The 115343-nt window shown below is 67.0% G+C and carries 99 protein-coding genes and 1 pseudogene (2 of these 100 only partly in view); 59 read left to right on the top strand and 41 right to left on the bottom strand.

What is annotated here, in order from left to right; all coding sequences use genetic code 11:
• The 3 genes in view from ACNQS7_RS08135 to ACNQS7_RS08125 are tightly spaced (at most 3 nt apart) and all read left to right on the top strand, a layout consistent with a single transcriptional unit that may run on beyond the window.
• Nucleotides 1-443, top strand: partial view of a metal-dependent hydrolase gene (locus ACNQS7_RS08135; protein ID WP_418012162.1) — the final stretch only. 475 nt of this gene lie to the left of the window's left edge; 443 of the gene's 918 nt are visible here — the last part of the coding sequence; its start codon lies beyond the left edge, outside the window; its stop codon occupies nucleotides 441-443.
• A 3-nt stretch (nucleotides 444-446) separates the two neighbouring features.
• Nucleotides 447-2183 carry an SDR family oxidoreductase gene (locus ACNQS7_RS08130; protein WP_418012161.1) on the top strand — a complete coding sequence of 579 codons (1737 nt, stop codon included), beginning with the start codon at nucleotides 447-449 and terminating at the stop codon, nucleotides 2181-2183.
• Between the two features lie 2 nt (nucleotides 2184-2185).
• Complete coding sequence (locus tag ACNQS7_RS08125; protein WP_418012160.1) at nucleotides 2186-3268, top strand: PDR/VanB family oxidoreductase; 1083 nt, start codon at nucleotides 2186-2188, stop codon at nucleotides 3266-3268.
• Here the strand turns inward: ACNQS7_RS08125 and ACNQS7_RS08120 are convergent.
• Together ACNQS7_RS08120 and ACNQS7_RS08115 are read right to left on the bottom strand one after the other, a co-directional pair.
• Complete coding sequence (locus ACNQS7_RS08120; RefSeq protein ID WP_418012159.1) at nucleotides 3265-5016, bottom strand: alpha/beta fold hydrolase; 1752 nt, start codon at nucleotides 5014-5016, stop codon at nucleotides 3265-3267. The genes ACNQS7_RS08125 and ACNQS7_RS08120 overlap by 4 nt on opposite strands.
• A gap of 82 nt (nucleotides 5017-5098) precedes the next feature.
• A complete protein-coding gene (locus tag ACNQS7_RS08115; protein ID WP_418012158.1) occupies nucleotides 5099-6460 on the bottom strand; it encodes an HNH endonuclease signature motif containing protein in 1362 nt (453 codons plus the stop codon).
• A 104-nt stretch (nucleotides 6461-6564) separates the two neighbouring features.
• Here ACNQS7_RS08115 and ACNQS7_RS08110 point away from each other — a divergent pair, with 104 nt between their 5' ends.
• The 7 genes from ACNQS7_RS08110 (at nucleotide 6565) to ACNQS7_RS08080 (ending at nucleotide 31478) form a co-directional block, all read left to right on the top strand.
• Entirely contained in the window at nucleotides 6565-7272 is a 708-nt protein-coding gene (locus ACNQS7_RS08110) for a UPF0158 family protein (RefSeq protein ID WP_418012157.1), read from the top strand.
• A gap of 31 nt (nucleotides 7273-7303) precedes the next feature.
• The gene (gene dapB, locus ACNQS7_RS08105; protein ID WP_418012156.1) at nucleotides 7304-8041 is read left to right on the top strand and encodes a 4-hydroxy-tetrahydrodipicolinate reductase; all 738 of its coding nucleotides are present in this window, start codon (nucleotides 7304-7306) and stop codon (nucleotides 8039-8041) included.
• The gene (locus tag ACNQS7_RS08100) at nucleotides 8038-8493 is read left to right on the top strand and encodes a hypothetical protein (RefSeq protein WP_418012155.1); all 456 of its coding nucleotides are present in this window, start codon (nucleotides 8038-8040) and stop codon (nucleotides 8491-8493) included. Before dapB ends, ACNQS7_RS08100 begins: the two co-directional genes overlap by 4 nt.
• Nucleotides 8490-8942, top strand: a complete 453-nt coding sequence (locus ACNQS7_RS08095) for a flavodoxin family protein (RefSeq protein ID WP_418012154.1) — start codon at nucleotides 8490-8492, stop codon at nucleotides 8940-8942. Before ACNQS7_RS08100 ends, ACNQS7_RS08095 begins: the two co-directional genes overlap by 4 nt.
• Before the next feature lie 16 nt (nucleotides 8943-8958).
• A complete protein-coding gene (locus ACNQS7_RS08090) occupies nucleotides 8959-9666 on the top strand; it encodes an ANTAR domain-containing protein (protein WP_418012153.1) in 708 nt (235 codons plus the stop codon).
• Between the two features lie 570 nt (nucleotides 9667-10236).
• Nucleotides 10237-18897, top strand: a complete 8661-nt coding sequence (locus ACNQS7_RS08085; RefSeq protein WP_418012152.1) for a PE family protein — start codon at nucleotides 10237-10239, stop codon at nucleotides 18895-18897.
• Nucleotides 18898-18908: 11 nt separating this feature from the next.
• Entirely contained in the window at nucleotides 18909-31478 is a 12570-nt protein-coding gene (locus ACNQS7_RS08080) for a PPE domain-containing protein (RefSeq protein ID WP_418012151.1), read from the top strand.
• Between the two features lie 10 nt (nucleotides 31479-31488).
• On the opposite strand, the gene ACNQS7_RS08075 is transcribed toward ACNQS7_RS08080, so the two are convergent.
• Nucleotides 31489-32310, bottom strand: coding sequence for a thioesterase family protein (locus ACNQS7_RS08075; RefSeq protein WP_418012150.1), 822 nt, complete (start codon nucleotides 32308-32310; stop codon nucleotides 31489-31491).
• A gap of 106 nt (nucleotides 32311-32416) precedes the next feature.
• Between ACNQS7_RS08075 and ACNQS7_RS08070 the strand changes: the two genes are divergently transcribed.
• The 7 genes and pseudogenes from ACNQS7_RS08070 (at nucleotide 32417) to ACNQS7_RS08040 (ending at nucleotide 40981) form a co-directional block, all read left to right on the top strand.
• On the top strand, nucleotides 32417-32818 hold the full coding sequence (locus ACNQS7_RS08070; protein ID WP_055580470.1) for a nitroreductase family deazaflavin-dependent oxidoreductase: 402 nt from the start codon (nucleotides 32417-32419) through the stop codon (nucleotides 32816-32818).
• 53 nt (nucleotides 32819-32871) lie between these two features.
• Nucleotides 32872-34398, top strand: coding sequence for a class I adenylate-forming enzyme family protein (locus ACNQS7_RS08065; protein ID WP_418012149.1), 1527 nt, complete (start codon nucleotides 32872-32874; stop codon nucleotides 34396-34398).
• A 181-nt stretch (nucleotides 34399-34579) separates the two neighbouring features.
• Nucleotides 34580-35341: a PPE family protein, SVP subgroup gene (locus ACNQS7_RS08060; protein ID WP_418012148.1), complete on the top strand. Its 762-nt coding sequence runs from the start codon at nucleotides 34580-34582 to the stop codon at nucleotides 35339-35341.
• 22 nt (nucleotides 35342-35363) lie between these two features.
• The gene (locus ACNQS7_RS08055; RefSeq protein WP_418015929.1) at nucleotides 35364-36497 is read left to right on the top strand and encodes a PPE family protein; all 1134 of its coding nucleotides are present in this window, start codon (nucleotides 35364-35366) and stop codon (nucleotides 36495-36497) included.
• Nucleotides 36498-36638: 141 nt separating this feature from the next.
• Nucleotides 36639-37249 (top strand): annotated as a pseudogene (locus tag ACNQS7_RS08050) (PPE family protein); the annotation flags it as partial.
• A 314-nt stretch (nucleotides 37250-37563) separates the two neighbouring features.
• Nucleotides 37564-37719: a PPE family protein, SVP subgroup gene (locus ACNQS7_RS08045; RefSeq protein ID WP_418012147.1), complete on the top strand. Its 156-nt coding sequence runs from the start codon at nucleotides 37564-37566 to the stop codon at nucleotides 37717-37719.
• 22 nt (nucleotides 37720-37741) lie between these two features.
• A complete protein-coding gene (locus ACNQS7_RS08040) occupies nucleotides 37742-40981 on the top strand; it encodes a carboxyl transferase domain-containing protein (protein WP_418012146.1) in 3240 nt (1079 codons plus the stop codon).
• Nucleotides 40982-40993: 12 nt separating this feature from the next.
• Here ACNQS7_RS08040 and ACNQS7_RS08035 read toward each other — a convergent pair whose 3' ends face one another.
• Nucleotides 40994-41341: a hypothetical protein gene (locus ACNQS7_RS08035; protein ID WP_055580474.1), complete on the bottom strand. Its 348-nt coding sequence runs from the start codon at nucleotides 41339-41341 to the stop codon at nucleotides 40994-40996.
• 83 nt (nucleotides 41342-41424) lie between these two features.
• Here ACNQS7_RS08035 and ACNQS7_RS08030 point away from each other — a divergent pair, with 83 nt between their 5' ends.
• The 3 genes from ACNQS7_RS08030 to ACNQS7_RS08020 are packed head-to-tail and all read left to right on the top strand — an operon-like array spanning nucleotide 41425 to nucleotide 44470.
• Complete coding sequence (locus tag ACNQS7_RS08030) at nucleotides 41425-42201, top strand: SDR family oxidoreductase (RefSeq protein WP_055580475.1); 777 nt, start codon at nucleotides 41425-41427, stop codon at nucleotides 42199-42201.
• Nucleotides 42198-43382, top strand: a complete 1185-nt coding sequence (locus ACNQS7_RS08025; protein ID WP_418012145.1) for an acyl-CoA dehydrogenase family protein — start codon at nucleotides 42198-42200, stop codon at nucleotides 43380-43382. Before ACNQS7_RS08030 ends, ACNQS7_RS08025 begins: the two co-directional genes overlap by 4 nt.
• Nucleotides 43379-44470 carry an acyl-CoA dehydrogenase family protein gene (locus ACNQS7_RS08020; RefSeq protein WP_418012144.1) on the top strand — a complete coding sequence of 364 codons (1092 nt, stop codon included), beginning with the start codon at nucleotides 43379-43381 and terminating at the stop codon, nucleotides 44468-44470. The genes ACNQS7_RS08025 and ACNQS7_RS08020 overlap by 4 nt, the downstream gene beginning before the upstream one ends.
• A gap of 70 nt (nucleotides 44471-44540) precedes the next feature.
• On the opposite strand, the gene ACNQS7_RS08015 is transcribed toward ACNQS7_RS08020, so the two are convergent.
• Nucleotides 44541-45278, bottom strand: coding sequence for a dienelactone hydrolase family protein (locus ACNQS7_RS08015; protein ID WP_418012143.1), 738 nt, complete (start codon nucleotides 45276-45278; stop codon nucleotides 44541-44543).
• 162 nt (nucleotides 45279-45440) lie between these two features.
• On the opposite strand from ACNQS7_RS08015, the gene ACNQS7_RS08010 reads away from it, so the two are divergent.
• The 9 genes from ACNQS7_RS08010 to ACNQS7_RS07970 all read left to right on the top strand — a co-directional run bounded on the left by ACNQS7_RS08010 (nucleotide 45441) and on the right by ACNQS7_RS07970 (nucleotide 54840).
• Nucleotides 45441-46241 carry a thymidylate synthase gene (locus ACNQS7_RS08010; protein ID WP_418012142.1) on the top strand — a complete coding sequence of 267 codons (801 nt, stop codon included), beginning with the start codon at nucleotides 45441-45443 and terminating at the stop codon, nucleotides 46239-46241.
• Nucleotides 46238-46729, top strand: coding sequence for a dihydrofolate reductase (locus ACNQS7_RS08005; protein ID WP_418012141.1), 492 nt, complete (start codon nucleotides 46238-46240; stop codon nucleotides 46727-46729). Before ACNQS7_RS08010 ends, ACNQS7_RS08005 begins: the two co-directional genes overlap by 4 nt.
• A gap of 82 nt (nucleotides 46730-46811) precedes the next feature.
• Nucleotides 46812-47537, top strand: coding sequence for a cell division protein DivIVA (locus tag ACNQS7_RS08000; RefSeq protein ID WP_418012140.1), 726 nt, complete (start codon nucleotides 46812-46814; stop codon nucleotides 47535-47537).
• 48 nt (nucleotides 47538-47585) lie between these two features.
• Complete coding sequence (locus ACNQS7_RS07995) at nucleotides 47586-48815, top strand: winged helix-turn-helix domain-containing protein (protein ID WP_418012139.1); 1230 nt, start codon at nucleotides 47586-47588, stop codon at nucleotides 48813-48815.
• Complete coding sequence (locus tag ACNQS7_RS07990; RefSeq protein WP_418012138.1) at nucleotides 48815-50188, top strand: type I restriction-modification system subunit M; 1374 nt, start codon at nucleotides 48815-48817, stop codon at nucleotides 50186-50188. Before ACNQS7_RS07995 ends, ACNQS7_RS07990 begins: the two co-directional genes overlap by 1 nt.
• Complete coding sequence (locus ACNQS7_RS07985) at nucleotides 50185-51252, top strand: restriction endonuclease subunit S (RefSeq protein ID WP_418012137.1); 1068 nt, start codon at nucleotides 50185-50187, stop codon at nucleotides 51250-51252. Before ACNQS7_RS07990 ends, ACNQS7_RS07985 begins: the two co-directional genes overlap by 4 nt.
• Before the next feature lie 197 nt (nucleotides 51253-51449).
• On the top strand, nucleotides 51450-52202 hold the full coding sequence (thyX, locus tag ACNQS7_RS07980; RefSeq protein ID WP_418012136.1) for an FAD-dependent thymidylate synthase: 753 nt from the start codon (nucleotides 51450-51452) through the stop codon (nucleotides 52200-52202).
• Nucleotides 52203-52253: 51 nt separating this feature from the next.
• Complete coding sequence (gene dapA, locus ACNQS7_RS07975; protein WP_418012135.1) at nucleotides 52254-53156, top strand: 4-hydroxy-tetrahydrodipicolinate synthase; 903 nt, start codon at nucleotides 52254-52256, stop codon at nucleotides 53154-53156.
• Nucleotides 53157-53163: 7 nt separating this feature from the next.
• Nucleotides 53164-54840 (top strand): ribonuclease J, encoded by a 1677-nt coding sequence (locus ACNQS7_RS07970; RefSeq protein WP_418012134.1) that lies wholly within the window; start codon nucleotides 53164-53166, stop codon nucleotides 54838-54840.
• 77 nt (nucleotides 54841-54917) lie between these two features.
• On the opposite strand, the gene ACNQS7_RS07965 is transcribed toward ACNQS7_RS07970, so the two are convergent.
• From ACNQS7_RS07965 to ACNQS7_RS07950, 4 genes are all read right to left on the bottom strand, one after another.
• Nucleotides 54918-55790, bottom strand: coding sequence for an SAM-dependent methyltransferase (locus ACNQS7_RS07965; protein ID WP_418012133.1), 873 nt, complete (start codon nucleotides 55788-55790; stop codon nucleotides 54918-54920).
• 3 nt (nucleotides 55791-55793) lie between these two features.
• Nucleotides 55794-56615, bottom strand: a complete 822-nt coding sequence (locus ACNQS7_RS07960; RefSeq protein ID WP_418015928.1) for a mycofactocin-coupled SDR family oxidoreductase — start codon at nucleotides 56613-56615, stop codon at nucleotides 55794-55796.
• The gene (locus tag ACNQS7_RS07955) at nucleotides 56612-56926 is read right to left on the bottom strand and encodes a putative quinol monooxygenase (RefSeq protein WP_055580489.1); all 315 of its coding nucleotides are present in this window, start codon (nucleotides 56924-56926) and stop codon (nucleotides 56612-56614) included. Before ACNQS7_RS07955 ends, ACNQS7_RS07960 begins: the two co-directional genes overlap by 4 nt.
• A gap of 80 nt (nucleotides 56927-57006) precedes the next feature.
• Nucleotides 57007-58977 carry a SpoIIE family protein phosphatase gene (locus ACNQS7_RS07950; RefSeq protein WP_418012132.1) on the bottom strand — a complete coding sequence of 657 codons (1971 nt, stop codon included), beginning with the start codon at nucleotides 58975-58977 and terminating at the stop codon, nucleotides 57007-57009.
• 163 nt (nucleotides 58978-59140) lie between these two features.
• Between ACNQS7_RS07950 and ACNQS7_RS07945 the strand changes: the two genes are divergently transcribed.
• On the top strand, nucleotides 59141-61678 hold the full coding sequence (locus ACNQS7_RS07945) for a DNA translocase FtsK (protein ID WP_418012131.1): 2538 nt from the start codon (nucleotides 59141-59143) through the stop codon (nucleotides 61676-61678).
• Between the two features lie 66 nt (nucleotides 61679-61744).
• On the opposite strand, the gene ACNQS7_RS07940 is transcribed toward ACNQS7_RS07945, so the two are convergent.
• Nucleotides 61745-62269 (bottom strand): amino-acid N-acetyltransferase, encoded by a 525-nt coding sequence (locus ACNQS7_RS07940; RefSeq protein WP_055580492.1) that lies wholly within the window; start codon nucleotides 62267-62269, stop codon nucleotides 61745-61747.
• A gap of 58 nt (nucleotides 62270-62327) precedes the next feature.
• Here ACNQS7_RS07940 and pgsA point away from each other — a divergent pair, with 58 nt between their 5' ends.
• From pgsA to pspM, 4 genes are all read left to right on the top strand, one after another.
• Nucleotides 62328-62924 carry a CDP-diacylglycerol--glycerol-3-phosphate 3-phosphatidyltransferase gene (gene pgsA, locus ACNQS7_RS07935; protein ID WP_306237257.1) on the top strand — a complete coding sequence of 199 codons (597 nt, stop codon included), beginning with the start codon at nucleotides 62328-62330 and terminating at the stop codon, nucleotides 62922-62924.
• A 77-nt stretch (nucleotides 62925-63001) separates the two neighbouring features.
• Nucleotides 63002-63313: a transcriptional regulator ClgR gene (gene clgR / locus ACNQS7_RS07930; RefSeq protein WP_055578039.1), complete on the top strand. Its 312-nt coding sequence runs from the start codon at nucleotides 63002-63004 to the stop codon at nucleotides 63311-63313.
• Nucleotides 63314-63448: 135 nt separating this feature from the next.
• Nucleotides 63449-64270, top strand: a complete 822-nt coding sequence (pspA, locus tag ACNQS7_RS07925; RefSeq protein WP_055578040.1) for a phage shock protein PspA — start codon at nucleotides 63449-63451, stop codon at nucleotides 64268-64270.
• 9 nt (nucleotides 64271-64279) lie between these two features.
• A complete protein-coding gene (gene pspM / locus ACNQS7_RS07920) occupies nucleotides 64280-65101 on the top strand; it encodes a phage shock envelope stress response protein PspM (protein ID WP_418012130.1) in 822 nt (273 codons plus the stop codon).
• Here pspM and ACNQS7_RS07915 read toward each other — a convergent pair whose 3' ends face one another.
• Together ACNQS7_RS07915 and ACNQS7_RS07910 are read right to left on the bottom strand one after the other, a co-directional pair.
• Nucleotides 65102-65554, bottom strand: coding sequence for a limonene-1,2-epoxide hydrolase (locus ACNQS7_RS07915; protein ID WP_418012129.1), 453 nt, complete (start codon nucleotides 65552-65554; stop codon nucleotides 65102-65104). It lies immediately after the preceding gene.
• A 212-nt stretch (nucleotides 65555-65766) separates the two neighbouring features.
• Entirely contained in the window at nucleotides 65767-67116 is a 1350-nt protein-coding gene (locus tag ACNQS7_RS07910) for an aminotransferase class I/II-fold pyridoxal phosphate-dependent enzyme (protein ID WP_418012128.1), read from the bottom strand.
• A 711-nt stretch (nucleotides 67117-67827) separates the two neighbouring features.
• Here ACNQS7_RS07910 and ACNQS7_RS07905 point away from each other — a divergent pair.
• The 3 genes from ACNQS7_RS07905 (at nucleotide 67828) to ACNQS7_RS07895 (ending at nucleotide 70215) form a co-directional block, all read left to right on the top strand.
• The gene (locus ACNQS7_RS07905) at nucleotides 67828-68508 is read left to right on the top strand and encodes a methyltransferase (RefSeq protein ID WP_418012127.1); all 681 of its coding nucleotides are present in this window, start codon (nucleotides 67828-67830) and stop codon (nucleotides 68506-68508) included.
• 328 nt (nucleotides 68509-68836) lie between these two features.
• A complete protein-coding gene (locus ACNQS7_RS07900) occupies nucleotides 68837-70003 on the top strand; it encodes a glycosyltransferase (RefSeq protein ID WP_418012126.1) in 1167 nt (388 codons plus the stop codon).
• A gap of 17 nt (nucleotides 70004-70020) precedes the next feature.
• Nucleotides 70021-70215 carry a DUF3046 domain-containing protein gene (locus tag ACNQS7_RS07895; RefSeq protein WP_055578395.1) on the top strand — a complete coding sequence of 65 codons (195 nt, stop codon included), beginning with the start codon at nucleotides 70021-70023 and terminating at the stop codon, nucleotides 70213-70215.
• 30 nt (nucleotides 70216-70245) lie between these two features.
• On the opposite strand, the gene ACNQS7_RS07890 is transcribed toward ACNQS7_RS07895, so the two are convergent.
• Nucleotides 70246-70899, bottom strand: a complete 654-nt coding sequence (locus tag ACNQS7_RS07890) for a (2Fe-2S)-binding protein (RefSeq protein WP_418015927.1) — start codon at nucleotides 70897-70899, stop codon at nucleotides 70246-70248.
• Between the two features lie 168 nt (nucleotides 70900-71067).
• Here ACNQS7_RS07890 and recA point away from each other — a divergent pair, with 168 nt between their 5' ends.
• The 4 genes from recA (at nucleotide 71068) to ACNQS7_RS07870 (ending at nucleotide 74838) form a co-directional block, all read left to right on the top strand.
• Nucleotides 71068-72108, top strand: a complete 1041-nt coding sequence (gene recA, locus ACNQS7_RS07885) for a recombinase RecA (protein WP_055578396.1) — start codon at nucleotides 71068-71070, stop codon at nucleotides 72106-72108.
• Nucleotides 72074-72598: a recombination regulator RecX gene (gene recX, locus ACNQS7_RS07880; RefSeq protein WP_418012125.1), complete on the top strand. Its 525-nt coding sequence runs from the start codon at nucleotides 72074-72076 to the stop codon at nucleotides 72596-72598. Before recA ends, recX begins: the two co-directional genes overlap by 35 nt.
• A 133-nt stretch (nucleotides 72599-72731) precedes the next feature.
• Nucleotides 72732-74237 carry a tRNA (N6-isopentenyl adenosine(37)-C2)-methylthiotransferase MiaB gene (gene miaB / locus ACNQS7_RS07875; protein ID WP_418015926.1) on the top strand — a complete coding sequence of 502 codons (1506 nt, stop codon included), beginning with the start codon at nucleotides 72732-72734 and terminating at the stop codon, nucleotides 74235-74237.
• A gap of 19 nt (nucleotides 74238-74256) precedes the next feature.
• Nucleotides 74257-74838 (top strand): hypothetical protein, encoded by a 582-nt coding sequence (locus ACNQS7_RS07870; RefSeq protein WP_418012124.1) that lies wholly within the window; start codon nucleotides 74257-74259, stop codon nucleotides 74836-74838.
• Here the strand turns inward: ACNQS7_RS07870 and ACNQS7_RS07865 are convergent.
• The gene (locus ACNQS7_RS07865; RefSeq protein WP_418012123.1) at nucleotides 74835-76205 is read right to left on the bottom strand and encodes a DUF349 domain-containing protein; all 1371 of its coding nucleotides are present in this window, start codon (nucleotides 76203-76205) and stop codon (nucleotides 74835-74837) included. The two genes, ACNQS7_RS07870 and ACNQS7_RS07865, sit on opposite strands and share 4 nt — an antisense overlap.
• A 497-nt stretch (nucleotides 76206-76702) precedes the next feature.
• Here ACNQS7_RS07865 and ACNQS7_RS07860 point away from each other — a divergent pair, with 497 nt between their 5' ends.
• From ACNQS7_RS07860 to ACNQS7_RS07835, 6 genes are all read left to right on the top strand, one after another.
• A complete protein-coding gene (locus tag ACNQS7_RS07860; protein WP_418012122.1) occupies nucleotides 76703-77638 on the top strand; it encodes a DMT family transporter in 936 nt (311 codons plus the stop codon).
• Nucleotides 77639-77663: 25 nt separating this feature from the next.
• Nucleotides 77664-78350 (top strand): hypothetical protein, encoded by a 687-nt coding sequence (locus ACNQS7_RS07855; RefSeq protein ID WP_418012121.1) that lies wholly within the window; start codon nucleotides 77664-77666, stop codon nucleotides 78348-78350.
• The gene (gene miaA / locus ACNQS7_RS07850; RefSeq protein ID WP_418012120.1) at nucleotides 78347-79267 is read left to right on the top strand and encodes a tRNA (adenosine(37)-N6)-dimethylallyltransferase MiaA; all 921 of its coding nucleotides are present in this window, start codon (nucleotides 78347-78349) and stop codon (nucleotides 79265-79267) included. The genes ACNQS7_RS07855 and miaA overlap by 4 nt, the downstream gene beginning before the upstream one ends.
• Nucleotides 79268-79280: 13 nt before the next feature.
• Nucleotides 79281-80153 carry a diaminopimelate epimerase gene (dapF, locus tag ACNQS7_RS07845; RefSeq protein ID WP_310786732.1) on the top strand — a complete coding sequence of 291 codons (873 nt, stop codon included), beginning with the start codon at nucleotides 79281-79283 and terminating at the stop codon, nucleotides 80151-80153.
• Between the two features lie 46 nt (nucleotides 80154-80199).
• Nucleotides 80200-81636 carry a GTPase HflX gene (hflX, locus tag ACNQS7_RS07840; protein WP_418012119.1) on the top strand — a complete coding sequence of 479 codons (1437 nt, stop codon included), beginning with the start codon at nucleotides 80200-80202 and terminating at the stop codon, nucleotides 81634-81636.
• A gap of 89 nt (nucleotides 81637-81725) precedes the next feature.
• A complete protein-coding gene (locus tag ACNQS7_RS07835) occupies nucleotides 81726-82886 on the top strand; it encodes an acyl-CoA dehydrogenase family protein (protein ID WP_055578405.1) in 1161 nt (386 codons plus the stop codon).
• A gap of 3 nt (nucleotides 82887-82889) precedes the next feature.
• Here ACNQS7_RS07835 and ACNQS7_RS07830 read toward each other — a convergent pair whose 3' ends face one another.
• Nucleotides 82890-84059: a TerC/Alx family metal homeostasis membrane protein gene (locus tag ACNQS7_RS07830; RefSeq protein WP_418012118.1), complete on the bottom strand. Its 1170-nt coding sequence runs from the start codon at nucleotides 84057-84059 to the stop codon at nucleotides 82890-82892.
• Between the two features lie 302 nt (nucleotides 84060-84361).
• Here ACNQS7_RS07830 and ACNQS7_RS07825 point away from each other — a divergent pair, with 302 nt between their 5' ends.
• The gene (locus ACNQS7_RS07825; protein WP_418012117.1) at nucleotides 84362-86686 is read left to right on the top strand and encodes an LGFP repeat-containing protein; all 2325 of its coding nucleotides are present in this window, start codon (nucleotides 84362-84364) and stop codon (nucleotides 86684-86686) included.
• 27 nt (nucleotides 86687-86713) lie between these two features.
• On the opposite strand, the gene lexA is transcribed toward ACNQS7_RS07825, so the two are convergent.
• Nucleotides 86714-87448, bottom strand: a complete 735-nt coding sequence (gene lexA / locus ACNQS7_RS07820; RefSeq protein ID WP_418012116.1) for a transcriptional repressor LexA — start codon at nucleotides 87446-87448, stop codon at nucleotides 86714-86716.
• A 293-nt stretch (nucleotides 87449-87741) separates the two neighbouring features.
• Between lexA and ACNQS7_RS07815 the strand changes: the two genes are divergently transcribed.
• The 3 genes from ACNQS7_RS07815 (at nucleotide 87742) to ACNQS7_RS07805 (ending at nucleotide 89368) form a co-directional block, all read left to right on the top strand.
• Nucleotides 87742-88248 (top strand): LysM peptidoglycan-binding domain-containing protein, encoded by a 507-nt coding sequence (locus tag ACNQS7_RS07815; RefSeq protein ID WP_418012115.1) that lies wholly within the window; start codon nucleotides 87742-87744, stop codon nucleotides 88246-88248.
• Between the two features lie 162 nt (nucleotides 88249-88410).
• A complete protein-coding gene (gene nrdR, locus ACNQS7_RS07810) occupies nucleotides 88411-88872 on the top strand; it encodes a transcriptional regulator NrdR (protein ID WP_065048736.1) in 462 nt (153 codons plus the stop codon).
• Nucleotides 88873-88882: 10 nt separating this feature from the next.
• The gene (locus ACNQS7_RS07805) at nucleotides 88883-89368 is read left to right on the top strand and encodes a peroxynitrite isomerase (protein ID WP_418012114.1); all 486 of its coding nucleotides are present in this window, start codon (nucleotides 88883-88885) and stop codon (nucleotides 89366-89368) included.
• 3 nt (nucleotides 89369-89371) lie between these two features.
• On the opposite strand, the gene ACNQS7_RS07800 is transcribed toward ACNQS7_RS07805, so the two are convergent.
• From ACNQS7_RS07800 to ACNQS7_RS07790, 3 genes are read right to left on the bottom strand one after another with little or no spacing between them, the layout of a single operon-like run.
• Nucleotides 89372-90058, bottom strand: a complete 687-nt coding sequence (locus ACNQS7_RS07800; RefSeq protein ID WP_418012113.1) for a PhzF family phenazine biosynthesis protein — start codon at nucleotides 90056-90058, stop codon at nucleotides 89372-89374.
• Between the two features lie 34 nt (nucleotides 90059-90092).
• Nucleotides 90093-91118 carry an alpha/beta hydrolase gene (locus tag ACNQS7_RS07795; RefSeq protein ID WP_310785753.1) on the bottom strand — a complete coding sequence of 342 codons (1026 nt, stop codon included), beginning with the start codon at nucleotides 91116-91118 and terminating at the stop codon, nucleotides 90093-90095.
• 44 nt (nucleotides 91119-91162) lie between these two features.
• A complete protein-coding gene (locus ACNQS7_RS07790; protein WP_418012112.1) occupies nucleotides 91163-92143 on the bottom strand; it encodes a proteasome assembly chaperone family protein in 981 nt (326 codons plus the stop codon).
• Between the two features lie 179 nt (nucleotides 92144-92322).
• Between ACNQS7_RS07790 and ACNQS7_RS07785 the strand changes: the two genes are divergently transcribed.
• Nucleotides 92323-93129, top strand: a complete 807-nt coding sequence (locus ACNQS7_RS07785) for a trypsin-like serine peptidase (RefSeq protein WP_418012111.1) — start codon at nucleotides 92323-92325, stop codon at nucleotides 93127-93129.
• Nucleotides 93130-93360: 231 nt separating this feature from the next.
• Here ACNQS7_RS07785 and sthA read toward each other — a convergent pair whose 3' ends face one another.
• The gene (gene sthA, locus ACNQS7_RS07780; RefSeq protein WP_418015925.1) at nucleotides 93361-94767 is read right to left on the bottom strand and encodes a Si-specific NAD(P)(+) transhydrogenase; all 1407 of its coding nucleotides are present in this window, start codon (nucleotides 94765-94767) and stop codon (nucleotides 93361-93363) included.
• Nucleotides 94768-94879: 112 nt separating this feature from the next.
• On the opposite strand from sthA, the gene ACNQS7_RS07775 reads away from it, so the two are divergent.
• Complete coding sequence (locus tag ACNQS7_RS07775; RefSeq protein WP_418012110.1) at nucleotides 94880-95935, top strand: DUF4192 domain-containing protein; 1056 nt, start codon at nucleotides 94880-94882, stop codon at nucleotides 95933-95935.
• Between the two features lie 10 nt (nucleotides 95936-95945).
• On the opposite strand, the gene ACNQS7_RS07770 is transcribed toward ACNQS7_RS07775, so the two are convergent.
• From ACNQS7_RS07770 to ACNQS7_RS07760, 3 genes are all read right to left on the bottom strand, one after another.
• Nucleotides 95946-96638, bottom strand: a complete 693-nt coding sequence (locus tag ACNQS7_RS07770) for a metal-dependent transcriptional regulator (protein ID WP_055578414.1) — start codon at nucleotides 96636-96638, stop codon at nucleotides 95946-95948.
• A gap of 147 nt (nucleotides 96639-96785) precedes the next feature.
• Nucleotides 96786-97757 carry a sigma-70 family RNA polymerase sigma factor SigB gene (gene sigB, locus ACNQS7_RS07765; protein WP_055578415.1) on the bottom strand — a complete coding sequence of 324 codons (972 nt, stop codon included), beginning with the start codon at nucleotides 97755-97757 and terminating at the stop codon, nucleotides 96786-96788.
• A gap of 148 nt (nucleotides 97758-97905) precedes the next feature.
• Complete coding sequence (locus tag ACNQS7_RS07760; RefSeq protein ID WP_055578416.1) at nucleotides 97906-98313, bottom strand: DUF3099 domain-containing protein; 408 nt, start codon at nucleotides 98311-98313, stop codon at nucleotides 97906-97908.
• A gap of 76 nt (nucleotides 98314-98389) precedes the next feature.
• Between ACNQS7_RS07760 and ACNQS7_RS07755 the strand changes: the two genes are divergently transcribed.
• Entirely contained in the window at nucleotides 98390-98629 is a 240-nt protein-coding gene (locus ACNQS7_RS07755; protein WP_055578417.1) for a DUF3039 domain-containing protein, read from the top strand.
• Here the strand turns inward: ACNQS7_RS07755 and ACNQS7_RS07750 are convergent, their stop codons facing one another.
• Together ACNQS7_RS07750 and ACNQS7_RS07745 are read right to left on the bottom strand one after the other, a co-directional pair.
• On the bottom strand, nucleotides 98630-99625 hold the full coding sequence (locus ACNQS7_RS07750) for a YihY/virulence factor BrkB family protein (RefSeq protein ID WP_055578418.1): 996 nt from the start codon (nucleotides 99623-99625) through the stop codon (nucleotides 98630-98632).
• 65 nt (nucleotides 99626-99690) lie between these two features.
• Nucleotides 99691-99876 carry a DUF7455 domain-containing protein gene (locus ACNQS7_RS07745; protein ID WP_055578419.1) on the bottom strand — a complete coding sequence of 62 codons (186 nt, stop codon included), beginning with the start codon at nucleotides 99874-99876 and terminating at the stop codon, nucleotides 99691-99693.
• A gap of 126 nt (nucleotides 99877-100002) precedes the next feature.
• Between ACNQS7_RS07745 and ACNQS7_RS07740 the strand changes: the two genes are divergently transcribed.
• Complete coding sequence (locus ACNQS7_RS07740; RefSeq protein WP_418012109.1) at nucleotides 100003-100383, top strand: DUF952 domain-containing protein; 381 nt, start codon at nucleotides 100003-100005, stop codon at nucleotides 100381-100383.
• On the opposite strand, the gene ACNQS7_RS07735 is transcribed toward ACNQS7_RS07740, so the two are convergent.
• Nucleotides 100368-100739 carry a RidA family protein gene (locus ACNQS7_RS07735; protein WP_418012108.1) on the bottom strand — a complete coding sequence of 124 codons (372 nt, stop codon included), beginning with the start codon at nucleotides 100737-100739 and terminating at the stop codon, nucleotides 100368-100370. The genes ACNQS7_RS07740 and ACNQS7_RS07735 overlap by 16 nt on opposite strands.
• A 63-nt stretch (nucleotides 100740-100802) precedes the next feature.
• Here ACNQS7_RS07735 and ACNQS7_RS07730 point away from each other — a divergent pair, with 63 nt between their 5' ends.
• From ACNQS7_RS07730 to ACNQS7_RS07720, 3 genes are all read left to right on the top strand, one after another.
• Nucleotides 100803-101267: a DUF4352 domain-containing protein gene (locus tag ACNQS7_RS07730; RefSeq protein WP_418012107.1), complete on the top strand. Its 465-nt coding sequence runs from the start codon at nucleotides 100803-100805 to the stop codon at nucleotides 101265-101267.
• A 19-nt stretch (nucleotides 101268-101286) separates the two neighbouring features.
• On the top strand, nucleotides 101287-101982 hold the full coding sequence (locus ACNQS7_RS07725; protein ID WP_418012106.1) for an alpha/beta fold hydrolase: 696 nt from the start codon (nucleotides 101287-101289) through the stop codon (nucleotides 101980-101982).
• Between the two features lie 122 nt (nucleotides 101983-102104).
• On the top strand, nucleotides 102105-102380 hold the full coding sequence (locus tag ACNQS7_RS07720) for a hypothetical protein (RefSeq protein WP_418012105.1): 276 nt from the start codon (nucleotides 102105-102107) through the stop codon (nucleotides 102378-102380).
• 86 nt (nucleotides 102381-102466) lie between these two features.
• Here ACNQS7_RS07720 and ACNQS7_RS07715 read toward each other — a convergent pair whose 3' ends face one another.
• The 14 genes from ACNQS7_RS07715 to ppgK all read right to left on the bottom strand — a co-directional run bounded on the left by ACNQS7_RS07715 (nucleotide 102467) and on the right by ppgK (nucleotide 113773).
• Nucleotides 102467-102628, bottom strand: a complete 162-nt coding sequence (locus ACNQS7_RS07715; protein ID WP_418012104.1) for a hypothetical protein — start codon at nucleotides 102626-102628, stop codon at nucleotides 102467-102469.
• Nucleotides 102629-103350: 722 nt separating this feature from the next.
• Complete coding sequence (locus ACNQS7_RS07710; RefSeq protein ID WP_418012103.1) at nucleotides 103351-104163, bottom strand: GAF domain-containing protein; 813 nt, start codon at nucleotides 104161-104163, stop codon at nucleotides 103351-103353.
• Between the two features lie 179 nt (nucleotides 104164-104342).
• Nucleotides 104343-105470, bottom strand: coding sequence for a hypothetical protein (locus ACNQS7_RS07705; protein ID WP_418012102.1), 1128 nt, complete (start codon nucleotides 105468-105470; stop codon nucleotides 104343-104345).
• Between the two features lie 403 nt (nucleotides 105471-105873).
• A complete protein-coding gene (locus tag ACNQS7_RS07700) occupies nucleotides 105874-106716 on the bottom strand; it encodes a phage major capsid protein (protein WP_418012101.1) in 843 nt (280 codons plus the stop codon).
• A gap of 159 nt (nucleotides 106717-106875) precedes the next feature.
• Nucleotides 106876-107388, bottom strand: coding sequence for a hypothetical protein (locus ACNQS7_RS07695; protein ID WP_418012100.1), 513 nt, complete (start codon nucleotides 107386-107388; stop codon nucleotides 106876-106878).
• On the bottom strand, nucleotides 107381-107650 hold the full coding sequence (locus tag ACNQS7_RS07690; RefSeq protein ID WP_418012099.1) for a hypothetical protein: 270 nt from the start codon (nucleotides 107648-107650) through the stop codon (nucleotides 107381-107383). The genes ACNQS7_RS07695 and ACNQS7_RS07690 overlap by 8 nt, the downstream gene beginning before the upstream one ends.
• A 264-nt stretch (nucleotides 107651-107914) precedes the next feature.
• Entirely contained in the window at nucleotides 107915-109273 is a 1359-nt protein-coding gene (locus ACNQS7_RS07685; RefSeq protein ID WP_418012098.1) for a hypothetical protein, read from the bottom strand.
• 11 nt (nucleotides 109274-109284) lie between these two features.
• Nucleotides 109285-109458, bottom strand: a complete 174-nt coding sequence (locus ACNQS7_RS07680) for a DUF6011 domain-containing protein (protein ID WP_418012097.1) — start codon at nucleotides 109456-109458, stop codon at nucleotides 109285-109287.
• The gene (locus ACNQS7_RS07675; RefSeq protein ID WP_418012096.1) at nucleotides 109455-109628 is read right to left on the bottom strand and encodes a hypothetical protein; all 174 of its coding nucleotides are present in this window, start codon (nucleotides 109626-109628) and stop codon (nucleotides 109455-109457) included. Before ACNQS7_RS07675 ends, ACNQS7_RS07680 begins: the two co-directional genes overlap by 4 nt.
• On the bottom strand, nucleotides 109625-109900 hold the full coding sequence (locus tag ACNQS7_RS07670) for a hypothetical protein (RefSeq protein ID WP_418012095.1): 276 nt from the start codon (nucleotides 109898-109900) through the stop codon (nucleotides 109625-109627). The genes ACNQS7_RS07675 and ACNQS7_RS07670 overlap by 4 nt, the downstream gene beginning before the upstream one ends.
• Nucleotides 109901-110043: 143 nt before the next feature.
• Complete coding sequence (locus ACNQS7_RS07665) at nucleotides 110044-110310, bottom strand: hypothetical protein (RefSeq protein ID WP_418012094.1); 267 nt, start codon at nucleotides 110308-110310, stop codon at nucleotides 110044-110046.
• A gap of 2 nt (nucleotides 110311-110312) precedes the next feature.
• On the bottom strand, nucleotides 110313-111224 hold the full coding sequence (locus ACNQS7_RS07660) for a tyrosine-type recombinase/integrase (protein WP_418012093.1): 912 nt from the start codon (nucleotides 111222-111224) through the stop codon (nucleotides 110313-110315).
• Nucleotides 111225-111315: 91 nt separating this feature from the next.
• Nucleotides 111316-112800 carry an RNA polymerase sigma factor gene (locus tag ACNQS7_RS07655; RefSeq protein WP_418012092.1) on the bottom strand — a complete coding sequence of 495 codons (1485 nt, stop codon included), beginning with the start codon at nucleotides 112798-112800 and terminating at the stop codon, nucleotides 111316-111318.
• Between the two features lie 178 nt (nucleotides 112801-112978).
• Nucleotides 112979-113773, bottom strand: coding sequence for a polyphosphate--glucose phosphotransferase (ppgK, locus tag ACNQS7_RS07650; RefSeq protein ID WP_418012091.1), 795 nt, complete (start codon nucleotides 113771-113773; stop codon nucleotides 112979-112981).
• Between the two features lie 113 nt (nucleotides 113774-113886).
• On the opposite strand from ppgK, the gene ACNQS7_RS07645 reads away from it, so the two are divergent.
• On the top strand, nucleotides 113887-114777 hold the full coding sequence (locus tag ACNQS7_RS07645) for an inositol monophosphatase family protein (protein WP_418012090.1): 891 nt from the start codon (nucleotides 113887-113889) through the stop codon (nucleotides 114775-114777).
• 5 nt (nucleotides 114778-114782) lie between these two features.
• Here ACNQS7_RS07645 and cei read toward each other — a convergent pair whose 3' ends face one another.
• Nucleotides 114783-115343 carry the 3' portion of an envelope integrity protein Cei gene (cei, locus tag ACNQS7_RS07640; RefSeq protein ID WP_055578425.1) on the bottom strand. 93 nt of this gene lie beyond the right edge of the window, so only the last 561 of its 654 coding nucleotides appear in the window; its start codon lies off the right edge, out of view; the stop codon is at nucleotides 114783-114785.

The raw sequence follows: 115343 nt of genomic DNA, 5'->3' as shown, positions 1-115343 counted from the left end.
CCGCCGTGCTGGGCGAGTGGATCCTGGACTCGCCGGCGCTGGACGCGGTCGGCACGCACCCGGTGATGCTGGACATGCTGCGCTGGCACGGAGCCGAAGAGGTGGAGCACAAGGCCGTCGCCTTCGACACCATGCGGCACCTGCGGGCCGGATACTGGCGGCAGGTCCGGGCACAGCTGGCGGTGACGCCGGTGCTCACGCTGTTGTGGATTCGCGGGGTGCGGTTCATGTTCTCGGTGGACCCGTGCGTGCCGCCCGGCACCAAGGCGCGCTGGCGCGACTTCCTGCGGGCCGCACGCCGCGGCCTGGTGCCGGGGCCGCTGCGGTTGATCGGGGTGGTCGGTTCCTATTATCGGCCGGGTTTCCACCCGTCCGAGCTGGGTGGACTGGAGCGGGCCGTCGACTACCTCGCGGTGTCGCCCGCCGCTCGGGCTTCGCACTGAAACATGTTTGCTGTCAACGCATCTGACGGTGTCACGCTGGCCGTACACCGCTACACCGACATCGACCCGGCGCGCCCGACCGTGCTGGCCATCCACGGCTACCCGGACAACCACCACGTCTGGGACGGGGTGGCCGAACTGCTCGCGAACCGCTACAACGTCGTCGCCTATGACGTGCGTGGTGCGGGTGAATCATCCTCTCCGGCAGACAGATCCGGCTACCTTCTGGAGCAGTTGGTCGACGACGTCGGCGCCGTGATCGACAGCCTGGGCGTCGAGCAGGTACATCTGCTGGCCCATGACTGGGGCTCTGTTCAGGCGTGGTCGGCGGTCACCGACGCAACGGCGATGGCCAGAATCGCGTCCTTCACCTCGATTTCGGGCCCCCACGTACGGCACATCGGTCAGTTCGTGCGCTCGGCGCGCACTCCGCGGGAGCTCAGTCACGTGGTCCGGCAGGCGAGTTCGTCGTTGTATGTCGGGTTCTTCCTGAGTCCCGCGGTGCCGGAGCTGTTCTTCCGGTCCCGGCTCGGGGTGAAAGTCGTCGAAGGGCTGGAACGGTTCGGCCGGTCGAGCACGCTGAGCCGCCGTACCAAGTCGCCGCGCGCCATCGACGACTACGTGAATGGTTTGAACCTGTATCGCGAAAACCTGCCCGCACCACTGGTTTCACCGGGTGTCGAGGTCCCGCAGACCACGGTTCCGGTGCAGGTGCTGATTCCCGGCAAGGACCTCTTCATCACGCCGGCCCTGCAGCGGTATGTCGGCGCGATTCCGCCGACGGGCAGAGTCGTCCCGATTCAGGGTGGGCACTGGGTGGTGACGTCGAGGCCGGACGTAATCGCGCGCCTGACCGGCGAGTGGATCGACCAGGTCGTCGGTGGCTTGCCGGAATCCGAGCTGCGTAGGGGTCCGCGCGAGGTGGGCGGCAAGCTGGCGCTGGTCACCGGGGCGGGTTCCGGCATCGGTCGCGCGACCGCGGTGGAATTGGCCCGCAACGGCGCGGCCAAGGTCGTGATCGTCGACCGCGACCCGGGCGCTGCCGATGAGACGGCCGATGCCGTTCGTGCGGCCGGTGCACAGGCGGCCGTGTATCGGGCCGACGTCACCGACGAGGACATGATGAATGACCTTGCCGCGCAAGTGTATAAGGAGCACGGCGTGGTGGACATCCTGGTGAACAACGCCGGCATCGGGATGGCCGGCCGGTTCCTGGAGACGTCGCCGCGGCACTGGGACGACATCATGGCGGTGAACGTCCGCGGCGTCATCACCGGAAGCCGGGCCTTCGGCGCCCAGATGGTGACGCGCGGTGAGGGCGGGACAATCATCAACCTGTCGTCGGCTGCGGCGTTCCTGCCGTCGAAGTCGATGGTGGCGTACAGCACGACGAAAGCAGCGGTGCTGGGATTCAGCGAGGCGCTACGCGCCGACCTTGCCGACGAGGGCATCACCGTCACCGCCGTGTGCCCGGGTTTCGTCAACACCAATATCGCCAGGAACACCGTCTACGCCGGCATGTCGGCGCAGCAGCAGGAGCAGGCCCGGGCCAAGGCGGACGCCGCCTACCGGCGGCGCAACTACACCCCGGAGGCCACCGCGAAGGCGATCGTCAAAGCCGTCCGGACCGGACCCGCGGTGCTGCCCGTCGCCCCGGAGTCCAGGCTCGGGTATGCGATGCGGCGCATCAGCCCGTCGGCCATCCGATTGCTGGCCCGTCTGGACATCCGGCAGCAGTAGGAATGACTGTGCCGGACAGCATTTGGACGAGTAGGCCCGCCGACCTCTATGGCCGTCGTGACCACGACCGCTTCTTCACGGTGTTGTGGGGGATACGCACCGTGATGGGCGGGCTGTCCGCGGCGTCGCGGTGGAAGCCGTCGCGGGTGACGCCGGTGCCGCGCACGCACCGCGCCAGGGTCATCGAACGGGCGCTGGTCGCTCCTGATGTGGTCGCCTTGACGCTGGCCGACCCGGACGGCGGGTTGCTGCCGTCCTGGACGCCGGGCGGGCACATCGACGTGCAGCTGCCCTCGGGGCGCCGGCGGCAGTACTCGCTGTGCGGACCGCCGGGGCGCCGGACCGACTACCGCATCGCGGTGCGCCGCATCGCCGACGGGGGCGGCGGGTCGATCGAGATGCACGACGCCTTCAATGTCGGCGACACACTGTTGTTCGAAGGACCCCGCAACGCGTTCTATCTCGGAACGTCGGAGCGTGACGTGTTGTTCGTGATCGGCGGCATCGGAGTGACGCCCATCCTGCCGATGATGCGCGTCGCGGCTCAGCGCGGCGTTGATTGGCGAGCGGTGTACGCCGGTCGCAGCCGGGAATACATGCCGCTGCTGGACGAAGTGCTTGCGGTGGGGCCCGAGCGGGTCACCGTGTGGGCCGACGACGAACGCGGCGGGATCGCCTCGGTGGGTGACCTGTTGGCCGGCGCCGGTCCGAGCACCGCGGTGTATGTGTGCGGGCCGGCCGCGATGCTGGAGGCGGTGCGGGTGGCCCGTGATCAGCACGCCAACGCGCCCTTGCATTACGAGCGGTTCAGCCCGCCCCCGATCGTCGATGGAGTTCCCTTCGAGCTGGAGTTGGCGCGTTCGCGTCAGGTGCTCAGTGTGCCGGGCAATCGCTCGGCGCTCGAGGTCATGCTCGACCGCGAGCCGACGACGGCCTACTCCTGCCAGCAGGGTTTCTGCGGCACCTGCAAGGTCAAAGTGCTTGCCGGACAAGTGGACCGGCGCGGCCGCACCGCCGAAGGTGACGACGAGATGCTGATCTGCGTTTCCCGCTCCGCCGGCGGCCGGTTGGTGATCGACCGCTAGAACACACCTTTCTCGACCAGCACATCGGCGTAGGTGGTCAGGTCGGCGGCGAACAACTCGGGCTGCTCGAAGGCGGCGAAATGGCCGCCGCGGTCGTGAACGGCGTGATGAACCAGGTTGTATCGCGCTGCGGCCCACGCGCGCGGCGTCTGCAGCATCTCGCCCGGATAGACGGCGTAACCGGTCGGGACGTCGACGCGGCCGGTCCAGTCGCTGAGTGGGCCGGTACCCGCCCGCGAGGATTCGCAATACAGGCGCGCCGCCGAGGTGGCGGTGCCGGTGAGCCAGTAGAACATCAGGTTGTCGATCAGCCGATCGATGCTGATCGGCATGCCTTCCCTGATGTCGCACCAGGCGTGAAACTTCTCGAGTATCCAGCCGGCCAGGCCCAGCGGTGAGTCGTCCAGGCCGAAGCCCAGCGAATGTGGCCGTGTGGACTGGATTTCCATGTACCCGGTGCCGTCTTTGATTCGTTCCACCCCGGCCGCCATTGCCGCCCACTCGGATTCGCTGACATCAGCCAGCAATTGCGCGTCGTTCTGGTCCGGCGGGGCGAACAGCATGTTGGTGTGGATCGCGACGGCATGCTGCGGATAGTGCTCACCGAGATGGCGGGTGACCAGGGCGCCCCAGTCCCCGCCCTGCGCGAGGAAGCGGTCGTATCCCAGTTGGGCCATCAGGTCGGCGACGGCCGCGGCGACTTTCGCGACGTCGACCCCGCGCTCTTTTGTGGGACCGGAGAAGCCGTAACCCGGCATCGACACCAGGACCACATGAAACCGATTCCGCAGCAACGGAAGTACATCGAGGAACTCCACCACCGAACCCGGCCAACCGTGCGTGATGACAAGTGGAATGGCGTTGTTGTGCTCTGAACGGGCATGCAGGAAGTGCACCCGCTGCCCGGCCGCCTCGGTGACGAACGAACCGGCGGCGTTGACTTCGGCTTCGGTCGCGCGCCAGTCATAGCGGTGGAGCCAGTGATCGATGACGTTTCTGAGAAACGCTTGTTCGGTACCGTATGCCCATTCGGCTCCCGCGATCTCGGCGGGCCAGCGGGCCGTGCTGAGACGGTGGCGCAGATCGTCGAGTTGGGCCTGGGGTATTTCGATCGGGTAGGGCTTGACCGGCGAGGTTGCCACCGGCTGTGGCGCCGGCGTGATCAGTGAAGCCACGGCGGGAATGCTCGCCGGTGCCTCAGCCGGTGCCGCCGCCTGTTCGGGCGGCTCTTCGGCAGCCGAGCGGTAGAGGCGGTAACCCACGTGGGGCACAGTCACACCAGGCAGCGGCTTCCACACGTAGGTGCGCTCGTCGAGTTTGAAGCCGTGCTTCTCGTAGAAGTTGCGAGCTTTTTCGTTCTTGTCGGCGGCCCACAGGATTATGTCGTTGTCCGGGTAGGTGCGTAGCACCTTGTTCAGCAGCATGCCGCCGATGCCGTGCCGTTGGTTGTCGTCGAGAATGTAGAGCGCGTCGATCTGAATGTGTTTGGGGTTGGACAGGTCCGGCCCGAACAGCGCCATCCCCAGCAGCTGACCCCGTGCCTCGGCCATCAGCATCTGCCAGCCGCCCCGCTTGAGCGTCGTCGGGTAAAACGTGTCGACCCACGTTTTCGGCGTGCTGATCATGTCCAGGACATGGGCGGCCACGATTCCTTGCCAGGACCGCCGCCACACCGGATAGTGCATCGCCGCGACCCTGGCGTAATCCTTCGGCTTGGCCTCGCGGATCCGGATTTCGCTGGATCTCACGCGCGCACCTCTGCTTTCTCGCACCGGCTTCTCGACCATCCCAGCCTAGAGAGGCGCCGGTGTGCCACGTCTCGCCGCATCCCTACGGCCCGGCCCGTTCGTCGTCGTTGTCGTCGAGGAGGCGTTCGGGGTGGTGGTAGTCGTTGGTGCGGGGTCCGCCGCGGTCGAAGCGTTCCGGTGGAAACCACGCGGTGCGGTGGTTGGGGAGTTTGGTTGTGGCCCAGCCATTTCCGATCAGTTTGTGGTTGGGTGGGCACGCTAGGGTGAGGTTGGTGATGTCGGTGGCTCCGCCGGTGGACCACTCGTTGATGTGGTGGACTTCGCACTTGTCGGCGGGCACGTCGCAGCCGGGGCACGTGCAACCCCGTTCGGCGGCGAACAGGGCCAGCCGTTGGTCGGGGGAGGCGATGCGGCGGGCGCGCCCGAGGTAGAGGGGCCGGTTGGAGTGTCCGTCGAAAACGGCCAGATAGTGGACGGCGTGGGCAGCCATGGCGATCAGTTCCCGCATCGGGATCACGGTGCCGCTGGCGGTGACGCCATGGCCGGCGGCCGCGGTCAGTTCCTGCAGCGTGGTGGTGACGACGACGGTGACCGGCAGCCCGTGGTGCTGGCCGAGGGAGGGGTCGCCGAGTTGGCGGCGCAGCAGAAAGTTGAGGGCATCGTGTTGGCGTTGGCCATGGGTGCGGGTATCGGAGGCTACTGATTCGTCGGTGGCATCCGGTGACGGGTTATCGGGGATGCACGCACCGGGGGCGGCGAAGTGGGCCAGCCAGGCCTCGATTTGAGCGCGGAGTTCGGGGGTGGCGATCAGGGTGGCTTCGCTCATTCCGTCGGCGCGTTGAGGTTTGAAGGTGAAGCTGCGTTGGCGGGCGCGGTCGCGGTCGGAGAACTTGCCGTCGGGGTTGATCAGGACGGCGGCGCGTTTGGCGGCTTTGTCGAGCTGGTCGGGGCGTAGCCGGGAGGCGTGCTGGGCCAACAGGTGTTCAGCGTGCTCAACGACGGGGACCGGGGTGTCGGCGGGCAGGTCGCGCACGAAGGTCTGAATGACGCGCAGGTGCTGGGCATCGAGCATGCCCGCACGCCATTGCTCGGCTGTGGCGGGTAATTCGGGAGGCAGGTGTTCGCCGGTGAGGGTGGTGCGGGGAGCGAGCTGGGCGGCGTCGCGGATGCGGCGGCGCGCTTCGGCGTAGCTGATGCGGCACCAGTCGGCGATGACCTGGTGGGCGGGACCGCCGATGTCGGCGGGGTCCTCGCTGGCCAGGCTGTGGATGATGTCGTGGCTGATCACGGCTTGGCGGCGCGCGCCGGTTTCGAGGCGTTCGAGGGCGCGGGCGCGTATCACGGGATTCAGGGAGGGGTAGTGAAGTTCGCTGAGTGCGGCGACGGCGGCATCGAGTGCGTCGAAGGCGGCAACCACATCCGCCGGCGCCGTTATCGCACTCATGTTCGAATTCTATTGGCAGGGAGTGACGTTCGTCCGAGCCGACCAACGTACTTGTGGACAAAACTCCAACTTGGGATAACTCCGTCGCTCGCTACCGTTACCTCGTGGATCAGTGGGATAAGGGCGATGTCCAGGAGCTCCGCGGAGCCTGCTACCGGCGTGACGCAAACGGCATCGTCGAAGCGCTCCGCGGACGGCCGATCAACGACGTGCTGCAGATGGCCGGCGACGGATTACTCGTCGCGCTCGACCAGCACGCACCGGAAGCGGCCGAACTCGCCGCCGAATGCGAGACGGCACTTAGGACCCGGGACTGGCAAGGTGACGAAGAGTTGGCCGATCAACTCTCCGCAGCACTGGGCCACGGTCCGACGCCTATGCTTCGCCCGCTGAAAATTGACTTGGAAGAGGTGGCAGAACTGCTCGAAGGGGATCCCACGGAAGGTGGCGGTTGGATCGACCTCGACACCGGCGTGGGTTGGCCAGAATCAATCGACTTCGAAGAGGCCGGCCTCTGCGACGATGACCTCGACGACCCAGACCGTTGGCTGCAGGTGCCCGTCGAAGGATCCCACCACGGTTACCGCGACATGGAATTGTTCATCGCCACGATCGACGACCCCGCGATCGCCGACCGCCTGGACATCGCAATTTCGGGCAAAGGCGCGTTCCGGCGGTTCAAGGACGTGTTGTCGCGATGGCCGGACGAACTGCAGCGCTACTTTCGGTTTTCGGAGGAACGCAAACGCGGCCGTGCCCGCGCCTGGCTGGCTGCTCAAGGGCACCGGCCGGTCGGAGCGCCACGAGTCTGAGGGGAGTCGCCCGCCCAGTAGGCTTCGACCCATGCGGGTAGGCGTACTGGGAGCAAAAGGCAAAGTCGGGGCGACGATGGTGCGGGCGGTCGAGGCCGCCGACGATCTGACCCTCTCGGCACAAGTCGACCAGGGCGACGCGCTGAGCCTGTTGACCGACGGCGACACCGAGGCGGTCATCGACTTCACCCATCCCGACGTCGTGATGGACAATCTGAAGTTCTTGATCGACAACGGAATTCATGCCGTCGTGGGCACCACCGGATTCACCGGCGAGCGTATCGAACAGGTCGAGTCCTGGCTCGCCGACAAGCCCGGAACGTCCGTGCTGATCGCACCGAACTTCGCCATCGGCGCGGTGTTGTCCATGCATTTCGCCAAGCAGGCGGCGCCCTTCTTCGACTCGATCGAGGTCATCGAACTGCATCACCCGCACAAGGCCGACGCGCCGTCGGGCACCGCGACCCGCACCGCCAAGCTCATCGCCGAGGCTCGAAAAGGCCTGCCGCCCAACCCCGATGCCACCAGCACCAGCCTGCCCGGCGCACGCGGTGCCGACGTCGACGGCATCCCGGTGCACGCGGTGCGGTTGGCCGGCCTGGTCGCGCATCAGGAGGTGCTGTTCGGCACCGAAGGCGAGACCCTGACCATCCGCCACGACAGCCTCGACCGCACGTCCTTCGTGCCCGGCGTGCTGCTCGCGGTGCGCCGCGTAACGGAGCGGCCCGGACTGACCATTGGAATAGAGCCACTGCTCAACTTGCAATGACGAAGACCGTGCGCATCCAGCTGCTGATCGCCTTCCTCTGCGTGGCGATGCTGGTGTACTTCGTCCTGCTCGGCCGGATAGCCCTGGTGATGGTGGGTTCCGGGCGGCCGGCCGCCGTGGGCTTGGGGTTGGCGCTGCTGATCATGCCGTTCCTCGGACTCTGGGCGATGATCGCGACACTGCGCGCGGGATTCGCCCACCAGAAGCTGGCCCGACTCATCGCCGACGAGGGAATGGAACTCGACGTCAGTACCCTGCCGCGGCGGGCCTCCGGCCGCATCGAGCGCGATGCCGCCGACGCGTTGTTCCAGACCGTGCGTAGCGAACTGGAGCACGACCCGGAAAATTGGCGCCGCTGGTACCGGCTGGCGCGAGCTTACGACTATGCGGGAGATCGCCGTCGGGCCCGCGAAGCGATGAAGGCGGCGGTCCAGTTGGAGGCGCAACAGTGAGCAAGCTGTTGATCGTCCATCACACGCCGTCGCCGCACTGCCAGGAGATGTTCGAGGCGGTGCTGGCCGGGGCCACCGCACCTGAGATCGAGGGTGTGGAGGTGGTGCGGCGACCGGCTCTGACCGTCTCGCCGGTGGAGATGCTGGAGGCCGACGGGTATCTGCTCGGGACACCGGCGAACCTGGGCTACATCAGTGGTGCCCTCAAGCACGCCTTCGACGAGTCCTACTACCAGCTGCTCGACGCCGGCCGGGGAAGGCCGTTCGGCCTCTATATCCACGGCAATGAGGGCAGCGAGGGAGCGCAGCGGGCCGTGGACGGCATCACCGCCGGCCTGGGCTGGGAGAAAGCGGCGGATCACGTGGTGGTGTCAGGCAGGCCCTCGAAGGCCGACCTCGAGGCCTGCTGGAACCTCGGCGCGACAATCGCTGCGACGTTAATGGACTGAGGGACGGGAGAGCAGCATGGGCACACCGCCTTCTTCCGCGGATGACCTGGCGCATCTGCTCGGCACCCTGGCAGTGGAGCTAGAGGGGCAGAGTGACCCCGAGACAGTGTTGCAGGAGATCGTCCGCAGTTCTGTGCAGATCGTGCCGGGTGCACGTTGGGCGGGGATATCTCTGATCCAAGGGGATCGGGTTGAGTCACGGGTTCCCACCGATCGGGTCGTGGCGCTCTTGGATCAGCTGCAGTCCGAGCTGGATGAGGGGCCCTGTCTGAGCGCGATGCGGGAAGGGCACACGGTCAGGATCGACGACCTGGCCACCGACGGTCGGTGGCCATACTTCGCCGATGCAGCCATGCATTGCGGTGTGCGAAGCCTGCTGTCGTTCCGGCTCTTCGTCCACCGCGGGAGCCTGGGCGCCCTCAATCTCTATGGCGGCGAGGCCGACGTTTTCGACGACGAATCCGTCCTCGTCGGAGAGGTGCTGGCCCAACACGCGTCGGTCGCGCTCGCCCGGCTGAATGCCGAAGCTCGGTTCCAGCAGGCGTTGGACAGCCGGGACATCATCGGGCAGGCCAAAGGTTTGTTGATGCAGCGCAACGGTGTCGACGGGCTGCACGCGTTCCGGATGCTGCTGAAGGTGTCGCAGGAAACCCATACGAAGTTGGTCGACGTCGCGCGGCAGCTGGTGAGCCTGCACGAGTCGGGGCTCTCGCAGGCCGGGTAGGACGAGGAACTCGAGTGCCGGCGTGGCCGTGTGCGGGGCTGACCAAGCCGTCGAACGGTCGCCGATTCGGGAAACGTCCTGACACCAGTTCGCAAAATGCGCGACAATGACGACAATATTGTCCAGTTTCGACAAGCGTTTATCCGCGGCCGGTCGACTGGCGCTATTGTACAAACGCTTTACATTGACGCCTTGGCAATTTATGACCACCGGTCAATTTTGAATTTAACTGATCTTAATTGGACTGCCGCGCGGCAGCGAACTCGCGTTACGGTGCCGTCACCGGCGGCGCGGTGAGGCAGGATTTGCCACGCTGAAATACCGTAAAAATGCAGCTCACAGCCCCTGATCTATACCGAGGGGTCGGCCGCGGATGGAGTGATTGCTCTCAGTGCCGGAGGCGCGCTGCGAGTTCGTGCCGGCCGTCGTGGTGACGTGCGCAACGAAATTGTCGGAAAAAGATATGCATTTTGTACTGAATTGCTGAATTCTGCCGTACCCTATGCCCACGATGACGATTGCCACGCTGTCATCAACGGGAAATTTTCGGGCGACGTTAGGGGCCGGCTGATGTCATATTTGGTCGCAGGTCCAGAGGTGACCGCGGCGGCGGCCGCGAACCTGGACGGCATCGGTGCGGCGATCCGGGCTGCCAACAACGCGGCCGCGTTCGCGACGACGCAGCTACTGCCCGCGGCTCAGGATGAGGTTTCGGCGGCGATCGCCGCCCTGTTCGGTAGCCACGCCCACGACTATCAGGGCATCGCCGCGCAAGCGACGGCGTTTCACGACCGGTTCGCTCAGGTCCTCGACGCGGCTGCGTCGTCGTATGCGTCGGCCGAGTCCGCCAACGTGTTGCAGATCGTGCAGCAGGACGTGCTCGGCATCGTGAACGCTCCCACTCAGTTGCTGCTGGGCCGGCCTTTGATCGGTGACGGGGCGAACGGGGCCGCGGGGACGGGACAGAACGGCGGGGCTGGGGGCCTGCTGTGGGGTAATGGCGGCGCTGGCGGATCTGGTGTGGCCGGCACCGCAACAACCGCGGCCGGACCCGGCGGCGCCGGCGGTGCCGCGGGCCTGTTCGGCAACGGAGGCGTCGGCGGGACGGGCGGCGTAGGCGCCGCCGGCCAGGCCGGTGGTACCGGCGGCATCGGCGGTGCCGGAGGCATGCTCACCGGCGCCGGCGGCTCCGGTGGGGTCGGTGGTGCCGGCGGGGCCGGTGCGCCCGGCCTGGTCGGTGGCACCGGGGGAGCCGGGGGAGTCGGTGGCAGCAACGGACTGTTCGGTGCGGCCGGCGCAGGCGGTGCGGGTGGCGTCGGCGGCGCCGGTGGTATCGGGGCCACTGGCAGCGCCGGCGGCCAGGGTGGCACCGGCGCTGCGGGTGGATCCGGCGGCTTGGGTGGCGCCGGCGGCGCGAACACTTCGCTGTTCGGGCAAGGCGGTGCCGGCGGGGCCGGTGGCCTGGGCGGTGTGGGCGGACAGGGCGGTGCCGGTGCTTCCGGTGTCGGCCTGGGGGCCGACGGCGGGACGGGGGGCACCGGTGGCGTTGGCGGCCACGGTGGTGGCGCGGGCGCGGGCGGTGCGGGCGGGCTCTTCGGCGCCGCGGGCGCTACCGGCGGCGTGGGCCAGGGCGGCCAGGGTGGCCAGGGCGGCACGGGTGGCACCGGAGACGCCGGCACAGCCGGTGTCTATGGAGTCAACGGCGGTATCGGCAACACCGGTTACGCGGGTGGCCACGGCGGCGCCGGTGGCGCCGGGGGCAGCAGCTTCGCGGGCGGCAGCAGCGGCGCCGGCGGCCAGGGTGGCCAGGGCGGCACCGGCGGCACTGGCGGCGCGGGCGCGTCCGGTGTCGGCCACGCCGACGACGGCGGTCAAGGTGGTAAGGGCGGCGCCGGCGGTCAGGCCGGGATCGGTGGTGCCGGCAGCACTGCCGGGGCCGCGGGCCTCGGTGGTCGCGGCGGCCAGGGTGGCGCGGGTGGCGCGGGTGACGTGGGTATCGACGCTGGTCCCGGTACCAACACCGGGGGCACCGGCTACGCCGGTGGTCAGGGTGGCCTCGGTGGTGACGGCGGCGGCACGGGCGCCGGCGGTGTCAACGGCACCGGAGGTCAGGGTGGCCAGGGCGGTGTGGGCGGTCAGGGCGGCGCTGGTGGCTCCGGCGTCGGCCTCGGGGTTCAGGGCGGTGCGGGCGGTACCGGTGGTGCCGGCGGTCACGCAGGCGGTGGCGGCCAGGCCGGCACAGGTGGTGCCGGCGGCGGCGTGGGCGCCTCGGGCACCGGCGGTACGGGCGGCACGGGCGGTGCGGGTGGCGCCGGTGACAGCGGCGGCAACGCCGCACCCGGGACCAATGTCGGCGGCACCGGCTTCGCAGGTGGCGTTGGAGGGGCCGGCGGCGCCGGCGGCGATACCGGCGCCGGCGGTGTCAACGGCACCGGCGGCAGCGGCGGCCAGGGTGGTGTCGGCGGTCAAGGCGGCGCCGGTGGATCGGGCGTCGGTCTCGGTGTGGTGGGTGGCGCCGGTGGTACCGGTGGCGCCGGTGGCCAAGCCGGCACCGGCGGCCAGGCCGGCACCGGCGGCCTCGGCGGCGGGACGGGCGCCGCGGGTACCGGCGGTACGGGCGGTCAGGGCGGCTCGGGTGGGGCCGGCGACATCGGCAGCAACGCCGCGCCGGGCACCAACACCGGCGGCACGGGTTTCGCGGGTGGCCAGGGCGGTAGTGGCGGTGCCGGCGGCGGCTCCGGCGCTGGTGGTGTCAATGGCATCGGCGGTCAGGGTGGTCAGGGCGGCACGGGTGGTCAGGGTGGCACCGGTGGGTCCGGGGTCGGCCTCGGCGTGGCCGGCGGCAAGGGTGGCACCGGCGGCGCCGGTGGTCAGGCGGGCGCGGGCGGTCAGGCCGGCGCCGGTGGTCTCGGTGGTGGCGTGGGTGCTGCGGGTACCGGCGGTGCCGGCGGTCAGGGCGGCTCGGGTGGGGCCGGCGACGTCGGCAGCAACGCTGCCCCCGGCGCCAACACCGGCGGCACGGGTTTCGCGGGTGGCCAGGGAGGTAGTGGCGGTGCCGGCGGCGGCTCCGGCGCTGGTGGTGTCAATGGCACCGGTGGTCAGGGTGGACAAGGCGGGACGGGCGGTAAGGGTGGCGCCGGCGGTTCCGGTGCGGGATTGGGCGTGGCCGGCGGTAAGGGCGGCACCGGCGGCGCCGGGGGCCAGGCCGGCACTGGCGGGTCCGCCGGAGCCGGCGGCACCGGCGGAGGCGCCGGCGCGGCGGGAGCAGGTGGTACCGGCGGGCAGGGTGGCACCGGCGGCGACGCCGGCGCCAACACCGGTACGGTCCTCGCCGGCAGCAAAGGACTCACCGGGCTCGCGGGCGGTGCCGGCGGTAACGGTGGCGCTGGCGGCAGCACCTTTGCCGGGGGCGTCAACGGCACGGGCGGTGCCGGCGGCCACGGCGGTACCGGTGGCACCGGTGGCACCGGCGGGTCCGGCGTCGGCTTTCAGGTGGCGGGCGGCACCGGCGGCACCGGTGGTGCCGGCGGCAATGCCGGCACCGGCGGTCAGGCAGGCAGCGGCGGGACCGGCGGCGGCAACGGAGTGGCCGGCAACGGCGGCACCGGTGGTCAGGGCGGCACCGGCGGCAAGGGCGACGTTGGCGCGGTTGGCGGGGTCGGCGCCAAGGGCGGCACCGGATTCGCGGGCGGCGTGGGAGGCCAGGGCGGCACCGGCGGGAACAGCGCCGGCGGAACCTTCGGCAAGGGAGGCGCCGGCGGCAACGGTGGTGACGGCGGCGCAGGCGGCGCCGGCGGGTCCGGGCTCAACTTCGGCAAGGCGGGCGGCGCCGGTGGTGACGGCGGCGGCGGTGGTGCCGCAGGCACGGGCGGTTTGGACGGGACCAATGGGCTCGGCGGCGGCGGCACGCTGACGGCGAATGCCGGCAATGGCGGCAACGGCGGCCAGGGTGGCCTCGGGGGTAACGGCGACAACGGCGCCGCCGGTTCTGTGGGCGGAAAGGGCGGCACCGGTTTCGCCGGTGGGGCGGGCGGTAACGGTGGTGCCGGCGGGTCCAGCGGTGCCGGTGGCATCAACGGCAGTGGCGGCAACGCGGGCAGCGGCGGCGCCGGCGGTAGCGGCGGCAACGGCGGCACCGGCGTCGGCTACGGTCTGGCCGGCGGCGCGGGCGGCGACGGTGGTGTGGGCGGCAATGCCGGCGCGGCCGGCGCTGCCGGTGTGGGCGGCACCGGCGGTAACAGCGGAGTCGCCGGCAACGGTGGTGCAGGTGGCGCCGGTGGCAGCGGTGGCAACGGTGACGTGGGCCGCAACGGCACCGGCGGCGGAACCAATGGTTCGACAGGATTCGCGGGCGGCGCCGGCGGCAAGGGCGGCGCGGGCGGCAACACGGTCGCCGGCGGCACCAACGGCGCCGGCGGCGCAGGTGGCAGCGGCGGTGACGGCGGCGCCGGCGGCAAAGGTGGCACCGGCGTCGGATATGACGTCGATGGTGGTAAAGGCGGCGACGGCGGTGCGGGCGGCAACGCCGGAGCCGGTGGGGCCAGCGGCACCGGGGGCGGCAACGGCGGCACCGGAAACTTTGGCAATGGCGGGAAGGGCGGTGCCGGTGGCACCGGCGGCGACGGCGACATCGGGACCACCGGGGACCCCGGCGCCAAGGGCTTCCTCGGACACGCCGGCGGTGCCGGGGGTAAGGGCGGTGCGGGCGGCAACAGCGGCGCCGGCGGCAACAACGGCGTCGGCGGCGTCGGTGGCGACGGCGGCGAGGGCGGTCAGGGTGGCCAGGGCGGAACTGGCCTGGGCCTGGCCGTCGACGGTGGCGAGGGCGGTCAGGGCGGCGCCGGCGGCAACGCCGGGGCCGGCGGCGCGAGCGGCTCCGGTGGCGCCGGCGGCGGCACCGGGAGCTTCGGCAACGGCGGCAAGGGTGGCCAGGGCGGCAATGGTGGTGACGGCGGCCTGGGTACGACGGGCAGCGCCGGCAACCAGGGCAACCAGGGCCACGCCGGCGGCGCCGGCGGCAAGGGTGGCGTCGGTGGTAGCAGCGGCGCCGGCGGCGCGAACGGCAGCGGCGGCACTGGCGGCACCGGGGGCAAGGGCGGTACCGGCGGCGACGGCGGCAACGGTGTCGGCTTCAGCGGCAACGGTGGCAAGGGCGGCACGGGCGGCTTCGGCGGCGCCGCCGGTGCCGGCGGAGCCGCGGGCTCAGGAGGCAGCGGCGGTTCCATCGGTACCGCAGGCACGGGTGGCGTCGGCGGTGACGGCGGCAATGGTGGCAACGGCAGCATCGGCACCACCGGCATCAACGGCGTCCCTGGCAACGTCGGCGGCACCGGCGGCGGCGGTGGCGGCGGCGGCGAAGGCGGCCAGGGTGGCAGTACCACCGCGGGCGGCGTCAACGGCAGCGGCGGCAACGGTGGCAAGGGCGGCCGAGGCGGCCAGGGCGGCTTCGGCGGCACCGGATCGGCCAGCAACGACGGTGGCGCCGGTGGCGCTGGAGGTCAGGGCGGCGCAGCCGGCGCCGCCGGCGCCGTCGGCACCGGCGGTGGCGGCGGCAAGACCGGCAATGTCGGCGTTGGCGGCAACGGCGGAATCGGCGGAACCGGCGGTGCCGGGGGCGCCGGCGCTAATGGTGGAAACAACCTGAACGGCCTGGGCGGCGGCAAAGGCGGGGCCGGCGGCACAGGCGGCGTCGGCGGCAACAGCGCGGTTGGTGGCTTCAACGGCAACGGCGGCGCGGGCGGCAGCGGCGGCAGCGGTGGCAGCGGCGGCGCCGGCGGTGCCGGTGTCGGGCAGAACGGTGCGAACGGTGGCGCCGGAGGCGACGGCGGTAACGCAGGCACCGGCGGCGCGGCCGGAGCAGGGGGGACCGGCGGTAGCAACGGCCTCAACGGCGCCGGCGGCAACGGCGGCACGGGCGGGACGGGCGGCACGGGCGGCCAGACGGTGAGCGGTCCGGCCAAGGGCGGCAACGGGGGCCAGGGCGGTGCCGGCGGCTCCAACATCGGAGGCTACGGCGGCGGCACTGCTGGTTCCGGGGGCACCGGCGGGACCGGGGGGGTCGGCGGCGCCGGGACCACCGGTTTGCTGAACCAGAACGGCGGCACCGGGGGCACCGGCGGCGACGGCGGAAAGGGTGGCGCGGGCGGCCAGAGCCTCGCGGTGGGCGGCGCCAACGGCAACGGCGGCACCGGCGGCAACGGCGGCAATGGCGGGACCGGCGGCGACGCCGGCACCACCTCCGGGCAGAACGGCTCCTCCGGTGGTACCGGCGGCACTGGGGGTAAGTCAGGAACCGGTGGCGCGGCAGGAACCGGCGGCAGCGGCGGCAGCAACGGCAACAACGGCGCCGGCGGCAACGGCGGCAACGGTGGCAAGGGCGCAGCGGGTGTCACCAACCCGGCGGGCGGCACCAACGGCGGCAACGGCGGCAGCGGCGGTGTCGGCGGTGCCAACAGCGGCGGCTTCGGCGGCGGTTCTGGCGGGGCGGGCGGCACCGGCGGCACCGGCGGTGCCGGTGGCGCAGGCGGGAACGGTGGCCTCAACCAGGCCGGCTTCACCGGCGGAACCGGCGGCGTGGGCGGCACCGGCGGTGCGGGTGGCAACAACAGCGCGGTCGGAGGGAACAACGGCAACGGCGGCGCCGGCGGTAACGGCGGAGTCGGCGGGACCGGTGGCAATGCGGGTACGACCTCAGGCCAGAATGCCTCCAACGGCGGCCAGGGTGGAGACGGCGGAGCCGCCGGCACCGGCGGTGCGGTCGGCACCGGCGGCTCCGGCGGCGCCAATGGCCTCAATGGCGTAGGCGGCACCGGAGGCGCTGGCGGCAACGGTGCCGCGGGCTCCACGAACCCGTTCGGTGGCACCAACGGCGGCGCCGGCGGTGCCGGCGGGCGCGGTGGTGACTCGGTCGGCGGGTTCGGCGGCGGTGGCGGTGGCGCCGGCGGTCTCGGTGGCAACGGCGGCGCCGGCGGCACCGGCCCGAGCGGCGCCGTCAACCAGCCGGGCTACGACGGCGGCATCGGCGGCAACGGCGGTACCGGCGGCGCGGGCGGCAACGCCACCAATGGCGGAGTCAACGGTTTGGGCGGCAAGGGCGGCAACGGCGGAAATGGTGGCACCGGAGGCAACGGTGGCGCCGGATCCGTTCAGGCTGGCCTGCCGGGCGCCAACGGCGGGGCCGGTGGCGACTCCGGCGTCGGTGGGGCGTCCGGGACCGGCGGCAACGGCGGCGGCAACGGTGGCAACGGCATCGCCGGCAACGGCGGCAAGGGCGGCACCGGCGGCGTGGGCGACACAATCAGGGGCCTGGACGGCGGCAAGGGGGGCACAGGCGGAGCCGGTGGCAACAATGTCCTGGGCTTTGGCGGCGGGGCCGCGGGTAACGGCGGCGACGGCGGCACCGGCGGCGCGGGCGGCAGCGGCGCCAACGGCGGAACCGACACAGCGGGCACCGACGGTGGCCACGGCGGTCAGGGCGGCACCGGTGGCGCCGGCGGTAACAGCCTGTCGACGGGGGTCAACGGTACCGGCGGTCAGGGCGGCAATGGCGGCGTCGGCGGTCAGGCGGGCAATGCCGGCAACGCCTCGGGCGGACAGGTTGGAAAACAGGGCGGCCAAGGCGGCAACGGCGGCGATGCCGGCTTCGGCGGTGCCGCCGGCACCGGCGGCATCGGCGGCAGCAATGGCAGTAACGGCACCGGTGGCAATGGTGGTGCCGGTGGCACCGGCGGCCTGGGCGGCCAGACGACGAGTTTCAGCACGCCGGGCGGCAAGGGCGGCACTGGTGGCAATGGCGGTAACAACCTAGGCGGCTTCTTTGGCGGTGCCGCGGGCAACGGCGGCGCCGGCGGCAATGGCGGGGTCGGCGGCGACGGCGCTACCGGGGCCGCGCTAAGCCAGCCGGGTAACGGGAACAACGGCGTCAGTGCCGGTGCCGGCGGCGACGGCGGTTCCGGCGGGGCCGGCGGCATCAGCCGCGCCGGCGGCGCCAACGGCAACGGCGGTGTCGGTGGCAATGGTGGCGCCGGTGGCGTCGGTGGTCACGGTTCTGCCGGCTTCCTCTATCAGATCGTCGGCAGCTCGATCCAGTACTACGCCGGCGGCAATGGTGCGAACGGCGGTGCGGGCGGCGCAGCCGGGGTCGGTGGAGCCGCCGGAAACGGCGCCGGCACAGCGGGATCTGTCGGCAGCAACGGCACCGGCGGCGTCGGCGGCATGGGCGGCAACGGCGGCGCGGGAGCGTCCGGACTGAATAACGCCATCCCGCTCGTTCCTGCCGGAACCGGTGGCAACGGTGGGAACGGCGGAGCGGGTGGAGCGGGTATCGGCGGCGTCGGCGGGGGCAACGGCGGCGTCGGCGGCACCGGTGGCACGGGCGGCACCGGTGGCGACGCAACAAGTCTGACCAGTGGCCCCGGCGGCACCGGCGGCATAGGTGGCAAGGGCGGCGTCGCGATCGACGGTGGCACCGGCGGTGCCGGCGGGGTCGGAGGTCAAGGTGGCACCGGCGGCACCGGCACCGATGGCACCATGCAGTACGGCGCGACCAAGGGCGGTACCGGCGGAATGGGTGGAAACGGAGGCGTCGGTGGCGCCGCCATCGGCGGGGGCAACGCGGGTGTGGGCGGTGCCGGTGGCACGGGCGGCACCGGTGGCAAGGGTGGCTCAGCCATCGGCGTCGTCGGCAGCGGCGACGCCGCTGATGGTGGCGACGGCGGTACGGGCGGTGGTTCCGGCGGCGGTGGCAACGCCACCGGCGGCGGCAACGGCGGTGCCAGCGGCACCGGAGGAATGGGTGGCACCGGAGGTGACGGCGGCGCCGGAAACAGCAAGGGCGGCAACGGCGGCAACGGTGGACTAGGCCAGCGGGCGGGCACCGGCGGCAATGCCGACGGCGTCGGGAACGGCGGCGGTGGCGGCGTCGGTGGTACCGGCGGCACCGGCGGCACCGGCGGAGCCGGCTCCACCGGAGGAAACGGCGGACAGGGCGGCAACGGCAACGAAGGAGGCAACGCTGGTAACGCGACCGGTACCGGTGTTGGCGGCAACGGGGGTAAGGGCGGCAACGCCGGCAACGGCGGCAATGGCGGCAACGGCACCAACTTCCCGGGTTCCGGCGGCGCTTCCGGTGGCTCCGGCGGCGGCGGCGGCAACGGCGGTTCTCCGCTCGGCGTGAACGGTGGCTCGGGCGGACCCGGCACGCCCGGCAAAGCAGGAACGCAGGGACTCTGAGAGTTGATTCGATGAATTTCTTCGTCTTCCCACCCGAGATCAACTCCGCCCGGATTCTTTCCGGTGCGGGGTCGGTCCCGCTGCTGGAGGCTGCGGCGGCCTGGGAGGGGCTGTCCGCGGAGTTGGCTACGGCAGCGGCATCGTTCGGCTCGGTGACCTCCGGGCTGGCCGGTGGCGGGTGGCAGGGCCCGGCATCGATGGCCATGACGGCGGTGGCCACCGACTATGCGGGATGGCTGGGCGCGGCGGGCGCTCAGGCCGAGCAGGCGGCAAGCCAGGCCCGGATGGCCGCGGCCGTCTTCGAGGCGACGCTGGCCGCCACGGTCGACCCGGAGATCATCGCGGCAAACCGCGCCCAGCTAATAGCGCTGGTCGGGTCAAACCTGTTCGGGCAGAACGCACATGGCATCGCCGCAACCGAAGCCGAGTACGAGCTGATGTGGGCCCAGGACGTGGCCGCGATGTTCGGCTACCACGGCGGGGCCTCGCAAATCGTCTCTGCGCTTTCACCTTTCACCGAGCCGTTGCAAAATCTCGCCGGCCTGTCCGGCTTGGCGGCATCGGCGTCCGCTCCGGCCGCCCCCAGCCTCGATGCGCTCAACGTGGGCGTGGGCAACGTCGGCTCGTCCAACCTCGGATTGGCGAATCTGGGAAGTTTCAATGTCGGCGTCGGCAACGTCGGCGACCGCAATATCGGCTTCGCGAACACGGGCAACGGCAATCTGGGCTTCGGGCTGACCGGCGACAACCGGATCGGTTTCGGCGGCACCTACATCAGCATCGGCACCTCGGGCTTCGGTCTGGGCGGGTTGAACTCCGGCAACGGCAACGTCGGATTGTTCAACTCCGGCAACGGAAATGTCGGATTCTTCAACTCCGGCGCCGGCAACTTCGGCATCGGCAACTCGGGCCTGGGCAACACCGGTTTGTTCAACGCCGGCGCGTTCAACGTCGGCAGCGTCAACACGGGGTCGTGGAATACCGGCGGTTTCAACCCCGGTAACACCAACACCGGTTGGTTCAACAACGGCAATGTCAACACGGGCGCGTTCAACTTCGGGAACATGAACAACGGCCTGCTCAACACCGGCTCCTGGAACAACGGGGTGTTCCAGACCGGAGTTGGCCAGGGCAGCCTCCATATCCCGATCGTCACGCCGGATCTGACGTTGCCGCCGCTGGAAATCCCGTCGATTTCCGTTCCAGGGTTCGCGCTGCCGCCGATCACGGTGCCCTCGTTGAGCATTCCGGCGTCGACTACGCCCGCCGGGATCATGGTCAGCGGCTTCGGTCTCCCGCCGATCACGGTGCCGTCGTTGAGTATTCCGGCGTCGACTACGCCGGCCGGGATCATGGTCAGCGGCTTCGACCTGCCGCCGATCACCGTGCCGCCATTGACGATTCCGTCGTTCACGATCCCCGCGGGCATCAACGTGGGCGCGTTCGATCTGCCCCGGCTGACCATTCCGTCGATCACCACTCCGGCGATCACCACACCCCCGGGAATTGCGGTGAACGGCTTCGGCCTACCTCCGCTGAGCATTCCGCCGATCTCCATCCCGTCTCTGACGATCTCCGAGGGCATCAGTTTCGGTGGGTTCGATCTGCCTCAGTTGACCATCCCGTCGATCGACATCCCGTCGATCACGCTTCCGGGTATCGAGTTGGGGGCGTTTAACTTACCGCGGCTGACGATCCCGTCGCTCGCCATTCCGCCGATCACCATTCCGGGCGGGATCACGCTGGGCGCGTTCAACCTGCCCCAGTTGACCATCCCCTCGATCACCGTCGGAAGCATTCCTGTCGGGAGCTTCACGACGCCACCATTGAACCTTTCGAACATCTCCGTGACGCTGCCGGCATCGCCGCCGTTACCGCTGGTTCTGTTCATCCCCAACAACGTATTCTGGCTGACTACAGGGGTATCGGGAGTCTGGCCGCAGTTCGGCGGCGGAGTCACCACCCCGGGCAGTCCTCCGACCTCCGGCGGTCCTCCCGCCTACATCATCCTCGGCCCGGCCACCATCACCGGCGTCGGCGTCAACATCCCGTCGCTGACGCTCGGCGGGTTCAACCTCCCCGAGCTCACCACGCCCCCCATCACCGTCCCGCCCATCAATGTCGGCGGGTTCACGCTGCCAGAGATCAAGACACCGGCGATCACGACGCAAGCCATCACGATCGACCCGATCAAGGCAGCTGACTTCACACTGCCGCAGATTGTGACACCGCCGTTCAGCACCCCGCCGATCACGATCGATCCGATCCGGTTGGGCGCGTTCTCGCTGCCGCAGATCGTGACGCCCGCGATCACCACCCCGCCGATCACGATCGATTCGATCGCGGCAGCCGGATTTGTCCTGCCGCAACTCAGCATCCCGTCGGTCACGATTCCGCCGATCACCATCGACCCAATCGGCTTGAGTGCCTTCAACCTCCCGGCGATCACCACTCCGGCGATCACGACTCCACCGCTGTCGATCGATCCGATCGGGTTGGGCGGGTTTGAGCTGCCGCAGATCAGTACCCCGGCGTTGACGACGCCGGTGTTCACGATTCCGTCTGTCGGGTTGGGTGGGTTTGAGCTGCCGCAGGTGAGTGTGCCGGCGTTGACGACGCCGGTGTTCACGATTCCCTCGATTGGGTTGGGGGCGTTTGGGACTCCGGCGTTGACGGTGCCGAGTATTCATTTGCCGAGCACGGTGGTGGCTGAGGTGGCGGTGCCGGGTGGGCCGGGGTATTTCAACACCAGTGTGGCGCCGTCGTCGGGGTTCTTTAATTCTGGTGCTGGTGGTAATTCGGGTTTCGGCAATTATGGGTCGGGGTTGTCGGGGTGGTTGAACTCGAATGTGGCTGGGCTGGCGGGTAATTCCGGTGGCACGGGTGTGGTGAGTCTGGGTAGCGCGGTCTCGGGGTGGGTGCACACGGCGTTGTCGCCGGAGTCGTTGGCGACCGGGGTGAATCGGGTGTTGGCCAATGTGGGGGCCGGTAATGTCGGGGTGGGCAATCTCGGTAGTGCCAATGTGGGTGCGGCGAATCTGGGTGACTTCAATTTCGGGGCGGGCAATGTCGGCGCTCACAACTTCGGGTTGGGCAACACCGGCAGCCACAACATCGGGTTCGGGCTCAGTGGTGATCACCGCGTCGGGGTGGGCGGCACCTATGTGACTGTGGGTGCTGCTGGTGGGGTGGAGTCGTTCGCTTGGGGTGGGTTGAACTCTGGCAGTGGGAATCTCGGCCTGTTCAACTCGGGTACGGACAATGTGGGGTTGTTTAATTCGGGGTCGGGGAACTTCGGGATCGGGAACACCGGGGTAGGGAATACGGGGTTGTTCAACGCGGGGTCGTTGAACTGGGGTGTGTTTGATGGGGGTGTGGGCAACGTCGGGTTGTTCAATACGGGCAGTTTCAACACGGGCAGTTTCAATCCGGGTTCGTTTAACACCGGTGGTTTCAATGTGGGGGATACGAATACGGGGTGGTTCAACGGTGGGAATGTCAATACCGGGGTGTTGAACTTCGGGGACATGAACAACGGGGTGTTGAACACGGGTTCGTGGAATAACGGGGTGTTGCTGGCGGGGGTGGGTCAGGGCAGTGTGCATGTGGGGGTGGTGATTCCGGATGTGACGTTGCCGCCGTTGCAGGTTCCTTCGATTGCGGTGCCGGGGTTCGGGTTGCCGCCGGTCACGGTGCCCTCGTTGAGTATTCCGGCGTCGAGTACTCCGGCGGGGATCACGGTGGGTGGGTTCGGGTTGCCGCCGATCACGGTGCCCTCGATCTCGATTCCGGCCTCGAGCACTCCGGCGGGGATCACCGTGGGTGGGTTCGGCCTGCCGCCGATCACGGTGCCCTCCATCTCCATCCCGCCGCTCACGATTCCCGCCGGCACCAGCCTGGACGCATTCAATCTCCCCAAACTGGGCATTCCGTCGATCACCACTCCGCCGATCACCATCCCGGCCGGCATCAATGTCAGCGCTTTCGATCTACCTCGGCTCACCATTCCGTCGATCGATATCCCGTCGATCACCATCGCAGCCGGCACCAGCCTGGGCGCCTTCGATCTACCTCAACTGACGATCCCGGGGATCGATCTCCCCTCGATCACCATCCCCGCCGGCATCACCCTGGGCGCCTTCGACCTTCCCAAGCTGACCATTCCACCCATCACAGTCCCGCCGGTCAGCATCCCGTCCGGCACTACCGTGGGCGGATTCAACCTGCCCCAGCTGACCATTCCGTCATTCACAATCGGCAGCATCACCACCGGCAGCTTCACCACACCCCAAATCGGCCCGCAAGACCTGACCCTGACGCTGCCCACGGTGAACGTGCAGTTCGTCGCGTATCTGCCGAACAACATCACTTTCGCATCGACGGGTATTTCCGGCACGTACCCGCAAATCGGTGGGGGAGTCGTCAATCCCCAAGTCAACAACGGAAATCCGGCCGGAGGTCCCCCCGCCTACATTCAGTTCGGCCCACTCACGATCAGCGGCATCGAGTTCAGCATTCCATCGTTCACGATCGGCGGGTTCGGTCTTCCCGCGTTGACGACACCCGCCATCACCATCCCGTCGATTGCGGTGCCCGGGTTTGCCCTGCCGGAACTCACCACGCCGGCGTTCACGACGCCGTCGATCACGATCGATCCGATTGGCGCGGCAGCGTTTACGCTGCCGCAGATCACCACGCCGCCGATCACGACGCCACCGATCACCATCAATCCGATTGGCACCGGCGGCTTTACGTTGCCGCAGATCGTGACGCCGCCGATCACCACGCCGCCGATCACGATCGATCCGATCAGTCTGGCCAGGTTCGTCCTGCCGGAGATCAGCATTCCGCCGATCACGACTCCGCCGTTGTCAATTGACCCCATCGGTCTGGCTGCTTTCGCACTGCCCCAGATCAGTACCCCGGCGTTGACGACGCCGGTGTTCACGATTCCGTCTGTCGGGTTGGGCGGCTTCGCCTTACCGCAGATCAGTACCCCGGCGTTGACGACGCCGGTGTTCACGATTCCGTCTGTCGGGTTGGGTGGGTTTGAGCTGCCGCAGGTGAGTGTGCCGGCGTTGACGACGCCGGTGTTCACGATTCCCTCGATTGGGTTGGGGGCGTTTGGGACTCCGGCGTTGACGGTGCCGAGTATTCATTTGCCGAGCACGGTGGTGGCTGAGGTGGCGGTGCCGGGTGGGCCGGGGTATTTCAACACCAGTGTGGCGCCGTCGTCGGGGTTCTTTAATTCTGGTGCTGGTGGTAACTCGGGTTTCGGCAATTATGGGTCGGGGTTGTCGGGGTGGTTGAACTCGAATGTGGCTGGGCTGGCGGGTAATTCCGGTGGCACGGGTGTGGTGAGTCTGGGTAGCGCGGTCTCGGGGTGGGTGCATACCGCGTTGTCGCCGGAGTCGTTGGCGACCGGGGTGAATCGGGTGTTGGCCAATGTGGGGGCCGGTAATGTCGGGGTGGGCAATCTCGGTAGTGCCAATGTGGGTGCGGCGAATCTGGGTGACTTCAATTTCGGGGCGGGCAATGTCGGCGCTCACAACTTCGGGTTGGGCAACACCGGCAGCCACAACATCGGGTTCGGGCTCAGTGGTGATCACCGCGTCGGGGTGGGCGGCACCTATGTGACTGTGGGTGCTGCTGGTGGGGTGGAGTCGTTCGCTTGGGGTGGGTTGAACTCTGGCAGTGGGAATCTCGGCCTGTTCAACTCCGGTACGGACAATGTGGGGTTGTTTAATTCGGGGTCGGGGAACTTCGGGATCGGGAACACCGGGGTGGGCAATACGGGGTTGTTCAACGCGGGGTCGTTGAACTGGGGTGTGTTTGATGGGGGTGTGGGCAACGTCGGGTTGTTCAATACGGGCAGTTTCAACACGGGCAGTTTCAATCCGGGTTCGTTTAACACCGGTGGTTTCAATGTGGGGGATACGAATACGGGGTGGTTCAACGGTGGGAATGTCAATACCGGGGTGTTGAACTTCGGGGACATGAACAACGGGGTGTTGAACACGGGTTCGTGGAATAACGGGGTGTTGCTGGCGGGGGTGGGTCAGGGCAGTGTGCATGTGGGGGTGGTGATTCCGGATGTGACGTTGCCGCCGTTGCAGGTTCCTTCGATTGCGGTGCCGGGGTTCGGGTTGCCGCCGGTCACGGTGCCCTCGATTTCGATTCCGGCCTCGAGCACGCCGGCGGGGATCACGGTGGGTGGGTTCGGGTTGCCGCCGATCACGGTGCCCTCGATCTCGATTCCGGCCTCGAGCACCCCGGCGGGGATCACCGTGGGTGGGTTCGGCCTGCCGCCGATCACGGTGCCCTCAATCTCGATTCCGGCCTCGACCACCCCGGCGGGGATCACGGTGGGTGGGTTCGGGTTGCCGCCGATCACGCTGCCGCCCATCACGATTCCGCCGTTGACGATTCCGGCGGGGATCAACCTGGGTGCTTTCGAGTTGCCCACGTTGAGCATTCCGTCGATCAATATCCCGTCGATCACCATCGCAGCCGGCACCAGCCTGGGTGCCTTCGATCTCCCCAAACTGACGATCCCCGCGATCGATCTCCCCTCGATCACCATCCCCGCCGGCATCACCCTGGGCGCCTTCGACCTGCCCCGGTTGTCCATCCCCCCGATCGTCATCCCGCCGATCACCATCCCCGCCGGCACCACCATCGGCGGATTCAACCTGCCCCCCATCACCATTCCCTCACTCAACATCGCCAGCATCACCACCGGCAGCTTCACCACACCGCAAATCGGGCCAGGAAACCTGACTCTCAAGCTGCCGAAGGTTCACGCAGAGTTCATTGCTTTCATTCCCAACAACTTCTCTCTGTTGCAGTCGCAGGCTGCAGGCATCTTCCCCCAGATCGGCGGGGGAGTCATCAGCGGCGACCCCGGCAAAAACACCCCCAGCGCAGGTGGGCCTCCCGCCTACATCGACTTCGGCCCCATCACGATCAACGGCCTTGGCTTCCTCATCCCGCCGTTTACGGTCGACGGGTTCGGCCTTCCCGCGTTGACGACACCCGCCATCACCATCCCATCTATTGCGGTACCTGGTTTTGCGCTACCACAGATCACCACCCCGTCGATCACGACGCCGCCGATCACGATCGATCCGATTGGCGCGGCAGGGTTTACATTGCCGCAGATCGTCACGCCCCCATTCACGACGCCGTCGATCACCATCGACCCGATCGGGGCGGCCGCGTTCACGCTGCCGCAGATCACCACCCCGCCAATCACAACCCCACCGATCACCATTGATCCCATCGGGTTGAGCAACCTCGTCCTTCCGGCGATCACCACCCCGCCGATCACCACCCCGGCGCTGACCATCCCCTCAATCGGACTCGGCGGATTCGAGCTGCCCCAGATCAGTACCCCGGCGTTGACGACGCCGGTGTTCACCATCCCGTCAATCGGGTTGGGCGGCTTCGCCTTACCGCAGATCGGTACCCCGGCGTTGACGACGCCGGTGTTCACGATTCCGTCGATCGGGTTGGGTGGGTTTGAGCTGCCGCAGGTCACGACGCCGGCGTTGACGACGCCGGTGTTCACGATTCCCTCGATCGGGTTGGGGGCGTTTGCGACGCCACCGATAACGGTGCCCAGTATTCACTTGCCGAGCGCCGTTATCGCCGAGGTGGCGATCCCTGGCGGTCCCGGTTACTTCAACACCAGCGTCGCGCCGTCGTCGGGGTTCTTTAACTCCGGTGCCGGCGGTAACTCCGGGTTCGGCAATTATGGGTCGGGGTTGTCGGGGTGGTTGAACTCGAATGTGGCTGGGCTGGCGGGTAATACCGGTGGCACGGGTGTGGTGAGTCTGGGTAGCGCGGTCTCGGGCTGGGTGCATACCGCAATGTCGCCGGAGTCGTTGAGCGCGCAGGTCAACCGGGTGTTGGCCAATGTGGGGGCCGGCAATATCGGATTGGGCAATCTCGGCAGCGCCAACGTGGGCACCGCGAATCTGGGTGACTTCAACTTCGGGGCGGGCAATGTCGGCGCTCACAACGTCGGGTTGGGCAACACCGGCAGCCACAACATCGGGTTCGGGCTCAGTGGTGATCACCGCATCGGGGTGGGCGGCACCTATGTGACTGTGGGCGTTGCTGGTGGGGTGGAGTCGTTCGCTTGGGGTGGGTTGAATTCTGGCAGTGGGAATTTGGGGTTGTTCAACTCGGGTACGGACAATGTGGGGTTGTTTAATTCGGGGTCGGGGAACTTCGGGATCGGGAACACCGGGGTAGGGAATACGGGGTTGTTCAACGCGGGGTCGTTGAACTGGGGTGTCTTTGATGGGGGTGTGGGCAACGTCGGGTTGTTCAATACGGGCAGTTTCAACACGGGCAGTTTCAATCCGGGTTCGTTTAACACCGGTGGTTTCAATGTGGGGGATACGAATACGGGGTGGTTCAACGGTGGGGATGTCAATACCGGGGTGTTGAACTTCGGGGACATGAACAACGGGTTGTTGAACACGGGTTCGTGGAATAACGGGGTGTTGCTGGCGGGGGTGGGTCAGGGCAGTGTGCATGTGGGGGTGGTGATTCCGGATGTGACGTTGCCGCCGTTGCAGGTTCCTTCGATTGCGGTGCCGGGGTTCGGGTTGCCGCCGGTCACGGTGCCCTCGTTGAGTATTCCGGCGTCGAGCACGCCGGCGGGGATCACGGTGGGTGGGTTCGGGTTGCCGCCGATCACGGTGCCCTCGATCTCGATTCCGGCCTCGAGCACCCCGGCGGGGATCACCGTGGGTGGGTTCGGCCTGCCGCCGATCACGGTGCCCTCGATCTCGATTCCGGCCTCGACCACCCCGGCGGGGATCACGGTGGGTGGGTTCGGGTTGCCGCCGATCACGCTGCCGCCCATCACGATTCCGCCGTTGACGATTCCGGCGGGGATCAACCTGGGTGCTTTCGAGTTGCCCACGTTGAGCATTCCGTCGATCAATATCCCGTCGATCACCATCGCAGCCGGCACCAGCCTGGGTGCCTTCGATCTCCCCAAACTGACGATCCCCGCGATCGATCTCCCCTCGATCACCATCCCCGCCGGCATCACCCTGGGCGCCTTCGACCTGCCCCGGTTGTCCATCCCCCCGATCGTCATCCCGCCGATCACCATCCCCGCCGGCACCACCATCGGCGGATTCAACCTGCCCCCCATCACCATTCCCTCACTCAACATCGCCAGCATCACCACCGGCAGCTTCACCACACCACCTATCAACATCGCGAGCGTCAACATCAGTACGCCGTCGGTCAACATTCCGTTTGTCGCGTACCTGCCTAACAACATCCCCAACCTCCAGACAGGCGCCGCCGGCGTCTTCCCTCAGATCGGCGGGGGAGTCATCAGCAACATCGCCGGCAAGAACACCCCCAGCGCCGGCGGTCCCGGGGCCTACATCCAATTACCACCCTTCACAATCAATGGCCTTGGGATCCGAGTCGAGTCGTTCAGCATCAGTGGATTCAGTCTTCCTGCCTTGACGACACCCGCCATCAACATCCCGTCCATCGGCGTCGCCGGCTTCGCGCTACCCCAGATCACCACCCCGTCGATCACGACGCCGCCGATCACGATCGATCCGATTGGCGCGGCAGGGTTTACATTGCCGCAGATCGTCACGCCCCCATTCACGACGCCGTCGATCACCATCGACCCGATCGGGGCGGCCGCGTTCACGCTGCCGCAGATCACCACCCCGCCAATCACAACCCCACCGATCACCATTGATCCCATCGGGTTGAGCAACCTCGTCCTTCCGGCGATCACCACCCCGCCGATCACCACCCCGGCGCTGACCATCCCCTCAATCGGACTCGGCGGATTCGAGCTGCCCCAGATCAGTACCCCGGCGTTGACGACGCCGGTGTTCACCATCCCGTCAATCGGGTTGGGCGGCTTCGCCTTACCGCAGATCAGTACCCCGGCGTTGACGACGCCGGTGTTCACGATTCCGTCGATCGGGTTGGGTGGGTTTGAGCTGCCGCAGGTGAGTGTGCCGGCGTTGACGACGCCGGTGTTCACGATTCCCTCGATCGGGTTGGGGGCGTTTGCGACGCCACCGATAACGGTGCCCAGTATTCACTTGCCGAGCGCCGTTATCGCCGAGGTGGCGATCCCTGGCGGTCCCGGTTACTTCAACACCAGCGTCGCGCCGTCGTCGGGGTTCTTTAACTCCGGTGCCGGCGGTAACTCCGGGTTCGGCAATTATGGGTCGGGGTTGTCGGGGTGGTTGAACTCGAATGTGGCTGGGCTGGCGGGTAATACCGGTGGCACGGGTGTGGTGAGTCTGGGTAGCGCGGTCTCGGGCTGGGTGCATACCGCAATGTCGCCGGAGTCGTTGAGCGCGCAGGTCAACCGGGTGTTGGCCAATGTGGGGGCCGGCAATATCGGATTGGGCAATCTCGGCAGCGCCAACGTGGGCACCGCGAATCTGGGTGACTTCAACTTCGGGGCGGGCAATGTCGGCGCTCACAACGTCGGGTTGGGCAACACCGGCAGCCACAACGTCGGGTTCGGGCTCAGTGGTGATCACCGCATCGGGGTGGGCGGCACCTATGTCACCCTGGGTGCTGCTGGTGGGGTGGAGTCGTTCAGTCTGGGTGGGTTGAACTCTGGCAGTGGGAATCTCGGCCTGTTCAACTCCGGTACCGGCAATGTGGGGTTGTTCAATTCGGGGTCGGGCAACGTGGGTATTGGCAACACCGGGGCGGGCAACACCGGGTTGTTCAATGCCGGGTCGTGGAACGCGGGTCTGTTCGACGTCGGGCTGGGCAACACCGGAATCTTGAACACCGGCAACCTCAACACCGGCGTCGCCAACCCGGGCTCGTCGAATATGGGCAGCTTCAACACCGGCAGCTACAACACCGGTGCGTTCAACGCCGGGAACATGAACCAAGGCCTGTTCAACACCAGCGATTTCAACATCGGCGCGTTCCACACCGGGGCAGCCCCGCGCAGTTTGCACATTGCGATTAACACCCCGGATCTGTTGTTGCCGGCATTGGAGATCCCTGCGATCTCGGTGCCCGGGTTCGGTCTGCCGCCGATCACGGTGCCGTCGTTGACGATTCCGGCCTCGACCACGCCGGCGGGTATCACGGTGGGCGGGTTCGGTCTGCCGCCGATCACGGTGCCGTCGCTGTCGATTCCGGCCTCGACCACTCCCGCGGGGATCACGGTGGGCGGGTTCGATCTGCCACCGATCACGGTGCCCTCGATCTCGATTCCGGCCTCGACCACTCCCGCGGGGATCACGGTGGGCGGGTTCGGTCTGCCGCCGATCACGCTGCCGCCGGTATCGATACCGGCGTTCACCACTCCCGCGGGAATCGGGGTGGGAGCGTTCAACCTGCCCACGCTCGGCATCCCGTCGCTTTCCGTTCCTTCACTCACGATCGGCGCCGGCACCACAATCGGGGCGTTCGACCTGCCGCAGCTCAGCATCCCGTCGCTGACCATTCCGCGAATCACGATCCCCGCCGGAATCACACTGGGCGCCTTCGACCTGCCCCCGTTGTCCACCCCACCGATCTTCATCCCACCGATCACGATCCCCGCCGGCACCACGGTGGGCGGATTCAGCTTGCCCGCGCTCAGCATCCCGTCGATACCGATCGGGCAAATCGGCGCCGGCTCCTTCACGACACCCAATATCAATCTCGGCACCGTCACAATCACCCTGCCGCAGTTCAAGATCAATGATCTCGTCATATTCATTCCCAATAACCTCGTCAATTTCCAAACCACCGTCACCGGCCTCTACCCGCAGATCGGTGGGGGCGTCCAACAGAGCTCCGGAACCGGCGGACCCCCCGCCTATGCCCTGGTCGGTCCCGGCACCATCGGTGGCATCGGCGTCAACATCCCGTCCTTCAACATCAACGGCTTCAACCTCCCCGCACTCACGACGCCGGCCATCACCATCCCGCCCATCAGCGTCGCGGGATTCACCCTCCCGGAGATCACGACACCCACGATCATGATTCCGGCCCTGACCATCGACCCGATCGGCGTCGCGGGCTTCACCCTTCCGCAGATCAGCATCCCGGAATTCACCACTCCGCCCATCACGATCGACCCGATCGGCACCGGCGGCTTCACTCTTCCGCAGATCACCACGCCGCCCATCACGACCCCACCGTTCACCGTCGACCCCATCGGATTAGGTGGATTCACACTTCCTCAGCTCAACATCCCGGCAACCACCTCCGCGCCGTTCACGATCCCCTCGATCGGCGTCGGCGGGTTCACCCTGCCGCAGATCAGCACGCCGCCGCTCACGACGCCGTCGTTCACGATTCCCTCGATCGGCCTCGGCAGCTTCACGCTCCCGCAGATCAGCACGCCGCCGCTCACGACGCCGTCGTTCACGATTCCCTCGATCGGCCTCGGCAGCTTCACGCTCCCGCAGATCAGCACGCCGCCGCTCACCACGCCGTCCTTCACGATTCCGTCAATCGGGTTGGGCAGCATGACAACTCCCGCGTTGACCATCCCGCGTATCCACCTGCCGAGCACCACGATCACCAGTTTCGACATCCCGATCTGGCCGTTCTGATCGGCCCGGCTCAGGTGTACAACGGCCGAAACGCCTCCGCCGGCTGCCCCAGTGCCAGTGCCGAACTGGTGCCGATCGGCCCGTGCCGATCGAACAGCGTTGCGCTCCCGGTAGCGACCCCGCCCGAGCCGTAATGACTCTGGGCGGCCAGACCGACATACTCACCATCCGGTAGCCGGCTCGCGGTGACGGTGTAGTCGGCGTTGATGTAGCGCAGTCCGCCGGTGCCCCAATGAGTCAATGAGCTGGTCACATCACCGACGAAGGCCAGGCGGGTGAACGGCGTCAACGGATACCCCTGCACCATCGGCCGAAACATCCTCGTCCAAGCGAACTTCCGGGAGTGCGACTGTTCCCACTCGCCGGCCGCGATACCCGGGCTGCCTTCGGCAGTGGCGCCGTAACCCCAGATGAGGAAGGGCATGTCGGGTGGGAACTCCGCAGTGTCGGACGGAAGCGGCGGCATCTGCACCGAGTCCGACCACACCTCGCCCTCGGGATGCTCACCACGCCGCAGGAACAACGCGCTCGCGCGCGCGACCGTGCGTCCGTCCTGCACCAGTGCGCCGTCGACGAGTCTGATACGCCGGCCTTCCCGCTGCACCGACGTCAGTATCCGCACCGGCTCCAGCAGAGCCGGCCGCAACAGGTCCACGGTGAGGCGGGCGGGCTGAAACTCCGGGTCGAAGCCGGATTGCTCGATCCCCCAACCCAACAGGCCGCCGACAATCTGGCCGCCCATGGCTGCGCCCCATGGTCCGCGGGTCATCGGTCCGGGCAGGTAGCAATCACCGTCGGCGGTGAAAAACGCAGCAGGCTCCTGGATCGTCACCGCTACGACGATAGGGCAGGGACGTCCGGGCGCTGGCAGAAGTCCTCACCAGGAGTGGACGAAGGCCCCTGTCCCGTGGGAGGCCTCCCGAGCAAGCTGGATAACTATGACCACCTACACCAAGCCGCGCGTTCGAGACGCGGTCCGACACTTCAACAAGCACGTGCTCAACCCCGCCATGATGACTTTGGCGGGCCGCCGCTACTGGTACGCCTCGGTGATCAAGCACACCGGGCGGAAATCGGGGAACCATTACGCCACCCCGGTCGTCGCCGTCCCGATTCCCGACGGCTTCGTCGTGCCCCTGCCCTACGGTTCGGACGTCGACTGGCTGCGCAACGTGCGTGCCGCCGGATCCGCGACGATCAGGTCGAAGGGGCAGACCTACCACGTGGTGCGGCCGCACGTCGTCGACGCGTCCACTGTCGAGCCCCTGCTTCCCGCTGACCGGCGCCGGGTGTTTCATGCCTTCAACGTCGACAGCTACGCCAAATTCGCCCTGGCCTGAGGGGGCTGTTGCCCCTACCGTGGGTAGGTAGCCGACGGTAGGTGAGGAACGCGATGCCTGAAGTAGTGGAGATTTCGCGCAGCAGCAACCCATTCCGGCGCACCGGCGTTCACCTGGACGACCATGGAATCCCACGCTACGAGGGCCTACCGGCCACCTTGCTCGACATGCTCGGCGAGCAGGTCACCGCCCGGCCGAAAAGCGAAGCCGTGGTCGAGCTGGGCTCGGATCGGCTGACCTACCGTGAACTCTGGGACCGCGCATCGCGCGTCGCAGGCGGTTTGCGCGCCGACGGCCTGAAACAGGGCGACCGCGTTGCCGTGCGCTACCCGGCGGGAATCAACTGGGTGCTGGCTTTCTGGGGCACGGTGATGGCCGGAGGCATTGCGGTCGCAGTGAACACGCGATCAGCGCAACCGGAGGTCGACTTCGTGCTGTCCGACGCCGGGGTGCATATCGACCTTGACGCGGGCACTGCGCTGCCGGACGGTCCGCCGTACATCGCCGACCACCTCGGCCCGAAAGACGTTGCTGCGCTGTTCTATACGTCCGGCACCACCGGGCACCCCAAGGGGGTGCCGACCACGCATGAAGCCTTTGTGACCAACACGGAGAACGGGATTCGGTGTCTGGACCAGCCGCGCGACATCGGTGAGGAACTGCGCACGCTGATCTCGGTGCCGCTGTTTCACGTGACCGGTTGCAACACCCAGCTTTTGCCTGCCCTCCGACTCGGTGGGGCAGCGGTGATCATGCCCACGCTAAACCTCGACGAGTTGGTGGCCACCCTGACCGCCGAGCGTATCTCCGTGATGGTCACCGTCCCGGCGATCTACGCGCTGTTGCTGCGGCACAAGGACTTCGCCGCGGCCGACGTATCCGGCGTCCGCTGGGTCGGCTATGGCGGCGCGCCCATCGCGCCGACTCTGGTCCAGTCCGTGAAGAAGGCGTTCCCGCAGGCCGCCGTGTCGAACGGTTACGGCATGACTGAAACCGCATCGCTGATGACCATGCTGCCCGACGACGAGGCCATCGAGCACGCCGACTCGGTCGGTTACGCAGTGCCCTCGGTGGATCTCGGCGTGATCCCGAGCGAGACCGGTCAACTCGTCGGCGAACTGGTGACCCGGGGCGCCAACATCACAGCCGGCTACTGGAACCGGCCCGAGGCCACCGCGAGCACCATCGTGGACGGCTGGCTGCATACCGGCGACGTGGTTCGCGTCGATGACGCCGGCCGGGTGCACATCATCGACCGGCTCAAAGACATCATCAACCGCGGCGGCGAGAACATCTCCAGCGTTGAGGTCGAAGCGGCATTACTGGCTGCTCCCTCTGTCGCGGACGCCTGCGTTCTCGCGGTGCCGGATGACGTCATGGGGGAAAAGGTCGGCGCGGTGCTGTTCGGGGAGCAGGTCGATGTACCCGCGGTGCTTGAACACTGCCGCGAGCAGCTCGCGGATTACAAAGTTCCGCAGTATGTCTCGGTAGTGACGACGCCGTTGCCGCGCAATGCGGGTGGGAAACTGCTCAAAGCCAAGCTCCGCGAACAGGTTCAGTGGGGTTCGGCGTTGCGCTGAACGCCTCCCCGCTTTCCGGCAAGATTCTCGCGCCGCGCGCTTGATTTTCGCGCGGGTACCACAACAAAGTGACACGCTCAATATGGCGGTGTTACGAAGCCGTGAACCGGCTTGGGGCGCGCCAATCTGCCGGACGGGGGTGCCGGTCACCCGGCCCGCCTGAAGAAGAGGAGCAACACACATGTCTTTCCTGACCGCACAGACCGAAGAATTGACCGCCGCCGCGGGCAAGCTGCAAACCATCGGCGCCCAGCAGAGCGCCCAGAACGCCGCCGCCGCGGTTCCAATTACCTCCGGCATGATTCCCGCTGCCGCAGATGAGGTTTCGGCGCTGCAGGCATCCCTGTTCGCTGCGTACGGCGCGCTGTACCAACAGGTCAGCGCGGAAGCGACGGCCATGTACGACACGTTCGTCAATACCCTCGGACTCAGTGCCCAGAGTTATGCCGCCACCGAGTCGGCCAATTCGGCTGCCGCGGCACTACCCGCTGCGCTGACGGATTCCCCGTTGGCGGATGTGGCCAACATCGTCAACATCGGCGTCGGCAACTGGGCCTCGGCGGCGTCGAATCTGGTGGGGTTGGCCAACGGCGGCCTGTTGCTGCCTCTCGAAGAGGGCGCGGTGGAGGGCGCGGCCGATGTCGCGGGTCTGGAAGGAGCGGCGGCGGTTGGCGCCGGGGAGGCACCCGTTGCGGCAGGGCTCGCCGGATCGCCGATCGCCGCGATGTCGGCGCCGCCGGCCTGGGCCGGCCCGGCCTCCCTGGTGTCCAGTGCTTCGCCGCGACCGTCGGCCTGGGCAGCGGCGCCGCCGCCGGCCGCGGCGGATACGACGCTGCTGCCCGGCATGCCGGGAATGGCGTCAACGGGCCGCAGCAGCAGTGGATTCGGGGCGCCGCGCTACGGCGTGAAACCCATCGTCATGGCCCGCCCGGCGAGCATCTGAATTCCGGAAAGGATTGATAATGATCGACTTTGGCGCATTACCTCCAGAAATCAACTCCATCCGCATGTACACCGGCGCCGGTCCGGCGCCGATGATGGCGGCCGCCGCGGCCTGGAACGGACTGGCAGTCGAGCTCAGCACCACCGCGGATTCGTTCGAGTCGGTGGTCGCTGCGCTCACCACCGAGCAGTGGATGGGTCCCGCTTCGCTGTCCATGGCTGCCGCGGCCCAACCTTTTCTCGCCTGGTTGTCCTACACCGCGGACGCCACGGCGCTGGCGGGTGCGCAAGCTGTCGCGTCCGCGGCGGCGTTCGAGGCGGCCTATGCGATGACGGTCCCGCCGGGCGAGGTGGTCGCCAACAGAGCCCTGCTCGCGATGCTGGTGGCGACCAACGTCTTGGGACAGAACACGCCTGCCATCGCGGCCACCGAGGCGCACTACGGCGAAATGTGGGCTCAGGATGCGCTGGCGATGTACGGGTACGCCACGTCTTCGGCGGCCTCGGGAAAGCTGAACCCGTTGGCTCCGCCGGCCCAGGCCACCAACCCCGCCGGCCCGGCCGCCCAAGCAGCGGCGGTCAGCCAGGCCGTACAGCAATCCGGACTGAACAACCTGATCGGCGACATCCCCAACGCGGTGCGTGGCCTGGCCTCTCCGGCGGCGGCAGATGCCGCGGCTCTGGACTCGGTCACACAGAGCATCACCGATCTGCTGGCCGTCCCGTTCGTGCAGAACACCATCAACGGTGCCGTCAACACCGCCGGATGGTTCACCACTGCCGGGATCACCACGGCGGTGTTCCTGCAGCACACCCTGAACACCCTGCCCGCCGCTGGGTCCGCCGCCGGGATCGGTTCAGCAGGCGCCGCCGCGGTAGCGAATGCGGTGACCTCGATCGGCGCGGGAACCGCTCCGCTGCTGGGCGCCGCGTCCTCGGTCGGTGGGCTCTCGGTACCGGCAAGCTGGTCCACCGCCGCGCCTGCCGTCACTGCCGGCGCGACCGCCGCCGAGGGCACTGGTTGGGCGATGCCCGGGGAAACGGGGTTTGTGGCAGGTGCGCCCGGGATAGCGATGGGGGGCAAAGGCGCGGGTGGTGTCGCCGGGCCGCGCTACGGGTTCAGACCGGTGGTCATGCCCAGGCATGTAGTCGTCTGATCATTGGAATTCCCTATGAGAACGATGAGTTCACCGACAGCGGTTATGTTCATCGCGGTTTAAACTTCCCGCAACAGGTTGCCGACGAGGACCGGGGGTCGTCGGACGCTCAACGCATTTACGCCGAAACAGGATTCGCTGTTGGATTTTGGAGCCCTTCCGCCCGAGGTCAACTCGGCCTGCATGTAAGCCGGCGCGGGTCCGGCGCCGATGTTGGCCGCTGCGGCAGCGTGGAGCGGCATTTCCGATGAATTGCGCACCGCTGCTTCTTCTTTCGCATCTGTCGGGAAAAGCCTCAGCGCCGAGGCGCGGGTCGGCTCCGCGTCGCTGTCGATGGCGGCCCCCGCGCGCCTTCGTGGCGTGGCTGACCTGCACGGCGGACTCGTCGGCGCGCGCGGCGACGCAGGCCATGTCGTCGGCGGCCGCTTACGAGACGGCCTTTGCCCTGACCGTTCCTCCGGCAGAGGTGGCGGCCAACCGGGCTGAGCTATCCGCGCTGACCACAACTAACACTTTCGGGCAGAACACCCCGGCCACCGCGGTGCTCGAGGCGCGTTACAGCGAAATGTGGGCTCGTGACGCGGCCGCTATGTACGGCTACGCGGCTTCCTCCGCCGTGGCGGCACGACCTGGATCCGCTGACGAGCCCGTCTGCGACCACCAGCGCGGCCGGAATCGCAAACATGCAGCAGGCGGGCCTCGTCAGCCTGATCACGCAAGGCCCTGCGGCCGTCCAGAGTCTCGCCGCCCCGGAGGCCGTGGAGTACACCGGCACGACGTTGCTCGACCTTTTCGTCGAATTCGATCAAGCCGAGCTGTGGTGGGCAGATGAGTTCGACCACAACAGGGCCACGCACTACGACTACTCCATCGGTCAGATCGGCACCAACAGTGGCGATGACGACGCCGAGGAGATCGCCGGCCCGGTCGCTGAGCGGGCAGCCATGGCGCATCCCGTACGACCCACCCCGACGGCTGCCGGATTGGGCCGCGCGCACACGGTCGGTCAGCTGTCCGTGGGGCAAGCTGGTCCGATTCGGCACCGGTGAGGACCAGCAGGACGGTCGTGGATGGCACCTACTGGGCCGTCCCCGAGCACGACGAATCGGGCGGGGCGGTGCCGGTGGCACCGGGGATGGTCGCGACTGCCGGTGGCACCGGCGCACCGGGTCCGAGATACGGCGTCAAGCCGATTGTGATGCCCAGGCAACGCATCCTCTGAACCGGGTCGTACGCTGTGCCCTATGCGGCCACCACCGCGCGATGTCCTCATCGCAAACCGCGGCGAGATCGCCCTCCGCATCATCCGCACCGCAACCGAACTCGGCTCGCGGACCGTCGCTGTCTATGCCGAGGATGACGCCGACAGTCCGCACGTGCACGCGGCCGACGAGGCAATTGCGCTGCGGGGCAACGGTGTAGCCGCCTACCTTGACCAGGCCGCCGTTCTGGACGGCGCGAAGGCGTCGGGTGTGACACTGGTTCACCCCGGTTACGGGTTCCTCAGTGAAAACCCCGAATTCGCGCGCGCCTGCACGTCCGCGGGCTTGGTGTTCGTAGGTCCGGACGCCGAAGTCCTCGAACTGGTCGGCAACAAGTCTTCGGCCCGCGCTTCGGCCGTCGCCGCCGGTGTTCCGGTGCTGGCCGCCACCGAGGGGCCGAGCAGCGTCGAGGACGTGCGCGCGTTCTTCGCTGTGCGCGACGGCGCCATCATGCTCAAGGCCCTGGCCGGTGGCGGCGGGCGCGGCATGCGCAGGGTCGATCGCCTCGACCAGATCGACGACGCGTACCGCCGGTCCGCCGCGGAAGCGCAACTCGGCTTCGGTGACTCGGCACTGTTCGCAGAAGAGCTGCTGACCGGCGCGCGGCACATCGAAGTACAGATCGTCGCCGCATCGGCCGGACGACGAACCCGTGCCCTGGCGCTGGGCGATCGGGATTGCAGCATTCAGCGGCGTTACCAGAAGCTGGTGGAAATCGCCCCTGCCCAGCACCTTTCCGCCGACCTGCGCCGCGACCTGCACCAGGCGGCGGCCCGGTTGTGCGCCGGGGTAGGTTTGCGCGGACTGGCCACCGTCGAATTCCTGGTCAATGGCGAAGATTTCGTCTTCCTCGAGATCAATCCGCGTATCCAGGTGGAACACACGATCACCGAGGCAGTCACCGGCATCGACCTGGTGTCCGTCCAGCTGGCCATCGCCGACGGCGCCTCGTTCGACGAACTGCCGCTGCCCGCCGGAATAGCAGCGGACGGAACCGAAGTCGGTGGCGAGGCGGCTGCAGCGGCAGGCATCGCCATCCAGACCCGCGTCAACATGGAAACTTTCGGACCGGACGGCTCGGTGCTGCCCAGCGCCGGCACCCTCAGCGTGTTCACCCCGCCGACCGGACCCGGCGTGCGCGTCGACACCTATGGCCGGCCCGGCTTGGCGCCCAGTCCACGATACGATTCGCTACTTGCCAAGGTGATCACCCACGTCCACGGCACGACGTTTGGTGCGGCGGTCCGCAAAGCACACACCGCCTTGGGCGAGTTCGGTATCGAGGGGGTCGGTACCAACCTCCCCGTTCTGCTAGAGCTGTTGTCCGACAGAGACTTTCAGCAGGGTACCGTGTCGACGACCTTCCTCGACGACAAGCTTCCGCAGCTGGCCGCCGCGGCGGCGACCCACCAGCGTCAGCACCCGGCACAGGTCGCGGTCGAGCTCTACCCCGGCGAGGAGGTGTTACGCGCGCAACTGGCCGGGACGGTGGTCGAGATGGTTTCCGACGGCGCGGAGGTCGGCGCCGGCGGGCAGGTGGTGGTTCTGGAGGCGATGAAGATGCAGCACGTCCTGACCGCGCCGGACGCGCTGCGCACGGTTCGCGTCCTGGTGGCCCCCGGCCAGGTGGTCGGAACCGGGGACCCGCTGGTGGTTTTCTCCCGGAGCGGATCCGGATCCGGAGGTGAATCAATCTCGGCTGCAGTCGATCTGGACCGTCCGCGCGAAGATCTCGATGAGGTCCGGCACCGGCACCGGATGACTCTCGACGAGGGGCGTCCGGCCGCGGTCGACAAGCGGCACAAGCTCGGTCGCCGCACGGCGCGGGAGAACATCGCCGACCTCGTCGACGCCGGCAGCTTCGTGGAGTACGGCGCGCTGGCCATCGCCGCCCAGCGCAGCAGGCGCTCCGACGAGGACTTGATCGCCAACACCCCGGCAGACGGCCTGGTCGCCGGCCTGGCCACCATCGGTGCGGATCGCTTCGGGCGGCAGGCCGCATCAGCCGTCGTCGTGTCCTATGACTACACCGTGCTGGCCGGAACACAGGGCATGCGAAACCACGCCAAGACCGACCGGGTTTTCGAACTGGCGGGCCGAAAGCGTTTGCCGGTAGTCCTTTTCGCCGAGGGCGGTGGAGGGCGACCCGGCGACACCGACGTGGGAGGCATGGCGGGGCTGGATGTGCCCACGTTCCGCATGCTGGCCGGGCTGTCGGGCCGAGTCCCGCTCGTATCGATCGTCTCCGGGCGGTGCTTCGCCGGCAATGCCGCGCTGGCCGGGGTCTGCGACGTGATCGTCGCGACGCCGGACGCCAACATCGGAATGGGCGGCCCGGCAATGATCGAGGGCGGTGGCCTCGGAGTCTATCCACCCGAGGCGATCGGGCCGATCGACGTCCAGCGGCGCAACGGCGTCGTCAGCCTGGTGGCCCGCGACGAAGCCCACGCGGTGTCGTTGGCCAAACGTTATCTCGGTTATTTCCAAGGCGCCGTGACGGACTGGGAAGCACCCGATCCACGTCTGGCCCGGCATGTGGTGCCGCAGAATCGGCTGCGTGCCTACGACGTACACCGGGCGATCGAAAGTGTCGTGGATGTCGATTCGGTGCTGGAACTGCGTCCCGATTACGGAGTCGGCGTCGTGACCGCTCTGGTCCGGGTCGAGGGTGCGGCCTACGGACTGATCGCCAACAGCAGCCACCACCTCGGCGGTGCGATCGACGCGGAGGCGGCCGACAAGGTCGGCGACTTCCTGACTTTGTGCGAGTCCTTTCGGATGCCGGTGATATCGCTGTGCGACACACCCGGATTCATGGTGGGACCGGAGGCTGAGAAGGAAGCGGCGGTACGACGTTTCGGCCGGATGTTCATTCTGGGGGCGAAGCTGACGGTGCCGTTCGGAATGATCATCCTGCGCAAGGGATACGGCCTGGGCGCGATGGCCATGGCCGGTGGATCGTTTCGCGCACCGCAATTCACCGTCGCGTGGCCCACCGGGGAGATCGGCGGCATGGGCTTGGAAGGCGCTGTGCGCCTTGGCTTCAGCAAGGAACTCGCCGCGGCCCCGGACGAAATCCAGCGACAGGCCTTATTCGACAAACTTGTCGCGGCCGCCTACCAGCACGGCAAGGCGCTACGCGCCGGCACCACCTTCGAGCTGGACGACGTGATAGATCCCGCCGACTCCCGGGCCTGGATCACCAGGCTCCGGGATCGCTGAAGCGGGCGAAGGTCAGGCGTGGCCGGAACCGCAACCGACGCCGGGCAGGCAACCCTCGCCGCCGGGAACGCCGCCCGGACCCCAGAACTGACCGCCGTTGCCGCAGCCGACGCCCGGGATGCAGCCCTGTCCGCCAGGACCGCCGTTCGGTCCCTGGTCGGTGCCGCCGGAGCCGCAGTTGCCGTTCGGGTCGCAGCCGCCGCCGCCCGGGTCGAGCGGGATGAAGTGGGTGATTCCGGTGCTGGTAGTGCTCGGCCCGGCCGCGACAACGTCGGCCGCGGCCATCGGCGCCGCGGCAATCGCTGTAGCGACAGCCCCGGCCACCACCAGTGGTTTGAGGAGGTTGATTTTCGCTAACATTCCTGTCGCATACCACGTGCGCCCATATTCAAACCTGGCACCAGACGGGTTCATTCTTTTCACGCGAACAGAAGGCGTAACACATGACTTCCTTGGATTTGACCGGCCGCACCGCCATCGTCACCGGCGCTTCGCGGGGCATCGGATTGGCGATTTCCCAGAAGCTTTCCGACGCCGGTGCCAACGTGGTGCTGACCGCCCGGAAACAGGAAGCAGCCGATGCGGCCGCCGCGCAGGTGGGCGATCGGGCGCTCGGAGTGGGCGCGCATGCCGTCGATGAGGACGCCGCGCGGCGCTGCGTCGATCTCACTCTCGAGCGGTTCGGCCGGGTGGACATTCTGATCAACAACGCCGGCACGAACCCGGCCTACGGTCCACTGATCGACCAGGACCACGCCCGTTTCAACAAGATCTTCGACGTCAATCTCTGGGCGCCGCTGCTGTGGACATCGCTGGTGGTCAAGTCGGGGATGGGGGAGCATGGTGGCGCCATCGTCAACACCGCCTCCATTGGTGGCATGCACCAGTCCCCGGCCATGGGCCTGTACAACGCCACGAAAGCCGCGCTGATTCACGTCACCAAGCAACTGGCACTTGAACTTTCGCCGCGCATCCGGGTCAACGCGATCGCTCCTGGCGTGGTACGCACCAAGCTGGCCGAAGCCCTGTGGAAGGACCACGAGGATCCGCTGGCCTCATCGATCGCGCTGGGCCGGATCGGTGAGCCAGACGATGTGGCCGCCGCGGTCGCGTTCCTGGTCTCCGACGCTGCCAGCTGGATCACCGGCGAAACGCTGGTGATCGACGGCGGCCTGCTGCTGGGCGCCGCGCAAGGTTTCCAGTCCGGCGGCGGGCGGTGACCACCGAAGCCGAAGTGGACGTGCTGGTCCGGGCCTTGCTGGACGAGCACGACCCGGCCACCACCGCGCCACGGGACTTCCTGGGAGCCCAGTACGACGCGGGGCTCGCGTGGGTGCATCTACCGGTCGGATTCGGGGGCCTGGGGCTGCCGCGGACCGCGCAGGAGCGGGTTCATGCGCAGCTGGCCGCCGCGGGTGCGCCCATCGGCGGCACCGAGAAGAACTACATCGGCATGGGCATGGCAGCGCCGACGATAGCGGCCTACGGGACCGACGAGCAGAAACGAAAGTTCCTGCGTCCGCTGTTCACTGGCGAACAGATCTACTGCCAGTTGTTCAGCGAACCGGGCGCCGGGTCCGACCTGGCCGCGGCGGCCACCCGCGCCGTGCGCGACGGGGACGACTGGATCGTCAACGGGCAGAAGGTGTGGACGTCGCAGGCCCAGCACGCGCAGATGGCGATCCTGGTCGCACGCACAAACCCCGACGTCCCCAAACACGCTGGCTTGACCTATTTTCTGTGCGACATGACTCAACCAGGCGTCGAAGTACGGCCACTGCGTCAGATCACCGGTGAAGCAGAGTTCAACGAGGTCTTCCTGACCGATGTCCGGGTACCCGACGCCAACCGGCTCGGACCCGAAGGCGGCGGCTGGCGGGTTGCCACCACCACGCTCAACAACGAGCGGGTCGCGATCGGTTCGCGCGCCGGTACCCCGCGCGAGAGCGGCCACATCGGGAAGGTCGCCAAAGCCTGGCGAAGTGATGCCACACTGCGCAATCCCGCCATGCACGACGAGCTGATGCGCCTGTGGGTCGACGCGGAGGTTCTTCGCCTCACCGGCGAGCGGCTGCGCCAGCAGGCGGCGAGCGGCCAGCCCGGACCGGAGGGCGCCGGCATGAAGATCGCGTTTGCCAGTATCGCGCAGGCGATTTCGGGCTTCGAGATCGAGCTGCACGGTGAGGCCGGGCTGAGCTATGACGACTGGACCATGCGCCGGCCGGACGTCGTCGACCTCACCGGCCGCGAGCCCGGGTACCGCTACCTACGGGCCAGGGGCAACTCGATCGAGGGCGGTACCTCGGAGATTCTGCGTAACACCGTCTCCGAGCGGGTGCTGGGCCTGCCCGGTGAGCACCGGGTAGACAAGGCCGTCGCATGGAAGGACCTGCCCCGATGAGCGACCTGCTGTACTCCGACACCGAGGACGCGCTACGCGACAGTGTGCGGCAGTTGTTCGCCGACCGGTGCCCCCCGGAGGCGGTGACGAGATGTTATGACGCACCGCCACAAGACTTTTCCGGTGTCTGGCGCACGCTCGCCGCAGAACTGGGCGTCGCGGGCCTGCTGGTGCCGGAGTCGCTCGGCGGAGCCGGGGCAGGTGCCCGCGAGGCAGCCGTGGTCATGGAGGAGATCGGCCGTGCTGTTGCGCCCGTCCCGTTTTTGTCCAGCGCTGTGCTCGCCACCGTCGCCCTGCTGCGAGCGGGTGACACCGAAACCGTCGCGGAATTGGCCTCCGGGCAGGTCACGGCGGCGCTGGTGGTACCGCTGTCGACAGCACCCTGGGATGAGGTGACCGGGGTGGCCGTAGACGGCGCCGGCCTGAGCGGACAGGTCACCAGCGTGCCGGGCGCCGCGGAAGCCGACGTGCTGGTGGTACCGGTCGCCGGCGCCAACGGGCTTGAGCTCCATACCGTTTCGCGTGCGGACAACGGTGTCGAGACCTCGCCCAAGCTTGCTCTGGACATGACGAGACCGCTTGCGGACGTGCACTTTTCGGGTGCCGTTTCGACTGCGGTCGGTGCGGGCGCGGAGGCGATAGCGGCGGCGCTGCACACCGGCGCGGCGTTACTGGCCTCCGAACAACTCGGGCTGGCGCAGTGGTGTTTCGACACCACCCTGGCCTACGCCAAGGAGCGCAAGCAGTTCGGCCGCGCAATCGGTTCCTACCAGGCGATCAAGCATCGGTTGTCCGACCTGTGGTTCGAGGTCAGCTCGGCCACGTCAGCGGCCCGCTATGCGGCCGACGCAAGCGCCCGCGGTGATGACGACGCGGCGATCGCGGCGTCCCTGGCGCAGGCCTACTGCAGCGGCGTGGCGGTGCATGCCGCCGAGGAGTGTGTTCAGCTGCACGGTGGCATCGGGATGACCTGGGAGTATCCCGCGCACCTGTTTCTCAAGCGGGCCAAGAGCGACCAGTTGGCGTTCGGCACCGCGTATCGGCACCGGTCCCGCCTCGGGGAACTCGTCGACCTGCCGGTCACCTAGTGGCGCGAGCAGACGCGAACTCGCACGAAATCGTCAATTTTTGTGCGAGTTCGCGTCTGCTCGCGGGGGCCTAGGCGAGGGCTTCGGCGAAGGTTTCCGTCATTGCCGCCCAATGCCGCTCGTCAGCGGCGGGGTCGTAGGGCGGGTTGTCCGGGACTGCGAAACCGTGGCCGGCCCGGTACCACTCGATGGTGTGCCGCACACCCGCTGCCGTGAGTGCCTTTTCGAGTTGCTCGGCGTGATCGGCTGTGAACGACGGATCCTTTTCGGCCCCGCCGACGTACACGAGGGCGTCCATCTTGTCGGCCAACAGATGCGGGCTGTCCGTGTTGTCGCTCACCAGGCCGCCGCCGTGAAACGACGCCGCTGCGGCGACGCGTTCCGGAACGCGGCCGGCGAGCAGCACCGAAATCCGTCCGCCCATGCAGTAGCCGCACACTCCGAAGCGCTCACCGCGGACCTCGGGGCGTCCGGCCAGATAGTCGAACAAGGCGGTCGCGTCCCGGGTGATCCGGTCCGGAGTCACGGTGCCGAGCATGAACATGATGCGGGCGCGTTCCTGCGGGTTGCTGAACGCCGTGGTCATGTCGAACGGCGCCCAGTCGCCCTCGCGGTAGTACACGTCGGGCAGCAGCACGGCGAAGCCGAATCCCGCCAGCTTGGCCGCCATCTGGTCGAAGGTCTCGCGGACCCCGCCGGCGTCGGGGAACATCACCACGCCAGGCCAGGGTCCGGTGCCGTCGGGGGTGAACAGGCTGACGGGGCAGCTGCCGTCGGCTGTACTGACACTGTCTGTGATCTTCGGCATGATTTCCGTTCTACTCCGCGGCGTGCCCGGTGAGTCAGTCGGCACCGATGCGGCGACCCGCCGCGCCCGGCTTCGCCGTGCTTGCGATCGCCGCGGGGTTCGATGGCGGCGACCCGCCGCGCCCGGCTTCGCCGTGCTTGCGATCGCCGCTAAGCTAGCCCCGTGCCGATCGCGACGCCGTACGAAGACTTACTGCGTCAGGTGCTCGAAACGGGCACGGCCAAATCCGACCGCACCGGCACCGGCACCCGAAGCCTGTTCGGCCGCCAGATCCGCTACGACCTGTCGTCCGGGTTTCCGCTGCTGACCACCAAGAAGGTGCATCTGAAGTCGGTCGTCTACGAATTGCTGTGGTTTTTGCGCGGCGACTCCAACGTCAGCTGGCTACAGGAGCATGGCGTCACCATTTGGGACGAATGGGCAAGCGAGACAGGGGATCTCGGACCTGTCTACGGCGTGCAGTGGCGCTCCTGGCCCACCCCGACTGGGGAGCACATCGACCAGATCAGCGCCGCACTGCATTTGCTGCGCACCGACCCGGACTCCCGGCGCATCATCGTCTCGGCCTGGAACGTCGGCGAAATACCGCAGATGGCGCTGCCGCCGTGTCACGCGTTCTTCCAGTTCTACGTCGCCGACGGCCGCCTGAGCTGCCAGTTGTACCAGCGCAGCGCCGACCTGTTCCTCGGGGTTCCGTTCAACATCGCCAGCTACGCACTGCTCACTCACATGATGGCCGCGCAGTCCGGCCTGGACGTCGGTGAGTTCGTCTGGACCGGTGGCGACTGCCACATCTACGACAACCACGTCGAACAGGTCGCGCTGCAACTTACCCGCGATCCCCGTCCCTACCCGGAACTGGTTCTCGCGCAGAGGGATTCAATCTTCGACTACCGGTATGAAGACGTCGTCGTGCAGCACTACGACCCGCACCCGGCGATCAAGGCGCCCGTAGCTGTATGACAGGCAGAAACGACCTGGGCCTGGTGTGGGCTCAGTCGACGTCCGGCGTCATCGGGCGCGGCGGCGACATACCCTGGCGGGTGCCGGAGGATCTGGCCCACTTCAAGAAAATCACCATGGGGCACACGGTGGTGATGGGCCGCCGCACCTGGGAATCGTTGCCCGCGCAATTCAGGCCGCTGCCCGGCCGGCGAAACATTGTGCTCAGCCAGAGCGGCTTCACGGCCGACGGCGCTGAGGTGCTCGACACACTCGAGAAAGCACTCCACGACCAGGAAACCTGGGTGATCGGTGGCGCCCAGATCTACGCGCTGGCGTTACCGCAGGCCAGCAGGTGCGAAGTCACCGAAGTCGATATCGATCTGCCGCGCGACGACGAGGATGCGCTGGCGCCGGTGCTCGACGAGACGTGGCATGGTGAAACAGGGGAGTGGCAAGTCAGCCGCGCGGGGTTGCGTTACCGGTTTCACAGCTACTTCCGCTCGTGAGCGCCCACCAATTGGCCTGACACACCGGGCTTGGGGGCGGTCTCATCGGGTAACAAGCATGTCCAGAAGGGGGAATTTGACAGTGGTAACCGAACCCGTAAAGACGTTTTCTCGAAAGTTCTTCGGCTACGACCCGGCCACGGTAGACGCACACATCGAAGTGTTGGGCACCAAGCAGCGGCTGCTTCGCGACGACGTGGAGAGCCTGCGGACCCGGCTGCGGGAGTCCGGTGACGAAGTGGCCTCGCTGCGCAAGGAAGTGGCCCAGCTCACCGAGACCTCACCCTCACCGCACGCGATGCAACAGCGGATGGCCAAGATGCTGCAACGCGCGGTCGAGGAGGTGTCCCAGATGCAGGCCGAGGCGCGCGCTGAGGCGCAGGAGCTGATCGCGTCGGCCGAAGCCGATATCGAAGCCGAGCAGCAGAAGTCGAAAGAGCAGCTGGCGGAGATGACCGAGCGGTTGAAAGCCTTGCAGGACGAGTACGACGAAACCAGGGCAAAGCAGGAGTCCGAGCTGTCGAACATGCGCGCGGACACCCAGTCGGGAATCGACGAGGCCTGGCGGGAAGCGCAGCAGGAGCGTGACCAGCTTCTCGCCGACGCAAGGCAGGAGGCAGACCACTACCGCGAGCAGGCCCGGCGCGCGGTGGACGAGGCGACTCAGCAACGAATCGATGTGCTGGAGCAGTTGATGAGCGTCTACCGCGACCTCGAACCGGTGCCGGCGGCGCTCGCGTCGGCACACGCAGAACTCAGCCAGACGGCCACCAACGGGACGGCGGACCGCAAAGTCAGGACCGCATAACCCGCGCCGGTCCCGCCCTGACCTGCGCGGCCCGGTATTCTCGGCACCGTGTCGGTCGTCCGGAAAGCGAGGCTGACCGCCACGCAGGCCCGGCGGATCGCCGTTGCGGCGCAAGGATTTAACGATCCCCGGCCCGGAGCCGGTGTGACCCGTGCGCACTTGCGGCGGCTGATATCGCGCATCCAGGTGCTGCAGCTGGATTCCGTGTCGGTGGCCGTGCGCGCGCATTACGCCCCGGTGTTCAGCCGGCTGGGCCCTTACGACCGCGACATCGTCGACCGCGCCGCCTGGGGTCCGGCGAACGCACGCCTGCTGGCGGAGTACTGGGTGCACGAAGCCGCACTCATGGCCGTCGATGACTGGCCACTGCTGCGCTGGCGGATGCGCCAGTACCGGCACGGCCGCTGGGGCACCCACATCGTCAAGGCCAATCCCCGGTTGGCCGACGACATCGTCGCCGCTGTCGCCGAACTGGGACCCAGTACCGCCGGCCAGATCGAGGCACATCTGGAAGCCGCGCCCCGCCAGACCAAGGGCGCCTGGTGGAACCGCAGTGACACGAAATGGGTGTGCGAGGCGCTGTTCGCCGCCGGGGTGCTCACCACGGCAACCCGGGTGGGCTTCGCAAGACACTACGACCTGACCGAGCGGGTGCTTCCCGCCGAGGTGCTGAGCCGCCAGGTCGACGACGACGAAGCCATCCGGGAACTCACCCTGCGCGCCGCCACCGCGCTGGGGCTGGCCACCGAGCCTGACATCCGCGACTACTTCCGGCTTTCCGCGCAACAGGTCAAACCGGCTGTCGCCGAATTGGTTTCAGCCGGCGAGATCGAACGGGTCGAGGTCGACGGCTGGTCGGCGCCCGCCTACCTGCGGGCCGGACAGACCGTGCCCCGCCGCGATCGCGGCACGGCGTTGCTCTGTCCGTTCGACCCGTTGATCTTCTTCCGTCCTCGGGTGGAGCGGATCTTCAACTTCCACTACCGCATCGAGATCTACACGCCCGCGGCCAAGAGGCAGTACGGCTACTATGTGTGGCCGTTCCTGCTCGACGGCGAACTGGTGGCGCGGGTGGACCTCAAGGCCGACAGGGCCACCGACACGCTGCAGGTACTGGGCGCCTTCGGTGAGCCCGACGCGGCGCGCGCCAGCGTCCCCGCGGCCCTGGCGGGTGAGTTACGTTCGATGGCAACGTGGTTGGGTCTCAGCGGGGTCAGCGTGTCGAGTCGGGGCGACCTGGCCTCCGCGTTGCGCGCGGCCGTCAGGCAGGCCGGTTGATGGAACAGGACCTCAAGGACACCCTGTGGAAGGCCGCCAACAAATTACGCGGCTCCCTCCCGGCCGGCCAGTACAAGGACGTGGTCCTCGGGCTGGTGTTTCTACGGTTCGTCTCCGAGGACCACTGGAAATCATTGGCGGTCAACGTGGATTCGCCTCACATCGGCCAACTCGTCGATCAGGTGATGGACGCGGTCATGACCGACGGCCCGGCGCTTACCGACACGCTGCCACGCCACTATCACCGCGTCGACCAGCGGCGCCTCGGCGAACTCATCGAACTCCTCGATAAAGCCAGATTCAGCAACGGGTCTCGGGCCCGTGACTTGATGGGCGAGGTGTACGAGTATTTCCTCGGCGGGTTCGCGCGCGCTGAAGGACGGCGCGGCGGGGAGTTCTTCACTCCGCCCAGCCTGGTCCGGGTGATCGTCGAGGTGCTGCAGCCCAAGCGCGGGCGTGTTTATGATCCCTGCTGTGGCTCGGGTGGAATGTTCGTGCAGACAGAGCAATTCATTGCCGACCACGACGGTGAACCTGCCGACATCACGATCTACGGACAGGAGAGCGTCGAGGAGACCTGGCGGTTGGCGAGGATGAACCTGGCTGTGCACGGCATCGACGGCACCGGCCTGGCGTGGGGTGACACGCTCGTCTGTGATCAGCACCCCGGCGTGCAGATGGACTACGTGATGGCCAATCCGCCTTTCAACATCAAGGATTGGGCTCGCGACGAGCGCGATCCGCGCTGGTGTTTCGGTGTTCCGCCGGCTGCGAACGCGAATTTCGCCTGGATTCAGCACATCCTGTTCAAGTTGGCACCAACCGGCCGGGCCGCGGTGGTGATGACGAATGGCTCGATGTCGTCGAATTCCGCCGGGGAAGGCGAGATTCGCGCCCGGATAGTCGACGCGGACCTGGTGTCGTGCATGGTGGCACTACCCGCCCAGCTGTTCCGCAACACCGGAATACCGGTGTGCCTGTGGTTTTTCGACAAGGCGAAGGGGCGGCGCGCCGGCCAAGTGTTGTTCATCGATGCGCGCGAGCTCGGATGCCTGGTCGACCGCGCCGAGCGTGCGCTGACGGATGACGATGTCTCTCGCATAGCGCGGACGTACCGTAGCTGGATCGCTGAAGATGCCGACTATCAGGATGTTTCAGGTTTCTGCGCGTCGGTCTCGCAGGACCAGATCAGGTCTGCGGGATACGTACTCACTCCCGGACGTTTCGTCGGCGCCGCCCCTGAGCCCGGCGGTGATGAGCCCGTCGGGGACAAGGTCGCGCGCCTGACCGCGGATCTGCTGTCGGCGCTCGACGAATCCGATCGGCGAGACATGGCGCTCCGCGACCAATTGGGACGCGTGCGACCGACATGAGGATCGGAGACCACCTCGACTTCCGGAGCGGACGCAGCGCGCCGCAACGGCTGGCGCAGGGCCGGTTTCCCGTATACGGCGCCAACGGGCCGATCGGTTACGCGGCCGAGCGCAACGCCACCGGCCCGGTGATTGTGATCGGCCGCGTCGGAACATACTGCGGCACCGTCCGCTACTGCGACACCGACGTCTGGATCACCGACAATGCCTTGGCCTGCCGGGCCAAGAACGTCGAGGAGACGCGCTACTGGTACTACGCGTTGCGCGCCTGCGGTCTCAACGATCACCGGTCCGGGTCTGGCCAGCCGCTACTGAATCAACGTATATTGCATGACATTTCGGTTCCCGACGTCACCGCGCGCGACCGGCGGCAGATCGGGGCGCTGCTCGGGGCGGTCGACGACAAGATCGTCGCCAACCAGCGCGTGATACGGGCCGCCGAGGACCTCATGGTCGGTATGACGCAATCGGCCGGTGCCCGAGTGCCTCTGGCGACCTTGGCGACTCGCTCGTCCGACTACCTGGACCCACGGCACTTTCCCGACCGGGTGGCGCACTTCAGTCTGCCCGCATTCGACAACGGCGCGAGCCCGAAGGTGGTGCCGGGAGGTTCGGTGAAGAGCGGCAAATTCCTGCTGCCGGGTCCCTGCGTCCTGGTCGCCAAACTCAATCCGCGCATTCCCCGGATCTGGAACGTGGTGGATCTGCCTGCACAGCTGGCGTTGGCCAGCAGCGAGTTCGTGGTCCTCACACCGGCCGGCATCGATACGTCGACGCTCTGGGCGGCGCTGCGCCAGCCCGAGGTGTCGACGGCACTGCAGCGACGCGTGATCGGGACGTCGGGCAGCCACCAGCGAGTCCATCACCGCGACCTGCTCGAGGTGGGGGTTCGCGACGTTCGGCAACTGGCCCCCCACCAGGCTCAGACCATCACGAAGCTGGGGGCGCTGTGCCAGACCCGCCGCACCGAGATCACGCGGTTGTCGAGCTATCGCGATGAACTGTTGCCGCTGTTGATCTCCGGAGAGGTACACATCGCGGACACCGCGCTGGCCAGACCCTGAGTGCCGGGGCCGGCCCTGATTGCCCGCCTCCTCCTCGCGCCGTTGCACGGCGCGCATCGTCACCGGGCCGGCCCTGATTGCCCGCCTCCTCCTCGCGCCGTTGCACGGCGCGCATCGTCACCGGGCCGGCCCTGATTGCCCGCCTCCTCCTCGCGCCGTTGCACGGCGCGCATCGTCACCGGGCTACGCTGAGCGCCGTGGCCCAGACCGCGCCGTTACGCGTGCAACTGATCGCCAAGACCGACTTCCTGTCGCCGCCGGATGTGCCGTGGACCACCGACGCCGACGGGGGCTCCGCGCTGGTCGAGTTCGCCGGCCGCGCCTGCTACCAGAGCTGGTCGAAGCCAAATCCGCGGACCGCGACCAACGCCGGCTACATCAGGCACATCATCGACGTCGGGCATTTCTCGGTGCTCGAGCACGCCAGCGTGTCGTTCTACATCACCGGCATCTCGCGGTCGTGCACCCACGAGCTGATCCGGCACCGGCACTTTTCCTACTCGCAGCTCTCGCAGCGCTACGTGCCGGAGCACGACTCCCAGGTGGTGTTGCCGCCCGGCATCGAGGACGACCCCGAGCTGCGTGAGATCCTGACCGCCGCCGCGGACGCCAGCCGCGCTACCTACATCGAGCTGCTGGACAAGCTCGAGGCCAAGTTCGCCGACCAACCCAACGCGATATTGCGTCGCAAACAGGCCCGCCAGGCCGCCCGCGCGGTGCTGCCGAACGCCACCGAAACCCGCATCGTCGTCACCGGCAACTACCGGGCGTGGCGGCACTTCATCGCGATGCGGGCCAGCGAGCACGCCGACATCGAGATCCGGCGCCTGGCCATCGCCTGCCTGCGCCAGCTCGTCGACGTAGCCCCCGCGGTGTTCGCCGACTTCGAAGTGACCACGCTGGCCGACGGCAGCGAGGTCGCTACCAGCCCGTTAGCTACCGAAGCCTGAGCTACGCGGCGGTGCTTAAAGGCTTGCCGCAGCCAGGTAACCTTGAGAACCGTGAGCACCGTCGGATTCGATGCGCCAGCGCGCCTGGGAACCCTCCTGACCGCGATGGTGACACCGTTCGACGCCGATGGCGCCCTGGACACCGCCGCCGCGGCCCGAGTGGCCACTCATCTGGTGGACCAGGGATGCGACGGTCTGGTCGTCTCGGGAACCACGGGTGAGTCGCCGACGACCACCGACGACGAGAAGCGCGAATTGCTCCGGGTCGTGCTGGAGGCGGTGGGGGACCGGGCCCACATCATCGCCGGCGCCGGCACCTACGACACCGCACACAGCATCAAATTGGCCAAGTCCGCCGCCGCCGAGGGCGCCCACGGCCTGCTGGTGGTCACGCCGTACTACTCCCGGCCCCCGCAGAGCGGGCTGATCGCGCACTTCACCGCCGTCGCCGACGCGACCGACCTGCCGGTGCTGCTCTACGACATCCCGCCCCGGTCGGTGGTGCCGATCGAATTCGACACCCTGCGTGTGCTGTCAGCGCATCCCAACATCGTCGGCGTCAAGGACGCGAAGGCCGATCTGCACGGCGCGGGACAGATCATCGCCGAGACGGGCCTGGCCTACTACTCCGGCGACGACGCACTGAACCTGCCCTGGCTCGCCATGGGCGCGACCGGATTCATCAGCGTGATCTCCCATCTGGCGGCCGGTCAGCTGCGCGAGTTGTTGTCCGCCTTCAACTCCGGTGATGTGGCAACCGCCCGCAAGATCAACCACTCCGTGGGGCCGTTGTGCAACGCGATGAGCCGCCTGGGCGGCGTGACGTTGTCCAAGGCGGGCCTGCGACTGCAGGGCATCGACGCCGGCGACCCGCGCCTGCCGCAGGTCCCGGCCACACCGGAGCAACTCGACGCACTGGCCGCGGATATGCGCGCGGCCTCCGTTCTACGGTGATCTGACGTTGTACGAGGAGCTCGCCCCACCCGGTCCACTGACAGCGGGCGGGCTGCGGGTCACCGCGCTGGGTGGAATCAGCGAAATCGGCCGCAACATGACGGTTTTCGAGCATCTGGGCCGGCTGTTGATCATCGACTGCGGCGTGATGTTCCCCACCCACGACGAACCCGGGGTCGACCTGATCCTGCCCGACCTGCGTCACATCGAGGACCGGCTGGACGACATCGAGGCGTTGGTGCTCACCCACGCCCACGAGGACCACATCGGCGCGATCCCCTTCCTGCTGCGGCTGCGTCCCGACATCCCGGTCGTCGGCTCCAAGTTCACCCTCGCGCTGGTCGCCGCCAAATGCCGCGAGCACCGCATCAAGCCGGTGTTCGTCCAGGTCAAGGAGGGGCAGAGCAGCCGGCACGGAGTGTTCGAATGCGAATACTTCGCCGTCAACCACTCGATTCCCGACGCGCTGGCCATCGCCGTCTACACCGGTGCCGGCACCGTGCTGCACACCGGTGACATCAAGCTCGACCAATTGCCGCTCGACGGCCGTCCCACCGACCTGCCCGGCATGTCCCGCCTCGGCGACGCCGGCGTGGACCTGTTCCTGTGCGACTCCACCAACGCCGAACACCCCGGAGTCGGCCCGTCGGAAAGCGAGATCGGCCCGACGCTGCACCGGTTGATCCGCGGCGCCGACGGGCGGGTCATTGTGGCGTGTTTCGCCTCCAACGTCGACCGCGTCCAGCAGATCATCGATGCCGCAGTGGCGTTGGGCCGACGGGTGTCGTTCGTCGGGCGGTCGATGGTGCGCAACATGGGCATCGCACGCGAACTCGGCTTCCTGCGGGTGGCCGATTCGGACCTGATCGACATCGCCGCGGCCGAGGAGATGCCGGCCGACCGGGTTGTGCTGGTCACCACCGGAACTCAGGGCGAGCCGATGGCGGCGTTGTCGAGGATGTCACGAGGCGAACACCGCAGCATCACCCTGACCGCCGGCGATCTCATCGTGTTGTCGTCGTCGCTGATCCCGGGCAACGAAGAAGCCGTCTACGGCGTGATCGACGCGCTGGCCAAGATCGGTGCCCGCGTTGTCACCAATGCCCAAGCGCGGGTGCATGTTTCGGGTCACGCCTATGCCGGTGAGTTGCTTTTCCTCTACAACGGAGTGCGACCGCGCCACGTCATGCCGGTACACGGCACCTGGCGGCACCTGCGGGCCAACGCCAAACTGGCCGTCAGCACCGGCGTGCCGGAGGAGTCGATAATGTTGGCCGAGAACGGCGTCAGCGTCGATCTGGTCGCCGGCAAGGCCAGCATCGCCGGCGCGGTACCGGTCGGCAAGATGTTCGTCGACGGATTGATCACCGGCGACGTCGGCGAGATCACCCTGGGGGAGCGGCTCATTCTGTCCTCGGGCTTCGTCGCCGTGACCGTGGTGCTGCACCGGGGCACCGGTAAGCCGGTGGCGACGCCGCACCTGAGCTCCCGCGGCTTCTCCGAGGACCCCAAGGCGCTGGAACCCGTGGTGCGCAAGGTCGAGGCAGAACTGGAATCGTTGGCGGCCAACAACGTCACCGATCCGATCCGGATCGCTCAGGGTGTGCGGCGCACCGTCGGCAAATGGGTGGGCGAGACATTCCGCCGGCAGCCGATGATCGTGCCGACGGTTCTTGAGGTCTAAACCCCTTCCGCGAGTGGGAATTTCACGACACGACACGCCGGGCGGGCGTCGTGGGTTTCACGGTCGGCGCACAAGATCTAGACCTTCTCGGCTAGAGCCGACCACTCGATCTGGGACGCCGGGAGTCTGCGGCCGGTGGGTTTCACGTAACGCTCGACGAGTTCGTCGGGTCCCAACTGTTCCACCAACCGCCAACCGTAGCCGGCCAGAAAGTCTTCCACCTGTTCGGGAAGCAGGCCGAAGTGCCACAGCTGACGGCGCCCCCGAACCGACCGGTACAACGTGCGGGAGCCATACCGATTCGTGCCGTCGATGAAGTCGCGCCGGACGTAGCTGAACACCATGCGACTGCCCGGCGCCGTCGGCCGTAGGCCATCCAGCGTGGCGCGCACGGCGTCCTCGGTGAGGTACTGGGTGACTCCCTCCCAGATGAAGAACGTCCGGTAGTCGATGTGATACCCGTGCTCAGCCAGTGCCGTCAACAGGTCGTCATGCTCAAAATTCAGTGCCACCAAACGAACCGAGAGCGGCAGCTCGCCCAGCACCTTGCGGACCGTCCTGGCCTTGCGGGCGATGTTGACCGGCAGGTCCACCTCGAAGACCGGTTTGCGGATCCGGCGGGTCAACCGGTAGGCGCGGGTGTCCAAGCCCGCGCCAAGAATCACCACCGCGTCGACCTCGTCAAGGGCTTCGGCGAGCTTGTCGCCGATAAACCGTTTGCGGCAGACCAGATTTGCCCACAAGCCGGGACCGGTCCGCTCCGACGCGCTGATGAACACCCGGCGCAACAGCGATGGCGCGGTGGCGGCGACGAGCAGGCGAAGCGGCGCGGGCAGGAAAAGCCCTGCAAGATCGTCGTCCACCAGCCGGCGATCGGCCGGTTCGTTCTGTTCGATCGCGGACAGCAGCATCGGTCCGAACGCGGTTCCGGCAGCGGGGTTTCGGGCCACGAGCTACCGCTTGTTCACCGAGCCCGCGTCGACCGGCAACGTGACGCCCGTGATGTAGCGGGCTTGGTCGGACACCAGCCACGCCACGGCATTGGCGATGTCCTCGGCGTGCAGGATCTGCACCGGCAGGGCATTGCTCATGCCGGGCGCGCGGCCGGACTTGCTGACCAGGTCGGTCAGCCACTGGCGGATGAACTCGTTGTTGATCATCGGCGTGTCGACGCCGGAGGGGTGCACGGAGTTCACTCGGATATCATGCGGCGCAAGCAAATTGGCGTACAGACGCATCAAGCCGACCAGTCCGTGCTTGGCGGCGGTATAGCCGATCGAACCGGCGTCGGCACTCCCGACACCGGCCAGGCCCGCAGCCGAACTGATCAGCACGATCGATCCGCCCTCACCCTGCTCGATCAAGGTCGGCGTCGATACGTCGACGGTGTGGTACGCACCGGTGAGGTTGACGTCGATGACGTCGCGCCAGCCGTCAGCCGATTGCATGGGGGCGATCCCGGCATTGGCGATCACGATGTCGAGCCGGCCGAATTCGTCGAGGCCCGCCCGCAAAGCGGCCGCCAGCGAGTCACGGTCCCGGACGTCGCCCTGCCGTGCCACGATGCGGCCTCCGGCGTCCTCCACGAGCTTGACGGTCTGCGCTAAGTCCTCGGCGGTGCCCAGCGGGTAGGGCACGCTGTCGATCCGGCCGCACAGGTCCACGGCGATCACGTTCGCGCCGTCGCCGGCCAGCCGGACCGCGTAGGCGCGGCCCTGACCGCGTGCGGCGCCGGTGATGAAGGCCGTCTTGCCGTCCAGGGGTCGGGCCATCAGGCGCGGATTTGTCCTTTATCGACGTCCCCGGCTGGAACCGGCGCCAGCATCTTGATGTCCGGCGCCCCGGCCAGGTGCTCGCCGACGGCGCCGAACATCTTGCCGACTGCGGGCGCGGTGCTGTGGGTCTTCAGCGCCTCCTCATCGGCCCACTGCTCGACGAAGACGAAGGTCTCGCCGGACTGGTGCAGCGAATACAGCTGGCATCCGGGCTCGCCGTGCACCTCTTCGACCGCGGTGGTCAGGATGTCGCGGACGGTGTCGACCGATTCGGGCTTCACGGTCAGCGTGGCGACGACGACTACGGGCATGCTGGGGCCTCCTGACGACTGTGGCGGGTGGGTTTTAGCACTGTTGGTCACCCTACCCACACCGCCGGGGCGCGCCGGTTTCAGCTGCCGCCTGACTGATGATCGGTGCTGCGGCTCAGCCCCACCAGGTCGAGAACCACCGCCGCGGGACTGCCCGTGGCAGCCACCAGAGTGAAAGGGCGCTGATGGGCGGTCAGTTGGTCGCGCATCGTGAACAAGGCCCGCACACCCCGGCTAGTCAGCAGGGTGACCCGGTCCAACAGCACCGTCAAACCGACCGTGCCACCCTGGGCGGCATCGGAGAGGTCAACGTTGAACTGGTCGGCGGTCAACGCATCCACCGCGCCGGTCACCGTGAGTGTCGCCTTGCCGGGTTCGTCGTGGCGCTCGGCGCGGTAGGAGTGCGGCGTGCTGGCTGACGGGCTGCTTCCGGGTCCAGTGGAAGCAACCAGGGCGGGGCGAGAAACCTTGTGCCGCAGCGTCACTACCGTTCCTTTCTGGGCCGGCCGGGAAGTGCTGTCATGACTGATCGTCACCTTGTCGAGCAGCCGCTCCATCATCGCCAGGCCGCGCCCCCGCCCGATGTCACCGATTCCGGGCGTGCGCCACTGCCCGTCGTCGCCGATGCACACTTCGACAACCCCGCCGGACTGCAGCCTGCCGGTGATGCGCAGCGGTCCGGGGGCGCAGTCGGGGTACGCATGCACGGCCACGTTCGCGATCGCCTCGTTGACCGCCAGTTCGATAGCCAGCGCGGCCTCGTCGCTGATATCGATTGTGGTAAGCCATGTTCGGATGCCGTTGACGGCGTCGGTGATGCCGTTGTCGTCGGCGAGAGTCGAGACGGTCAGCTCCGGTGGGGGTGCGGCGACGAGTTGCACCGCCAGCGTGGTGACATCGTCGTCATACCCAGTGCGGGTGAGCAATTCGACGGTCAGCTGACACGCGCGCGCCGCCGGCGAATGCGCCGCGCCGGTGGGCAGCACCCGGTTCGCGACCGCGTCGGCCGCCACCTGCGCGACCTCGGCGTAGCCTTCGGCCATGGTTCGTCCCGGTCGCTCGATGAGGCCGTCGGAGTACAGCAGGACCACATCGCCGGCTTTCAGCGGCCTCCGGACGACGGCGTGGTGATGACCGACTCCCAGTGGTGCGCTTCCGCTTTGGTGTAGGAACCTGGTGTTGCCGTCGGCGCCCACGACGACGGGCGGCGGGTGTCCGCACAGGCAGAATTCCATATCGGCAGTGCGCGGATCGATCACGACGATGCCGACGGTGGCGGCCCGAAGCGGGGCCTTCTTCGCGGCAAATGCGTCTACTTGCGCGATGGCCGAACCGAGGTCAGCGGTGGTGGTCAGCGCCAACTCCAGCGCGGCGCGCAGCTGCCCCATCGCCGCCGACGCTGCCACTCCGTGCCCCACCACGTCGCCGACGACCAGTGCCATTCGGCCGTCGTCGAGCGGTAGGGCGTCGAACCAGTCCCCGCCGGCCGCCTGGTCCCGTGACGCGGTCAGGTAGCGCGCGGCGATGTCGATATGCGGAACCACCGGTAGCTCGAGGGGCAACAGGGCCCGTTGCAGTTCGTCGACGACATCACGGGTCGCCTCGTAACGGCGTTGGGCTTCTGCCGCGCGCCGCCCGGCAAGCTCGCGTTCCAGCACCTGGTCGGTGACGTCGTTCGCGTAGGCCAGCACCCACTCCCGGTTAATGGGATGGGGTGTGACGACGAAACTCAACCATCGCTCCTCGACCCGGTTGGACGCCGGGTGTTCCCAGTGCACCCGCCACTCCCGGCCGATTTCGGTGCGGCCGCTGGCGTACACCCGCTCGATCACCGGGTTCATCAGCTGGCCGTCCAATTCCGGGAACACCTCGGAGACGGTGCAGCCGATGACGTCGTCCCGGCCGGCAACGTAACGGAAGGCGGCATTCGCGGCGACCAGGCGTAGCTCCGGGCCCTGCCAGCAACAGGCCATGACGTCCAGCGCGTCGAAGACGGACCGAATCACTTCCGCATCGCCGACCAGGGTGTCGAGATGCCCACTTTCCGACATTCGTCCACAATGCCTGCTCCTCGGCCCGTCTGCGCGGCTGTTCCGCGAACATTGCCCGCCCTCCGGGGCGAGCTGGGTAACGAGACGGGTGAGCCCCGATAAACCCTCCGTTACCAGTGTGGCGGGTGGTGCTGATGTTGTTCTAGCGACTACGCTTGCGGGCATGGCCAGTAAGACCGCAGCCCGCTCCGGAACACGAACGAGCAGGTCAGGGGCCACTTCGCGGGCCGGTGCCGCAGGTGGGCGTTCGAGTGCGTCGCCTCGCGCGCCCAAGAAGCGCCCGAGTAAGCCCGTCAAGCGGGTGAGCAGGCCCGCCAAGCGGCGCAATCAGTCTCTGCTGGTGCTGACCGGGCGCGCCTGCGGCCGGGCGGCACGCGCGAGTTGGCTGATGGCCGCCAGGGGAACCGGGAGCGCGGCGCGGTCGATCGGCCAGGCGCGCAACATCGAAGCAGGACATCGCCGGGACGGCATCGCGCTGGCACTGCTGGGTATCGCCGTGATCATCGCCGCCAGTTCGTGGTTCAGCGCCGCCCGGCCGGTGGGAGCGTGGGTGGACGCCGGTCTGCGGACGTTCGTCGGCTCGGCGGTGGTGCTGCTGCCGTTGGTCGCCGCGGCGGCGGCGATCGTGCTGATGCGCACCGAACCCGACCCCGACGCGAGGCCACGGCTGATTCTCGGCTCCAGTCTCATCGCGCTGTCGTTTCTCGGACTGCGCCACCTGTGGTCCGGCTCACCTGAAGATCCCGAGTTGCGCAGACGGGCAGCGGGATTCATCGGCTTCGCGATCGGCGGACCGCTCTCGGACGGATTGACCGCGTGGATCGCAGCGCCGCTGTTGTTCATCTGCGCGCTGTTCGGGGTGCTGCTGCTGACCGGCATCACCATCCGCGAGGTGCCTGACGCCCTGCGAAACATGTTCGGCACCAGGCTGTTCCAGCGCGAGTATGAAGACGACGAGTACGACGACTTTGCCGGTGACGACGCGGACACCGTCGAGGTCGCCCCGGCCGAGGATTTCTCGGACGGCTACTACGACCAAGCCCCGCTGCGCCCCGAGGACGAGCCCAAGCCCTGGCCCACGGCGTCGGAAGCCGAACTCGCGGAACCCATCGCCGACGAGACGCCGACCGTTCCGGAGCCCAAGACCCGCAGGCGCGGAACCAAATCCGACAAGCTCGATGCCCAGGTGCTGGACCGGGTGGTCGAGGGTCCGTACACGCTGCCGTCGCTGGATCTGCTGGTAGCCGGGGACCCGCCCAAGAAGCGCAGCGCCGCCAACACCCACATGGCCGGTGCCATCGGCGAAGTGCTCACCCAGTTCAAGGTCGACGCCGCGGTCACCGGGTGCACGCGCGGGCCCACCGTCACCCGCTACGAGGTGGAGCTCGGCCCCGGCGTCAAGGTGGAGAAGATCACCGCGCTGCAGAAGAACATCGCCTACGCGGTGGCCACCGAAAGCGTGCGGATGCTGGCCCCGATTCCCGGCAAGTCCGCCGTCGGCATCGAGGTACCTAACACCGACCGCGAAATGGTGCGGCTGGCCGATGTGCTCACTGCGCCGTCGACCCGCCGGGACCATCACCCGCTGGTGATCGGGCTGGGCAAGGACATCGAAGGCGACTTCATTTCTGCGAACCTGGCCAAGATGCCGCACCTGCTGGTGGCCGGCTCGACCGGCTCGGGCAAGTCCAGCTTCGTCAACTCCATGCTGGTGTCGCTGCTGACTCGCGCCACCCCGGAAGAGGTCAGGATGATCCTGATCGACCCCAAGATGGTGGAACTGACGCCCTATGAAGGCATTCCGCACCTGATCACGCCGATCATCACCCAGCCCAAGAAGGCGGCGGCGGCCCTGGCGTGGCTGGTCGAGGAGATGGAACAGCGCTATCAGGACATGCAGGCCTCCCGGGTGCGTCACATCGACGATTTCAACGAGAAGGTGAGATCCGGCGCTATCTCGGCGCCGCTGGGCAGTCAGCGGGTGTACCGGCCGTATCCGTACGTCCTGGCGATCGTCGACGAGCTCGCCGACCTGATGATGACCGCCCCGCGCGACGTGGAGGACGCCATCGTGCGGATCACCCAGAAGGCGCGCGCCGCGGGAATCCACCTGGTGCTGGCCACGCAGCGGCCTTCGGTCGACGTGGTGACCGGCCTGATCAAGACCAACGTGCCGTCCCGGCTGGCGTTCGCGACGTCATCGCTGACCGACAGCCGGGTGATCCTGGACCAGGCCGGCGCCGAAAAGCTGATCGGGATGGGCGACGGCCTGTTCCTGCCGATGGGGGCGGGCAAGCCGATCCGGTTGCAGGGCGCCTACATCACCGACGAGGAGATTCAGGCCGTCGTCGCCGCCTGCAAGGACCAGGCGGAGCCGGAATACACCGAGGGCGTCACCGCCGCCAAGCCCAGTGGTGAGCGGGCCGACGTCGACCCCGATATCGGCGACGACATGGATGTGTTCCTGCAGGCGGTGGAGCTGGTGGTGTCCAGCCAGTTCGGGTCGACCTCGATGTTGCAGCGCAAGCTGCGGGTGGGCTTCGCCAAGGCAGGCCGGTTGATGGACCTGATGGAGACGCGCGGCATCGTCGGGCCCAGCGAAGGGTCCAAGGCCCGCGAGGTGCTGGTCAAACCGGACGAACTGGCCGGAACGCTGGCGCTGATCCGCGGCGGCAGCGACGCCGACGGCGAGCCCGTTTGACGGCGAGCAGACGCGAAGTCGCACAAAACCCCTGGTTTTGATGCGACTTCGCGTCTGCTCGCGGGGCTACAGCACCAGCAGCATGCGGGAGTTCCCCAGGATGTTGGGTTTGACATAGCTCAAGTCCAGGAACTCGGCGACACCGATGTCGTAGGAACGGCACATCTCCTCGAACACCTCGGCCGTCACCGGAGTGCCCTCGATCTCGGTGAACCCGTGCTTACCGAAGAACTCGGTCTCGAAAGTCAGCACGAACAGCCGTTCGAGTTCCAGCTCCCGGGCCACTTCGAGAAGCCGATTAACGATGGCGTGGCCGACTCCGTGGCCGGTCAGATCCGGGTCGACGGCGACGGTGCGAATTTCCCCCAGATCGGCCCACAACACGTGCAGCGCGCCACACCCGACCACTTTGCCGGCGATTTCCGGATCCTCAGCCACCCAGAATTCCTGAATGGACTCGTAAAGGGTCACCAGATTCTTCTCCAGCAGAATCTTGCCGGCGTAGGTGTCCACGAGTTGTTTGATCGCGGGGACGTCAGACGTTCGCGCTCGCCGAACCACCGGCCGGTAATCCCGTCGACTTTCGGTCACGGGGAAACAGTATCGACATCGCTGACCGCATGAGCTGGCCAGCCGTTATTCTGAGGCCGTGTCGGGGCAACCGCAGGCGGGTCAGGCAGCGGGTCAGGCCCGCATCGCGAATTTGGCGAATGTCCTCACCATGGTGCGATTTCTGCTCGTCCCGATCTTTCTGTACGCGCTCTTCTACGGAGACGGCCACCACTCCTGGGCGCGCGTGGTGGCGTGGGCGATTTTTGCGGTGGCTGTCATCACCGATCGATTCGACGGCCTGCTCGCCCGCAATTACGGCATGGCGACCGAATTCGGCGCGTTCGTCGACCCGATCGCGGACAAGACGCTGATCGGGGCGGCGCTGATCGGGCTGTCGATGCTTGGTGAGTTGCCCTGGTGGGTGACCGTGCTGATCCTGACCCGTGAAGTGGCGATCACCGTGCTGCGGCTGGCTGTCATCCACCGCGGTGTCATTCCCGCCAGCTGGGGCGGAAAGCTCAAGACCGTCGTCCAGGCGGTGGCGATCGGCTTGTTCGTGTTGCCCCTGTCCGGGATTCTGCACACCGCCGCCGTGGTCGTGATGGGTCTGGCGATCGTCCTCACCGTCGTGACCGGCATCGACTACGTCGCGTCGACGGTCCGAGAAATTCGCCGGACCAAACGCGACGCCTAGGGAACCATTGCGGCCATCGCCTGCGTTCACCTGAAGTCCCATGAATTCTTGGGGATGACCGGACGAAGGGGAGCACGATGGCGTCACTAGTGCGCGAGGTGGTTGGCGACGTGCTGCGGGGGGCCCGGACATCGCAGGGCCGGACGCTACGCGAGGTGTCCGATTCGGCGCGGGTGAGCCTCGGGTATCTGTCGGAAATCGAGCGCGGCCGCAAAGAGCCGTCCAGTGAGCTGCTCACCGCGATCTGCGATGCGCTGCAGGTTCCGCTCTCGCAGGTGCTCATCGATGCCGGCGAGCGGATGGCCCGCGAAGAGCGTGCCAGCCGCGCCTCCATCGATGCCAGCATCAAGGTTGTCATCCCGCCGGTGGTCTCGCTGGCCGTGGCGTGAGCGCGGCGGGTAGACCCGCGTCCACGAGATATGCACCATGGGTGGGGCGATGAGAGCTGACCCACTAAATTGAGCGGCAGGGTAAGCGTTGCGGCCCATCCGGCACACAAGAAGAAGCGAAGGCGGAGCTAACTGATGGCCAATCCGTTCGTCAAAGCGTGGAAGTACCTCATGGCGCTGTTCAACTCCAAGATTGACGAGCACGCCGACCCGAAAGTGCAGATCCAGCAGGCCATTGAAGAGGCACAACGCACCCACCAGGCGTTGACCCAGCAGGCCGCGCAGGTGATCGGCAACCAGCGTCAGCTGGAGATGCGGCTCAACCGCCAGCTGGCCGACATCGAGAAGTTGCAGGTCAACGTGCGTCAGGCGCTCACCCTTGCCGACCAGGCCGTCGCCAGCGGAGACGCCGCGAAGGCCACCGAGTACAACAACGCCGCCGAAGCGTTCGCCGCACAACTGGTGACCGCCGAGCAGAGCGTCGAAGACCTCAAGACCCTGCACGACCAGGCCCTGCAGGCGGCCGGGCAGGCCAAGAAGGCCGTCGAGCGCAATGCGATGGTTTTGCAGCAGAAGATCGCCGAGCGCACCAAACTCCTCAGCCAGCTCGAGCAGGCCAAGATGCAGGAGCAGGTGAGCGCGTCGCTGCGGTCGATGAGCGAGCTTGCGGCCCCGGGCAACACGCCCAGCCTCGACGAGGTGCGCGACAAGATCGAACGGCGGTACGCCAACGCGATCGGCTCCGCCGAGCTTGCGCAGAGCTCGGTGCAGGGCCGGATGCTCGAGGTCGAGCAGGCCGGCGTGCAGATGGCAGGGCATTCCCGGCTCGAGCAGATCCGGGCGTCGATGCGTGGCGAGGCACTGCCCGCCGGTGGTGCGACCGCACCTGGTGTCACTCCGGCGACGCCGGCCACCGAGCCCGGTGGAGCCGTTCCCGATAAGCCGTTCGGCCAGTAGGAGAAGCCGGTGGCGGCCAAGTCGAATCAGCGGGGCCTGTGGCGCGGGTTGCTGCAGCGCGGATTCGACACCGCCGCCGACCTGACCGACCTGGTTGCCCGCAAGATCAGCGCCGCCAGCGACCCGCGGGCGCGCCAGCTGCGCCGCCGGCGACGCGCGCTGCGGTGGGCGTGGATCTTCACCGCCGGAGTCGTGTTCTGGGGGTTGGTGACCGCGGTGCTGGCGGCCTGGGGCTGGTTCGCGCTCCTGCTGCAGATCACCGGCGCCGTCGCCGTCGTGATGGTCATTCCGGCGACGCTGCTGTTCTTCCGGTATTACTGGCTGAAGGCCGAGCCACTTCCGGCCCAACGGCCGGCCAACCCCCGCCGGCTACCGCCGCCCGGTTCGGCCGCCCGGCCTGCCATGTACGCATTGGGCGCCTCCGAACGCGGGTTCTTCTCGCTGCTGGGGGTTATCGAGCGCGGCGCGATGCTGCCGGCCGACGAGATCACCGACCTGACCGACGCGGCCAAGCGGACCTCGGCGGCCATGGCGGCTACCGCCGCCGAAGTGGTGTCGATGGAAAGAGCGGCGCACAACGCCGAAGGCTCGCGTCAGTATCTGGTGCCGACCATCAATGCCTACACCGCGCAGTTGGGCGCCGGCGTCCGCCAGTACAACGAAATGGTCACCGCAGCAGCGCATTTGGTGTCTTCAGTGAGTGGCGAGGGCACGGTGGGGGTCGCGCCGCTGGCCCAGCAGCGTTACCGTGACGAACTCGCCGGCGCCACCGATCGGCTGCTCGGCTGGGCGCAGGCCTTCGACGAACTCGGCGGCCTGCGCCGGGCCTAGCTAAAGCGTCGCGCGCAGCGACGGAACGACTACTCCGGCCAGACCGCGCAGCGTTGCCTTCAGCATGTCAAAGCTGTCGAAGTAGTCCCGCCACAGCGTGATGCGCCCGTCTTGCAGTTCGAACGTGCCACAGATCCAAAACTGCAGCCGCAGCGGACCGAGGACCAGGGCATCGGTGCGTTCGGTGAGGACCGCGGACCCGTCGGAGGCGATGCGGTGGATCTTCACCTCGAAGCCGATGCGGCCCTGCATCTTGCGTAGCAGTGCCGTCGTCTTGCGGCCACCGCGGATCCGGGAGAATCCCACGTTCTCGTAGACCAGGTTGTCGTGCAACAACGCGTCGACGGTGTCGAAGTCCTCGTCCTGCAAGGCGTAGAGGAAGTCCTCGACCGCACGGATGTTGTCGGTGGTTTCGGCTCCGGATTCGGGCCCCTTCTGAGTCAGCTCGGTCATAGTTGCCAGCGTAGGCGAGCTCGGGTGTGGCAGGGTGATGCGAACGCGCGTTGCCGCGGTCGCCGGACCCGATCCCGGACACACGTTTGCCGCAATAGCGCCGTGTCCCAGCCGAGGGTCAAATGCGGCTTTAGGTATACCCGATTGATGCGACAAGAACGTCGGTTACCGGGCGGCCTGAACAATCGCGGTCTTCGCCGCCCGTCGCCGAATCAATCGGTAGCGTCGCCAACCTCCGTGATCTCGGCTTTTGCGTATCGGTGAGCCGCTGCGACGCGGGCCACGGCGTCGGAGATGTCTTGGTCGGTGTGGTTCGACATAACCTGCATCCGAAGGCGCGCCTTCCCCTTTGCGACTCCGGGAAACTCGACGAGGTTGGCGACCAGTCCATTGGCCTGCAGCCACCGGCTCGTCAAACGGGCAAGGCCCTCATTGCCGATTTTCACGCAGACGATCGGTGAGGGGGCACCGTATGTTTCGAAACCCGCTTGGTTTAAACGCCCACGTAACAACTGAACGTTGGTCATCGTCTGCTGCCTCAGCGAAGCACCTTCCGGGCTGTCGACGATTTCGAACGCTCGGAGAACGACGGCGGCCTGGATCGGCGACAACGCATTGGAGAAGGTGTTCGGCGAGGAGTAGTAACGAAGGTATTCCTTCACTTTTCGGTGGTTCGTGGCAACGAAGCCCCCATTGGACGCGAAGGTCTTGGAGAACGATCCCATCACCAGATCCACCTTGCCGATCATGCCCTGCAGTCCGATGTGGCCGCGCCCATCGAGGCCGAGGCAGCCAAGGTCGTGAGCAACATCGACTACCAGCGTCGCCCGGAATTCCTGCGCGAGGTCCTGCATGGCGGCGATATCGGGTGTGTCTGAGTCCATCGAGAACAGCGCTTCGGTGACGATCATGATGCCGTTACGGGTGTCGTGAGAACGGACCGCTTCAAGCTCCGCGCGCAAGTCGGCAACGTCGTTGTGCCGAAACAGCCGGATGTTCGGCGTCGCGGCGCGCGCACCCTCCTGCAGGCAGGCGTGGGACAGCCGGTCCATCACGATGTGATCGCTGGGTCGGATCAATCCCTTGACCACTCCGTACCCTGCGGCCCAGCCAGTCGGGAAAAGGCTGACGTGCTCAGCTTTCACGAACTCAGCAATGCGGCGTTCCAGCGCTAGGGATACCGAAGTGTTTCCCACCAGAGCAGGGGACCCCGCGCTGTGAACGCCGTACTCCTCGATCGCATCTACAGCAGCGGCCTTGATCGCGGGATGACCCGACAGTGAAAGGTAGTCCTGAGAGGCGAAGTTGATCCCGTCCATTTTCCGGCCGGCGTCGTCGTACGCGGTGACGCGGCGCCGGGGACCGGCTTCGGTGGATCGGCCCATAAACCATAGGCTGTGCTCGCGTCGTCGGTCCTGCCATTCATAAAAATCATCCAGTCGATTAATAAGATGGTCACCAGTGACATCGCGGAAGTCCAACATGCTCCCTATCAATGTCGCCGGGTCCAATGCGGCTGATCTCACGGGTAAAGATTCTAATTTGGCTGCCAGTTCGGTCATGAGTCTTCCTCCTCATGTGATGTGTTATTGAAATACCCTGAAAGCGCTGCTTGGGCAAGCGAGTAGGCAAATGTTTGGCGGTGCAGATCCCATGTCCAGGGGGATGCTGGAAGCAAGATTAGCCCGAGCTAGCACTCATGTAAACACCTTTAAGAAAGTTAAATAAAGTTGTTTGCGGCAGGTTGCATCCGGCCCGGATATCAATCTGTTCCACGGGGTGTTTGTCTTCGTATGACTAAGTGCCACTGGGACTTTCAGCATCTACGCGGCCCGAAGTTTGCCGGCAAGCGAATGAGATGTCGGCGGATCAACCGCAACGTAAATGTCTTATATAAGATCATCATAATTAATACAGATTCGGGTGAAATAATTTGGTCTTTTCAAGAAACGGGGTCGCTAGCCGACGCTGGACTGAAACTTGGTGATACGAAAACGTGACACGCGCAACAGGGGCGTCTCAAGGTTCGTCCCTATGGGATTAAAAGCTCGCAACTTCACCCAGCTATGCCTTAGCATCCGGCGTGACAAGTGAATAGTCAGGCATTCGCAAGAGCTGTGCCAGATTGCTATATATATCTGCGGTTTCTTGGTCACCCTGCGCGGGATTCTTTTGTGCTGAAAGCGGTGAGCGGGTCTGGGCTTCGGGTGCGAGGTGGTGGGTGTAAACGTCTGAGCGCCCTAGTGGCGTGACAAACAACTAAGGAGATCTAGATGGCTTTGTCGCCGGCCAAGCGTGCATTCATGAAGTTCTGGTATCCCTATGTCGGGATGCTGAATTCTGCTTTTCCCTCGATCAAGATCGAAGGTAAGCACTTGGTTGTCTCGCCCAGCGTCTACAAGCCGCTGGAGAACGAGCACGCCGCCGCCCGGTACTGCAGGCCGGGGGACCGGGTACTCGATCTCGGCTGTGGCAGCGGAGTATTCGCCTTGTTCACGGCGCCGAAAGCTAGCGAGGTAGTAGCGGTAGACATCAATTCGAATGCGGTCGAGAACACCATTGAGAACTGTCGCCGCCACGGCCTGACGAACGTGACGGTGCATCGGAGCGACATGTTCTCCAACGTCGAGGGCAAGTTCGACATCGTTCTGGCGAATCCACCATTTGTTTCACTCGAGTTCGAAAGCGACGAACAACAGTTTGCGACCTCGGTTCGCTTCCTGCCCACTCTGTTCGGCCAAGTGAGCGACTACTTGACCGACGGAGGGCGGCTTCTGATTCTGTTTCCCCTCTGGTACCGAACAAGGCTTGAGAAGCTCGCCGCGGCTCACGGTCTCGAGCTGCTGGAGGCCAAGCGCACGCCACGTAAGTCTCCTCGGCTAGGCATGCTGAGCTTGGCTTATATGCAGGTAGGTTGGCGTTCGGCCTTCTACCTGTTCGGTGTTGCGGCGTGACACCGGTACGTGACACCGCGTTCCGGCCAGTACTGCTGTGTCCGTCGGGACCGATTGCTTTCGCCTGAAAGAATCTGGACAAGGTGAGCTCAGTTCGAGAACACCTTCAGACGTATATGAGTGCTTCGAAGTCGGTGCCGCAAATTCTGCGCCTCGGCTTCGGCTCTCTCGTAGTCCTCTTCTACATCAGCACGTAGGAATCGAGGGGCAAGACTGCGCCTAGCTCTTGAATGGTAGTGCTGAGGCGTGGTAGCGGGTGGTCTGACTGGGCTGGGACGATAATCGCGGGACCACCGTAGGCGAGCTCAGGTGTGGCAGGGTGAGGCGGATGCGCGTTGCCGTGGTCGCCGGACCCGATCCGGGACACTCGTTTCCCGCGATTGCGCTGTGCCAACGCTTCCTGGCCGCCGGGGATTCGCCCACGTTGTTGACGGGGGTTGAGTGGCTGGACACCGCCCGCGCGGCGGGGATCGACGCGGTGGAGCTGGACGGCCTGGTGGCCACCGACGACGATCTCGATGCGGGGGCCCGGATTCACCGTCGCGCGGCACGGATGGCGGTGCTCATCGCGCCGACGTTGCGTGACCTGGCGCCGGATCTGATTGTGTCCGACGTCATTACGTCCGGCGGCGGCCTGGCCGCCGAGCTGCTGGGGATCCCGTGGGTCGAGCTCTGCCCGCACCCGCTCTACCTGCCGTCGAAAGGGTTGCCGCCGATCGGGAGCGGTCTGGCGCCCGGCACCGGGCTGCGGGGCAGGCTGCGCGACACCGTGATGCGGGCGCTGACGGCGCGCTCCGTGCGGGCGGGGGTGGAGCAGCGGTCGGCCGTCCGGGTCGAGATCGGGCTGCCGGCGCGTGATCCCGGGCCAGTGCGACGGCTGATCGCCACCTTGCCCGCACTGGAGGTACCCCGGCCGGACTGGCCGGCCGAGGCCGTCGTGGTGGGACCGTTGCATTTCGAGCCGACCGACCGCGTGCTGAAGATCCCGCCGGGTTCGGGGCCGGTGGTGGTGGTCGCCCCGTCCACGGCGTCCACCGGCACCATCGGGATGGCCGAACTGGCATTGCAATCCCTGAGGCCGGGGGAGACCCTGCCGGTAGGTGCGCGGGTCGTGGTGTCGCGGCTGGGTGGTGCGGAGTTGGAGGTGCCGCCCTGGGCGGCGGTGGGGCTGGGCCGTCAGGACGAACTGTTGACGCACGCCGACGTGGCGGTCTGTGGCGGCGGCCACGGGATGGTCGCCAAGGCGCTGCTGGCCGGGGTGCCGCTGGTGGTGGTCCCCGGCGGCGGGGATCAGTGGGAGATCGCCAATCGGGTGGTGCGGCAGGGCAGTGGCCAGCTGATCAGGCCGTTGAGCGGTGACTCGCTGGTGGCCGAGGTCGGCGAGGTGCTGTCCTCGCCCCGGTACCGCGCCGCCGCGCAGCAAGCCGCTGCGAGCGTCGCAGAGGTCGCCGATCCGGTGCAGGTTTGTCACGAGGCGTTGGCGGTCGCCCGCTGACCGGTAGGTTGGCGGGCGTGCGGCTGACCGAGTTCAACGAACGGGTGGTGCTGCGCTTCGGCGCTGCATATGGATCTTCGGTGCTGGTCGACCACGTGCTGACCGGGCTGGGCGGGCGTACCGCGGCCCAGGCGATCGAAGAGGGCATCGAGCCGCGCGAGGTGTGGCGGGCGTTGTGCGCCGACTTCGACGTGCCGCGCGATCAGTGGTGACCCCCCTGCAGAGTCAGCGCAGACGCGAGGTCAGCGCAGCGCGCAGTCGCCGCACGTGCCCCCGCCCGGGATGCGGTAGTAGAGGCAACAGCTGTTGCGCCGGAAATCCAGGTTCGCGCTGGTGATCACGCCGGTGCCGGCCAGTTTGCCGATGTTCAGCAACTCGGACGTGGTCCGCGCGATCGTCACGCGAAGATCGGGGCGCGCCAGCAGCAGCTGCCGCGACGTGCCCACCAGCGCCGACGCGATGTTGCCGTAGAGCAGTCCGGGCGCCAGGCGGACCCGCAAGCCGGCCGCAAGCCGGTCCAGGTGGTCCTGCACCACGATTCGGTACACCAGCTCGGGGGCGACGGTCTCGACAGGCACTCCGACTGGCTCCGGCACTCTCAGTCGGGCGCCGTCGTCGGCACGCTGCAGGTCGGCCAGGTCCGGGACGACGCCGTGGGCCAGCGCGCACGCGAGAACCGGTGACCATAGCCGGGCGGCGTGCCCGAGCTGTACCAGAGACGCGCCGATGCGCAGGTCGGATGTCCCGTACCGCCTGGCGGTGGCGTCGACGAGGTCTGAAAAGCCGGCGGCATAGGACCGCGCGACGGGGATCCACCCGGCCGGATCTCCGCCCACGGTCAGGGCGAAAAACCCGCCGTAGGCGGAAATTTCGGCCAGTTCCGCAGCGATGTTCATGTGTTCTTCGAGGTGATCCTGCCACACGCGGCGTGTCGACCTCGAGTCGAACAGGTGTTCGGCTACTGTGGTGATCATTCGGAGATCTCAACTTGTCGGTGGCCTTCTCTAGTGTCACGGCCAACCGACCGATACCGGTCACCGAACACCGACTACAGGAGAGGCATCATGGCTCAAGCCCCCGATCGCGAGAAGGCTCTCGAACTGGCTATGGCCCAGATCGAGAAGAGTTACGGCAAAGGCTCGGTGATGCGCCTCGGAGACGAGGTCCGCCAGCCCATTTCGGTGATCCCGACCGGGTCCATCGCACTGGACGTGGCCCTGGGCATCGGGGGCCTCCCCCGGGGCCGTGTCATTGAGATCTATGGCCCGGAGTCCTCGGGTAAGACCACCGTCGCGCTGCACGCGGTGGCCAACGCCCAGGCAGCCGGCGGTGTCGCGGCGTTCATCGACGCCGAGCACGCGCTGGATCCGGATTACGCCAAGAAGCTTGGCGTCGACACCGATTCGCTGTTGGTCAGCCAGCCGGACACCGGAGAGCAGGCGCTCGAGATCGCCGACATGCTGATCCGTTCGGGTGCGCTCGACATCGTGGTCATCGACTCGGTGGCGGCGCTGGTGCCGCGCGCGGAACTCGAAGGCGAGATGGGCGACAGCCACGTCGGCCTGCAGGCCCGGCTGATGAGCCAGGCGCTGCGGAAAATGACTGGCGCACTGAACAATTCGGGCACCACGGCGATCTTCATCAACCAGCTTCGGGACAAGATCGGGGTGATGTTCGGCTCGCCCGAGACGACCACGGGCGGCAAGGCCCTGAAGTTCTACGCGTCGGTGCGTTTGGACGTCCGGCGGATCGAGACGCTCAAGGACGGCACCAATGCGGTGGGTAACCGCACCCGGGTCAAAGTGGTCAAAAACAAGGTGTCGCCGCCGTTCAAGCAGGCCGAGTTCGACATTCTCTACGGCAAGGGCATCAGCAGGGAAGGCTCGCTGATCGACATGGGTGTCGACCAGGGCTTCATCCGCAAGTCCGGTGCCTGGTTCACCTACGAGGGTGAGCAACTCGGTCAGGGCAAGGAGAACGCGCGAAACTTCCTGCTCGAAAACGGCGACATCGGCAACGAGATCGAGAAGAAGATCAAGGAAAAGCTCGGCATTGGCGCAGTGGTGACCGATGACAGCGTCCTGCCCGCCCCCGTCGACTTCTGAGTCCTCTCGTCGCGAGGAGCAGGCGCGGGCGCTGTGCCTGCGCCTGCTCACCGCGCGATCGCGGACCAGGGCCGAGTTGGCCGGTCAGTTGGCCAAGCGGGGATACCCCGACGATGTCAGCAACCGGGTGCTTGATCGGCTGACCGGCGTCGGCTTGGTCGATGACACCGACTTCGCCGAGCAGTGGGTGCAATCGCGGCGGGCCAAGGCCGGAAAGAGCAAGCGCGCGCTGGCCGCCGAGTTGCACACCAAGGGCGTCGATAACGAGGTGATCGACACGGTGCTGGCCGGTATCGACGCCGGCGCCGAACGGGAGCGGGCGGAGCAGCTGATACGGGCCAAACTGCGGCGTGAAGTGCTCAGCGAGGACGACGCCCGAGTGACTCGCAGGCTGGTCGGGATGCTGGCCCGCCGCGGGTACAGCCAGACGGTGGCGTGCGAGGTGGTGCTGGGCGAGTTGGCGGCCGAACGGGAGCGCCGGCGGGTCTGAAAGGGCCCGCCGGCGCTGCCGCCGGCGCGGCCGCCGCGCAGGCCGACAATCAAGGCCGACAACCAGGGCCTGCGTTGTGCGCCAGTACGATGGCTCCGTGACTTCGACGGTGGCACCGGGCTCGGCGGGCGCTCTGGGCGCGCCAGCTGATGCCGCGGCGGACGCCGAGTCGGGCCGCACCTACCAGGTACGCACCTACGGCTGTCAGATGAACGTCCACGATTCCGAACGCCTCGCCGGACTGCTCGAATCGGCCGGCTACAGGCGTGCGGCCGACGGTGCCGAGGCCGACATCGTCGTCTTCAACACCTGCGCGGTCCGGGAGAACGCCGACAACAAGCTGTACGGCAACCTCAGCCACTTGGCGCCGCGCAAGCGCAGCAATCCCGACATGCAGATCGCGGTCGGCGGCTGTCTGGCGCAAAAGGACCGGGATGCGGTGCTGCGTAAGGCACCCTGGGTCGACGTCGTCTTCGGAACCCACAACATCGGGTCGCTGCCCACGCTGCTCGAACGGGCCCGGCACAACAACGAAGCCCAGATCGAGATCGCCGAAGCGTTGCAGGAATTTCCGTCGTCGCTGCCCAGTGCCCGCGAATCCGCTTACGCCGCTTGGGTTTCCATCTCGGTGGGCTGCAACAACAGCTGCACGTTCTGCATCGTGCCCTCGCTGCGGGGCAAGGAAGTCGACCGCAACCCGGCTGACATCCTGGCCGAGGTGAGGTCGCTGGTGGATACCGGGGTGCTCGAGGTCACGCTGCTCGGCCAGAACGTCAACGCCTACGGCGTCTCATTCGCCGACCCGGCCATCCCGCGCAACCGCGGTGCCTTCGCAGAACTGCTGCGGGCCTGCGGCGATATCGAGGGCCTGGAACGTGTCCGGTTCACCTCGCCGCACCCGGCCGAGTTCACCGACGACGTCATCGAGGCGATGGCACAGACGCCCAACGTCTGCCCGGCCCTGCACATGCCGCTGCAATCGGGATCGGACCGGATCCTGCGCGCGATGCGGCGTTCCTACCGCGCCGAGCGCTATCTCGGCATCATCGAACGAGTACGGGCAGCCATGCCGCACGCCGCCATCACCACCGACCTGATCGTCGGCTTTCCCGGGGAAACCGAAGAAGACTTCGCCGCCACCCTCGAGGTCGTGGCCCAGGCCCGTTTCTCGGCCGCGTTCACCTTCCAGTACTCCCAGCGCCCCGGCACCCCCGCCGCCGAGCTTCCCGACCAGTTGCCCAAAGCCGTTGTGCAGCAACGCTACGAGCGGCTGGTCGAACTGCAGGAGCGGATCTCGCTGGAGCACAACAGCGCGCTGGTCGGTCAGACCGTCGAGTTGCTGGTCGCCACCGGCGAAGGACGCAAGGACAGCCGCACCGCGCGCATGACCGGCCGCGCCCGCGACGGCCGGCTGGTGCACTTCGCCGCCGGCGACCGGCAGGTGCGCCCCGGCGATGTCATCACCACCGTGGTTACCGGCGCCGCGCCCCACCATCTCATCGCCGACGCCGGCATCCTGACGCACCGGCGCACCCGCGCCGGCGATGCGCACGCCTCGGGTCGAAGTGGTGTCGGACTGGGTATGCCTGGTATCGGGGCACCTGTCGCGCCGGCCCAGCCGGCCGGCTGCGGCCAATAAACGAACGGAGAACCTTCTCGTGGCGGAATTCGACGCCTACCGGTCTGAACTCGAGGCGGCCGAACGCCGGGTGGCGCGGGAAATCGAGCCGGGGGCCAGGGCCCTCGTGGTCGCGATCCTGGTGTTCGTCCTGCTGGGATCGTTCATCCTGCCGCACACCGGCAGCGTGCGGGGCTGGGACGTGCTGTTCAAGAGCCACGGCGCCGATTCCGCTGTGGTCGGCCTGCCGCAGCAGGTATTCACCTGGCTGGCACTGGTGTTCAGCGTCGGCTTCTCGATTCTGGCCCTGCTGACCCGGCGTTGGGCGGTGGCCTGGGTGGCACTGGCCGGTTCCATGCTCGCCAGCTTCACGGGCCTGTTGGCTGTCTGGTCGCGCCAGACCGCCCCGGCGGGCCACCCGGGACCCGGCATCGGGCTGTTCGTCGCGTGGATCACCGTGATCCTGCTGACGTTCCACTGGGCCCGGGTGGTGTGGCAGCGCACCATCGTGCAACTGGCCGCCGAGGAGCAGCGCCGGCGCGTGGTCGCGCAGGACCAGTCCAGGACACTGCTGGACACTCTGGAAACCGAAGAGCGGGACGGCGAGCCGAAGAACCCCTAAGACCTGCGGGTCAAAGCTTTGGCCGCGGCATCAGCCCACTGACGCCACTGTTCGGCATTCGCTTTGGCCTCATCGGCTTCCTTGGTCTTCCCGGCCGCAGCCGCCTTCGCGGCCTGCTGTTCGAACTGCTCGGCGCGGGCGCGGAACTGCTCGGCACGGGCCTGCGCCTGCGGATCGGCCCAGTCCGACTCTCCGGCGTCTCGCACCTTCTTCTCGACCGCGCGCAACCGCCGCTCCAACTCGGCGGACCGCTCTCTGGGGACCTTGCCGATCGCGTCCCACTTGTCGGCGATGCTGCGCAGCGCCGCCCGTGCGGCGTCGTGGTTGCTGGTGTCGATCTTCTCGGCATCGGCCAGCAGCGCCTCTTTGGCGGCGGCGTTGGCGCGGAACTCGGCGTCCTTTTCCGCGGTCACCGCGTTGCGGGCGCTGAAGAACGAGTCCTGAGCGGCCTTGAACCGGCGCCACAGGGCGTCATCGACGTCCTTGCTCGCACGGCCGGCGCCTTTCCACTCGGTCAGCAACTTGCGGAACTCCGCGCTTGTGGCTGTCCAGTCGGTGGAGTCGGACAACGCTTCGGCCCGCTCGCACAGCCGCTCCTTGGCCTGGCGCACACCGGAACGCTCCCGGTCGAGTTCGGCGAAATGCGATCCGCGCCGCCGGTTGAAGATCTCGCGGGCCGCCGAGTAGCGCTTCCACAGCGCGTCGTCGACCTTGCGGTCCAGGCCCGTGATCGTCTTCCACTCATCGAGGATCGCCCGCATCCGGTCTCCGGCGGACTTCCACTGCGTCGAGTTGGCAGCCAGATCCTCGGCCTCCGCGGCAAGTGCCTCCTTGCGGGCAGTCTGGGCGGCGCGGTGCTCCATGCGCCGGGAGCGGTGTGCGGTGACGTAGACGTCGATGCGGGCGCGGATGTCGGACAACCGGCCGGCCAGCGCGTCGATGTCGCCGAGCACGCAGGCCGTTGGCAGGGTCTCGAGCAGGGCCCCCGCGTTGGCGTTGATCTTGCGGGGATCCCCGGTGCCCGACACCAAGCGCTCCTCCATAAGGGCGATCTCGGTGCTCAGGTCGTCGTAGCGCCTGCCGAAATATGCGAACGCCGCGTCGGCGTCGCCGGCCTGCCACGAACCGACGACACGCTCGCCGGATGCGCTGAGCAGCCATACCGTGCCGTCGTCGTCGACACGTCCGAACCGGTGCGGATCGCTGTGCGGCAATGTCGACGTCGGATGTGCCGACGCATGGGCGGCAGGGCGGGGAGCCGCGCCAGGCCGGGGACCGGGTCGTGGCCCCGGCCGTGGGCCCGGAACCGGTCTGGAGACCGGTTCTGCTGTTGCTGCGTCGTTGCTGCTGGGCTGCTCACCCGTCATTGCGCTCGTCACCTACCCTCTGCCAGTAGCGCGGTCGACTTCCCGCGCAGCTGCCGCGCGAAGCGGCACCCGTCCGGTCGGCGACTCTGGTGAACCCCCGCGGTCTCCGACCGGTTTCCAACAAGTATTCAAGCAGCTTGGCGGACGGTCTGCCGCCACCTTCTGATCACCGGTGCCTTTTTCCGCCAGGCCGCCCGATCGTGGCTGCGTCCCGCGACGGGGCGCGGCGTGAAAACCCAGCTGACGCGGGTAACGAAACGATTCCCGTTGGATTGCACGTGATAGCGAACGGGCGCGGGCGGGTACCGTTACCTAGGACGCCGGTCGGACATTCACAGCTGCCTCTCAGCTGATTCTGGGAGGAGCTCAGCTCGGTCAGAAAGTCTGGGCGGAGCATTATCACTGTTCAGAGCATGGGCAGAGCCATAGAGTGTTCGATGAACTGCCGGCGAACATCGCGGGAACGCTGGTGGCGAAATTGGGAATTGAGGGTCGCCATGTCAATGGTCGGAATCGCCGCGATAATCGCGATATTTGCAGCGCTCGCGTCGGCCACTGGGGATGTGATCCGGCAGCGCTCGGCTCACGAGATCACCGATGAAGAGGTCGGCCACCTCAAGCTGTTCGGCATGTCGCTGCGCGACGCCAAGTGGTGGACGGGCGGCGGGTGCGCGGTCCTCAATTACAGCCTGCAGGCGATGGCGCTGGTGTGGGCGTCGGTGATGCTGGTGACGGCACTGCAGGTGACCGCCCTGCTGTTCGCCCTGCCGATCTATGCGCGCCTCGCCCACCACAGAATCACCCGTAAGCAGTGGCTGTGGGCCACCGTGCTGGCCGCATCGCTCGCCGTGGTAATCATCGTCGGTGACCCGACAGCGGGCCATGACCGGGCGCCGCTGAGCACCTGGATCATCGTCGCAGCGGTCATGGGACCGCTCCTGGTGTCGTGCGTGGTCGCCGCCAAGGTGTGGTCCGGCCGGCCCCAGGCGGCGGCGCTGCTGGCGTTGGTGGCGGGCTCGTCGCTGGCGCTGTTCGCCGTGCTGACCAAGGGCGTGGTCGACGTTCTGCACCACCAAGGTCTGTGGGCCGCCGTCAGCTGCCCGGAGTTCTTCCCCTGGCTGGTCGTGATGCTGTGCGGCATGATCTTTCAGCAGTCCGCGTTCCGTGCCGGTTCGCTGACCGCGTCGTTGCCCACCATGACCGTCGCCAAGCCCGTGGTGGCGACCACGTTGGGGGTCCTCGTCCTCGGCGAGACGCTGGACGCGGACGGACCGGAAGGTGTCGTGCTCGCCATCGCCGCGGCCGCGGTGATCGCCGCGACGGTGGCACTGGCCCGCGGCGAGGCCGCCGAAATGGAAGCCGATGCCGAGAAGGCGCACCAGACCGACGGGCCGGAAAAAGGCGCCGCGGTCAGCACCGCTGCTGACGGGTAAGTCGCGGCCACGTTAGTTTGATCGCGTGCTGAGCGCCATCGCCATCGTTCCGTGCGCGCCGGTGCTTGTTCCCGAACTTGCCGGCGCCGCGCGTGCCGAGATCGCCGACCTGGCAGCCGCCGTCGTCGCCGCGGCGGCCGTGCTGCCGAACCGTTGGGTTGCCGTCGGAACCGGTCACGTGGATGACGTCATCGGTCCTGACGGCCGCGGCACTTTCGCCGGATTCGGTGTCGACGTCCCGGTCAGCCTCGCGCCGAAACCGGACGGCGGCGTCCAGGACCTGCCCCTCTGCGCGCTCATGGCCGCCTGGGTGCGTGGCCAGGCGCGACCAGACGGCTCCGTGGATGTTCATGTGTACGCGGCTGACGGAGACCCCGTCACGGCCGTAACTCGCGGTCGGCAGTTGCGGGCCGAGATCGACGGGCAGGCTGACCTGATCGGCGTCCTGGTCGTGGCCGACGGCGCCAATACGCTGACCGCCAGGGCGCCCGGCGGCTTCGACCCCGCCGGCGAAGGCGCCCAGCAGCTCCTGGACGACGCGCTGGCCGGCGGCGATGTCGCAGCGCTGAGCCGGTTGCCGCAGCGGATCCTCGGCCGGGTGGCGTTCGCCGTGCTGGCCGGACTGGCCGGGCCAGGCCCGCGTTCGGCCCAGGAGCTCTACCGTGGTGCCCCCTACGGCGTGGGCTACTTCGCCGGCGTCTGGCAGCCGTGAGACCGCTGGCGATCATCGGCCCGACGGGTGCCGGCAAGTCGCAATTGGCGCTCGACGTCATCGAACGGCTCGGCGGTGCGGCAGAAGTCGTCAACGCCGACGCGATGCAGCTCTATCGCGGCATGGACATCGGGACCGCCAAACTGCCCGTCGAGCGGCGCCGCGGCATACCGCATCACCAACTCGACGTCCTCGACGTCACCGAGACGGCGACCGTGGCGCGCTACCAGCAGGCGGCGGTCGCCGACATCGAAGCGATCCAGCGCAGGGGAGCGGTGCCGGTCGTGGTCGGCGGGTCCATGCTCTACATCCAGTCGCTGCTGGACAACTGGGCGTTCCCCGCGACCGATCCGGCGGTGCGGGGACGCTGGGAGCAGCGGCTGGCCGAGATCGGCGTTGCCCGGCTGCACGCCGAACTGGCCCGTCGCGATCCGGCCGCGGCGGCCGTCATCCTGCCCACCGACGGCCGGCGCACGGTGCGGGCGCTGGAGGTGATCGAGCTGACCGGCCGGCCGTTCGCGGCTTCCGCGCCGCGCATCGGCGCGCCCCGCTGGGGCACAGTCATCATCGGGTTGGACTGCGAGACAACAATTCTGGATGAGCGGCTGGCGCGCCGCACCGAGCTGATGTTCGCCGAAGGGCTGGTCGAGGAAGTGCGCACGCTGCTGGGCCGCGGCCTGCGCGACGGGGTCACCGCGTCGCGGGCGCTGGGTTATGCGCAGGTATTGGCGGCCCTGGATGCCGGCGGGACGCCCCAGCTGCTGCGCGAAGCGCAGGAGCAGACCTTCATCGGCACCCGTCGCTATGTGCGGCGCCAGCGTTCCTGGTTCCGCCGCGACCACCGCGTGCAGTGGATCGACCCGGGCGGTGCGGATGCCGTCGACGACGTGATCCTGGCCTGGCGGCACGTAATCTGATCTGGTGATGCCCATGAAGTTCGCCAAGGGTCACGGCACCCAGAACGACTTCGTGCTGCTTCCCGACCTGGATTGCCGGGTGGACCTGTCCGCTTCCCGGGTCGCCGCTCTGTGCGACCGGCGCCGTGGCCTGGGAGCTGACGGGGTACTGCGGGTCACCACCGCCGGTGCGGCGAGCGGCGCCGGTGTGCTCGACAGGCTGCCCGACGGGGTCGGCGAATCCGACTGGTACATGGACTACCGCAACGCAGACGGGTCGACGGCGCAGATGTGCGGCAACGGGGTGCGGGTGTTCGCGCACTACCTGAGGGCCAGCGGGCTGGAGTCACGCGACGAGTTCGTCGTCGGATCGCTCGCCGGACCGCGACCGGTCACCCTGCACCATGCCGATTCGACCGACGCCGATGTCGCCGTGGACATGGGCAAGGCCAACAAGCTGGGCACCGGCGAGGCGGTGGTGGGCGGCAGGCGGTTCACCGGGGTGGCCGTCGACGTGGGCAATCCACACCTGGCGTGCGCGGATCCGCAGCTCACGGTGGACGCCCTGGCGGCGCTGGACGTCGCGGCGCCGGTGCGGTTCGACGCTGCGCAGTTCCCCGAGGGCGTCAACGTCGAGGTGCTCACCGTCCCGGTCAGCGGCCTGGTCCGCATGCGCGTGCACGAACGCGGCGTCGGCGAGACCCGCTCGTGTGGCACCGGAACGGTTGCAGCCGCCGTTGCCGCGCTGGCGGCCACCGGCGCCGACACCGGGGTGCTGACCGTGCGGGTGCCCGGTGGTGACGTCACCGTCACCATCACGGAAGCGACCAGCTACCTGCGCGGGCCGTCGGTGCTGGTCGCGCACGGCGAGGTGAGTGGGGAATGGTGGCGCGCGCAAGAGCGTTAAATCGGATGCATGACGCCGAATCGGCGTGCAACATTGCTAATTGCCTATGAAAAATTCTGAGTCTTTTCCCGAATTTGCTGACCGCACTGGGCCCGAGCCCAGCACCGGCGAGCTCGCCCTCGAAGACCGATCGGCACTGCGCCGGGTGGTCGGTTTGTCGACCGAACTCACCGACATCTCCGAGGTCGAGTACCGCCAGCTGCGCCTGGAACGTGTGGTGCTGGTCGGTGTCTGGACGGAGGGCACCTCGGCCGACAACCAGGCCAGCCTGGCGGAATTGGCGGCGCTCGCCGAAACCGCGGGCTCCCAGGTGCTCGAGGGACTGATCCAGCGCCGCGACCGCCCCGACCCGTCGACCTACATCGGCTCGGGCAAGGCCCAGGAACTCCGCGAGGTGGTGCTGGCCACCGGGGCCGACACCGTGATCTGCGACGGCGAGCTGTCGCCGGCCCAGCTGACCGCGCTGGAAAAGGCCGTCAAGGTCAAGGTCATCGACCGCACCGCGCTGATTCTGGACATCTTCGCCCAGCACGCCACCAGCCGGGAAGGCAAGGCGCAGGTCTCACTGGCGCAGATGGAGTACATGCTGCCGCGGCTGCGTGGCTGGGGCGAGTCGATGTCGCGGCAGGCCGGCGGCCGGGCCGGCGGCAGCGGCGGCGGTGTGGGTCTTCGTGGCCCGGGTGAAACCAAGATCGAAACCGACCGGCGCCGCATCCGCGAACGCATGTCCAAGCTGAAGCGCGAAATCAGGGCGATGAAGCAGGTTCGCGACACCCAACGCAGCCGCCGCCTGCACGCCGATATGCCGTCGATCGCCATCGTCGGTTACACGAACGCGGGCAAGTCCAGCGTGCTCAACGCGCTGACCGGGGCCGGGGTGCTGGTCCAGGACGCGCTGTTCGCCACGCTGGAACCCACCACCCGGCGCACCGAGTTCGACGACGGACGCCCTTTCGTGCTCACCGACACCGTCGGCTTCGTTCGGCACCTGCCCACCCAGTTGGTCGAGGCTTTCCGCTCCACTCTGGAAGAAGTCGTCGACGCGGACCTGCTGGTACACGTCGTCGACGGCTCCGACGTCAACCCGCTGGCCCAGATCAGCGCGGTCCGGCAGGTGATCTCGGACGTGGTCGCCGACCACGGGGCCGAAGCGCCGCCGGAATTGGTGGTGGTGAACAAGACCGACGCCGCGGGTGACCTGATGCTGGCCCGACTGCGCCACGAACTTCCCGGCGCGGTGTTCGTCTCCGCCCGCACCGGCGACGGCATCGACGCGCTGCGACGGCGGATGGCCGAGCTCGCGGTGCCGACCGACACCGCCGTCGACGTCGTCATCCCGTATGACCGCGGCGACCTGGTGGCGCGGGTGCACTCCGACGGGCGGGTCCATCAGGCTGACCATCAGGCCGACGGCACCAGAATCCAGGCGCGGGTCCCGGTCGCGCTGGCCGCCGCGCTGCGCCAATTCGGGTCGGACGCCTAACCAGGCGGACGCGCCCGCTCGACCAACCGCCCGGTTGGTATATGTTGGGCGCAAGAGTCTTCCACCTATGACAGCCGGAGGTCGCACCCATGGGCAGCGCCGTCAAATATCAGCGCACACTTTTCGAACCCGAGCACGAGCTGTTCCGGGAGTCATACCGGGCATTCCTGGACCGCCACGTCGCGCCGTATCACGACGAATGGGAGAAGGCGCACATCGTCGACCGCGGGGTGTGGCTGGAGGCGGGTAAACAGGGCTTCCTGGGCATGGCGGTTCCGGAGGAGTACGGCGGCGGGGGCAATCCGGACTTCCGCTACAACACGATCGTCACCGAGGAGACCACTCGCGGTCGCTACAGCGGTATCGGATTCGGCCTGCACAACGACATCATTGCGCCCTACCTGCTGCATCTGGCCACCGAAGAGCAGAAGCAGCGCTGGCTACCGAAGTTCTGCACCGGAGAACTGATCACCGCGATCGCGATGACCGAGCCGGGCACCGGAAGTGACCTGCAGGGCATCAAGACCCGCGCGGTCAAAGAGGGCGACCACTATGTGCTGAACGGGTCAAAGACGTTCATCACCAACGGAATCAACTCCGACCTGGTGATCGTGGTGGCGCAGACCGACCCGGAGAAGGGCGCGCAGGGCTTCAGTCTGCTGGTCGTCGAGCGTGGCATGGAGGGCTTTGAGCGCGGCCGTCACCTCGACAAGATCGGCCTGGACGCGCAGGACACCGCCGAACTGTCGTTCACGGACGTGAAGGTTCCGGCCGAGAACCTGCTCGGCCAGGAGGGCATGGGCTTCATCTACCTGATGCAGAACCTGCCCCAGGAACGGCTGAACATCGCCGTCATGGCGGCAACAGCCATGGAAACGGTGCTCGAGCAGACGCTGCAATACACCAAGGAGCGCAAGGCTTTTGGCAAGCCGATCGGTAGCTTCCAGAACAGCCGGTTTGTGCTGGCCGAGCTGGCTACCGAGGCCACCGTGGTACGCATCATGGTGGACAACTTCATCGCGCTGCACCTGGAGGGGAAGCTGACGGCCGAGCAGGCCGCGATGGCCAAGTGGTACTCCACCGAAAAGCAGGTTCATCTGATCGACCGCTGCCTGCAACTGCATGGTGGATACGGCTACATGCGCGAATACGATGTTGCCCGTGCCTATCTCGACGCCCGGGTGCAAACCATCTACGGCGGCACGACCGAGATCATGAAAGAGATCATCGGCCGTGGACTCGGTGTCTAGCGTCTAGCTCGCATCTCGGTGCGCATCGTGCGCGCGTCGTAGCAGCTCCGCGAGTTCTTGATCCTCGCGCGTGTCGTATTTGCCTGCCAGCGAGTTTATTTCGCGCTCCGCCCGCAACAACTCGGCATATGCCGCTTCGCGCTGTGCTGGATCCTGCGTTGAGGTCAGGTACTCGAGCGCGTGCCGGCGGGCCCGGCTCACGGCGTTCTGTCTGCGGCCGCGCGCCGAAAGCAGCGACACCGCTGTGGTTGTGAGCAGCACGGCGACGATCACCAGCAGCGACACCGTGATACTCAACTCCACGACCGGGACCGGCCTGCCGTGGTTGATGAATGGAAGGTTGTTGTCGTGCAACGCTTCCAGGATCAGCTTCACGCCGATGAAGCCCAGGATCACGGCCAGACCGTAGGTCAGATAAACCAGTCGATCGAGCAGGTTGTCGATCAGGAAGTACAGCTGACGAAGACCCATCAGCGAAAAGGCGGTCGCCGCGAAAACCAGGTAGATGTTCTGTGTCAGACCGAACATCGCCGGCACCGAATCGAAAGCGAACAACAGATCGGTGCCACCGACGGCGATCATCACCAGCAGTAGCGGTGTCATGACCCGTCGACCGTCCTGCACGACGAACAACCCGTCGCCGTCGTACTCCTTTGATGTCCGCAGGAAGCGACTGGCCAGCCGGATGACCAGGTTGTCGGCGTTACTCTCTTCTGTCTCTGCCGGTTTGGCGAGCTTTCCGGCCATGATCAGCAGCCCCACACCGAACAGGTAGAAGACCGAGTTGAAGTTGTTCAGGAGTGCGCCGCCCAGGACGATGAAGACGGTGCGCGCGATGAGCGCGAACGCGATACCGAACAACAGCACCTTCTGCTGCGCCACCCGCGGAACCCCGAAGCTGCTGATGATCAAGAGAAATACGAAAAGGTTGTCCACGGAAAGGGCTTCGTTGCTCAGGTAGCCCGCGAAGTATTCGACGGCCATGCGCGGGCTGCCCAGTACGGCGATGCAGATGCCGAAAAGTACCGCTATCCCGATATATGTTGCCGACCAGGCTGCGGCCTGACGTAGCGTCGGCACGTGCGTCTTGCGTACCTGAAAGACATAGTCGAACAGCATCAACCCGGCGATCAGCACGATGGTCAGGGCCCAGCCAAGTCCGGAAACACCCATGCGCGCTGGATTTCCTCTCGCGAGATCGGCCGGCATGCCAGGCGGGATGTCGTCTCGGGCACGGTAACCCAACTGATGCCCGGGGCGCAGCGCGGTTTCTCGCGACATGAGCGCGGCACGGCATCATTTCGACATCGGCTCGGTATCCGTTTCCGTAATATGTACGATTTGACTTCGCATATCTCAATCGCTAGAGCAAAGTTATGCGAGCCCGGAAGCGATGCGCATCGCTGCCGGGAAACGGCCCACGGCGGTGAATCCGCCTGCTCGCCAGGTGGGCAGGGCATCGGCTGGGAGGCTTGGTGAACGGGCAAAGGGGTCAATTGAGCAAGTTGGTCGGGCGTGCGCGAGGCGGCCTGACGGCCGCCGCGTTGGCCACCGCGCTGGCCCTGGCGCTGCTGGCGCCTACCGCGTCCGCGTCGCCGATCGGCGACGCCGAGGCGGCGATGATGGCGGCGTGGGACAAGGCCGGCGGCGCGTCATCCACGCTGGGTGCCAGAAAAGGCGACGTCTATCCCATCGGCGACGGGTTCGCTCTGGACTTCGACGGCGGCAAGATGTATTTCACCCCCGCCACCGGTGCCAAGTACATGTTCGGCCCCATCTTGGACAAATACGAGTCGCTGGGCGGTCCGGCGAACAGTGATCTCGGTTTCCCGACCATCAACGAGGTACCCGGTCTCGCCGGACCCGACAGCCGGGTCAGCACGTTCGCGGCCAGCGACAATCCGGTGATCTTCTGGACCCCCGATCACGGCGCGTTCGTGGTCCGCGGCGCCCTGAACGCGGCGTGGGACAAACTCGGCAGTTCCGGCGGAGTGCTGGGAGCCCCGACCGGGGACGAAACCTACGACGGTGAGGTGGCGTCGCAGAAGTTCAGCGGCGGAGAGGTGTCCTGGAACAGGAAAACCAAGGAGTTCAGCACCAACCCGCCGGCGCTGGCTGACCAACTCAAAGGCCTGCAGATACCCATCGATCCCACCGCCGCCATCAACATGGCGTGGCGCGCGGCCGGCGGCGCGAACGGACCATTGGGGGCCAAGAAGGGCGGCCCGAGTCCGATCGGTGGCGACGGCATCGTCCAGGAGTTCAACGGCGGCAAGATTTTCTTCAGCCCGGCGACCGGCGCGAACGCCGTCGAAGGGGCGATCCTGCAGAAGTACGAGTCGTTGGGCGGACCGGTCAGCAGCGACCTCGGCTTCCCGATCGCCAACGAGGCCGACGGCGGTATCACGCCGGCCAGCCGGATCGCCACGTTCTCGGCCGCAGACAAGCCGGTGATCTTCTGGACTCCTGATCACGGCGCGTTCGTCGTGCGCGGAGCCATGAAGGCGGCGTGGGACAAGCTCAAGGGAGCCACCGGCAAACTCGGCGCGCCCGTCGGCGACCAGGCGGTGGACGGCGACGTGGTATCGCAGAAGTTCACCGGCGGCAAGGTGTCGTGGAACCGCGCGAAGAACACCTTCACCACCGATCCGGCGAACCTCGCGCCGCTGCTGTCCGGCCTGCAGGTGTCGGGACAGAACCAGCCCAGCACGTCCGCGTCGCCGCCACCCGGCAAGAAGTTCACCTTCCACTGGTGGTGGTTGGCGGTGGCGGTGCCGGTGCTGCTGCTCATCCTGATGTCAGTGCTGGTGGTATTCGGCCTGCGCCGCCGTCGCGCCGGCCGGGCAGCTCCCGCTTACGACCGTGGCCGTGACGTGGCCGACGAGTTCGATGCGGGTGCTGACGGGCGCTGGTCGCACGACGACGTCGATTACGGCTCCGAGCGCTTCCCGCCCGTCGAACACCACCCCGAAGAGCACGAGGTGCCGGAATACGGTGCAGCGCCGCGGGTGAGCTGGTCCAGAGGGGGCGGGACCACGGCCGGTCCCGAGGGGCGTGGTCTGGGTGCCGAGGACTATCACGACGAGACCGCCGAGTACGGGGACGAGTACGCCCATGGCGCCGACGACTACGCCCGCGGCGCCGACGAGTACGCCCACGGTGCCGAGCAGGAAACCGACTTCGAGGAATACGAACACGACGAGTTCGAAGGTGACGAGGATCCGGACGCGGTGGACACCACCCCGACGCCCATCGTGACGCGCGGCGCCTTCGGCCAGCTCGTCGAGGCCGAGCCGGAGGTCGCAGAAACGATCTCGCCGGAAGCCTTCGAGGCGGAGTCCTCGGTGCCGCGCAGCGAGGGTCCGGTAGCGCCTGAGGTGCCCGAAACCCATCCTGAGCAGGAATTCCCGGACATCTTCTACCCCCGCGGTGGTCCCGCGGAAGAGGAGGTACCCGACGCGGCCGCCTCGGATACCGTCGTCGGCGCTTTCGAGCCGCGGAAGGGGCGGCACGCCGCCGCGGATGAACCGGGCTACGCACCGACGGCGACGGAGGCGGCCTATGCCGCGGCGCCGCAGGCCGAGGCTCCTCTGGCCGCAGACACTGCGGCGCGGCCGACCATCCACCTACCCCTGGACGACGACCCGTATCGGGCGCCGGACGGCTACCCGATCAAGGCCAGCGCGCGGTTCGGTCTGTACTACACGCCCGACAGTGCGCTATACCACGACACCCTGGCCGAGATCTGGTTCGCCAGCGAGGCCGTCGCGCAAGCCAATGGCTTCGTCAAAGCCGACTGATCGCCGGCCTGCGTCAGCGCTTCGGCGCTACACCTTGCGGATGACGGTGACGACCTTGCCGAGCACGGTCGCGTCGTTTCCGGGAATCGGATCGAAGGCCGGATTGTGGGGCATCAGCCAGACCTGACCGCCCGCCCGCTTGAACGTCTTCACGGTGGCCTCACCGTCGATCATGGCCGCCACGATGTCGCCGTTGTCGGCGACGTTCTGTTGGCGCACCACGACCCAGTCGCCGTCGCAGATGGCGGCTTCCACCATCGAGTCGCCGACGACTTTGAGCAGGAACAGCGTCCCTTCGCCGACCAGCTCTCGCGGTAGCGGAAAGACGTCTTCGACCGCCTCTTCGGCCAGTATCGGTCCGCCGGCGGCTATCCGGCCCAGCACGGGTACGTACGTAGGTTCCGGCAACGCGTCCGACCCGGCCACGTCGGTGCTGGGAGGTGTCACGGCGTCATCAGCCGCGCGGACGTCGACGGCCCGCGGCCGATTGGCATCCCGCCGCAGATAACCTTTGCGCTCCAGCGTGCGCAACTGGTGGGCCACCGAGGACGTCGACGTCAGGCCGACCGCGTCACCGATCTCGCGGATGCTGGGTGGATAGCCGCGGGTGGTGACCGAAGCGCGGATGACTTCGAGGATGGTGCGCTGCCGCTCGGTCAGCGCGGCATCGACGGCGTGCAACCGGCCGTCAGCGGCGGCTCGTTCGGATGCGCTAGCGGAACCGGCTCGATCAGCTACTGGGGGGTCGTTGCTGTCGCTCATGCCACTGAATGTAACCGCACCCGACCGAAGAATCAAACATGTGTTCGAGCAGCGTGTCGGAGCGGTCGGCCCAGCCTTCCTAGCGGCCCGGATCAGCGGAATCACAAGTGTGTAACTTTCGGATGGATCGGGTATCCGAAATTCATCCAGCTGGTTGCACCGACAAAACCTTGTCGGTGGTGAGGTCTACCGTTTTGCTCGTGCGACACGCCTCGCTCAGATGTTCGATATCGAACATGTGAGCGACTAGGGTCGAACACACGAGCGATATTTAGTCGACCGGAGGCAACGACATGACGATCAGCTACGCGGGCCCGCAGCGCACCTGGAACGCGCAGAGGCTGGTGAACAGGCCTGCCAACAGGCCGTTCGACGAGTCGCCTACATATCGCGGCGGGCAGATCCGGTCAAACCGGCCCGGCCCCACCCGTCCGGCCGGCGCGCCCATGCACTACCGCGGCACCGGCGTGGCGATGTCGACGGCGTCGCACCGGCGGCGTCCGGTCTCGGTGCTGACGACGATGGGGCTGGCGCTGCTCGCCGGCATCATCACGCTGTGGCTGGGCTTGATGGCCAATTTCGGGAGTGTGCTGAACGACGAACCGGCCGGCGCGTCGGCGCAGGTACCGGCTGCACTCGCCGTGGTGCGCGTGGAGCCCGGTGAGTCGCTGCAGCAACTGGCCACCCGGGTCGCGCCCGGCGCCCCGGTGCGCGAGGTGGTGGAACGGATCCGCAATCTCAACGCGCTGGACTCCAACGCAGTCGCCGCCGGCCAGACGTTGATCGCCCCGATCGGGTGAACCCGCGGGGAGCGGGACGAATTGCGCTCTGCGCCAACCTTGCTCGGTCGTCTCCACCTGCTGCTGGACTGATCGTGCCAGCGGTGGCCACGCCGGTGGCGCACAGGTACTCTCGGGGTGGTTCTGCGGTACCCCGAAGTCAGGCGCGGCAAAGGAGCGGCTATGCACTGCCCGTTCTGCCGGCACCCCGACTCGCGAGTGATCGATTCCCGGGAGACCGATGAAGGCCAGGCGATCCGCCGGCGCCGCTCGTGTCCCGAGTGCGGGCGCAGGTTCACCACCGTTGAGACCGCGGTGCTCGCCGTCGTCAAGCGCAGCGGCGTTACCGAACCCTTCAGCCGGGAAAAGGTGATCAGCGGCGTGCGCCGGGCCTGCCAGGGCCGCCAGGTAGACGACGATGCGCTGAACCTGTTGGCCCAGCAGGTCGAAGATTCGGTGCGGGCCGCAGGTCCGGAGGTGCCCAGTAACGAGGTCGGTCTTGCCATCCTGGGACCGCTGCGCGACCTCGACGAGGTGGCGTACCTGCGCTTTGCGTCGGTTTACCGGTCCTTCTCGTCGGCCGACGACTTCGAGCGGGAGATCGAGGCCCTGCGTGCCCATCGCAACGTGTCGACTCCGGGCTGAGGCTCGATAGATGCCCGTCGAACTCCACCCCGATCTCGCAGCGCTGGAGCCCCTGCTGGGCACCTGGACAGGACGGGGTGCTGGCGAGTACCCCACGATCGAACCTTTCGACTACCTCGAAGAGGTGGTTTTCACGCACGTGGGCAAACCGTTTCTGGTCTACGGGCAGAAGACTAAAGCTCCCGCCGACGGCAAACCCCTGCACGCCGAGACCGGCTACCTGCGGGTACCGCAGCAGGGAAGGGTCGAACTGGTCCTCGCTCACCCGAGCGGCATCACCGAGATCGAAGTCGGTTCCTACTCAGTGGCCGGTGACGTCATCGAGATCGAGCTGGCAACCATCGACATCGGGCTCACGCCGACCGCCAAAGAGGTGACCGCCCTGAGCCGTTCCTTCCGCATCGACGGCGATCAACTGTCCTACTCCCTGCGGATGGGCGCCGTTGGCCAGCCCGAGCAGCACCATTTGGCCGCAGTGCTGCACCGGCAGAGCTGAGCGTCAGTTCACCTGCCGCACACCGTCATCGGCGACGCGACCGCCGACTTTCGCCCATCCCTCCGCGCTCCACGTCGTCGTGATCAGCGACCCACGGCCCTGCGTAATCACCAGGTCCCGACTGAGGTATTCGGTGATCCGCACCGCCGCGGAGCCGGTCGCCTCGTCTTCGGTCACACCGAGGTTCGACGCGAACATCCGGCTGCGCACCGACCCGGTCTCTCGATCCGTCCACGCCCACAGATAGTGCGCGACGTCGTCGGGGAAATCGGCGGGATCGGCCTGCAGCACCGCATCCGGTGAATCGAAATCGTGGATGGCGAATTCCGGCGCCCATTCCGCGGGCGCGCTGATCTCGGTGAACTCGCCGGAGTAACTTACCCGCACCAACCCGGCGGGCAGGTGCAGCGTGTTGATCGGCGTTCCACGTCGCCGCAACCACCACGACGCCCCGACGCACGGGTGGCCGGCGAAGGGCAGTTCGGTGCGGGGGGTGTAGATGGTCGCGCGCGCGGTCGTTGCCCCCTGGGCGGGGAGTTCAACGAAAATCGTCTCGCTGTAACCCAATTCGTGGGCGAGTTGCTGGCGGTCACCCGGGTTGACCAGGCTGGCGTCGACCACACCCAGCGGGTTGCCGAAGTTTCCGTCCGGGTCGGTGAATACCCGCAGCACGGTGACGTCGATGCTCATGGCCCGACCCTACGGGTCGATACGAGCACATCGATCAGGTGGCGCTGCGCTCGTCGGCTCCCATGGCATTGAGGACGGCGACGCGGGTGTCCGTCGGCCCGGACACAGTGCGGGCACCGCCGCCGCTGCGCAACAACTCGCGCAGGGCTGCCTGATCGTATTCGGGTGGCTCGGTGGTGTCGATGAACCGGTGCACGATGTCAAGGAATCGGGCGGGGTCGTCGTGGAAGGGGAAATGGGCGGAATTCTCGAAGATCTCGAGCCGGGACCCGGGCATTGCCGCGTGCGCCATATGGGCGTGCCGAACCGGGATCACCGAGTCTTTCTCACCCCAGATGATCTGAACCGGGATGGCCTCGGTCAAATAACACCGGTCCAGCATCGTGACGATCTGACCGCGCCAGTCCACCACGGCCCGCAGCGTGCGGGTGAACGCCGAGGACGCCGTCGGCTCGGGCAGGTCGTTGAGGATCCGCAGCATATTGGGCAGATCGCGGCCGATGGCCGTGGAACCGAGCGCGAGTCCCGCCAACTGGCCCAGTACCTGCACCGCGGGCAGCACCATCGGCAGTCGCAGCAGCGCCAGCGCCTCGGCCCCCATCGGCAGCGAGGCGAACCGCAATGCGATGTTGACGTCCTTGGTGACACCGCCGGCGCCCACCAGGATCAGCCGGTCGACCAAATGCGGGAACTGGTAAGCGAATTGCATCGCAACGCCGCCACCGAGGGAATGACCGACGATCGTCACCCGTTCGATGTCCAGCACGCTGAGCAGGTCCCGCATGCCGTTGGCGTAGGCCGCGGTGGAGTAGTCGGCGCGCGGCTTGTCGGATTTGCCGTGGCCCAGCAGGTCCGGGGCGATGACGGTGAATCGCTGGGCGAGCTTGGCGTGCACACCGGTCCAAGTGGTCGAGTTGTCGCCGATGCCGTGGATCAGCAGGATCGCCGGACCGGAACCCGCGATCCGGAACGCCCGCTTGTAGCCGTGGATGGTGCGGAACTGCAGTGACGGGGATGTCACTTCTCGCACCGGGCGGAGAGTACGCGTCCGCTCGGTCATGTCGGCAACCTCGTTGTCGGGCCGGGTAGGCGTGTCGGAAGCGGTTACTTCGCGTTGTCGTCGTCGTCGAATTTCTTCTCAGCCTGTTGAGCCAGGAACCGCTCGAACTCGGCGCCCAACTCATCGCCGCTAGGCAGGTCCTCGTCGTTCGTCAGTAAGGATCTGTTCTCCTGAGCGTCAATGAACGCATCGTACTGGCGCTCGAGTGCGGCCACCACTTGAGCGACTTCCGCGCTCGCCTGCACCTGTTCGTCGATCTTGGCCCGAATCTCGGTGGCCGCCTCGGTGAGTGCCGTCAGCGGCAACTCCAGCGAACCGGTCTTGCCCACCTGCTCGAGTAACGCCTGGGCCGCGGCCGGGTAGTCGGTCTGCGTCAGGTAGTGCGGGACGTGCACCGTGAACCCGACGACCTCGTGCCCGTGCTGTGCCATGCGGTATTCCAGCAGATTGGATGCACTACCGGGAACCTGGATCTCGGAGATCCACGGCTGGAAGTCCGCGATCAGGTCGGCGTTGTTGGAGTGTGCGGTCATCGTGACGGGACGGGTGTGGGGAACGGCCATCGGGACCGTGCCGAGTCCGATCGTCTGGCGCACCCCGAGCCGTTCGGCGAGCAGTCGCACCGCGGTGATGAACCGCTCCCACTTCAAGTCCGGCTCCATGCCGGCCAGCAACAGAAACGGCGTGCCGATGGTGTCGCGCAGCGCGTACAGACTCAACTCCGGGTCGTCGTAATTGGTGAAGTGGTCGGTCTTGAACGTCATCAACGGTCGCCGCGAGCGGTAGTCCAGTAGTTCGTCGATGGCGAACGACGCGACCAGTTCGGTGTCCAGCGCCGCCCGCAAGTGCCGGGAAGCCAGCCGGATAGCGTGACCGGCGTCAGAGAAGCCCTCCAGGGCGTGTATCAACACCGGACCGCGGCCGTCGGACGTCGACAACACAGGGGCCGGGAACTCCAGCTCATACATGCCGGGTTGTCCTGGCTGGTACTCCTGCGCCTCTTCGGGGTCGTAGTGGTCGGACATCGGTGCTGCCTCCTCTCGGGGTCTCGCAAGATCTCTCCAGGGTGCCCTGTCCAGTGTCCCTCAATCGATGCGGCTCTTCATTATCGATGACCCGGGCCTTTTGCTGCCCCACTTATCAACGCACGGGGCGTAGTTTCTATTCGCTTGCCAGGGCCCGCTGTCAGGCATGATGTATCTCGATGCGCACTGTCGCGGCGGTTCTGTGCCTGCCGGTAAGCCTGGCGGTGTTAGTTACGTCATGCGCCCGGCCTGCTCATCAGGCCTCCGTCACCGGTAGCCCGGCGCCGAAGCCGGAAAGTTCGGTGCAGCGCCTCAGCGAACCCGGCAGCGCGGTACCGGATCCGCGGGTGGGCGCGATATTTCGCGGCGTTTCCCGGGAGGGCGGCAACCTGCACGTCTGCACCGGGTCCGTGGTGCATTCCGCGGGCGGTGACCTGGTGCTGACCGCCGCGCACTGTCTGCTTGGGGAGATGGACGCCACCTTCGTTCCCGGTTTTGCCGGCGAGGCGACGACCACCGACACCTTCACCGTCGACGAGGTCTTCTTCGACGCTCGCTGGATCGCCAGCCGGGATCCGCACGCGGATTACGCGATCGCCAAGGTCAGCGGCACCGGATCGGTGGAGCGGCGGGCCGGCGCAGCCCTGTCGCTGGGCACCGCGCCGGCGGCAGGCAGCCGGGTGAGTGTGACGGGGTACCCCGCCGGCGTCGGCGGCCGGCCCGTTGCCTGCGAAGGCACCACCGGCGTCACCGATGGCGGGTTTCCGTCCGTGCCGTGCAAAGGACTCGTCGACGGAACCAGTGGCGCGCCCTGGATCAGCGGGTCGACGGTCGTCGGAGTGGTCGGTGGATTCGAAGGCGGCGGGTGTACTGAAAGTGTCTCGTATTCAGCGCCTTTCGACGAGAACACCAGGCAACTGTTGGCCCGTGCCGAAGCCGGCGGTCCCGGTGACAGCCCGCCGGCCGATTACGACGACACCTGCTGACGCCACGCGAGCCGAAACGGTGGCGACCCGCGGCGCCCGGCTGCGCCGTGCTTGCGATCGCCACTGTCAATACTGGTGGCGACCCGCAGCGCCCGGCTGCGCCGCGCTCGCGATCGCCACTGTCAATACTGGTGGCGACCCGCAGCGCCCGGCTGCGCCGCGCTTGCGATCGCCACTGTCAATACTGGTGGCGACCCGCAGCGCCCGGCTGCGCCGCGCTCGCGATCGCCACTAGCGCCGGAACTGGTGCAGCGCGCGCATCTTGTTGGTCACGTCCAGCGCGGCGACCTTGTAGGCCTCCGAGAACGTCGGGTAGTTGAACACCGCATCCACCAGGTAGTCGACGGTGCCTCCGCAGCCCATGACGGCCTGCCCGATGTGCACCATCTCGGTGGCGCTGGTACCGAAGATGTGGGCACCCAGCAGCGTGCGGTCGGTGGTGGACACCAGTAGCTTGAGCATGCCGTAGGAGTCGCCGGCGATCTGGCCGCGGGCCAGTTCCCGGTACCGGCACACGCCCACCTCGTAGGGAACCGAGTCCTTGGTCAGCTCAACCTCGGTCTTGCCGACATAGGACACCTCGGGAATCGAGTAGATCCCGATTGGCTGCAGTTCGGTGATGCCGTCGGTCGGCTCGCCGAAGGCGTAGTAGGCAGCCAGCCGGCCCTGGTCCATCGAGGTCGCGGCCAGCGCCGGGAATCCGATGACGTCCCCGACGGCGTAGATGTGTTCGACCTTGGTACGGAACTGGTCGTCGACGAAAATCCTTCCGCGATGGTCGCTTTCGAGGCCGGCCTGCTCCAGGCCCAGATGCTCGGTCTGGCCTTCGCGGCCCGCCGAGTACATCACCGTCTCCGCGGGGATCTGCTTACCGCTGCCCAGGGTGGTGACGGTCCCTGACGAGCCGACATCGACGGCGGTGACTTCCTCGCCGAACCGGAACGTCACTGCCAGGTCGCGCAGGTGGAACTTCAGCGCCTCGACGATCTCCGGGTCGCAGAAGTCGAGCATGGTGTCCCGCTTCTCTACGACGGTGACCTTCGTGCCGAGCGCGGCGAACATCGACGCGTACTCGATGCCGATCACGCCCGCGCCGACGACGACCATCGACGCCGGTAGCGACCGCAGGTCCAGGATGCCGTCGGAGTCCAGTACCCGGTGCTCGTCGAACTCGACTCCGGATGGCCGTGCGGGTTTGGTTCCCGTGGCGATGACGATGTAGTCACCGCTGACCGTCACGCGCTCGCCCTGGGCGTCTTCCTCCACCAGGACGGTGTGGGGGTCGATGAATCGGCCGTGCCCGAGCACCAGGTCGATGCGGTTTCTCATCAGTTGCGAGCGAACGACATCGACTTGCTTGCTGATCACGTGCTGGGTCCGTGCCAGCAGGTCGGCGGGGGTGATCTTGTCTTTCACCCGGTAGCTGGCGCCGTAGAGTTCGCGCTGGCTCATTCCGGTCAGGTAGACGACCGCCTCGCGCAGCGTTTTCGACGGGATGGTGCCGGTGTTGACGCACACTCCGCCGACCATCCGGCCACGCTCGACGATGGCGACCGACTTGCCCAATTTGGCCGCTGCGATGGCGGCCTTCTGGCCGCCGGGCCCGGATCCGATAACGACCAGGTCGTACTCGCGCATCGAAGTCATGTGTAGACGATAAAGCCCACAGTCGCGACTTTCTCCACAAGCGGGCGGCTGAATCACGTTGCGCGAGCACACAGTGACGGTGGGTGTCGTCACCGTGGACGCCATGACGACGCATGGACCTGGTTTTGAACTGAAAAGCCCCGGCAGGCTGATCGCGGCGCTACCGGCGATCCTCGGCTTTGTACCGGAGAAATCGCTGGTGCTGGTGACTTTCGAGGGCCGGGCCCTCGGGGCGGTGGTGCGGGCCGACTTGTCCGACGAACTGCTCGACCGGGTGGACGACCTGGTCAAGGTCGCTGCAGCGGCAGATCCGGACAGGGTGATCGCGGTCATCGTCGACGCCGAGGGTGCGGCGTGTCCGGGATGCAACGAGGAGCACCGTCAGTTGTGCGAAGCGCTCACCGATGCTCTCTCGGAGTACGGCATCGAGCACTACGCGGCGCATGTGGTGGATCACATCGTCGCGGGCGGCCGCTGGCACTGCGTCGACGGTTGCGGCGCAGGCGGCGAGATCGACGATCCCTCGGCGTCACCGGTTGCTGCGGCGGCGGTTCTGGAAGGCCGCCGCCTCTATTCACGACGTGCCGATCTGCAGGCGGTGATCGCGCTGGACCCGCTGCGCAGCGCGGCACTGACGCCGGTGGTGGAACGGGCCGCGAGCGCCCGCGAGATCGAGCACCACGCAGACCCCGCCGGCTGCAGCCGCCGCGATGTGGAGAACGCGATGGCGGCGGCTGCGCGGGTCGACGACGGGGAATCGCTGTCCGACGCTGAGTTGGCCGAGGTGGGTTGCGCGCTGACCGATGTCCAGGTGCGTGACACGTTGTACGCGCTCGCGGTGGGGGAGGACGCGGATGCGGCGGAGTCGCTGTGGGTCTTGCTGGCTCGCCTGCTGCCGCAGCCGTGGCGGGTGGAGGCGTTGGTGTTGCTGGCGTTCAGCGCCTATGTGCGCGGCGATGGACCGCTGGCAGGTCTGTCGCTGGACGCGGCGCTGCGCTGCGACCCGGGTCATCGGATGGCAGGGATGCTGGATCAGGCGTTGCAATCAGGCTTGCGGCCCACGGACATTCGGCGGCTGGGCGGTACGGGCTATCGGCTGGCCGAGCAACTCGGCGTGCGATTGCCGCCGCGGCAGACCTTCGGCCAACGCGCGGGCTGACCGGACGGGGTCAGACCTTCTCGACCTTGACCGCGTGCGCCATCTCGTGCGGCAGGGTGACGTTCTCGTGACCGGGAATGAGGATGGTTACCCCGCCGCTCTGGCCGTTTTCGACGGTGACGCGGGCATTCGGCACCACGCCGGCGTCCTTGAGGCGGGCGATCAGGTCGATGTCGCCCTGCACGTGCTCGGTGAGCTGGCGGACCACGACGGCAACCGGTGATCCGGGCGGGAGTTCGGTCAACCGCACCAGGCTGACGTCGTCGGCGCCGGAGTCCGGGCCGACACCGAGGTCCAGTAGTCCGGGAATCGGGTTGCCGAACGGGGACGTCGTCGGGTTGTTGAGCACCTTGACCAGCCGGCGCTCCACGTCCTCGCTCATCACGTGCTCCCACCGGCATGCCTCGGCGTGCACTTCCTCCCAGGGCAATCCGATGACGTCGACCAGGAGGCGCTCAGCGAGGCGGTGCTTGCGCATCACCGAGATGGCCAGCGCCCGGCCCTTGTCCGTGAGTTCGAGATGCCGGTCGCCCGCGACGCGGAGCAACCCGTCGCGTTCCATCCGGGAGACGGTCTGGCTGACGGTCGGCCCGCTCTGCTCGAGCCGTTCGGCGATGCGGGCGCGCAGCGGCGTTACGCCCTCTTCCTCGAGGTCGTAGATCGTCCGTAGGTACATCTCGGTGGTATCGACCAGGTCGTTCATTCAGCATCCTCCGTTGCCGCCGAGTCTACTTCGCCAGCCGCGCCAGTGGTTTGTCCGAAACGCCCCACCGCAGCAGTATGCCCGCCGCGCATGCGCGGCGGGCACACCGTCTCGTACCAAGCTTGCCAAATGGGCTTGGGCGACGCCTCAGCTGGCGTACGACCGCAGGCGGTCGGCCCGCTCGCCGTGGCGCAACTTGCACATCACGTCACGCTCGATCTGGCGAACCCGCTCGCGCGACAGGCCGAACAGCTTGCCGATCTGGTCCAGGGTGCGCGGCTGGCCGTCATCCAGACCGAAACGCAGCCGGATCACCTGATGCTCGCGTTCGTCGAGCGTGGCGAGCACGCTGCGGATGTCGGTGTGCAGCAGTTCGGCGATCACCGCGTTCTCCGCGGACATGGCTTCGGCGTCCTCGATGAAGTCACCCAACGGGGCCTCCTCCTCGGAGCCGACCGGCATGTCCAGGCTCACCGGGTCGCGGCTGTGCTCGAGCAAGTCGTTGATCTTCTCGATCGGGATACCGGATTCCTCGGCCAGCTCCTCGTCAGTGGCTTCGCGGCCCAGATTCTGGTGCATCTCCCGCTTGATCCGCGCGAGCTTGTTGACCTGCTCGACAAGATGGACGGGAAGCCGAATCGTGCGGCTCTGGTCGGCCATGCCGCGGGTGATGGCCTGTCGGATCCACCACGTGGCGTACGTGGAGAACTTGAATCCCTTTGCGTAGTCGAACTTTTCCATCGCCCGGATGAGACCGAGGTTGCCCTCCTGGATCAGGTCGAGCAGCGGCATGCCGCGGCCGGTGTAGCGCTTGGCCAGCGACACCACCAGTCGCAGGTTGGCTTCCAGCAGGTGACGACGGGCGGCCTGACCATCGCGAACCACCGCGGCGAGATCGCGTTTCCGGTTCTCGCCGAGGCGCTTCCGGGTTTCCAGCAGGTGCTCGGCATACAGCCCGGCCTCGATGCGCTTGGCCAACTCGACTTCGTCGGCGGCGTTGAGCAACGCCGTCTTTCCGATGCCGTTCAGATACACGCGCACCAAGTCTGCAGCTGGGCTTTGAGCATCCAGATCGCCGTCGAACCGGCTTGTGGTGGCCCGTGTAGTGAGTTCGGCCATTGCGCCCTCCCGATTGGCTTGTCTTGTCATGTGGTTAACGAGAAGCCCGCCGGTTGAGTTCCCACCCGATCCTCATCTCACACCCCGTGACGTGCACAAATGCGGCGCTGACCTGAGAATGTCCTGAGAAGTGGCGCGAGAGGGACGGTTAGTCGGAACCGTCCGGGTCAATCGTCTGCGGATCAGGCCGCGGTGCGAAGTGCGGGCGCGGCTCCAGCGCCGGGCGCTCGGCGGTCGGGAACAACGGCGTGCGATGCCTGGCGGGCTCGAAGCGCCGTGGCTCGTCGGCACTGCGCGGCGGCCGGTCGTTGGCGATCAGAACGGCGATCCACGGCAACGGTATAGAGGCCGCCACGATCAGCAGCGAGACCAGACCGTTGTGCCACGCGCCGTAGGCGAAAGCGGCCAGCAGCAGTGCCGGTATCCGAAAAGCCATGATGCTCAAGTATTTACGCACCCGCGCGCGATGCTGCACCTCGTAGGACGGTGCGGCAGCAGTGATCAGTACAGGCCGGCCCTCTTGGTCGAAGCCGTCGAACTCTGGGCCCCGCTTCATACATCCACTGTTGCACACTCAGCCGATTCCGGTTTCCCCGGTGTCTGGTGGCAGGCCAGGAGGCAGAATATGAGGGATGGACACCCAGACGATCGAGCGCACCGATACCCGCGAACGCACCGACGACGGGACCGGTAGCGATACGCCGAAGTACTTCCACTACGTCAAGAAGGACAAGATCGCCGAGAGCGCGGTCATGGGCAATCACGTTGTCGCGTTGTGCGGCGAGGTATTTCCCGTCACCAAGGCCGCCAAGCCGGGCTCGCCCGTGTGCCCCGACTGCAAGCAGATCTACGAGCGGCTCAAGAAGGGCTGATCAGGCCTTCGGTTCCACCGGGTCGGCCGGTTCCATCGCCGCGGTGTTGGGCTGCGGTGGCGCCGGGTCCGCCGAGCCCGACAGCGCGGCGGTGCGGCGCAGGACCCAGTTCCGCAGGCGGTGCGCGTGCGTGGCCGGTGCCGGCCATTCCTCTTGGATGGCGGCGTTGAACTCAGCGCCGATCATGATCGAGAAGCCGCCGAAGAACGCGAACAGCAGAAACGCGATCGGCGTGGCCAGTGCACCGTAGGTGTAGCCGGTACTGCCGATCCACCGCAGGTAGAAGCGCAAGCCGAGAGTCGCGACCAGGAACACCACCGAGGCCAGCACGGTGCCCGGTATCAATCTGTGCGTCGGCAGCGGCACTGGCAGCGCCACGCGGTACAGCACGGTCACTCCGGCCATCAAACCGAGGATCAGCGCCGGGTAGTAGCCGTAGTGCAGCAGATTCTGCAGACCTACCGGGATGTGCTCGCTCACTTTGCGCGGGCCCACCACCGCCACCGGCGCCGTGATGACCACGAACGCCAACATCACGATGTACAGGAACAGCGAGAAGAACCGCTGCCGGACCGGATGACGCAACGGCGTCTGATCGTGGGCCTCCACCACGGCGTCGACGAAGGATGAGATAGCCGACGAGCCTGCCCACAACGAGATGAGGAAACCCAGCGAGGCGACCTCGCCGCCGGCAGTGGTGGTGATGTCGCGGATGGACGGCTCGATGATCTCGTTGACGACGTTGGGAGAGAAGAAGTTCCGGGCCGTCGACAGCGTGCTCTTGATGATCGAGGGCAGAGTGTCCGCGCCGAATAGCGGCGCGACCCAGGCCAATGTGCCCAATATGCCCAGCAATAGCGGGGGCGTCGAGAGACAGGTCCAAAAACCGGCTTCCGCTGATTCCGAGAAAATCGAATCGTCCCACGCCTTGGACAGCGTCCTACGGCTTATTTGCCAGACATGGTGGCGGGCGGGTTTCGGGACCTGGTCGCTCATACCCGTCCAGCATTGCCCATCAGACCTCGCACGCGCGACATTGGGCCGGGCGAGTTCTGCGGCAATTACTGGCCGCTGACCTCCAGCACCGCCGCCAGCTCAGCCAGCTTGGCTTCGTGCTTGTTGGCGTGGTGCTGGCAGAAGAGGAGCTCAGCGCCCGAAGGCAGCTTGGCGCGGACCCGGGCGGCGGCACCGCAGCGATCGCAGCGGTCCGCTCGAGTGAGCTCGGGACTGGTCAGAGTTGCGTTCATGGCTCCTCCGTTCTGGCGATAATTTCACTCTGTCAGACGTTCAGAGTTTTCGCCTTGTTCCCTGACCGTTATGAGGTGTGTCGTTTCTCACGAATATTTGCCCACAAATGGGGCAGGGTAATCACCGTGTCGGAAATTGCCGCTGTACTGGTGCGTTTGTGCTCTGAGCGGGAGTGGTCCGGCGCTCAGCACCGGGGTTTCTTCCCGCCCGAGGCCGCCGGCCCGGAGGCCGAGGCGTTCGTCCACCTGTCGACCATCGAGCAGGTTCACCTACCGGCCAATCGGCTCTACCGCGACCGCGGCGACATGATGCTGCTGTATCTCGACGCCGCGGCTCTCGACGCGCCCGTGCGATGGGAGCCGGGAGTGCCGACCGACCCGGAATCGATGCTCTTCCCCCATCTGTATGGCCCACTGCCGGTCCAGGCGGTCATCAAGGCGGTGGCCTACCCGCCGGCGGCTGACGGTAGTTTCCCGGCGCTACGCGGCGCTCAGGGCGCGACGTAAGCGTCGGCCTCGATCTCCACCAGCAGCTCGGGTGCGATCAACGCCGACACCTCGACCATGGTGGCGACCGGACGGACCTGTCCGAACACCTCGGCATGTACGTCGCCCACTTCGCGCCACCGGGAAATGTCGGTCACATAGATGCGGGTGCGAATGACGTCGGCCAGCGTGGCTCCGGCCTCGCCGAGGGCAATTTCGATGCGGCGCAACGCATCCCGGCTCTGCGCAGCCAGGCTGTCGCCGCCGCCGGTAGTGCCGGCCACCGCCACCAACGGGCCGACACGCACCGCTCTGGAATAGCCGACGACCGGTTCGAACCCGGAGTCTGAGGGGATGTTGTGGCGGTTCGCTGACATGGGCGACACAGTACGAGGGCGCGCCGCTTTACCCGTGCGGGATCTGCTGGTAGCTGTGCTGGGGTGCGCAGCAACACCGCTGTGGTGTGGACCCTGGCAGCTCTGGTAGCCCTGGCGGCCTCGGGTTGCCTGGACGTGCCCCACGCCTCCAACCCGTCACTCAACGACGAAGTCCGGGTCGGCGACCTGGCTTTCACCGTGACGGCGATCAACCTCGGGGTCCCGCAGACCGGCCACCGGACCGCGCAAGGAGTCTTCGTGGTCGTCAACCTCGCGGTCGGGAACAAGGGCGATCGGCCGCGATCGGTGTATTGCCAGGACCAGACGCTCAGGGACCCCGCGGGCAAGAGTTACGGGAACGCGATGAACCTCGACTCACCCGCGGACCTCGTCACCGTCGGTCCGGGCAAAAAGGTGCTCGTCAAGTGTGCGTTCGACGTCCCGACCGGAACCCTGCCCGCTGCGATCGAGCTGCGCGACTCGCAGTACTCCAAGGGCGTGCGGGTGGCACTGTTGGGCGGCGGCTGAAAGTCGTTACCGTGGTTCGGTGGCGACTTTTGCGCTGGTGCACGGTGGCTGGCTGGGGGCGTGGTCGTGGGACGAAGTGGCTGCACTGCTGCGGCAGGCCGACCACGAGGCAGTCGCGGTGGATCTACCCATCGAAGACGGCTCGGCCAGCTTCGAGACGTATGCGGACGAGGTGTGCCAGGCACTGGGAGGCTGTGACGACGACGTCGTGGTCGTGGGGCACTCGCTCGGCGGTCACACGATTCCGTTGGTCGCGGCTCGCCGTCCGGTCCGGCACCTCGTCTACCTGTGTGCGCTGCTGCCGGACATCGGTCGCAGCCTGGCGGACCAGGTGGCCAACGAGACCGACATGCTGAATCCAGTCTGGCTGAGCGGCCTCAGCGAACCGGATGATCAGCTGCGGACGAGATGGGTCGACCGGGACATAGCCCGGACCCTTATCTGTGCTGATTGCGACGACGCCACAGCGGAAGCCGCGCTTGACCGGCTTCGGCCCCAGGCGGCCTACCCCAACCTGGCGCCGTTCGCGCTGGCGGAGTTTCCGCATGTGGCGTGCACCTACGTCGTGTGCAACGAGGACCAGTTCGTGGGGCCGGACTGGTCACGGCGGGTCGCCCGCGAACGACTCGGCGCCCAGATCGTCGAACTGCCGGGTGGTCACTCCCCGCTGCTGTCTCGCCCGGCCGCGGTGGTAGACGTACTGCTGAGCCGTTAGTCCAGGTAGTCGCGCAGTAGGAATCGATATACGGTGTCCATGAGCTGCAAATATGCAGTTCGCCACGTAGCGTGACGGCGCAAATATCCTTGACTGAGCTGAGCCAGAAAGGATGCATCACCATGACCGCCACCATCATTCGCCCAGACGTCCCGCCCGCCGCGGTGCACAGCGGCGACGGTTTCGTCACCCACGACGTCGCCGAAATCGCCAACGAGACCGCCCATGGCGCACTGGTGCGCAACGTCGCGGCCGACGGCTCGGTCACCTGGTACGTGCACAGTGTCGACGGTTTCGACGGCGGAACCTGTGACGATCCTGCAGTCGTCGCCGACGCGATCGAGGTGCTTGAGTTCCTGGCCGCCGAACTGCGCGAAGCGCTGGCCGGCCGCCGCTGAAAGGCTGCGCACCACCGGGATACCCGTGCACGAAAGAGGGGTGGCACCCACCCGAAGGCGAGTGCCACCCCAATTTCGGCGCCCGGTCAGGCGAGCTGAATCAGCTGCCAATCAACCGCGCCGCCGTCGTGCGGCGGCATCCGGTTGCCACGAGCGATCGGTGCCGTGGTCGGCCGCATGTCCAGCGACCGCCACACCCCACTCACGGGGCACACATCGCCCGTGTGGGCGATCATTCCAACAGCCATAACGGCTGTCTCCCTTCTGATGCAACATAAAGGGATTGCCCTGGTCACGAGCGCGGCCCGAATCTGCCCGTTCGGTGTACGGGCGCCTCGGTTACCTGATAGCTTGGCTTATCTACAGGCACGTAGGCGCAAACCTCAGGTCCAGGGTCCCCAGGGCTCTGGCCTGAGGATTGTTGCATCGGAGCTGAAGATAGCAACGAACGTTGTCAACTTGGGCGAGTAAAGCCCCATTCTTCGACAATTTGTTCGAACTCTTAATCTTCCGGCCGCTGGCCGCCCCATTTACAGTTACGCGCACTCACCGGATACCGCATCATCCGGCGACAGTCGCGCCTTCGAGCTTGGCGGCGCCCCCGGGGGCCGCCTGCCTGTCAGCGGATGACACTCACATGCGCTCGTCCCACAACCGGCAGAGGGTCCTGGTACTGAAATGAGTCCGACTGCGCCAAATGCCGGGAACTGCACGGCCCGAACCTCGGGAAGCCAAAGACAGCCGAGGAAGAAACCAGACTGGCCTAGCGGCTATCTGAAAAACCGAACCGTCCACGGGCTGCCCGGCGCTCCCGGTCGACGCTTTCCTGGCGGGCCTGCTCGCGCGCATCTCGCCAGATTCGCTCAACCGCCGCCGGCGACGAAATATCGGCCTCGCGGCGTTCTTCTCCACCGCTAGCCTGTATCCGTTCGTACATGTCGTCACACCCCTTCCGTGTCGATTGTACTGGTCACGGCTCGTGCACCGATGAAAAAGCGATCGCCAGCAGGTCTGCCACGAGCATGACCAAGTGCTGGTCGGACCGCAACAGATCCCCCGGGTTTGGGGCGTCCACCGTCACCATTCCGTATGTTCGTTGTCGATCAGCAATCGGCGCTGCAATGAACGTTCTATACCCGATCCGTGTTCCCGAATACGCACCGTCTAGCACTGCCACTTCTTGATCATCCTCGACGTCTCTGACAAAACATGGCTCGCGTCGAGAGATGGTGGTGAAGGCTGCATTGCCCCGGTCGTCACCGCGTCGAAACTCTTGAGGTTCACGCTGGCTGCGCCCAGCACGCGCCAAGACCTGTAGCACTCCCTCCGTGTCATTTTGTCGATAAACGACAGAGCGGAAGCCCGGGATACCGTTCTGCATCACCAGCGCGAGGGCATCAGCGCTTCTCTGAGCGATGCTGTTCGCCCTCTCGTGGCGCGCGACCGTGGTCAACGTGTGCATCCCCGCAATCGCCTCAACGATTGGCCTGAGCGCGTCTCGCAAAGCCACAATCTGCGCCGCGGCGACGTCATCATCCTGAACCCGCAGCCGCGAGCGGTAGGACTCGCGGACGATCGTCAGGAACGCAGCTGTCGCCAGCATTGCGAGCCCCGCGCAAAACCATGCCGCGCAGGCCCCGCCATGAGTTTTTCCGGCGAGCCCGGTTGCGGCCGCAGCAGCAACCGGTAAGACATAGACGGTGTGCGCCCAGCGCCCGCGGTCAAGTTGTGGCCCGACCCAAACCACGAACCCTCCCCAAAGCGGCTCGGGCGCGTCCGGCATTACTCGATGCTATTGGATGTCCCCGCATGCAGGTGGCGATCAACACGCCTTTGAAAGCGGATTCTGCCACCTGCCCAAGGTTTTGAGCCGCCGCGCCATAGGGCCGCTGGTAAACCACTGCGCTGCTACAGCATCGGAACGTGTGACGTCGGGTTCGATCGTAAACGGTAGGACCTGTTTCACCACTGCAGCTTGAGCTCGCGCAGCGAGACGGCCAGGCTCACATTGTTGGTCGGCTCGGCCTCGCGGCCCCAGACTCGCAGGGGGTCCTGATTAGGTGCGAGGGTGAACGTCGGTACCCGTGTGAGCCATTCGTTGAGCGCCCCTCGCAGTGCGGCGCGGACCAGGTGGTTGCCCCGGCAGCGGCTTTGGCCGGCTCCGAGTCCGAAATGCTTACGGGTGGAGTCGTTTACGTTGTTGCCGCCGTCGCCTTCGCAGTTGGCGGCACCCAATGCGAGTGCAATGCAGGTGCCTTGCGGGAGGTCGACGTCACCGACCCTGGTCGGCGCGCTGGCCACCCGCCACACCCACGGCGCCGGCACTTCGGTACGCATGACCTCCTCGACGAAAACCGGTATTTCGTGCGGATTCTCACGCAGGCGCCGGGCGAGGTCAGGGCGCCGCGCCAGCTCGAGTAGCGCGAACCCGAAGATGTGACCGACCGAGCGCGCGGCGTGGTAGCAGAAGACGGCAAGGGCGAACACCTCGTCGTCGGTGATCTGCGGTGCGACGGTAATGATCCGCGTGATCAGGTCAGTGGTGCCCGGTTGGGCGCGTCGAACAGCGACGAGGTCCCGCAGACTCGGCGGCGGGTAGGCGTCGGTCGGCAAGTAGAACATCGAGTACCACAGGTAATCCAAGAGCGGGGAACACACTTCGGCCATCGCCTCGCACCGCCCGCGTTCGGCGATCCGATCGAACAGGCCGGTCACGACGCGTGTGAACAGCGCGGCGGTCCGGCGCGACCAGCGAGGGTCGATGGCCGTGGTCAGAACGCGCCGGCCCTCGTCGGTCATCCACGCGAGGTCGGGCAGGACCTGGTATCCGTTGATCACGCCGAGGCTCAGGGGCGCCGTCAGGTTCGGATCGATGAGCGCGGCCGCGACGTCCTCGCGGCGGGTGAAAAACATTGCAGGAGCCGGGTAAGTCTCCCCGTAGGCGTGCGCCAGCGGCAGCTCCCAGTCAGAGCCATCAACCGGCAGTACGCGCCCGCCCGCCCGCAGGGCGTCCCACGCCGCGCCGCGATCGGTTATGACCGATCGATGGACTTCGAGAAGGCAAGCTTCTGTCTGTTCGGTGGTGATCATGTGACACTCTTTCTGCGAGGTTGTCGGTATCCGTAACTGCATATTTATGCACCGCGGGTACGAGTTGATTCGAACATGTGTTCCATATTGACGCAGCCGAAAGTCCGAATTCTGCACACAGTTAGGGACACTAAGTATCGGCCGTGGCCCATCGTCGCAGCTCAGAGGGCTCCCCACCCACATTCGAACGCCCGTTCGATGAGCGGGGGCGTCCGACCGCGTGTGCGCTCGAAGTTATACGCCGTCGATGAATAGATATGCAATGCCACATCGCCCTGGTCACTGTTGATCGATTGCCTGCCCACCGGGCGCGCAGCCGGTTGATGGAGCCACACGCCCGGCGGGCAGTTTGGTCGGCCGCTGCCACCCGTGCGCGAGGTTGGGTGGCGCGCCTGACCGGTCTTTAGCTGCCGCCCTCGTCCACGACGAAGCGGCCGATGCGCTCGGGTCGCACCAGGTTCCAGCCGATGCGCCAGGTTGCCCGCAGGACGACCGCGTCGTTGGCGAACTTGGCGTGCTCGCTGACCGCCGTCTTGACCGGGCCAACCGCCGAGGCGATGGCCGACTTGTCGATGACCAGACCGGAGTTCGCTGGGATGAATCGGCTGCGCAGGATGGGCAGCGACAGCAGCATCGGGGTCGCATCGGTGGTGCCGGCGCCGAGCAGGCTCTCGTTGGTGTTCGAGCCGCCGACCTTCAGGCGCCGCAGCGCGGCCCATACCGGCGGACTCGTCACGATCGCCGACGGCGTGGCGCCGTTCTGCTCGAGCACCGCGATGAGGTCGATCAGTGCGTCGAGGTTGCCGGCGACGGGATCGCCGTCCACGATTTCGGTGTGGTGCAGCAGTCCCATCGGGGCGCCGCCGGTGCCGTTGTCACCGAGGTACGAGGCGTCGGCCTTGCGGATGATGTCGCGGGCCAGGCTCAGCGCGACCTGTGTCGCCGTTTCGGGCTTGTCGAACTGCTCGCTGGACAACGTGACCAGGCGGCTGACCTTCTTGGTCTTGACCAGCACTTCATCGAGGCCGGGTTCGTCGTCGGTGATCGGCGCACCTTCGGCGATGTATTCGGCCGATTCCGCATCGACCACGAAGCCGACGTGCAGGCTCGGCTGGTCGCCGTTGATGTCGCCGCTGACGGTCGAGGTCTGCAGGATGAGCGCGGCGGGAACGATGTCCGCGGGCGCGAAGGTGGATTCATCTGGCCGCCAGGCGAAATCGGCGGTCGTAGTGGTAATGGTTGCCATGGGTGGCTCCTGTGGATGAGGCGCGGCACCTGGCAGCCGACAGCGCGCGCAGAACAATAGAACGTTGTCCCGCTACACGATTCGGGCGGCGATTACGCCTTGCCACTTACGCGCGCGTCGGTGACCAGTATACCCCATACCGGCTACGGGTAGCCGCGCCTACTTGTCCTGTCGCTGCAGCGCGCCAACGAAGTTGTCCCAGCCGGTTTTCTTCGGTTGGGGCGCAGCGGCACCCGAACGCATGCCCTGCTGTCGCAGCGGCGCCGCCGGCCGGCGTTCCAGGCCAAGCTGTTCGCGCGCGGTGGCGATAGCCGCGGTGATCTTCTCGGCGTCCGGCAGGCCGGTGTCGTCGAGCAGGCTGGCCAGTTCGGCTACCGCGAACACCGCCGCCGGCTTGACGCCGGTCGCGCTGATCGACTGCTCGACGTGCATCCGTTGCAGGCGTTCGATCGTCGCGGCCTGCGCCGCGGTCTGCTGTTCGAACTCGGTGATACGCGCTTCGGCGGCCTGCGCACGTTCCCGGTAGCGGGCGGCCCGTCCACGGGTTTCGCCGTCCTCGGCCGGATCAGCGTTCTCCGTGGCGTTCTCGGCCCCGGGTGTGCCATCTACCGCGGCGGCGCCTTCCGGCGCGTCCGCGTTGATCGTGGGCTCGGTGGTATCGGTGTCAGACATAGGTATTCCCTTCGTCGCCGGTGCGGGCGTCCCACTCGGCGCGCAGGTGGACCACCTGCTCAACCATTCCGGCCAGGTGCTCGGCGACGCAGCGAGCACCCGCGGCCGTCATGACGAGTGCGACGGGGCCGACGCTGGGGTCGACGATCCGTAGCGCCAGCGCGTCCTGGCCGGCCCGATGGCCGAGGTAGGCGAAGTCGAAACTCTGCGGCACTAAGTTGATCTCGTCGTCGGGGCGTGTAATCGGTTCGAAATTTCCCATTGGTCATCAACCTTTCGTGTGGTGGTGTCCTACGGCAGTCGGTGCCGCAGTAGCGCAGCGGTAACCCGCTGCTGATCCTCGGGTGACAGCGGCCCAAGTCGTTCGTGTGATGGCGTGGTGGGCGCGGCCGGTTGGATAACCCGGTCCCATTCCATGCCCGTCGTGAACAGGTGCCAGTCGACGCTGCCGTCGGCCCAAGTCACCTCAGAGATAACGTGGCCGGGGATAGCCCGCGGCCATTTGCGCGTCAACGTCCAGCAGTTGTCACACATGAATTTCTCCCGTCGTCCGAAAATCTGGCGAATTGCCGTCACTGATTAGTATATTCGGTTCCTCGCACGTTTCCGGCGCATCGATATCTTCGTCACCGTCGATCGCTGCGCCGTATCCCGTCCAATTAGGCGAGAGCTTTCCGTGCGCAACTATTCGCAGAATAGCACCGATGTTTTCCTGAAGTGAATGCCGGCAAAGGAATGGATATTCCATGATTTCTTCATAGTCGTCATCGTCGGCGAGGGTAAGAAGGCAAATTTGGTGCCCGCCGTCCAGGCTGCGCGCGATGCCGTCGTCATCGCACAGGTCACAGTCCACGTCGGCCGGTGGAGCGGTTGAGCGCGCTTGCGCGCTCCCGTGGCCCGCCAGCGCGTCACCGCTGCCGCTGGGTTGGGGATTATCTTGCGAGCGCACGGAGGGCGCGCCACCGGCGCGCTCCGTAGTGCGCGAGCTTGAAGTACTTTCAAGTCTTGAACGACTTGAAAGACTTAACGCGCAAGGGCTTGGCGCGTCTGCGCTGGTCAGAGCGTCGGGGTTGGCAACTAAATTGTCAGATTTGGCACGATAGTTGCCATTTTCAGCACGATAGTTGCCAGATTCGACACGATAGTTGTCAGATTCGACACAATCGTTGCCGCCGGCGGCCGCTGCAATCGGCATCGGTGGCCACGGCTCGGGCGGCGGGAACTCCTGCGCGGTGACTGCGGCGATCAGCTTCTGGACCATCTCTGCGGGCAGTCGCCCCAACTGGTGTGCGCACCAGGCCTGCTGGGCGGTGGTGAATGCCCTGTCCCCATCCCAGCCGCAGGTGGTCAGCATGTCGAAGATTGGACGCTGAAATTTGTCGGCTGCCCGCACTTCAGCCGCGAACCACTGCGCACGCACTCGATCTTCAGCGGCCAGCCATTCACGAATCTTTTTCTCGGCTTCGCACTGTTCCTGGCGTTCCCGCTCCGCCGCCCGCTGGCACTTCCATTTCCATTCGCGTTCGAATGAGTAGAACAAACCGATACGATCTTCCACCGAAATGATGTGGTACTGACGCGCGCGCCGATCTTCCGGATCAGGGTCAGTGCTGAGGTAATTCATTTCGACACCCTCGGCAATGGCGCGATCGAATTTGCGTACCGTCATTCCGCAGACCTCGGCCAGGTGCTGCCGTTTGCCGAGCCAGTAGCCCTTGCCGCCGGCCTCGGTGACCGCACAGAGGATGAGCGCGCGCGCGGCGGCGTCACTGAGCTCGCGGTCGGCACCGACGGCCTTGATCCAAGCGAACTTGTCAGCCTGGCCCTGCCGGTACTTCGCGCGGTTCTCGTCGACCGGCTGGTCGGATTTCTTGGATGCAGGCACTTGGATTCCCCTCAGGACGAACGTCTGCAGTGCGGCCCACGCCGGGCGGCGACGGACTCGGGATGAGTCAGGCTGCGATTGCAGCGTTCGCAAGGGATCGCGAGCCGATAGCCGAGCTCGGCCGCAGCGGCCAGGATCGCGTCCTCTGCGCACCTCGTGCGGTCAATGACGTTGCTGCGCTTCACCCTTCACCGCCTGCGCGGATGTGGTCGGCCAACATGCGGATACCGCGCGGGCATTTCGCGTAGTAGGTCGGATCAGCGGCCGCCCGTTCGGCGGCCAGGCGGCGCGCGGCGAGGTCAGCGGCGTGACGCCATTGCGGCTCTTGGGCATCCGACGATTCGGCGGCGGTCATGCGGCGTTGCCCTTGCGACGCTGGCGCGCCTTGGCCGACGCGTAGGCCATGCGCTGAAAGTGCGCCTTGCGAGCGTTGGCGGCGCGCTTTGCTCGTTCGGCGGGGGTGAGTACACCCTCGGGGTCTACTTCACGCTCGAAGCGGTCCATGGCCGCGGCGCGGGCCGCGGCGGTGCGGGCGGCGCGATCCTCGGTATGCGCCCACGAGGTGTTGGAGGCGAGCGAAGCGCGCAGCGAGCGCATTTGGGGTGACAGGTTTTTGGCAGCAGCCATCGCAGTACCTTTCGGTCTGCAAGGCGCTCTCCCTCGCGGTGATCAGTGATGCCAGCGCGTGCATCTCGATCGACGGAGCCGTTGGCACAATTCTAGTGCCAACGCTGTGCAAGCGGCGCTGGCGCAGGAATTTGTGCTCGCGGTCAGCAGGGAATGGGGAGTGCTGCTCGGGTGGGGTCAGCGGGCGCGGGGCGGGTTCGGGCCTCCGCAATCGCGGCGGCCAGTTGCTCTCCACTCGGTAGGGTTGGCTCGGGGCTGCAGGTGCAGCCGTTGCGGTGCGCGGGGTATCGCTCCCACGTCCCGCTGGCGCCGGCGCCATTGACCCAGAACTTCGCCGCCACCTTCCGGCAACTGGTGTGCCGCGCAACCAGCAGCGCCCGGCCGGGGGGATCAACCAAGTCGTCGTTCATGCTCACAGCTCCCCAAGTCCCAGCTCGCGTGCCTCGGCCGCGGCACGTTCGCTGGCGGTGGCCCGCGTGTAGCGGTCGATCATGTCGCGGGTCGACCATCCGGCCACGGCCATCAAGCCGCCCTCCGAGCCGCCTGCAGCCAGCCAGCGCGATGCGGCGGTGTGTCGCAGGAGGTGTGGGTGGAAGCCCTTCAGGCCGGCCAGTTCGGCGCGGTACTTCAGTGTCTTGTGCAGGGCGTAGTAGGTGACGTTCTTGCCGCGGTCGCCGAGCCAGAGCGCATCTGTGTCGGCCAGACGGTGCCCGCGCCGCATTCGGAGATACCGGTCAATCGCGCGACACGTGTGCGGTCCAATGGGGGCGATTCTGCCCTTGCCGCCCTTCCCGCGCCGTACCGTCACCAGGCCGCGGGTCAGGTCGACGTCGGCAACGGTTAGGTCCACGGCCTCGCCCGCCCTCATGCCGGTCTCGGCCATCATGCGCACGATCGCCTCGTCGCGACGGTCACGGAACTCCTTGCCGTTGCAGGCGGCGATCAGGCGTCGCAGTTCGTCGTCAGTGAGTGATTGCGTGACCTTCGTGTCCAGCTTCGGTGCCTTGAGGCCGAGCAGGGGGTCGACATCGAACTCGCCCTCCTCGGCCGCCCACGCCGAGAACCGGCGCACTCCTAGCTGGCGGGCGCGGGCGGTTGAGGGCTCGGCACCCCCGTCGAGTAGATCGGCGACCCAGCCCTTGACCAGATCACGCGTGAGGGCAGGGGAGTGGCCGTTGGCCTCACACCATCCGATGAACCCGCGCACCCCGTCGGTGTAGGACTTGATCGTCTGCGGCGCCTTGCGCTCAGCGCGCATGGCCAGCACCCACGAGGGCAGCAGTTCGGCTATCTCGACTGAGGGCTGAGCAGCACGGCGAGGCATGCTGATATCTTAACTGACAGCGGTGTCCTACCGTGATATAACTGGACTGAGCGGCAAAACTGCTGTTCAGGACAGTAAAGCGCAGTCGAACTCAGTCCAGGTAGTCGCGCAGCACCTGCGAGCGGCTGGGGTGGCGCAGCTTGGACATCGTCTTGGACTCGATCTGACGGATCCGCTCGCGGGTCACCCCGTACACCTGACCGATCTCGTCGAGGGTCCGCGGCTGGCCGTCGGTGAGCCCGAAGCGCAGCCGCACGACGCCGGCCTCCCGCTCGGAGAGCGTGTCCAGCACCGACTGCAGCTGGTCCTGCAACAGCGTGAAGGACACCGCGTCCACCGCCACGACGGCCTCGCTGTCCTCGATGAAGTCGCCGAGCTGGCTGTCACCCTCGTCGCCGATGGTCTGGTCCAGCGAGATGGGTTCCCGGGCGTACTGCTGGATCTCCAGCACCTTCTCGGGCGTGATGTCCATTTCCTTGGCGAGTTCCTCAGGCGTGGGCTCGCGGCCCAGGTCCTGCAGCAACTCGCGCTGGATGCGGCCCAGCTTGTTGATGACCTCGACCATGTGCACCGGGATGCGGATGGTGCGGGCCTGGTCGGCCATGGCGCGGGTGATGGCCTGGCGGATCCACCACGTCGCGTAGGTGGAGAACTTGTAACCCTTGGTGTAGTCGAACTTCTCGACCGCGCGGATCAGACCGAGGTTGCCCTCCTGGATGAGATCCAGGAACGCCATGCCACGACCGGTGTAGCGCTTGGCCAGCGACACCACCAGACGCAAGTTGGCTTCCAGCAGATGGTTTTTCGCGCGGTCGCCGTCGCGGCAGATCCACAGCATGTCGCGGCGCTGGGCGGCCGGCAGCTTCTCGCCGCGATCGGTCAGCTCGACCATCAGCTGGGTCGCGTACAGGCCGGCTTCGATGCGCTTGGCCAGCTCGACCTCTTCCTCGGCGTTGAGCAGCGCCACCTTGCCGATCTGCTTGAGGTACGCGCGAACCGAGTCGGCGGAGGCGGTGAGCTCGGCGTCCTTGCGGGCCTGGCGCAACGCCTCGGACTCGTCCTCGTCCCAGACGAAATCGCCGGAGGCCTTGTCCTTTTCGGTGGGCTCGGCGATGTCCTCGTCTTCTTCGACGGGGGCGGCGGTGACCACGGCGGCCGTCGGGGTCTCAGCCTCCTCGGCGTCGCTCGGGTCGATGTCGGAGTCCTCGGAGTCCGGGGCCACGTCCTCGTCCAGGTCGTCGAGGCTCAGGTCGCCCGCTTCGATTTCGATGTCGTCGCCGGGCTCCACGTCGAGGTCGGTGTCGAGTTCGTCACCGGCTTCGAGGGTGACGTCATCAGGCGATACACCGTCGGCATCCTTGGTCTTGGCGGCCGGTGCCTTCGCGGCGGCCTTGGCGCGGGTCTTCCTCGGAGCCGCGCCGGGCGCGCCGTCGGTCGCGGATCCGGCGGCCTTTGCGGCCCGCTTCGCTGGAGCGGCGCCAGGGGCGGCCTTGGCCGCCGTCCGCTTGGCGGGAGACTTCGCGGCGGTGCGCTTCACCGGCTCATCGGTTGCCGCACTTGCCTTGGTCGGTGCCACGTACACCCCTTCAGTTGGACGCACTTCCGGTGGGTCTGGGCATGGAAGACCGAAAGTGTCTGTTATGTCGATTGTCGGCGTTTGATATCAGCGTGAGTATCGCGCGCTATCGGTTTGGGCGGCCGCCGACGACCATTGTAACTTCACACGGCCCGCGTACTGGTCGAGCGGACAAAATTCAGTGCGTCACGTCGCCTGCCGACGCCATCGCAGCGCCGACGATTCCTGCGGCGTTCTGCAGGGTGGCCGGCACGACCGGGGTGCGGTTTTCCAGCAGATGCACCCATTTATCGGCCTTGCGGCTGATACCGCCGCCCGCGATGAACAGGTCGGGCCAGATCGCGTTCTCGATGGCGACCAGCACCCTGGTCACCTGTTTGGTCCACTTTTCGTAGCTCCATCCGTTTCGTTCTTTCACCGACGACGCCGCCCGCTGCTCGGCTTCCTTTCCGCCGACCTCGAGGTGGCCGAACTCGGTGTTGGGAATCAGCTTGCCGTTGTGAATGAGCGCCGAACCGATGCCGGTGCCGAAGGTGAGCAGTACGACCAGACCCTCATGGCCTTTGCCGGCGCCGTAGCGCTCCTCCGCCAGGCCCGCGGCATCGGCGTCGTTGAGGATCGTGACCTCCTGGCCGGTGAGTTCGGCGCTGATGATGTCGCGGGCGTTGGTCCCGATCCAGGCCTTGTCCACGTTCGCCGCCGTCTGCACGATGCCGTGCGTGACAACGCCCGGGTAGGTGACCCCGAGCGGTCCTGTCCAACCGAATCCGTTCACCACCTCGGCGATGGTCTTGGCGACGGCGTCGGGGGTGGCGGGTTGCGGCGTGAGCAGTTTGATCCGGTCACCGATCAACTGACCGGTGTCCAGATCGACGATCGCTCCCTTGATGCCGCTGCCGCCAACGTCGATTCCGAATCCTCGGCGCTGCGACGGGGGACCGCCGGCATCAATCCCAGAGACGGTGCTGGTCATCGAATCTCCTCGGCGAGACTTGGTGGTTCGCCCACCTTATCGACCCGGTACGCCAAACGGGGTGAGGCGGGTTGCGTCCGTTGAGGAGTCGGCGCCTGTGGTGCGATAGATCGGTGACACGCCCCGACAAACCCGGTGTGGAGCCCGCGCGGCTGCGCGACGTGGCCGTGACGGTCGCCACCGAGGCCGCCGCGTTCGTCCGGCGCCGGCGCGGCGAGGTATTCGGCCCGAGCGCCGAAGTTGACCCCTCCCGCAGCGGCGACGCCGACACGGTGCGCGCCAAGACCACCCCGACCGATCCGGTCACGGTGGTCGACACCGATGCCGAACAGTTGCTGCGGGACCGGCTGGCCGTACTCCGGCCGGGTGACCCCATCCTCGGTGAGGAGGGTGGCGGGCCTGGCGATTCGACAGCCGATTCCGCCGGCGCGGTCACCTGGGTGCTGGATCCCATCGACGGCACGGTGAACTTCGTCTACGGCATCCCGGCGTACGCGGTGTCGGTCGGCGCTCAGATCAACGGTGTGTCGGTGGCTGGTGCGGTGGCCGACGTGGTTGCCGGGCGGGTGTATTCGGCGGCCAGCGGGCTCGGGGCGCACGTCACCGACGGGCACGGAACTCGGCAACTCCGGTGCAACAACGTGGATAAGCTGTCAATGGCGTTGCTGGGCACCGGATTCGGATACTCGCCGACGCGCCGGATCCGCCAGGCCGAGTTGGTGGCACGGATGCTGCCGGTGGTCCGCGATGTGCGCCGCATTGGTTCGGCGGCCCTGGACCTGTGCATGGTCGCAGCCGGGCACCTGGATGCGTATTACGAGCACGGCCTGCAGGTCTGGGATTGCGCGGCGGGCGCGTTGATCGCCGCGGAGGCCGGCGCGCGCGTGCTGCTACCGGACCCGGACGCGGACGGGGCCGGCCTGGTGGTCGCCGCGGCACCTGGCATCGCCGACGCGCTGCTTGCGGCCCTCGACGATGTCGGGGCGCTTGATCCGATTCAGTGACTGCGTCAGCAGCTGTTGGCGTGGATCTTTGCCAGCAGCGTGTGATCGGCGGGCTCGCTGGCCCCTGGACGCAGGGTTGCCAGTACGGCGTCGATGTCGTCGTTGTGCGCCAGCGAGCTGAAGTCGGTACCCAGCGCGAGATCGACGGAGTCGTCACCGCGGCTGTCGTGGAACAGTTCGGTGCACGGCGCCACCAGCCACAGCGCCGCGGCGGTGGCCTGGCCCGCGGTGCCGAAACGGATCTGCCCCTGACAGTTCAGCCGGGTGCCGGCGTAGATCGGGTCGTTGGCGGACGTGGGCTGCGCGAAACCCAAATCCTGTAGCGCACCGGCGATGTCGCCGGCCTGACCGCCTCGGCCGCTGGCATTGAGAACCCGCACCTTGGTGTCGCTGAGCTTGGCGGGCGTGACGTCGATCATTTCCGTCCGCGATACCTGCTCGCCGAGCTTGGCGGGCGTTTCGGTCCCGGCCGCCTGCGGGGGAGGGTTGCACACCGCGACCTCGCGGACGTCCGCCGGCCGGGTCAGGGCGACGGTCCACACCACGCCGGTCACCACCACGAGGAA

The sequence above is a fragment of the Mycobacterium sp. 23 genome, from assembly GCF_048287075.1.
GTDB classification, from domain to species: Bacteria; Actinomycetota; Actinomycetes; order Mycobacteriales; family Mycobacteriaceae; genus Mycobacterium; species Mycobacterium gordonae_B.
Note: the sequence above shows the minus strand (reverse complement) of the source record. Positions and strands in the feature narration are given on the sequence as shown.

What these genes read in the sequence shown, in the direction of transcription:
- ACNQS7_RS07785 (WP_418012111.1), top strand. Translation starts at nt 92,323, where the DNA reads ATGCGCACTGTCGCGGCGGTTCTGTGCCTGCCGGTAAGCCTGGCGGTG.
- ACNQS7_RS08125 (WP_418012160.1), top strand. Translation starts at nt 2,186, where the DNA reads ATGACTGTGCCGGACAGCATTTGGACGAGTAGGCCCGCCGACCTCTAT.
- ACNQS7_RS07705 (WP_418012102.1), bottom strand. Translation starts at nt 105,470, where the DNA reads ATGATCACCACCGAACAGACAGAAGCTTGCCTTCTCGAAGTCCATCGA.
- ACNQS7_RS07770 (WP_055578414.1), bottom strand. Translation starts at nt 96,638, where the DNA reads ATGAACGACCTGGTCGATACCACCGAGATGTACCTACGGACGATCTAC.
- ACNQS7_RS07985 (WP_418012137.1), top strand. Translation starts at nt 50,185, where the DNA reads ATGAGGATCGGAGACCACCTCGACTTCCGGAGCGGACGCAGCGCGCCG.
- ACNQS7_RS08115 (WP_418012158.1), bottom strand. Translation starts at nt 6,460, where the DNA reads ATGAGTGCGATAACGGCGCCGGCGGATGTGGTTGCCGCCTTCGACGCA.
- lexA (WP_418012116.1), bottom strand. Translation starts at nt 87,448, where the DNA reads ATGAGCGACAGCAACGACCCCCCAGTAGCTGATCGAGCCGGTTCCGCT.
- ACNQS7_RS07745 (WP_055578419.1), bottom strand. Translation starts at nt 99,876, where the DNA reads ATGAACGCAACTCTGACCAGTCCCGAGCTCACTCGAGCGGACCGCTGC.
- ACNQS7_RS07815 (WP_418012115.1), top strand. Translation starts at nt 87,742, where the DNA reads ATGACGATCAGCTACGCGGGCCCGCAGCGCACCTGGAACGCGCAGAGG.
- nrdR (WP_065048736.1), top strand. Translation starts at nt 88,411, where the DNA reads ATGCACTGCCCGTTCTGCCGGCACCCCGACTCGCGAGTGATCGATTCC.
- ACNQS7_RS08130 (WP_418012161.1), top strand. Translation starts at nt 447, where the DNA reads ATGTTTGCTGTCAACGCATCTGACGGTGTCACGCTGGCCGTACACCGC.
- hflX (WP_418012119.1), top strand. Translation starts at nt 80,200, where the DNA reads ATGAAAAATTCTGAGTCTTTTCCCGAATTTGCTGACCGCACTGGGCCC.
- ACNQS7_RS07950 (WP_418012132.1), bottom strand. Translation starts at nt 58,977, where the DNA reads ATGTCGGAAAGTGGGCATCTCGACACCCTGGTCGGCGATGCGGAAGTG.
- ACNQS7_RS07775 (WP_418012110.1), top strand. Translation starts at nt 94,880, where the DNA reads ATGACGACGCATGGACCTGGTTTTGAACTGAAAAGCCCCGGCAGGCTG.
- ACNQS7_RS08085 (WP_418012152.1), top strand. Translation starts at nt 10,237, where the DNA reads ATGTCATATTTGGTCGCAGGTCCAGAGGTGACCGCGGCGGCGGCCGCG.
- ACNQS7_RS08035 (WP_055580474.1), bottom strand. Translation starts at nt 41,341, where the DNA reads ATGTTAGCGAAAATCAACCTCCTCAAACCACTGGTGGTGGCCGGGGCT.
- ACNQS7_RS07945 (WP_418012131.1), top strand. Translation starts at nt 59,141, where the DNA reads ATGGCCAGTAAGACCGCAGCCCGCTCCGGAACACGAACGAGCAGGTCA.
- ACNQS7_RS07955 (WP_055580489.1), bottom strand. Translation starts at nt 56,926, where the DNA reads ATGCCCGTAGTCGTCGTCGCCACGCTGACCGTGAAGCCCGAATCGGTC.
- recX (WP_418012125.1), top strand. Translation starts at nt 72,074, where the DNA reads ATGACAGCGTCCTGCCCGCCCCCGTCGACTTCTGAGTCCTCTCGTCGC.
- ACNQS7_RS07715 (WP_418012104.1), bottom strand. Translation starts at nt 102,628, where the DNA reads ATGGCTGTTGGAATGATCGCCCACACGGGCGATGTGTGCCCCGTGAGT.
- ACNQS7_RS07830 (WP_418012118.1), bottom strand. Translation starts at nt 84,059, where the DNA reads ATGGGTGTTTCCGGACTTGGCTGGGCCCTGACCATCGTGCTGATCGCC.
- ACNQS7_RS07865 (WP_418012123.1), bottom strand. Translation starts at nt 76,205, where the DNA reads ATGACGGGTGAGCAGCCCAGCAGCAACGACGCAGCAACAGCAGAACCG.
- ACNQS7_RS07910 (WP_418012128.1), bottom strand. Translation starts at nt 67,116, where the DNA reads ATGACCGAACTGGCAGCCAAATTAGAATCTTTACCCGTGAGATCAGCC.
- ACNQS7_RS08060 (WP_418012148.1), top strand. Translation starts at nt 34,580, where the DNA reads ATGTCTTTCCTGACCGCACAGACCGAAGAATTGACCGCCGCCGCGGGC.
- ACNQS7_RS07800 (WP_418012113.1), bottom strand. Translation starts at nt 90,058, where the DNA reads ATGAGCATCGACGTCACCGTGCTGCGGGTATTCACCGACCCGGACGGA.
- ACNQS7_RS07690 (WP_418012099.1), bottom strand. Translation starts at nt 107,650, where the DNA reads ATGGGAAATTTCGAACCGATTACACGCCCCGACGACGAGATCAACTTA.
- ACNQS7_RS07720 (WP_418012105.1), top strand. Translation starts at nt 102,105, where the DNA reads ATGACCGCCACCATCATTCGCCCAGACGTCCCGCCCGCCGCGGTGCAC.
- ACNQS7_RS08090 (WP_418012153.1), top strand. Translation starts at nt 8,959, where the DNA reads ATGGGCACACCGCCTTCTTCCGCGGATGACCTGGCGCATCTGCTCGGC.
- ACNQS7_RS07835 (WP_055578405.1), top strand. Translation starts at nt 81,726, where the DNA reads ATGGGCAGCGCCGTCAAATATCAGCGCACACTTTTCGAACCCGAGCAC.
- ACNQS7_RS07665 (WP_418012094.1), bottom strand. Translation starts at nt 110,310, where the DNA reads ATGAACGACGACTTGGTTGATCCCCCCGGCCGGGCGCTGCTGGTTGCG.
- ACNQS7_RS07860 (WP_418012122.1), top strand. Translation starts at nt 76,703, where the DNA reads ATGTCAATGGTCGGAATCGCCGCGATAATCGCGATATTTGCAGCGCTC.
- ACNQS7_RS08030 (WP_055580475.1), top strand. Translation starts at nt 41,425, where the DNA reads ATGACTTCCTTGGATTTGACCGGCCGCACCGCCATCGTCACCGGCGCT.
- ACNQS7_RS08065 (WP_418012149.1), top strand. Translation starts at nt 32,872, where the DNA reads ATGCCTGAAGTAGTGGAGATTTCGCGCAGCAGCAACCCATTCCGGCGC.
- ACNQS7_RS08020 (WP_418012144.1), top strand. Translation starts at nt 43,379, where the DNA reads ATGAGCGACCTGCTGTACTCCGACACCGAGGACGCGCTACGCGACAGT.
- ACNQS7_RS08015 (WP_418012143.1), bottom strand. Translation starts at nt 45,278, where the DNA reads ATGCCGAAGATCACAGACAGTGTCAGTACAGCCGACGGCAGCTGCCCC.
- ACNQS7_RS08005 (WP_418012141.1), top strand. Translation starts at nt 46,238, where the DNA reads ATGACAGGCAGAAACGACCTGGGCCTGGTGTGGGCTCAGTCGACGTCC.
- dapF (WP_310786732.1), top strand. Translation starts at nt 79,281, where the DNA reads ATGAAGTTCGCCAAGGGTCACGGCACCCAGAACGACTTCGTGCTGCTT.
- ppgK (WP_418012091.1), bottom strand. Translation starts at nt 113,773, where the DNA reads ATGACCAGCACCGTCTCTGGGATTGATGCCGGCGGTCCCCCGTCGCAG.
- ACNQS7_RS07805 (WP_418012114.1), top strand. Translation starts at nt 88,883, where the DNA reads ATGCCCGTCGAACTCCACCCCGATCTCGCAGCGCTGGAGCCCCTGCTG.
- ACNQS7_RS07900 (WP_418012126.1), top strand. Translation starts at nt 68,837, where the DNA reads ATGCGCGTTGCCGTGGTCGCCGGACCCGATCCGGGACACTCGTTTCCC.
- ACNQS7_RS08080 (WP_418012151.1), top strand. Translation starts at nt 18,909, where the DNA reads ATGAATTTCTTCGTCTTCCCACCCGAGATCAACTCCGCCCGGATTCTT.
- sthA (WP_418015925.1), bottom strand. Translation starts at nt 94,767, where the DNA reads ATGCGCGAGTACGACCTGGTCGTTATCGGATCCGGGCCCGGCGGCCAG.
- ACNQS7_RS07735 (WP_418012108.1), bottom strand. Translation starts at nt 100,739, where the DNA reads ATGTCAGCGAACCGCCACAACATCCCCTCAGACTCCGGGTTCGAACCG.
- ACNQS7_RS07755 (WP_055578417.1), top strand. Translation starts at nt 98,390, where the DNA reads ATGGACACCCAGACGATCGAGCGCACCGATACCCGCGAACGCACCGAC.
- ACNQS7_RS08040 (WP_418012146.1), top strand. Translation starts at nt 37,742, where the DNA reads ATGCGGCCACCACCGCGCGATGTCCTCATCGCAAACCGCGGCGAGATC.
- ACNQS7_RS07670 (WP_418012095.1), bottom strand. Translation starts at nt 109,900, where the DNA reads ATGGCTGCTGCCAAAAACCTGTCACCCCAAATGCGCTCGCTGCGCGCT.
- ACNQS7_RS07710 (WP_418012103.1), bottom strand. Translation starts at nt 104,163, where the DNA reads ATGCCGGACGCGCCCGAGCCGCTTTGGGGAGGGTTCGTGGTTTGGGTC.
- ACNQS7_RS08070 (WP_055580470.1), top strand. Translation starts at nt 32,417, where the DNA reads ATGACCACCTACACCAAGCCGCGCGTTCGAGACGCGGTCCGACACTTC.
- ACNQS7_RS07890 (WP_418015927.1), bottom strand. Translation starts at nt 70,899, where the DNA reads ATGAACATCGCTGCGGAACTGGCCGAAATTTCCGCCTACGGCGGGTTT.
- ACNQS7_RS07675 (WP_418012096.1), bottom strand. Translation starts at nt 109,628, where the DNA reads ATGACCGCCGCCGAATCGTCGGATGCCCAAGAGCCGCAATGGCGTCAC.
- clgR (WP_055578039.1), top strand. Translation starts at nt 63,002, where the DNA reads ATGGCGTCACTAGTGCGCGAGGTGGTTGGCGACGTGCTGCGGGGGGCC.
- pspA (WP_055578040.1), top strand. Translation starts at nt 63,449, where the DNA reads ATGGCCAATCCGTTCGTCAAAGCGTGGAAGTACCTCATGGCGCTGTTC.
- ACNQS7_RS07905 (WP_418012127.1), top strand. Translation starts at nt 67,828, where the DNA reads ATGGCTTTGTCGCCGGCCAAGCGTGCATTCATGAAGTTCTGGTATCCC.
- ACNQS7_RS07760 (WP_055578416.1), bottom strand. Translation starts at nt 98,313, where the DNA reads ATGAAGCGGGGCCCAGAGTTCGACGGCTTCGACCAAGAGGGCCGGCCT.
- ACNQS7_RS07990 (WP_418012138.1), top strand. Translation starts at nt 48,815, where the DNA reads ATGGAACAGGACCTCAAGGACACCCTGTGGAAGGCCGCCAACAAATTA.
- ACNQS7_RS07790 (WP_418012112.1), bottom strand. Translation starts at nt 92,143, where the DNA reads ATGTCCGACCACTACGACCCCGAAGAGGCGCAGGAGTACCAGCCAGGA.
- ACNQS7_RS07795 (WP_310785753.1), bottom strand. Translation starts at nt 91,118, where the DNA reads ATGACCGAGCGGACGCGTACTCTCCGCCCGGTGCGAGAAGTGACATCC.
- sigB (WP_055578415.1), bottom strand. Translation starts at nt 97,757, where the DNA reads ATGGCCGAACTCACTACACGGGCCACCACAAGCCGGTTCGACGGCGAT.
- ACNQS7_RS07915 (WP_418012129.1), bottom strand. Translation starts at nt 65,554, where the DNA reads ATGACCGAGCTGACTCAGAAGGGGCCCGAATCCGGAGCCGAAACCACC.
- ACNQS7_RS07700 (WP_418012101.1), bottom strand. Translation starts at nt 106,716, where the DNA reads ATGGCAACCATTACCACTACGACCGCCGATTTCGCCTGGCGGCCAGAT.
- ACNQS7_RS07695 (WP_418012100.1), bottom strand. Translation starts at nt 107,388, where the DNA reads ATGTCTGACACCGATACCACCGAGCCCACGATCAACGCGGACGCGCCG.
- dapB (WP_418012156.1), top strand. Translation starts at nt 7,304, where the DNA reads ATGCGGGTAGGCGTACTGGGAGCAAAAGGCAAAGTCGGGGCGACGATG.
- ACNQS7_RS07660 (WP_418012093.1), bottom strand. Translation starts at nt 111,224, where the DNA reads ATGCCTCGCCGTGCTGCTCAGCCCTCAGTCGAGATAGCCGAACTGCTG.
- ACNQS7_RS07750 (WP_055578418.1), bottom strand. Translation starts at nt 99,625, where the DNA reads ATGAGCGACCAGGTCCCGAAACCCGCCCGCCACCATGTCTGGCAAATA.
- ACNQS7_RS08100 (WP_418012155.1), top strand. Translation starts at nt 8,038, where the DNA reads ATGACGAAGACCGTGCGCATCCAGCTGCTGATCGCCTTCCTCTGCGTG.
- recA (WP_055578396.1), top strand. Translation starts at nt 71,068, where the DNA reads ATGGCTCAAGCCCCCGATCGCGAGAAGGCTCTCGAACTGGCTATGGCC.